This window comes from Mesorhizobium sp. CNPSo 4684, assembly GCF_057784315.1.
On record NZ_JBWLUX010000031.1, the window covers coordinates 1 to 115,343 of the forward strand.

The 115,343-nt window shown below is 60.8% G+C and carries 102 protein-coding genes and 7 pseudogenes (1 of these 109 running past the window's edge); 76 read left to right on the top strand and 33 right to left on the bottom strand.

The window, feature by feature from the left end; genetic code table 11:
* The 5 genes and pseudogenes from AC04SG_RS25030 to AC04SG_RS25050 form a co-directional block, all read right to left on the bottom strand.
* Positions 1-1,364 (bottom strand): ABC transporter ATP-binding protein (locus tag AC04SG_RS25030; protein WP_488553216.1); only part of this gene is annotated, 1,364 nt, incomplete at its 3' end.
* A 17-nt stretch (positions 1,365-1,381) separates the two neighbouring features.
* Positions 1,382-2,509, bottom strand: a complete 1,128-nt coding sequence (locus AC04SG_RS25035) for an ABC transporter permease (protein WP_488553217.1) — start codon at positions 2,507-2,509, stop codon at positions 1,382-1,384.
* Positions 2,502-3,431 carry an ABC transporter permease gene (locus AC04SG_RS25040; protein ID WP_488553218.1) on the bottom strand — a complete coding sequence of 310 codons (930 nt, stop codon included), beginning with the start codon at positions 3,429-3,431 and terminating at the stop codon, positions 2,502-2,504. Before AC04SG_RS25040 ends, AC04SG_RS25035 begins: the two co-directional genes overlap by 8 nt.
* 714 nt (positions 3,432-4,145) lie before the next feature.
* Complete coding sequence (locus tag AC04SG_RS25045; protein WP_488553219.1) at positions 4,146-4,319, bottom strand: hypothetical protein; 174 nt, start codon at positions 4,317-4,319, stop codon at positions 4,146-4,148.
* Between the two features lie 317 nt (positions 4,320-4,636).
* A pseudogene (locus tag AC04SG_RS25050) lies at positions 4,637-4,838 on the bottom strand (transposase domain-containing protein); the annotation flags it as partial.
* 502 nt (positions 4,839-5,340) lie between these two features.
* On the opposite strand from AC04SG_RS25050, the pseudogene AC04SG_RS25055 reads away from it, so the two are divergent.
* The 3 genes and pseudogenes from AC04SG_RS25055 to nopM all read left to right on the top strand — a co-directional run.
* Positions 5,341-5,480: pseudogene (locus AC04SG_RS25055) on the top strand (aldehyde dehydrogenase family protein); the annotation flags it as partial.
* Positions 5,481-5,861: 381 nt separating this feature from the next.
* Positions 5,862-6,308, top strand: coding sequence for a VirK family protein (locus tag AC04SG_RS25060; protein WP_488500047.1), 447 nt, complete (start codon positions 5,862-5,864; stop codon positions 6,306-6,308).
* Positions 6,309-6,649: 341 nt separating this feature from the next.
* Positions 6,650-8,392 (top strand): T3SS effector NEL-type E3 ubiquitin ligase NopM, encoded by a 1,743-nt coding sequence (nopM, locus tag AC04SG_RS25065; protein ID WP_488553220.1) that lies wholly within the window; start codon positions 6,650-6,652, stop codon positions 8,390-8,392.
* 485 nt (positions 8,393-8,877) lie between these two features.
* Here nopM and AC04SG_RS25070 read toward each other — a convergent pair whose 3' ends face one another.
* On the bottom strand, positions 8,878-10,527 hold the full coding sequence (locus tag AC04SG_RS25070; RefSeq protein WP_488553221.1) for an MFS transporter: 1,650 nt from the start codon (positions 10,525-10,527) through the stop codon (positions 8,878-8,880).
* A 951-nt stretch (positions 10,528-11,478) separates the two neighbouring features.
* On the opposite strand from AC04SG_RS25070, the gene AC04SG_RS25075 reads away from it, so the two are divergent.
* Positions 11,479-11,727 carry a DUF982 domain-containing protein gene (locus AC04SG_RS25075; protein WP_488553222.1) on the top strand — a complete coding sequence of 83 codons (249 nt, stop codon included), beginning with the start codon at positions 11,479-11,481 and terminating at the stop codon, positions 11,725-11,727.
* A gap of 192 nt (positions 11,728-11,919) precedes the next feature.
* Here the strand turns inward: AC04SG_RS25075 and AC04SG_RS25080 are convergent, their stop codons facing one another.
* Positions 11,920-13,395 carry an NAD-dependent succinate-semialdehyde dehydrogenase gene (locus AC04SG_RS25080; RefSeq protein WP_488553307.1) on the bottom strand — a complete coding sequence of 492 codons (1,476 nt, stop codon included), beginning with the start codon at positions 13,393-13,395 and terminating at the stop codon, positions 11,920-11,922.
* 208 nt (positions 13,396-13,603) lie between these two features.
* Between AC04SG_RS25080 and AC04SG_RS25085 the strand changes: the two are divergent.
* Positions 13,604-13,772, top strand: a pseudogene (locus tag AC04SG_RS25085) (cold-shock protein).
* Positions 13,773-13,960: 188 nt separating this feature from the next.
* Here AC04SG_RS25085 and AC04SG_RS25090 read toward each other — a convergent pair.
* The 3 genes from AC04SG_RS25090 to AC04SG_RS25100 form a co-directional block, all read right to left on the bottom strand.
* On the bottom strand, positions 13,961-14,428 hold the full coding sequence (locus AC04SG_RS25090; protein WP_488553223.1) for a Ros/MucR family transcriptional regulator: 468 nt from the start codon (positions 14,426-14,428) through the stop codon (positions 13,961-13,963).
* A 358-nt stretch (positions 14,429-14,786) separates the two neighbouring features.
* Positions 14,787-15,488: a FadR/GntR family transcriptional regulator gene (locus AC04SG_RS25095; RefSeq protein WP_488553224.1), complete on the bottom strand. Its 702-nt coding sequence runs from the start codon at positions 15,486-15,488 to the stop codon at positions 14,787-14,789.
* Positions 15,489-15,564: 76 nt separating this feature from the next.
* Complete coding sequence (locus AC04SG_RS25100) at positions 15,565-16,386, bottom strand: SDR family NAD(P)-dependent oxidoreductase (RefSeq protein ID WP_488553225.1); 822 nt, start codon at positions 16,384-16,386, stop codon at positions 15,565-15,567.
* A 147-nt stretch (positions 16,387-16,533) separates the two neighbouring features.
* Here AC04SG_RS25100 and AC04SG_RS25105 point away from each other — a divergent pair, with 147 nt between their 5' ends.
* The 12 genes from AC04SG_RS25105 to AC04SG_RS25160 all read left to right on the top strand — a co-directional run bounded on the left by AC04SG_RS25105 (position 16,534) and on the right by AC04SG_RS25160 (position 29,425).
* Positions 16,534-17,886, top strand: coding sequence for a four-carbon acid sugar kinase family protein (locus tag AC04SG_RS25105; RefSeq protein WP_488553226.1), 1,353 nt, complete (start codon positions 16,534-16,536; stop codon positions 17,884-17,886).
* Between the two features lie 9 nt (positions 17,887-17,895).
* Positions 17,896-18,783, top strand: coding sequence for a beta-keto acid cleavage family enzyme (locus AC04SG_RS25110; protein WP_488553227.1), 888 nt, complete (start codon positions 17,896-17,898; stop codon positions 18,781-18,783).
* 68 nt (positions 18,784-18,851) lie between these two features.
* Complete coding sequence (locus tag AC04SG_RS25115; RefSeq protein ID WP_488553228.1) at positions 18,852-20,384, top strand: sugar ABC transporter ATP-binding protein; 1,533 nt, start codon at positions 18,852-18,854, stop codon at positions 20,382-20,384.
* A gap of 38 nt (positions 20,385-20,422) precedes the next feature.
* On the top strand, positions 20,423-21,385 hold the full coding sequence (locus AC04SG_RS25120; RefSeq protein ID WP_488553229.1) for an ABC transporter permease: 963 nt from the start codon (positions 20,423-20,425) through the stop codon (positions 21,383-21,385).
* Positions 21,386-21,477: 92 nt separating this feature from the next.
* On the top strand, positions 21,478-22,476 hold the full coding sequence (locus tag AC04SG_RS25125) for a substrate-binding domain-containing protein (RefSeq protein ID WP_488553230.1): 999 nt from the start codon (positions 21,478-21,480) through the stop codon (positions 22,474-22,476).
* A gap of 61 nt (positions 22,477-22,537) precedes the next feature.
* Positions 22,538-23,581 (top strand): aldo/keto reductase, encoded by a 1,044-nt coding sequence (locus AC04SG_RS25130; RefSeq protein ID WP_488553231.1) that lies wholly within the window; start codon positions 22,538-22,540, stop codon positions 23,579-23,581.
* A gap of 5 nt (positions 23,582-23,586) precedes the next feature.
* Positions 23,587-24,879, top strand: coding sequence for a 3-oxo-isoapionate-4-phosphate decarboxylase OiaX (gene oiaX / locus AC04SG_RS25135; RefSeq protein ID WP_488553232.1), 1,293 nt, complete (start codon positions 23,587-23,589; stop codon positions 24,877-24,879).
* Between the two features lie 4 nt (positions 24,880-24,883).
* Positions 24,884-25,864: an aldo/keto reductase gene (locus AC04SG_RS25140; protein WP_488553233.1), complete on the top strand. Its 981-nt coding sequence runs from the start codon at positions 24,884-24,886 to the stop codon at positions 25,862-25,864.
* Entirely contained in the window at positions 25,864-26,817 is a 954-nt protein-coding gene (locus AC04SG_RS25145; RefSeq protein WP_488553234.1) for an L-threonylcarbamoyladenylate synthase, read from the top strand. Before AC04SG_RS25140 ends, AC04SG_RS25145 begins: the two co-directional genes overlap by 1 nt.
* Positions 26,818-27,046: 229 nt before the next feature.
* Positions 27,047-28,090: an aldo/keto reductase gene (locus AC04SG_RS25150; RefSeq protein ID WP_488553235.1), complete on the top strand. Its 1,044-nt coding sequence runs from the start codon at positions 27,047-27,049 to the stop codon at positions 28,088-28,090.
* On the top strand, positions 28,087-28,587 hold the full coding sequence (locus AC04SG_RS25155) for a hypothetical protein (protein WP_488553236.1): 501 nt from the start codon (positions 28,087-28,089) through the stop codon (positions 28,585-28,587). The genes AC04SG_RS25150 and AC04SG_RS25155 overlap by 4 nt, the downstream gene beginning before the upstream one ends.
* Complete coding sequence (locus AC04SG_RS25160) at positions 28,559-29,425, top strand: N-acyl homoserine lactonase family protein (RefSeq protein WP_488553237.1); 867 nt, start codon at positions 28,559-28,561, stop codon at positions 29,423-29,425. The genes AC04SG_RS25155 and AC04SG_RS25160 overlap by 29 nt, the downstream gene beginning before the upstream one ends.
* Positions 29,426-29,527: 102 nt before the next feature.
* Here the strand turns inward: AC04SG_RS25160 and AC04SG_RS25165 are convergent.
* Together AC04SG_RS25165 and AC04SG_RS25170 are read right to left on the bottom strand one after the other, a co-directional pair.
* Positions 29,528-30,454 (bottom strand): annotated as a pseudogene (locus AC04SG_RS25165) (NAD(P)(+) transhydrogenase (Re/Si-specific) subunit beta); the annotation flags it as partial.
* Positions 30,455-30,461: 7 nt separating this feature from the next.
* Positions 30,462-31,367, bottom strand: a pseudogene (locus AC04SG_RS25170) (Re/Si-specific NAD(P)(+) transhydrogenase subunit alpha); the annotation flags it as partial.
* Positions 31,368-31,655: 288 nt separating this feature from the next.
* Here AC04SG_RS25170 and tkt point away from each other — a divergent pair.
* The 6 genes from tkt to derI all read left to right on the top strand — a co-directional run bounded on the left by tkt (position 31,656) and on the right by derI (position 37,847).
* Positions 31,656-33,653 (top strand): transketolase, encoded by a 1,998-nt coding sequence (tkt, locus tag AC04SG_RS25175; RefSeq protein WP_488553238.1) that lies wholly within the window; start codon positions 31,656-31,658, stop codon positions 33,651-33,653.
* Positions 33,650-34,657, top strand: a complete 1,008-nt coding sequence (locus AC04SG_RS25180; RefSeq protein ID WP_488553239.1) for a class 1 fructose-bisphosphatase — start codon at positions 33,650-33,652, stop codon at positions 34,655-34,657. Before tkt ends, AC04SG_RS25180 begins: the two co-directional genes overlap by 4 nt.
* Before the next feature lie 10 nt (positions 34,658-34,667).
* The gene (gene fba / locus AC04SG_RS25185) at positions 34,668-35,720 is read left to right on the top strand and encodes a class II fructose-bisphosphate aldolase (protein ID WP_488480661.1); all 1,053 of its coding nucleotides are present in this window, start codon (positions 34,668-34,670) and stop codon (positions 35,718-35,720) included.
* 108 nt (positions 35,721-35,828) lie between these two features.
* Complete coding sequence (locus AC04SG_RS25190; protein WP_488553240.1) at positions 35,829-36,605, top strand: DeoR/GlpR family DNA-binding transcription regulator; 777 nt, start codon at positions 35,829-35,831, stop codon at positions 36,603-36,605.
* Positions 36,602-37,372, top strand: coding sequence for a triose-phosphate isomerase (locus AC04SG_RS25195; RefSeq protein ID WP_488553241.1), 771 nt, complete (start codon positions 36,602-36,604; stop codon positions 37,370-37,372). Before AC04SG_RS25190 ends, AC04SG_RS25195 begins: the two co-directional genes overlap by 4 nt.
* A 13-nt stretch (positions 37,373-37,385) precedes the next feature.
* Positions 37,386-37,847 carry a D-erythrulose-4-phosphate isomerase gene (derI, locus tag AC04SG_RS25200; RefSeq protein WP_488480659.1) on the top strand — a complete coding sequence of 154 codons (462 nt, stop codon included), beginning with the start codon at positions 37,386-37,388 and terminating at the stop codon, positions 37,845-37,847.
* Positions 37,848-37,931: 84 nt separating this feature from the next.
* Here the strand turns inward: derI and otnC are convergent, their stop codons facing one another.
* Genes otnC through AC04SG_RS25255 form a run of 11 tightly spaced genes read right to left on the bottom strand, consistent with a single transcriptional unit; the run spans position 37,932 to position 48,871 of the window.
* A complete protein-coding gene (otnC, locus tag AC04SG_RS25205; RefSeq protein ID WP_488480658.1) occupies positions 37,932-38,576 on the bottom strand; it encodes a 3-oxo-tetronate 4-phosphate decarboxylase in 645 nt (214 codons plus the stop codon).
* The gene (otnK, locus tag AC04SG_RS25210) at positions 38,576-39,847 is read right to left on the bottom strand and encodes a 3-oxo-tetronate kinase (protein WP_488553242.1); all 1,272 of its coding nucleotides are present in this window, start codon (positions 39,845-39,847) and stop codon (positions 38,576-38,578) included. Before otnK ends, otnC begins: the two co-directional genes overlap by 1 nt.
* A 4-nt stretch (positions 39,848-39,851) precedes the next feature.
* Entirely contained in the window at positions 39,852-41,330 is a 1,479-nt protein-coding gene (locus tag AC04SG_RS25215) for an aldehyde dehydrogenase (RefSeq protein ID WP_488553243.1), read from the bottom strand.
* Positions 41,331-41,344: 14 nt separating this feature from the next.
* Entirely contained in the window at positions 41,345-42,055 is a 711-nt protein-coding gene (locus AC04SG_RS25220; protein WP_488553244.1) for a haloacid dehalogenase type II, read from the bottom strand.
* Positions 42,056-42,057: 2 nt separating this feature from the next.
* The gene (locus tag AC04SG_RS25225) at positions 42,058-42,384 is read right to left on the bottom strand and encodes a putative quinol monooxygenase (protein WP_488553245.1); all 327 of its coding nucleotides are present in this window, start codon (positions 42,382-42,384) and stop codon (positions 42,058-42,060) included.
* Entirely contained in the window at positions 42,381-43,493 is a 1,113-nt protein-coding gene (locus tag AC04SG_RS25230) for an isocitrate/isopropylmalate dehydrogenase family protein (protein WP_488553246.1), read from the bottom strand. The genes AC04SG_RS25225 and AC04SG_RS25230 overlap by 4 nt, the downstream gene beginning before the upstream one ends.
* Positions 43,494-43,504: 11 nt before the next feature.
* Positions 43,505-44,215 (bottom strand): GntR family transcriptional regulator, encoded by a 711-nt coding sequence (locus tag AC04SG_RS25235; RefSeq protein WP_488499820.1) that lies wholly within the window; start codon positions 44,213-44,215, stop codon positions 43,505-43,507.
* Between the two features lie 21 nt (positions 44,216-44,236).
* The gene (locus tag AC04SG_RS25240) at positions 44,237-45,097 is read right to left on the bottom strand and encodes an NAD-dependent epimerase/dehydratase family protein (protein WP_488553247.1); all 861 of its coding nucleotides are present in this window, start codon (positions 45,095-45,097) and stop codon (positions 44,237-44,239) included.
* 33 nt (positions 45,098-45,130) lie between these two features.
* Positions 45,131-46,108, bottom strand: coding sequence for an ABC transporter permease (locus AC04SG_RS25245; protein WP_488553248.1), 978 nt, complete (start codon positions 46,106-46,108; stop codon positions 45,131-45,133).
* Entirely contained in the window at positions 46,098-47,684 is a 1,587-nt protein-coding gene (locus AC04SG_RS25250; protein ID WP_488553249.1) for a sugar ABC transporter ATP-binding protein, read from the bottom strand. Before AC04SG_RS25250 ends, AC04SG_RS25245 begins: the two co-directional genes overlap by 11 nt.
* A 56-nt stretch (positions 47,685-47,740) precedes the next feature.
* Positions 47,741-48,871 carry a substrate-binding domain-containing protein gene (locus AC04SG_RS25255; RefSeq protein WP_488553308.1) on the bottom strand — a complete coding sequence of 377 codons (1,131 nt, stop codon included), beginning with the start codon at positions 48,869-48,871 and terminating at the stop codon, positions 47,741-47,743.
* Between the two features lie 218 nt (positions 48,872-49,089).
* Between AC04SG_RS25255 and pmtA the strand changes: the two genes are divergently transcribed.
* From pmtA to AC04SG_RS25275, 4 genes are all read left to right on the top strand, one after another.
* Complete coding sequence (gene pmtA, locus AC04SG_RS25260) at positions 49,090-49,686, top strand: phospholipid N-methyltransferase PmtA (RefSeq protein ID WP_488553309.1); 597 nt, start codon at positions 49,090-49,092, stop codon at positions 49,684-49,686.
* A 208-nt stretch (positions 49,687-49,894) separates the two neighbouring features.
* Positions 49,895-50,287, top strand: a complete 393-nt coding sequence (locus AC04SG_RS25265; protein ID WP_488553250.1) for a DUF309 domain-containing protein — start codon at positions 49,895-49,897, stop codon at positions 50,285-50,287.
* 285 nt (positions 50,288-50,572) lie between these two features.
* Positions 50,573-51,037 carry a Ros/MucR family transcriptional regulator gene (locus AC04SG_RS25270; protein WP_488553251.1) on the top strand — a complete coding sequence of 155 codons (465 nt, stop codon included), beginning with the start codon at positions 50,573-50,575 and terminating at the stop codon, positions 51,035-51,037.
* A gap of 131 nt (positions 51,038-51,168) precedes the next feature.
* The gene (locus tag AC04SG_RS25275) at positions 51,169-51,855 is read left to right on the top strand and encodes a transposase (protein WP_488553252.1); all 687 of its coding nucleotides are present in this window, start codon (positions 51,169-51,171) and stop codon (positions 51,853-51,855) included.
* Between the two features lie 235 nt (positions 51,856-52,090).
* Here the strand turns inward: AC04SG_RS25275 and AC04SG_RS25280 are convergent, their stop codons facing one another.
* Entirely contained in the window at positions 52,091-52,225 is a 135-nt protein-coding gene (locus AC04SG_RS25280; RefSeq protein ID WP_488553253.1) for a hypothetical protein, read from the bottom strand.
* A 167-nt stretch (positions 52,226-52,392) separates the two neighbouring features.
* Between AC04SG_RS25280 and AC04SG_RS25285 the strand changes: the two genes are divergently transcribed.
* From AC04SG_RS25285 to AC04SG_RS25375, 19 genes and pseudogenes are all read left to right on the top strand, one after another.
* Positions 52,393-52,569: a hypothetical protein gene (locus AC04SG_RS25285; RefSeq protein ID WP_488553254.1), complete on the top strand. Its 177-nt coding sequence runs from the start codon at positions 52,393-52,395 to the stop codon at positions 52,567-52,569.
* A gap of 150 nt (positions 52,570-52,719) precedes the next feature.
* On the top strand, positions 52,720-53,613 hold the full coding sequence (gene panC, locus AC04SG_RS25290) for a pantoate--beta-alanine ligase (RefSeq protein ID WP_488553255.1): 894 nt from the start codon (positions 52,720-52,722) through the stop codon (positions 53,611-53,613).
* A gap of 710 nt (positions 53,614-54,323) precedes the next feature.
* Positions 54,324-56,354, top strand: coding sequence for a conjugal transfer protein TraG (locus AC04SG_RS25295; protein WP_488553256.1), 2,031 nt, complete (start codon positions 54,324-54,326; stop codon positions 56,352-56,354).
* Between the two features lie 116 nt (positions 56,355-56,470).
* Entirely contained in the window at positions 56,471-56,884 is a 414-nt protein-coding gene (locus AC04SG_RS25300) for a CopG family transcriptional regulator (RefSeq protein WP_488553257.1), read from the top strand.
* Positions 56,881-57,849, top strand: coding sequence for a P-type conjugative transfer ATPase TrbB (gene trbB / locus AC04SG_RS25305; RefSeq protein ID WP_488553258.1), 969 nt, complete (start codon positions 56,881-56,883; stop codon positions 57,847-57,849). Before AC04SG_RS25300 ends, trbB begins: the two co-directional genes overlap by 4 nt.
* A gap of 11 nt (positions 57,850-57,860) precedes the next feature.
* Positions 57,861-58,172 (top strand): TrbC/VirB2 family type IV secretion system protein, encoded by a 312-nt coding sequence (locus AC04SG_RS25310; RefSeq protein ID WP_488553259.1) that lies wholly within the window; start codon positions 57,861-57,863, stop codon positions 58,170-58,172.
* Positions 58,169-58,441 (top strand): VirB3 family type IV secretion system protein, encoded by a 273-nt coding sequence (locus tag AC04SG_RS25315; RefSeq protein ID WP_488553260.1) that lies wholly within the window; start codon positions 58,169-58,171, stop codon positions 58,439-58,441. The genes AC04SG_RS25310 and AC04SG_RS25315 overlap by 4 nt, the downstream gene beginning before the upstream one ends.
* Entirely contained in the window at positions 58,435-60,885 is a 2,451-nt protein-coding gene (trbE, locus tag AC04SG_RS25320; protein WP_488553261.1) for a conjugal transfer protein TrbE, read from the top strand. Before AC04SG_RS25315 ends, trbE begins: the two co-directional genes overlap by 7 nt.
* Positions 60,882-61,607: a P-type conjugative transfer protein TrbJ gene (trbJ, locus tag AC04SG_RS25325; RefSeq protein ID WP_488553262.1), complete on the top strand. Its 726-nt coding sequence runs from the start codon at positions 60,882-60,884 to the stop codon at positions 61,605-61,607. The genes trbE and trbJ overlap by 4 nt, the downstream gene beginning before the upstream one ends.
* Positions 61,608-61,643: 36 nt before the next feature.
* The gene (trbL, locus tag AC04SG_RS25330) at positions 61,644-62,966 is read left to right on the top strand and encodes a P-type conjugative transfer protein TrbL (protein ID WP_488553263.1); all 1,323 of its coding nucleotides are present in this window, start codon (positions 61,644-61,646) and stop codon (positions 62,964-62,966) included.
* A complete protein-coding gene (gene trbF, locus AC04SG_RS25335; protein ID WP_488553264.1) occupies positions 62,967-63,698 on the top strand; it encodes a conjugal transfer protein TrbF in 732 nt (243 codons plus the stop codon). It begins immediately after the preceding gene.
* Positions 63,688-64,716 (top strand): P-type conjugative transfer protein TrbG, encoded by a 1,029-nt coding sequence (gene trbG / locus AC04SG_RS25340; protein ID WP_488553265.1) that lies wholly within the window; start codon positions 63,688-63,690, stop codon positions 64,714-64,716. The genes trbF and trbG overlap by 11 nt, the downstream gene beginning before the upstream one ends.
* Positions 64,717-64,727: 11 nt before the next feature.
* The gene (locus tag AC04SG_RS25345) at positions 64,728-65,945 is read left to right on the top strand and encodes a TraB/TrbI/VirB10 family type IV secretion system protein (protein ID WP_488553266.1); all 1,218 of its coding nucleotides are present in this window, start codon (positions 64,728-64,730) and stop codon (positions 65,943-65,945) included.
* Positions 65,946-65,958: 13 nt separating this feature from the next.
* A complete protein-coding gene (locus AC04SG_RS25350; RefSeq protein WP_488553267.1) occupies positions 65,959-66,240 on the top strand; it encodes a DUF2274 domain-containing protein in 282 nt (93 codons plus the stop codon).
* Positions 66,241-66,345: 105 nt separating this feature from the next.
* Positions 66,346-66,693 (top strand): annotated as a pseudogene (locus AC04SG_RS25355) (transposase); the annotation flags it as partial.
* Positions 66,694-66,796: 103 nt separating this feature from the next.
* Positions 66,797-67,189, top strand: a complete 393-nt coding sequence (locus AC04SG_RS25360) for a transposase (protein WP_488553268.1) — start codon at positions 66,797-66,799, stop codon at positions 67,187-67,189.
* A 971-nt stretch (positions 67,190-68,160) separates the two neighbouring features.
* Positions 68,161-69,036 carry a MurR/RpiR family transcriptional regulator gene (locus AC04SG_RS25365; protein WP_488553269.1) on the top strand — a complete coding sequence of 292 codons (876 nt, stop codon included), beginning with the start codon at positions 68,161-68,163 and terminating at the stop codon, positions 69,034-69,036.
* A gap of 132 nt (positions 69,037-69,168) precedes the next feature.
* Positions 69,169-69,519 carry a hypothetical protein gene (locus AC04SG_RS25370; protein ID WP_488553270.1) on the top strand — a complete coding sequence of 117 codons (351 nt, stop codon included), beginning with the start codon at positions 69,169-69,171 and terminating at the stop codon, positions 69,517-69,519.
* 891 nt (positions 69,520-70,410) lie between these two features.
* Positions 70,411-71,667: a tyrosine-type recombinase/integrase gene (locus AC04SG_RS25375; protein WP_488553271.1), complete on the top strand. Its 1,257-nt coding sequence runs from the start codon at positions 70,411-70,413 to the stop codon at positions 71,665-71,667.
* A 345-nt stretch (positions 71,668-72,012) separates the two neighbouring features.
* Here the strand turns inward: AC04SG_RS25375 and AC04SG_RS25380 are convergent, their stop codons facing one another.
* Positions 72,013-72,294 carry a helix-turn-helix transcriptional regulator gene (locus AC04SG_RS25380; RefSeq protein ID WP_192250478.1) on the bottom strand — a complete coding sequence of 94 codons (282 nt, stop codon included), beginning with the start codon at positions 72,292-72,294 and terminating at the stop codon, positions 72,013-72,015.
* 487 nt (positions 72,295-72,781) lie between these two features.
* On the opposite strand from AC04SG_RS25380, the gene AC04SG_RS25385 reads away from it, so the two are divergent.
* From AC04SG_RS25385 to AC04SG_RS25410, 6 genes are all read left to right on the top strand, one after another.
* On the top strand, positions 72,782-73,744 hold the full coding sequence (locus tag AC04SG_RS25385; protein WP_488553272.1) for an ArdC family protein: 963 nt from the start codon (positions 72,782-72,784) through the stop codon (positions 73,742-73,744).
* 337 nt (positions 73,745-74,081) lie between these two features.
* A complete protein-coding gene (locus AC04SG_RS25390) occupies positions 74,082-76,205 on the top strand; it encodes a ParB/RepB/Spo0J family partition protein (protein WP_488553273.1) in 2,124 nt (707 codons plus the stop codon).
* Between the two features lie 161 nt (positions 76,206-76,366).
* Complete coding sequence (locus tag AC04SG_RS25395; protein ID WP_488553274.1) at positions 76,367-80,680, top strand: strawberry notch-like NTP hydrolase domain-containing protein; 4,314 nt, start codon at positions 76,367-76,369, stop codon at positions 80,678-80,680.
* Positions 80,680-81,738, top strand: coding sequence for a DUF7146 domain-containing protein (locus tag AC04SG_RS25400; RefSeq protein WP_488553275.1), 1,059 nt, complete (start codon positions 80,680-80,682; stop codon positions 81,736-81,738). The genes AC04SG_RS25395 and AC04SG_RS25400 overlap by 1 nt, the downstream gene beginning before the upstream one ends.
* 190 nt (positions 81,739-81,928) lie before the next feature.
* The gene (locus AC04SG_RS25405) at positions 81,929-82,858 is read left to right on the top strand and encodes a DUF2493 domain-containing protein (RefSeq protein WP_488553276.1); all 930 of its coding nucleotides are present in this window, start codon (positions 81,929-81,931) and stop codon (positions 82,856-82,858) included.
* 358 nt (positions 82,859-83,216) lie between these two features.
* On the top strand, positions 83,217-83,384 hold the full coding sequence (locus tag AC04SG_RS25410; protein ID WP_488553277.1) for a hypothetical protein: 168 nt from the start codon (positions 83,217-83,219) through the stop codon (positions 83,382-83,384).
* Positions 83,385-83,577: 193 nt separating this feature from the next.
* On the opposite strand, the gene AC04SG_RS25415 is transcribed toward AC04SG_RS25410, so the two are convergent.
* Positions 83,578-83,886, bottom strand: coding sequence for a helix-turn-helix transcriptional regulator (locus AC04SG_RS25415; protein WP_488553278.1), 309 nt, complete (start codon positions 83,884-83,886; stop codon positions 83,578-83,580).
* Positions 83,887-83,998: 112 nt separating this feature from the next.
* On the opposite strand from AC04SG_RS25415, the gene AC04SG_RS25420 reads away from it, so the two are divergent.
* The 4 genes from AC04SG_RS25420 (at position 83,999) to AC04SG_RS25435 (ending at position 86,983) form a co-directional block, all read left to right on the top strand.
* Complete coding sequence (locus tag AC04SG_RS25420) at positions 83,999-84,616, top strand: hypothetical protein (protein WP_488553279.1); 618 nt, start codon at positions 83,999-84,001, stop codon at positions 84,614-84,616.
* Between the two features lie 128 nt (positions 84,617-84,744).
* Positions 84,745-84,939, top strand: a complete 195-nt coding sequence (locus tag AC04SG_RS25425; protein WP_488553280.1) for a transcriptional regulator domain-containing protein — start codon at positions 84,745-84,747, stop codon at positions 84,937-84,939.
* A gap of 55 nt (positions 84,940-84,994) precedes the next feature.
* A complete protein-coding gene (locus AC04SG_RS25430; RefSeq protein WP_488553281.1) occupies positions 84,995-85,495 on the top strand; it encodes a DUF2285 domain-containing protein in 501 nt (166 codons plus the stop codon).
* 390 nt (positions 85,496-85,885) lie between these two features.
* Complete coding sequence (locus AC04SG_RS25435) at positions 85,886-86,983, top strand: polyamine ABC transporter substrate-binding protein (protein ID WP_488553282.1); 1,098 nt, start codon at positions 85,886-85,888, stop codon at positions 86,981-86,983.
* A 51-nt stretch (positions 86,984-87,034) separates the two neighbouring features.
* Here the strand turns inward: AC04SG_RS25435 and AC04SG_RS25440 are convergent, their stop codons facing one another.
* Positions 87,035-88,780, bottom strand: a complete 1,746-nt coding sequence (locus AC04SG_RS25440; RefSeq protein ID WP_488553283.1) for an adenylate/guanylate cyclase domain-containing protein — start codon at positions 88,778-88,780, stop codon at positions 87,035-87,037.
* Positions 88,781-88,975: 195 nt separating this feature from the next.
* Between AC04SG_RS25440 and AC04SG_RS25445 the strand changes: the two genes are divergently transcribed.
* The gene (locus AC04SG_RS25445) at positions 88,976-90,742 is read left to right on the top strand and encodes an adenylate/guanylate cyclase domain-containing protein (RefSeq protein ID WP_488553284.1); all 1,767 of its coding nucleotides are present in this window, start codon (positions 88,976-88,978) and stop codon (positions 90,740-90,742) included.
* Positions 90,743-91,027: 285 nt separating this feature from the next.
* On the opposite strand, the gene AC04SG_RS25450 is transcribed toward AC04SG_RS25445, so the two are convergent.
* Positions 91,028-91,612 carry a hypothetical protein gene (locus tag AC04SG_RS25450; protein WP_488553285.1) on the bottom strand — a complete coding sequence of 195 codons (585 nt, stop codon included), beginning with the start codon at positions 91,610-91,612 and terminating at the stop codon, positions 91,028-91,030.
* Positions 91,613-91,768: 156 nt separating this feature from the next.
* Here AC04SG_RS25450 and AC04SG_RS25455 point away from each other — a divergent pair, with 156 nt between their 5' ends.
* From AC04SG_RS25455 to AC04SG_RS25510, 12 genes are all read left to right on the top strand, one after another.
* Positions 91,769-93,106 (top strand): S8 family peptidase, encoded by a 1,338-nt coding sequence (locus AC04SG_RS25455; RefSeq protein ID WP_488553286.1) that lies wholly within the window; start codon positions 91,769-91,771, stop codon positions 93,104-93,106.
* Between the two features lie 158 nt (positions 93,107-93,264).
* Positions 93,265-94,200, top strand: a complete 936-nt coding sequence (locus tag AC04SG_RS25460) for a DUF1501 domain-containing protein (RefSeq protein ID WP_488553287.1) — start codon at positions 93,265-93,267, stop codon at positions 94,198-94,200.
* 821 nt (positions 94,201-95,021) lie between these two features.
* Complete coding sequence (locus AC04SG_RS25465) at positions 95,022-95,348, top strand: DUF736 domain-containing protein (protein WP_027047842.1); 327 nt, start codon at positions 95,022-95,024, stop codon at positions 95,346-95,348.
* A gap of 302 nt (positions 95,349-95,650) precedes the next feature.
* Complete coding sequence (locus AC04SG_RS25470; protein WP_027042654.1) at positions 95,651-95,932, top strand: helix-turn-helix transcriptional regulator; 282 nt, start codon at positions 95,651-95,653, stop codon at positions 95,930-95,932.
* A gap of 17 nt (positions 95,933-95,949) precedes the next feature.
* A complete protein-coding gene (locus tag AC04SG_RS25475) occupies positions 95,950-97,005 on the top strand; it encodes a replication initiator protein A (RefSeq protein ID WP_488553288.1) in 1,056 nt (351 codons plus the stop codon).
* Entirely contained in the window at positions 97,002-97,493 is a 492-nt protein-coding gene (locus tag AC04SG_RS25480) for a DUF2840 domain-containing protein (RefSeq protein WP_488553289.1), read from the top strand. The genes AC04SG_RS25475 and AC04SG_RS25480 overlap by 4 nt, the downstream gene beginning before the upstream one ends.
* Positions 97,490-98,035, top strand: coding sequence for a S26 family signal peptidase (locus tag AC04SG_RS25485; RefSeq protein ID WP_488553290.1), 546 nt, complete (start codon positions 97,490-97,492; stop codon positions 98,033-98,035). The genes AC04SG_RS25480 and AC04SG_RS25485 overlap by 4 nt, the downstream gene beginning before the upstream one ends.
* Before the next feature lie 35 nt (positions 98,036-98,070).
* Positions 98,071-98,400 carry a DUF736 domain-containing protein gene (locus AC04SG_RS25490; protein WP_488553291.1) on the top strand — a complete coding sequence of 110 codons (330 nt, stop codon included), beginning with the start codon at positions 98,071-98,073 and terminating at the stop codon, positions 98,398-98,400.
* A gap of 110 nt (positions 98,401-98,510) precedes the next feature.
* Positions 98,511-99,173 carry a lytic transglycosylase domain-containing protein gene (locus AC04SG_RS25495; RefSeq protein WP_488553292.1) on the top strand — a complete coding sequence of 221 codons (663 nt, stop codon included), beginning with the start codon at positions 98,511-98,513 and terminating at the stop codon, positions 99,171-99,173.
* A 243-nt stretch (positions 99,174-99,416) separates the two neighbouring features.
* On the top strand, positions 99,417-101,156 hold the full coding sequence (locus AC04SG_RS25500) for a relaxase/mobilization nuclease domain-containing protein (protein WP_488553293.1): 1,740 nt from the start codon (positions 99,417-99,419) through the stop codon (positions 101,154-101,156).
* 23 nt (positions 101,157-101,179) lie between these two features.
* On the top strand, positions 101,180-103,168 hold the full coding sequence (locus AC04SG_RS25505; RefSeq protein WP_488553294.1) for a conjugal transfer protein TraG: 1,989 nt from the start codon (positions 101,180-101,182) through the stop codon (positions 103,166-103,168).
* Positions 103,169-103,173: 5 nt separating this feature from the next.
* Positions 103,174-103,617, top strand: a complete 444-nt coding sequence (locus tag AC04SG_RS25510) for a CopG family transcriptional regulator (protein ID WP_488553295.1) — start codon at positions 103,174-103,176, stop codon at positions 103,615-103,617.
* Between the two features lie 185 nt (positions 103,618-103,802).
* On the opposite strand, the gene AC04SG_RS25515 is transcribed toward AC04SG_RS25510, so the two are convergent.
* Together AC04SG_RS25515 and AC04SG_RS25520 are read right to left on the bottom strand one after the other, a co-directional pair.
* Positions 103,803-105,128: a type II toxin-antitoxin system HipA family toxin gene (locus AC04SG_RS25515; protein ID WP_488553296.1), complete on the bottom strand. Its 1,326-nt coding sequence runs from the start codon at positions 105,126-105,128 to the stop codon at positions 103,803-103,805.
* Positions 105,128-105,382 (bottom strand): helix-turn-helix domain-containing protein, encoded by a 255-nt coding sequence (locus tag AC04SG_RS25520; protein ID WP_284276439.1) that lies wholly within the window; start codon positions 105,380-105,382, stop codon positions 105,128-105,130. The genes AC04SG_RS25515 and AC04SG_RS25520 overlap by 1 nt, the downstream gene beginning before the upstream one ends.
* A gap of 367 nt (positions 105,383-105,749) precedes the next feature.
* Between AC04SG_RS25520 and AC04SG_RS25525 the strand changes: the two are divergent.
* Positions 105,750-105,956, top strand: a pseudogene (locus AC04SG_RS25525) (conjugal transfer protein TraG); the annotation flags it as partial.
* A gap of 61 nt (positions 105,957-106,017) precedes the next feature.
* On the opposite strand, the gene ehuB reads toward AC04SG_RS25525, so the two are convergent.
* Together ehuB and AC04SG_RS25535 are read right to left on the bottom strand one after the other, a co-directional pair.
* Entirely contained in the window at positions 106,018-106,890 is an 873-nt protein-coding gene (ehuB, locus tag AC04SG_RS25530) for an ectoine/hydroxyectoine ABC transporter substrate-binding protein EhuB (RefSeq protein ID WP_488553297.1), read from the bottom strand.
* Positions 106,891-107,140: 250 nt separating this feature from the next.
* Positions 107,141-107,608: an Lrp/AsnC family transcriptional regulator gene (locus AC04SG_RS25535; protein ID WP_488553298.1), complete on the bottom strand. Its 468-nt coding sequence runs from the start codon at positions 107,606-107,608 to the stop codon at positions 107,141-107,143.
* Positions 107,609-107,734: 126 nt separating this feature from the next.
* On the opposite strand from AC04SG_RS25535, the gene AC04SG_RS25540 reads away from it, so the two are divergent.
* From AC04SG_RS25540 to AC04SG_RS25550, 3 genes are all read left to right on the top strand, one after another.
* Entirely contained in the window at positions 107,735-110,116 is a 2,382-nt protein-coding gene (locus AC04SG_RS25540; protein WP_488553299.1) for a transketolase, read from the top strand.
* A gap of 130 nt (positions 110,117-110,246) precedes the next feature.
* Positions 110,247-111,185 carry a GHMP family kinase ATP-binding protein gene (locus tag AC04SG_RS25545; RefSeq protein ID WP_488553300.1) on the top strand — a complete coding sequence of 313 codons (939 nt, stop codon included), beginning with the start codon at positions 110,247-110,249 and terminating at the stop codon, positions 111,183-111,185.
* Positions 111,179-112,252, top strand: a complete 1,074-nt coding sequence (locus AC04SG_RS25550) for a PLP-dependent cysteine synthase family protein (RefSeq protein WP_488553301.1) — start codon at positions 111,179-111,181, stop codon at positions 112,250-112,252. Before AC04SG_RS25545 ends, AC04SG_RS25550 begins: the two co-directional genes overlap by 7 nt.
* Here AC04SG_RS25550 and AC04SG_RS25555 read toward each other — a convergent pair.
* Complete coding sequence (locus AC04SG_RS25555) at positions 112,247-113,584, bottom strand: threonine synthase (RefSeq protein ID WP_488553302.1); 1,338 nt, start codon at positions 113,582-113,584, stop codon at positions 112,247-112,249. The two genes, AC04SG_RS25550 and AC04SG_RS25555, sit on opposite strands and share 6 nt — an antisense overlap.
* Positions 113,585-113,711: 127 nt before the next feature.
* On the opposite strand from AC04SG_RS25555, the gene AC04SG_RS25560 reads away from it, so the two are divergent.
* From AC04SG_RS25560 to AC04SG_RS25570, 3 genes are all read left to right on the top strand, one after another.
* A complete protein-coding gene (locus tag AC04SG_RS25560) occupies positions 113,712-113,978 on the top strand; it encodes a helix-turn-helix domain-containing protein (protein WP_477345231.1) in 267 nt (88 codons plus the stop codon).
* Between the two features lie 168 nt (positions 113,979-114,146).
* The gene (locus AC04SG_RS25565) at positions 114,147-114,875 is read left to right on the top strand and encodes a LuxR family transcriptional regulator (protein ID WP_488553303.1); all 729 of its coding nucleotides are present in this window, start codon (positions 114,147-114,149) and stop codon (positions 114,873-114,875) included.
* Between the two features lie 66 nt (positions 114,876-114,941).
* A protein-coding gene (locus AC04SG_RS25570; RefSeq protein WP_488553304.1) for an acyl-homoserine-lactone synthase crosses the window boundary here: on the top strand, positions 114,942-115,343 show its 5' portion. It continues 213 nt past the right edge of the window; 402 of the gene's 615 nt are visible here — the first part of the coding sequence; it begins with the start codon at positions 114,942-114,944; its stop codon lies off the right edge, out of view.

Below are 115,343 nucleotides of genomic sequence, written 5' to 3' on the forward strand. Positions count from 1 at the left end.
GCCGAGGTCGGCTCGTCCAGCACCACCAGTTTGGGCTTCAGGATCATGGCGCGGGCGATGGCAATGCGCTGGCGCTGGCCGCCTGAGAATTCGTGCGGGTAGCGGTTGCGGGCATTGGGGTCGAGGCCGACCTCCAGCAAGGCCTCGACGGCGCGCTGGTCGCGTTGCTTGCCTGACAGGTTCGGCTCATGCACCAGAAGCCCTTCGGTGATGACCTGACCGACGGTCATGCGCGGTGACAGCGAGCCGAACGGATCCTGGAAGACGAGTTGCATCTCACGCCGCAGCGGCCGCATCGCCTGGCGGTCGGCGGTGGAAATATCCCGGTCGCCGAAGCGGATGACGCCATCGCTCGGCAACAGCCTGAGCAAAGCGCGGCCGAGCGTCGATTTTCCCGAACCGGATTCGCCGACAATGCCGATGGTCTGGTTGCGCTTCAGCCGGATCGAAATGTGGTCGACGGCGCGCAAAAGCAGCGGTTCGCCGGCGAGGAAGCCGCCGCCGATCTTGAACGTCACTTCGACATTGCGGCCCTCGAGCAGCACCGGCGCGTTGGCCGGCGGCGGTGCCTTGGTGCCGGTCGGTTCGGCGGCCAGAAGCATTTTCGTATAGGCATGCTGCGGGTTGGCGAAAAGCGCTTCGGCCTCGCCCTCCTCGACCACCTCGCCATAGCGCATGACATAGACGCGGTCGGCAAAGCGCCGGACAATGCCGAGGTCGTGGGTGATGAAGACGATGGCCATGCCGAGCTTGCGCTGCAGTTCGGCGAGGAGCGTCAGGATCTGCGCCTGAATGGTGACGTCGAGCGCCGTCGTCGGCTCGTCGGCGATCAGAATATCGGGATCGTTGGCCAGTGCCATGGCGATCATGACGCGCTGGCGCTGGCCGCCCGACATTTCGTGCGGATAGGATTTCATCCGCCGCTCGGGATCGGGAATATGCACCAGCCTGAGCAGCTTGAGCGCCTCCTCGCGCGCCTCGGCCGCGTTCAGCCCGCGATGCTTACGGATCGGTTCGATCAGCTGGTTGCCGATCGAATAGAGCGGATCGAGCGAGGTCATCGGCTCCTGGAAGATCATGCTGATCTTGGCGCCGCGGACCTTGTTGAGGTCGGACTTGGTCATGGTCAAAAGATTGCGGCCGCGATAGTCGACGTGACCCGTCGCCTCGCCGTTGGACGCCAGCAGGCTCATCGCCGCCATCATCGTCTGGCTCTTGCCGGAGCCGGATTCGCCGACCACGGCGACGGTCTCGCCGGCATTGACGTGAATGTTGATGCCTTTGACGGCTTCGACGGCGCCGTCGAGGGTGCGGAAGCGGACACGAAGGTCCTTGACGCTGAGGATCGTTTCGGGAGTTGCCATATCAACGGTTCCCATCTTTATCGATCTCTCGGGTCGAGCGCGTCGCGCAGGCCGTCGCCGACGAAATTCAGCGCAAACAGCGTCGAAACGAGGAAGAAGGCCGGGAACAAAAGCAGCCAGTTGGCGGTGCCGATGTTCTTGGCGCCGACCGAGATCAGCACGCCCCAGCTGGTCATCGGCTCCTGCACGCCAAGGCCGAGGAAAGACAGGAAGCTTTCCAGGATGATAACCTGCGGCACCAAGAGCGTCATGTAGATCACCACGGGTCCGAGCAGGTTGGGAATGACATGGCGGAGCAGGATGCCGCGCTGGCCTACGCCCATGGCCTCGGCGGCCTGGACATATTCCTGACGGCGGATCGACAACGCCTGGCCGCGCACGATGCGCGCCATGTCGAGCCACAGCACCGCACCCACCGCTAGGAACATCAGCACGAAGTTGCGGCCAAAGAACACCACCAGCATGATGACGAAGAAGATGAACGGCAGCGAATAGAGCACGTCGACGATGCGCATCATCACCTCGTCGATCTTGCCGCCGGAAAAGCCGGCCGCAGCCCCGTAAAGGACGCCGATGACCACGGCGACAACGCCGGCAAGCAGGCCGATGGCCAGCGAAATGCGCCCTGCCATCAGCGTGCGCGACAACAGATCGCGGCCGGTGTTGTCGGTGCCGAACAGGAAATACTGCTGTTTGACCGACGCGGTCATCGTCAATTCGAGCCCGTCGGCCGATTTGCTCTCGATCTTGGTATCGTCGAAGGCATCGGAGCGGTCGAGATAGCGGATGTTGCGCTCATCGATCGGTTTGGTCGAGGTGACGGTGACGGTGACGCGATCGCCGTCCTGTTTCCATTCCTTGATGTCGACGCGCATGCGCTTGATCGCTTCGTCAAGCGCCGTCTCGATCATGTCGGCCCGTGGATAGGGGCTGAAGCTCGGCGGCGTGCGCACATAGTCGGCATAGATGGTGGTGTATTGATGCGGTACGAACCAGGGGCCGAACACGCTGATGACGCCGATGAAGGCAAGGTAATAGAGGCTGAACATGGCGGCGCGATTGGCCTTGAGCCGCGCCCATGCGTCGCCCCAGAGCGAGCGGCCGACGACGGCCGGCGGAGCGGCGGTGGCTGCGATATCAGTCATAGCGCACCCTCGGATCGACGACCGCATACATGACGTCGACGATCAGGTTGAAGACGATGGTGAAGAGCGCGATCACCACCACGGTTCCCATCACCAGCGTGTAGTCGCGGTTGAGCGCGGCATCGACGAAATAGCGGCCGACGCCGGGAATGGAGAAGATGGTCTCGACGATGACCGAACCGGTGAGCAGCGCCGCGGCCGCCGGACCGGTGAAAGACACGATCGGCAGGATGGCGCCACGCAGCGCGTGCTTGACCACCACCGACCAGTCCGACAGGCCGAGCGCCCGCGCCGTTCGGATATGATGCGAGCGCAAGCTCTCGATCATCGAGCCGCGCATCAGGCGGGCGACAATAGCGATCTGCGGCAAAGCTAGCGTCAGCACCGGCCCGATCTTGTTGATCAGTGCGCCGTCGCCCCAGCCGCCGATCGGCAACAGCTTCCAGGTCAATCCGAACACCAACTGGATCACCGGCGCGATGACGAAGGTGGGGATGGTGCTGCCGGCTGTCGCCAGCGCGATGACCATGTAGTCGCCAAGCTTGTTCTGGTTGAGCGCGGCAATGGTGCCGAGCACCGAGCCGAGCAGAAGCGCCAGGATCAGCGCGGAGGTGCCGAGCTGGACCGAAATCGGCAAGCCCTTGGCGAAGAGTTCGGTGACGGTGAAGTCAGGCAAATTGTAGCTCGGCCCGAAATTGCCGCGCAAAAGATTGCCGAGATAGTGGGCATATTGCAGCCAGAGCGGATCGTCGAGGCCGAACTGAGCTTCCAGATTGGCCCTGATCTCGGGGCTCAAGCCCCGCTCCTGATTGAACGGACCGCCTGGTGCGACGCGTATCAGGAAGAACGCCATCGTCACGATGACGAATACATGCCCACCCGCGTTTGTCTCAGACGAAACCCGCAAACCACGCTTCCGCATTCCCGGCAGCATTTCCTCGAGCAAACGCAGGCTCAAGGGAACCCTGTAGAGCCGGACTGCATGAGCGATGATCTGCGGCAGGAATGATGGCCCTTGTAGCTGATGGTCGCGGTGTTGCGTGGGTTACTTTGATAACGCCTTGGCATGTCTTTCTCCTGTGTGTGTCTGCCAGGCAAGCGGGCGGGCACGGAAGTGGTCGCGCTATTGTTGCGGACATACTCGTCGAACCTGACAAAAATCTGACTTATATGCCCAGACAAACGGATGCGCTGGGCGTTGCTGCTGATCGTTGGCACGCATGCCGTGCTGCGATAGGCCCGACGCAGCAATAGTATGCAGACCGCGTCGCTTGCTGCGCTGATCGAACGCTCCGGCAAACCACCGCCTGACCGGGCCCGAACTTGAGCGTTCATAGCTTGCGAGTGTGAGATTGAAGTGATGGGAAAAAGGTCATCGACCTCGGAACGAGGCAAACCCGACTGCCTCGCAGGGCCTTTCGAGCCCGTATGATCGATTGGGGACCGATCCGCGGATGCCGATCAAGGCCAGCAGCTGTGGCTACATCAAGAGGCCGGATACATGGATGCTCGCGACCCACGTCTCAAAACTGCAAATCCACCCCTTGCCGGCTAAGGGGCATCCACATCCGGCTTTCATGGCTCCCCGGTCTGGCAATGGGACGGCGACGATGCGTGACACGGTCGGCTTGTGATATTATAAAGCCTTGCCGTCTCGGCGCCGGAATTGCGCCCGACAAGACGTTTCAGCGCTTTCCGGGCGTTTCTTTGCATCGAGTTTCTTGCGGCGGCTGCCGATCCGCCGCTCCTCGACAAACAGACGTTCCAGAAGATTCGTGGTCCCGATGGCGCGGCGGTGAGTGATCGGCATTGTCAGATGCGCGTCTCCGGGACCAGGCGGTGTAGAGGAAATCCGACGGAGCCCGAGTAACGTTGTCGCATTGCGGTATATAATTTGTGCATGGCAATATAAGCGCGCCGATCGTTAAGATTCTGGTGTCGGGCATCTACCCCCCCTCAAATGAGGTGCCGACGCGGAATGCGGCGTGTCTTGCGCTGCATCTCGAGCCCGCTGCCACCTCCTCCCGGCAGCGGGCTTTTCGAACGATGGGACCTAGGGTGCCTTTCGTTGTTGCGGCTGCGGCGTGTGTGGTCGCCCCTGCCAAAGGAACGGGAGATGGACGCGCCGCGGCCAACGTGTGGACCCTCGATACCGGACAGGGTGACCGCGGCGGCGTGTCGATTTAAAACCAGCGTCGGCCGCGCCAGCGCTTGATGCGCCGATGCTCCTGCTCGCGATCCGATTGTTCAAATACTGGCTCCGGCGCATGCCGATCGGCTTCAGCTCGCGCCCGGAACGATCCTGCAGGCGATTTGTGGTGTCGCAGGATCGCCTCCGGCGAAACGGGGCACGGCGGCGGCACCGTACCGGCCGCAATCCCCAGTTCAACATGAAGGCCAAGCCTGAAACCATGGCCGAGTTTGTCGCCATAGCCGACGTCCAGAGCTGGTTGTTCGGCGAAGCGCTGGAGAAGGCGGTCGACCTCCTGCGCGCGAAGTTAGCCACAAAATAAGGTTCGTGCGCCACCGGGTGGGAAGGGCAGGGGCAAATCGCCCTCAGGCTGGTCAATTCCCGGTCAGTCGCGCCAGCGGCGCCTATTGCCCCTTTTCCGTGGTCGGTCAACTCGGTCGTGAGCACCAAGACGAACGTTGACGCTGTCGAGGAACATGCGTTTCCTAACCAGCTCTAGCGTCAGCCGTTGCGCCGTTTGTCCGGTTGCGCAAAAGAACCAAAAGGTACGCGAGCTTACATTCACCTGATCAGCGCAAGTAGGATAGCTGCTCATGGCCCGGGCGCCACCGGAGGTCCTGAAGCTCAGCATGGGACTTGCGGAAATGCACCGTTCATCGTGTTCGACGATGCCGACATAGACGCGGCTGTCCAGACTGCGATTCTGGTCCAAGAATCGCAACGCAGGTCGAACCCTGCGTTTGTTGTGCCAACCGGCTCTATGTGCAGGCCGGCCCATATGTGACGCCGAACACAAGGTTGAGGGAGCCGACGCCCCTTCTGCAGAACTGCGCTGCCGCTCCCAGCGGCGACGGCAGCAATGCGCCGCACCTGCGCCATGATCGGCCCCCGAGCAGGTGATGAATTGTTCCGCCGTTGGACGGCCAAGTTAGAGACCGCATGCAATCTGCAGCGACGGCGGGGCGCCGCGGCGGGGCTCGTCAGCTTCTCGAAAGCTTGCCCAAGTAATGAGCCTCGGTGACTACAACGTGAGGATGGCCTGGTCGTAAATAATTTCAATCTATGAGCCTCGAGATCGCTTCTATCGTCATTGCGGAAATCGGCATTGGCAATAGCGTCGGCGAGCCCTCGTTCTCGACATCACTGTAAATCGGATCGCCTATGAAATCTATGCTACCAACCCTGTTCGGGATAATTATGGCTACAACTGCCAATGCTGCCAATGCTGCCAATGGCAGTCATATATTACAGACCCTTCCCGAGATTGAGCTTGCGCTGACTAGCGGCAAGCAAGTGGATGTTGTTGTCGATCTAAGTTTGTGTACTCCGGCGACCGGCGATACGCCGCCGACCAAGACGCGAGGAGGAATTCGGATAGATGCCTACAGGATCACTTCTGACGGCACCCTTGCTTTTGCGGATCAGCATTTTACGATCGATCCTGACGGTAAGCCCATTCTTCAATTCCTTCGCTACCGAATCCGGTTGGACGGTCACGCCGAATTCACCATGGTCGTATTCAACATGCCAAGCTATGAGAGAAAAGGTACAAGCTTGGCCTACAAGTGCGCGATCAGTCGCGGGTTGAGTTTCTTCGCTCCACAGTGATCGCAGGGGCTATGTCGGGTGCGCCTTGAGACCGGCGGTGGCACTGTAAAGTTATCAGGATTGATGCGGCAATAGTTCGCCGGAAACAGGTCGGCCTATTAGAAGCAGTGCGCTTCCATGTTGACGGTCCTGCGGACGGATCTGGTCAACGAAATGGCAGGAAACCTCGCATTCGATCCATTTGCCACAACGAGATCCGTGCAAACCGTGGGGCTCGATCTGGGGTCGGGAGCCGCAGCCGAATACATGCTCTCGAATGTCATGCGCTGCGGAACTACCAGCTTCGCGGCCTTGTGGAGCGGCGCGCGTACTACTTTGGTCTGACGACGGAGAAGGTATTGATGAATACAGGACAGGCACAGTCGAGCGCAGGCTCTTCCTCGGCGCCTTCTGCAGACGGCGAGCAGGAAGGTTACAGCGGCGGCTTAAGACGAGCCGTGGCGGATTGGGTCGAATTCTTTACGGGGTATCGGACCCCCACCTCCGCGCGCGCGCAGATCCTGGACAACTGGGTTGTCGAAGAGGGGCAGGGCGATGCCGAAAATCGGCAACAGGGGCGCGCACGAATTAGGGTTTCGGACAATACGGGCTCGCATTCGTTAGATTTGTCCTCCCTCTCCCTGACAGCTTTGCCCGCCGTCCTGCCGCCAAGGTTGCTGGAACTGCGCGCCAGTCACAACGAGCTAAACAACCTGCCCACTGGGCTTCCACTTGGTCTTCAGCGTCTTTTCATTAGCCACAACCGATTGACCAGTTTGCCGGACGCTCTTCCCGCGACTCTCACTCAGCTCGAGGTGGCCGATAACAGCTTGACCAGTCTGCCGGCCAACCTTCCAGCTGGGCTCGAGATGCTGAACGCAAACGGCAACAGATTAGGTAGTCTGCCAGACGCTCTCCCCAGCAGGCTCACCTCGCTCTCGGTTAGTGGCAATCAGCTGACCAACCTTCCCGAGTCCCTCCCATCGGGGCTCATTGAACTCGATGTCAGCAGCAATCAATTGGCCAACCTCCCCGACCGTCTTCCGAGCATGCTCCAATCGCTCAATCTTAGCGGCAACCGGCTGACCAGCCTGCCTGAGGATCTTCTTGAGGGTCTCGTGCCGCATCTTAGTCTCAGCTACCCGAATTTGGAGAACCTCGAAATCTCGAATAACCCGCTGCCGGACGACGTCCTCGCTAACCTGGTGGCGGCTGAAGCGCCGCAGCCTGCGCAGCAATCCTTATATGAGTCTGCCGCGCACTGGCTCGCGGAGGACACGTCGGCGCTGGCCGAATGGCAGCACTTTGCGGATGAGCCAGGCGCCCAGGATTACGCACAGTTCCTGGATCGGCTACGAGGCACTGTGAACTACGGTAATGACGAATTTCGGCAGGCAGTGGCTCACGATTTGCGGCAGGCGGCGGCCAATCCGAGATTGCGTGAGCAGTTTTTTGCACAAGCTTCCGAGGCCAACGCGACCTGCGAGGATCGTGTTACCTTGCACTGGAACGGCATGCAGACCGCTCGGCTCAATTCTGACGTCGAGGACGGGGTATATGACAACCGGCTTGGTGAACTGATCCAACTCGGCCGTGTCGCGTTCCGCTTGGACGCGCTGGACGAGATCGCGCGCGACAGGATCAACGTACTCGTCAGCGAACACCCAAACGTGGACGACATCGAAATCTACCTGGCCTATCAACATCGGCTGCGCGACCCGCTAGAGCTCAGTCACGTCGCCCCTGACATGCGTTTCCTGGCGGTCTCTCACGTAAGTGAGGATGATGCGGCGCGGGCGCTGGACTCGGTCCGCGAAAGGGAAGCGAACCAGTTCACCGACTACATGGCAACCCGCTGGCAACCTTGGGAGACGGTGCTAAGGCGCATCGCTCCCGACGAACATGAAGCCATGCAAGATCGGCTGGTCGAAGCCATGGGCGACGAGTTTCAAAGCCGCTTAGATCAGCGAATGGCCGAGCATGGTCTGTTGGGCGACCCGGATGCCGAGCGGGTGCTCGGAGCCCAAGTCCGAAACGAAATCGCTGGCGAGATCAAACGCGAGGTCATGCACCGGGTGCTCGCCGACCGTGGTCTCGAACGATAAGGGTTCCCAAGCCCGCGGGGAAGCAGTTGAGGCCATTGCTACATGGAAGACCGGTTGCTACGAGCGCTGCCGCCTCGGTATTTCCAATGCGAGATCCCGCTCGATCTCGCCGCAAATGTGCGAACTTCAACGATCGTCCGGAACGATCGAGCCGGTCCACACCAACGGCGCCCTTTTTAGTTCCAGACGTTTCTCGCCTCGTGCTGGAAAACACCGCTCCGAGCTTTCGAAGAGTCTTGCTGGGCGCAAACCTGGCACGTCACTTCGCTGAGCCGGCAGCTGCGCTGATAGCACTTGGAGAGAGCCATTTCTTCGACGTCCGCGATTGTTTCTTGAAACTGCAGTTCATAGCGTCAGCGCTTCATAGCCGGGAGGACCCGCGCCACGGCCGCACAAGGGTTGCGGAACGCCGGCTTCACCTAGATTTGGCTAGCCAGAGACGGTCATGTCGCCTCGCCCTCAAGCATACGAGCCCAACCCTGCGATCACAGGCGGAAGAAAAATCGTGTCGATTGATCCCGCTTACGGGTTGCCCCGGTTGGTCGTTCGATCGAAAGCTTGGTATGGGGCGGAATTCCCATGCTCAACTCGAGCAGATGTTGATCCAACACCTTGTCCGCAGTCGTCAGGCGATGATTCAGGCGCAGATAATCCATCCAGGTCGGCGTGCGAAAGGTTTCTGTCCAAAGCGATGGATCCTGAAGATCGCGCTGAAGGTTCCACTGCCGAGCTCCGACGCGGCTCTGCACTCGCCGTCGTTCCTGCATCCGGTCCAGGAAAGCTTCGACGTTCGCCTCCGGTATTGCGTACTCGGTCTTGACGACGATCGGGCCGCTTCTCGGCTTCAGATCGAGGGCAAGCTGCGGCGTTTCGAAGCCAAAAGGATCCTGATCAGAATCTTGCCATTGACGGATCGGCATGAGGAAACCGGTGGCCGCGACCACTACGAGCGCACCAGCGGAAACCTCCAGGGCCAAAGTGAGCGAATGGTTCTCAGCCACTGTGCCCCACACCCAACTGCCGGCCGCGATACCTCCAGACGACAGGGCATAATGGATCGAGAGCGTGCGACCAACGACCCACCTTGGGCTTGACAATTGGATACTCACGTCGAGCCCCGTCCAAGTGACGACCCAGCCCGCGCCGCCGAGCGCCAGCGCAATAGCCGCCACCACCACTGAGGAAGTGAAAGCAAGGGATAGACAACAGGCCGCACAGGCAATGCATGCCAGTGTCGTTAGGCGCTCCTGGGACAGAGACCGCCTCAAGACATTGTTGCAAATGCCGACGCATAACGCACCTGTCCCGAAGCCAGCCATCAAGGCACCATAAACGATTGGTCCTCCCCCTAGTTGATCCCGGGCGACGAGAGGCAGGAGCGCGAGCATGGAGATGCTGGTCAGGCCAAAAAGGGCTCCGCGCGCGATAGCCGCCATGATCTCCGCAGACAGGGCCGTGAAGCGCGCTCCGTCATGGATGGCAGTGGTCAAGGGCTCGCGCGGGAGAGGAGAAGTGCGCACACCCCATGTGCGGCGCCCTATGGTCCACAGCAGCGCTACATAGGTCAGTGTCGCCACAGCGAAAGCTGTCAGTGGTCCAAAGGAGGCGACGACTACGCCACCTAGGGCCGGGCCAACGCTTCGAACGGCGTTATAGCCAACCGAAATGAGCGTGACCGCGGCTGGGACTTCGCGTTTTCGCAGAATATCCCCGACCGACGCGTGCCAGGCAGGATCGGTGAAGGCGGCGCCTGCTCCGGCCAAACAGCTGAATGCGAGAACCATCCATGGATTGAAAATCCCCAGCGCCGCAAGAACAGTCAGCATCGCAGAGGATAACGCTATAGCGCACCAGCCGGCGAACATAAGATTGCGCCGGCTGTAATTATCCGCCAGGGCCCCGGCGATGATCGACAGGACGAACACGGGCAGTGTGGTCGAAGCCTGAACCAAGGCGACCATGACGTCCGAAGTCGAGATGGTCGCCATCAGCCAACTGATGGCGACAGTTTGAACCAGCCAGCCAAGGCTGGCGACCTGCGTGGCAAGCCAGATCGAACGAAAGGTTGCATTTTCGAGCGGCGCAAATGTCGCCGACGAAGCTGGACTCGCATTTTCACGCGCCACCCTGCTCATTGGGTCGAGCCTTCCTCGGTCTATCGGTCGCGTTAGAAGTGCCCTCCCGGCCCACATTGCCCATGGAGGAATGGCACCATGAGCGCATTTTGTCGGCGCAGCGCAAGATATTTCTTTGCCGCTGGCACTCTGGCGCAAGCGATTGCTTCATCTGGAATTGCCACCAACGCCCTTTCATGGTTTCTGGTCCCTGTCACATCGTCGCCTGGTGCTCGAAAATCCGCGCCATGCTGACCGCCGGTGCTTCTGAAACGCGGTCGGGCGGTCGAGATCTACCATCGCTTCCTTGTTAGAGCTCTCCAGGAGCGGTGGCATCGTCCTGCTGGTCTGCCGAAGCAGCAGATTTCCTCTTGAACCGTCGTTGCCCTGACAGCATTGTGCAATCGTCGGCGGGTGCGAGGAAGCGCCTGCTCACGCAGACCAGTCGTTCAGTAAGTCGGCAGGAGCGAATGAATCCTGAGGCTTTCAGCAGCCCGGTCTTCGTGAAGCGTCAAATCTACATTATGCAGGACGATTGCCAGCCTTGCGGACGCTATCGATTTTCTCAATGAATGGCCCGAAGACCGCAGGGACCGACTACCCTTAGGGCCTGCTATGACGCATATGGCGGGCGAAAGCCTATAAGCGGGGCGCGCCATGACTTTTTCGGCTTTGCAAAACGGGCAGCCATATTGGAAGATGCGATTTCCGCCATGCAATGACTGGCTGCCTGCAAATCGGCAGTGGAAAAGTCACGGTATAGTGGTGGCTGGCATGGGGGACGCTGAGGATGGCACTGTGTCGGCATTCCAGCGGTAGCCAAACACAGAAGCAGGTCTCGACATTGGCGGCGCAGTCCTCCCACCCATCAGAACCGCACATTGATCGCGAGCGGCCGGTCTCGGCGACCAGCCGAACCGTTCGGTTGGGCAAAGAGTGCTACCAAGGGTCTGTTGCCCCGCAGGAGCGGAGATGACCGGCTTGAGCAGATTTGAGAGGCCAGTCGTTGTTCAGCTTGGCCACCACGGCTCGGAGCGGATCGTGTTCGAGGTCAATGACGCGGCCGGTATCTTGCTGCGTGATCTTCAACGTCAGACCGTGAAACGCAAGGCCGCGATGGATGCCTGTCTGCAGGTATTGCGCGGTGAGGCTTACCCGGCAATTGCTCGAAGAGCTTTCGTGGCAGCCGCGCTCGAAGCAAAGATTCTGCGCAGCGATTAATAAATCGGAGAGGCTCGGGAATTGCTGACTGACCATCGCCAGGACAGCTGCAATCATCATGGCGATCGTGGAGATGGCTGGACCGGGTCGGCTCACCACCTTGCCCCGATTGCTGCAAAACGGCGGACGTCGGCGCGAAACTCACCTCAGGTGACGAACGCTTCCAGTGGGGTCCGGAGAAGCCGCTCCTCTTCAGATAGAACCCATGCAGAGGTATTTCATTTCTAGGTAGTCCTCAAGCCCATGGCGCGAACCCTCCCGGCCGATGCCAGACTGCTTCACCCCGCCGAAGGGGGCCGCTTCCGATGACATGCGTCCGGTGTTGATGCCCACCATGCCATATTCCAAGGCCTCGGCCACGCGCCAGACACGCTGTAGGTTCGAGGCATAGAAGTAGGCGGCGAGGCCATAGATCGTGTCATTTGCTTCGTGCACGACCTGATCCGCATCGTCGAAGCGGATGATCGGGGCCAGCGGTCCGAATGTCTCTTCCTGCGCAATCGTCATCTCGCTGGAAACTTCGGTGAGGACTGTCGGTTGGAAGAATGTACCCTCCTTCCCAATGCGTGCGCCCCCGCAGCGAATTGCACCGCCTTTTGCGACGGCATCGGCGATATGCGATTCTATCTTGGTCAGCGCATGCCGGTCGATCAGCGGGCCGACGGCGACACCAGGATCGAAGCCGTCACCAACCTGAAGCTGGCGAACCCGCTCCACGAATTTGTCGACAAATTCATCGTGAACGCGCGATTGAACGTAAAGGCGGTTCGCGGAAACGCAGGTCTGGCCGGCGTTGCGGAACTTGGCTTGGATCGCACCGTCGACCGCCGCATCGAGGTTGGCATCGTCGAAGACGATGAAAGGCGCGTTGCCACCGAGTTCGAGGCTGACCTTCTTGATCTGGTCCGAGCATTGGCGCATGAGCAGCCGTCCAACCTCGGTCGAGCCTGTGAAGCTGATCTTGCGCACCCTGGGGTTTGTGCAGAGTTCGCGTCCGACGGCGTCGCCCTCAGACGCGTAGATCAGGTTGACCACGCCTTCGGGAAAGCCAGCCTGATGCGCAAGGACAAACATTGCACCCGCCACGAGCGGCGTCTGTTCTGCGGGTTTCAGTACTATCGTGCAGCCTGCTGCCAAGGCAGGCGAGATCTTGCGCGCCACCATGGACGCCGGGAAATTCCATGGCGTGATCGTGCCGACGACGCCGATCGGCTGCTTGATCACCAGCAAGCGGCGATCCGTCGATGGCGCCGAGATCGTCTCGCCATAGATTCGGTTGGCCTCTTCAGCATACCATTGAAGGTAGGCCGCCGCATGCGCCACTTCTGATTTTGCCTCAGTCAGGGGCTTACCCATCTCCGCCGTCAAAATCGCAGCAAGGTCATCGGCGTGGTCGATAATCAACTGATGCCAGCGCCACAGAACGTCGCTGCGTTCACGGGCCGTCAATGCCGCCCATTCGGGTTGCGCGCTATAGGCTTTGGCGACCGCAACGCTGGTCTCTTGGGCGCCCATATCGGGTAGCTCTGCCAGCAGTTTGCCCGTCGATGGGTTGAAGACCACAAATGTGCGCTCACTGACTGGTTTAGCCAGCGCCGGCAGGCAGTCAAGGCTGCCAAATAAGTCAGGAGATTTGAGGTGGCGGATCAAAGGCGGGTAAAGCGGCAATGTCGATTCCCCATAGGCTCTTGGCCTGTCCGGCCCGGTGGACATCTACAGCGCACCTGTGGCTTTTGCATAGGACCAGCTCCCACGAAAAGTCGGGCGTCCCTTGGTCCGGTTAAAGCTGCCGCGGGGAAGGCCGACGGACAGCTTCCGAAATCGGGACTGATCAGACGGCCTGCCCACATAGCGATGGTTACTAAGGAAAACGCAAGTGGCGACTGGAACGGTGAAGTGGTTCAACACCACCAAGGGATTTGGGTTTATCCAGCCCGACAATGGCGGTTCAAGATGTTTTCGTCCACATTTCCGCCGTTGAACGAGCGGGGCTTTCCACCCTCGCTGATGGTCAGAAAATCAACTATGAAATCACGGTGGTCTGACGCCGCATGAGAAGAGCAGACGAGAACAGAGCTCGACCGGGCGGCTTGAGCAGACTGCTACAAGCCCGCGTGAAGCCAAGCGGTTGAAAGGGAAGGCGGGATATTAAGCCCACCTTTTCATATTTCGACAGATTCAGATCATGCCAATGGCAGCTGTGCGCCGCAGAACAATGCTCGATTGCTGGAAATCAAGCTGCGACGTTCTTGCGGGCCCGCTTCGCCGGTGCCGACTGTTCCTGTTCTGCCGGTTTGCGGCCGAGCGCCATCGTCTTGGCCAATGCCGAGCGCGCGGCGGCATAGTTCGGCGCGACCATGGGATAATCCGCCGGCAGAGCCCATTTGGCGCGATATTCGTCCGGCGTCAGTCCATAGCAAGTCGACAAATGGCGCTTGAGTGATTTGAACTTCTTGCCGTCCTCAAGGCAGATGATGTACTCCTGCGTCACGGACTTCCTGATCGATACGGCAGGCTTGAGAACCTCCGGTTCTTCCGCGGAACCACTGGCGCCGGCTCTGCCTTTGAGTGCCGCATGTACCTGACTGATCAGGGCAGGGAGCTCACTGACCGGGACCGGATTGTTGGAAACATAGGCTGAGACGACATCTGCGGTGAGTCCGATGAGGACCTCGAAGGTGTTGTCGGCTTCTTCTGTCATGAAACTCTCCGGGGTGGTATGAAAGACAGTCGAGGAAGTGTCGGTGCATAGGGCTGGTTGCCGCTAAAAGCAATAAAGGCTCGGCAAGACTATTGCGATGTGGGTCCTGCACTGCGGTCAATAGCGGCCAATTCCGCCGTCTTGCGCGTATTGATCCGGCCGCGTTTACACCGACAAGCCGATGAGACCGAAACGTGCGCTTGGTAGTAAAGAAGAGGAAGCGCAGCAGCCGTCCCTGAGTGGCGAGCGCATCATCGTCCAAAGCATGCACTTGATCTTTAACCAAAGGGACAATTGCGGAAAAAGGCACACCTCTCCTGACCTAGACTGATATCCGGATCAGCTCGTAGGGAACACGTCATTTCAACAATGACATGCGGAAATGCTCCATGTTCTCTTCAACGCTTTCGCGGCTGAGGTCACCCGTCTTCCTGTCGCGAATCATTTCGTACATGCGCTCATGAAGTCCGACCGCGCGCCACTTGCCGCTTACCTCAAGCGACTTCTGGACCCACGGTGCGACCATTTTCAGAACGAAGTCGGCGATCACCACGATCAGCGGGTTGCGAGCTGCCTTGTAGATAGCGCGATGGAAATCGAGGTCGGCCTTGAGGAGTTCCTCGATTGGCGAATTCGCGTCGTCCGACAGTCTCTTCAAGCGGTCGATGCACTCTCTCATGACAGTAAGGTCCTCGTCCGTGCGCCTCATCGCAGCGAGTTCCGAGCAGTTGCGGTCGAAGATGTATCGCAGTTCCATCAGCATTTCGGGGGTCGAACTCTGGAGGTAGAGCTTGAACATAGCCAGCGGCATTGCCGGGAGACCTTCGTCCTTGCGGATGTAATTGCCGAATCCGTGCCTGGTATCTACGATCCCCGATACTGCGAGCGTCTTGATCGCCTCTCTAATTGGTGTCCGGCTTATTCCCAGCTTCTGGGCCAGCTCCTTTTCGTTCGGAAGTTTGTCGCCGGGACCGAGGTTTCCATTAGCGATTTCGCCTGTGATGTAGTCGAGTGCAATGTCCAACCTGCTTGGGATTTTCTTTGGATCAACAGACAGCATTCCTAGTCACGCTCCGGTCATAAATGAGGAAGGTACGAGGTCATACCGCGTTTCGCCTTTTGCGACAAACACCCGACTATGGTCGGCCAGCGGGTATCGGAATTTTTTCGCTGATTTGTCCCAGTCGCTTGGAGGCCTTCGGATCGAACGGGAACATCAAACCCGCAGCAAGGAAGCCGCCGTCGACATTGAGCGTGTGCCCGGTAACGTAGGCCGCCTCATCGCTCGCCAAGAACACTGCCGCGTCCGCGATTTCCGACGGTTCGCCATAGCGGCGCTGCGGGACGAGCCGATGATACGCCTCCCGGGTTTCGACCGTGTGCATAGCTTTGGATACCTCTGTGAGGATGGGGCCGGGCGCGATGTTGTTGACGGTGATCCCCGATTCGGCAAGCTCGACCGCCATGACCTTGGTGAGGAGCTCGACGCCGGCTTTCGAGGCACCATATGCGGAGCGCCCGACGCCTCCCTTCTGGCCGGACAGAGAGGCGATATTGATGATCTTCCCATATCCCTTGGCCGCCATGATCCGTGCAAACGCCTGCGCTACGAGGAAGGTCCCAGTCAAGTTGATCCGAACGACGCGTTCGAATTCTTCTCTCGTGCTCTCGAGGAACAACGTGGTTGCACCTACGCCCGCGTTGTTGACCAAGATGTCGACGGTGCCAAACCGTTCGATTGTTTTCTCCACCATAGCGGCGACATCCTCGTCGACAGAAATGTCGGCACGAACCGCCAACGCCTTTTCGCCTAGGCGCGCCGCAGCTTCGTCTGCCACGTTCGCATCACGATCGACGATGACCACATTCGCCCCTTCGCGAACATAAGCTTCCGCTACCGCGAGCCCGATCCCCCGTCCTGCGCCAGTCACCACGGCGGTGCGGTCCGAAAGTCTCATCTGCAGTCCTCCTTGGAAGAATAAGGTATAAGGTATGAGGTATGACCTTGACAGAGTTATGGGCTCCTTCTATGAGTCTTGTCAAGAGTGGAGCTTCGGTCGGGGTGAGGAGGTAGGTTTCCTCGACCGGGAGTGTGGGAGAGTAGCGTGCCTTCAACTGCGAAGTTAAAAGCCGTGTTTTACGGCGATGATTTCACAGGTTCGTCAGAGAATCTGGCGCAGTTCCATCGGAACGGCGTCAAGGGCAAGTTGTACTTGGCGCGTCCCGCGACGGAAAAGGTTGCCGCCGATGCCCAACGTTACGATGTGCTCGGTTTCGCCGGCACCGCCCGGGCGCTGTCGGGAGTCGAGCTTGACGCCGAACTTGACAGCGCCTTCTCGATCATAGCCAGGCTGAACAGCGCCTTCATTCAATACAAAATCTGTTCGACCTTCGACTCGTCGCCGACGGTCGGGAGTTATGGTGCCGTGCTCGACCGCGCCGCGATCCACTTTGGAAAACGTGACGTTCCCGTGCTCGCGGCCACACCCGACTTCGGACGCTACACCTGCTTCGGAAATCATTTCGCGCGCTTCGCAGACAGGATTGAACGGCTAGACCGTCATCCAAGTATGTGCCGCCATCCTAAAACGCCGATGCACGAGGCCGATCTTCGCATGCATCTGGCCGGGCAGACGGACAGGGAGTTCGTCAACGTCACACTTCCCATGATCCACAACCGCGCCAAGATGGACGAATGGGTCTTCGAGTCTTTCCGGGACGGAGCGGGAGTCATTTTCGACGGCGCCGAAAATGACGACCTGGCCGCGGTGGCGGATTTGTTGTGGGCGAGGGCTTCGACGCACCCGATTTTCGCGCTTGCTGCTCAAGGCCTTGCCCAGCAGCTTGGCGCGCTCTGGGCTCGGTTGGGACTCCTGTCCAGATCCAGGCCCGTCAATACCGAGATCCCCGGGGTCGAGAAACTGCTCGTATTGTCCGGCAGCTGCGCCCTTCAGACTGGACGCCAGATCGCTGCGGCGGAAGCTGCCGACTGGAAGATGGTTCATCTCGACGTCTCAAAGATCGCTTCAGGCGAGCAAGGTGCCGCAGCTGCGCGCGAAGCAGCTTTGAAGGCCGTTGAAGCACTCCACCGCGGTCGCCCGACCGTCATCTACACCGCCCGTGGAGAGTCCGGCCGGGTGGTCGATAGCGAGGTCCCGGCGGAGCGCCTTGGAGCGATCTACTGCGCCATTGCCCGGACGGTGCGGCGCGCGGTGTCGCTGCCGCGGATCGTCTTTTCCGGCGGGGACAGCTCAAGCTACGCCGTCAGAACGGTCGGTGCGGAAGCTCTTGAGATCGCGGTTTTCGACGAAGTACAGAACTGCCACGTTTGCCGCCTTGACGCGCCGGGTGACGCCGAAATCGACGGGCTCGAAGTCATGCTCAAGGGCGGACAGATCGGCGCCGACGACTTCTTCATGCGCGCCCTGAGGGGCACCATCGGTTCGGTCGCGGCGTAGGGAAGAGAAATGCATCAGAAGATCATTTTCGAAGCGCGGGTCAACGAGTACGCGCCGCGTACATCCAACCCCAACATCCCGTACACCGCCGATGAGATCGCGGAAGCCGCAGTCGCGGCCCGCAAGGCAGGTGCGGCGATCCTGCATTATCACGCGAGAACTCCGGATGGGGGGGCGACGAACACCGTCGAAGCCAATGGCGATATCATCCGCAAAGTCAGATCGGCCACCGATCTGCTCATCCTCCCAACCCTTGGCTTCATCTCCAATGATTCGGACGCCAAGAAGCGTATTGATACGGTGGCCACTCTGGCGCTGGATCCGGCGACGAAGCCCGACATTGCTCCGATCGATACAGGATCGGCGAACCTCGAGCTTTGGGATCCTGAGCGGGCCGCGTTCGAAAATCCGGAGCGGCTCTATCTCAACACGACCGAAAGTCTGATGCATTATGCCCGCAGGTTGGCAGAAACTGGCGTCAAGCCAAAGCTAGTCACGTGGTCGGTCGGATTCACGCGGCGGGCGATCGCCTTGATGAATGCAGGTCTGGTCGCGGGGCCGGCCTACTTCCTGCTCCATCTGACGGGAGGGCGCTACATCACCGGGCATCCGCCGACAGAGGCCGGATTGCTGGCGCACCTTGCGTTTTTGCCCGACGACAGGCCTATCGAATGGACGGTGAACTGCCTAGGGGGAAACCTGCTGGACATAGCGCCAGCGATTTGCCGACTGGGTGGCCATATGGCCATCGGCATCGGCGACTACCCGTATCGCGAGCTTGGAACGCCCACGAACGCGGACGTCATATCCCGAGCGGTCGAGATCGCCCAAAGAGTCGGACGCGAGCCCGCCACGCCCGCGGAGGCGCGGACGATCCTGGGATTGGACAGTAAGTAAAACGATCCGACATGGCGCCGCTCAGCCAGCGGCGTATTTGTAGTTTTTCAAAGGTATGACGTCATATCATGGTTGAGGCGAACGCACAGCAGGAGCTCTTGGAAGTCGGGCAGATGCCAACGGCTCGCATTCTTCTCCAGGCCGAAGGAGTCCAGAAGTCGTTCAACGGCGTCCCCGCGCTGGTCGACGGAAGGCTGACACTCAAAGCTGGCACGGTACACGCCCTCTGCGGCGGCAACGGTGCGGGCAAGAGTACGTTTCTGAACATAACAATGGGTCTGCTGCGCCGTGACGGCGGTACGGTGCAAATCGACGGCGAACCGGTCGACTTCAAGAGCGCCGCGGACGCGCTACGCCATGGCATCGCGATCATCACGCAGGAGCTTTCTCCGGTTCCGGAGATGACAGTCGCCGAGAACCTTTATCTTGGTCGTGAGCCTAAGCGACTTGGGGTCTTCGTGAACTTCGCTCAAATGCGGCGGGACGCCCAGGCATTCCTCGACGAACTGGGTTTCGAAGTCAACGCGCGCGCAAAGATGGGGGAACTGAGCCTCGCGCAGATTCAGCTCGTCGAGATCGCGAAGGCCCTGAGCTATCGCGCGCACATTGTCATCATGGACGAGCCTACCTCGGCAATCGGCGAACATGAAGTCCATGTCCTGTTCAACGCGCTCCGCAAGATTACCGCGCGCGGTTCCGCAATCATCTACGTCTCCCACAAGCTGACCGAAATCTTCGAGATCGCGGACGAATACACCGTTTTCCGCGACGGCCGGTTCATCGCGACGGGAAACATCAAGGACATCGATCGTCGCCACCTCGTGACACAGATCGTTGGTCGCGAAGTGAAGCTGGTCGAGAAGGGTAAACCTCTAGAAGACGCTCCGATCCTCCTTTCGGTGTCGAACTTGGCACGCGGATCACACTTCCGCGGCATCTCCCTCGAAGTCGCGTCGGGCGAGGTGGTGGGCATCTATGGATTGCTTGGCTCAGGACGGACCGAGTTCTTAGAAACGATTTTCGGACTTCACTCTCCCACGAGCGGAGAGGTCATATTCAACGGCGACAAGGTGAGACCCGGCCGCCCCAAGGAAGCGATCAGGCGCGGGATGGCCATGGTCACGGAGGACCGCAAAGACAGCGGCCTCGTCCTCTCGTCCTCGATCGCCCACAATATCACGCTCTCCTCGCTCGCCCTCATGGCAGTCAGCGGCTTCATCCGCGGCGACAAGGAACGAAGCGCCGTGCGCGACATGATCGACTCACAGCGCATCAAGTCGGCGTCGCCCGACGTCACCGTCGAGACCTTGTCTGGTGGAAATCAACAGAAAGTCGTTCTGGCACGCTGTCTGCTGACCGACCCGCGGCTCTTGATCTGCGATGAGCCTACGCGCGGCATCGACGAAGGCTCGAAGCAGGAGATCTACGCGTTCCTGCGGGATTTCGCCGCAAAGGGCAATGGCGTCCTGGTGGTCTCCTCGGAGGCCCCCGAGATCATCCAGCTCAGCGACCGGATCGCAATCTTCAAACAGGGGCAGCTCGTCAACATCATCGACGGTGCCGACGCAACACAACAGACGCTCATGGACCTGGCGAGCTGACCGATGGCTGCTGGTTCCTCAAAGGGAGGATTTGAGCAATGAATACAATCGCTGCGGCGAAGCCCGGAAGCATGCGGGCAGGAGAACTGATCAGGCAGTTCAGCATCGTCCTGGTGTTCTTCCTGATCGTGGCGTTCTTCTCATTCGCCAGCCAATATTTCCTGACGTGGCCGAACTGGCTCAATCTTGTCCGGCAGTCGTCCATTAATGGCATTCTGGCTATTGGCGTCACCTTCGTGATCCTCACCAAGGGCATAGACCTGTCGGTGGGATCCGTCATGGCGCTGGCCGGAATGATCGCCGCCAGCCTGGTCACCGACACGAACGAGCACTTCGTGCTTTGGGGCATCCTGGCGGGGCTTGCCGTCGGCGCCGTCCTTGGGCTGGTCAACGGAGTGCTCGTCGCTGCGATCAAGGTTCCGCCGTTCGTTGTAACCCTCGGCATGCTTAGTGCCGCCCGCGGATTAACCCTGATCTTCTCGGATGGCCGACCGATTCCGAATCTATCGGACCCCTTCACATGGATCGGCGGCGGCCAAATCATGTACGTGCCGGTTCCGATCCTGGTCCTGCTGCTCGTCTTTCTGATTGGATGGACCGTCCTGAACTACACGACCTTCGGACGTTATGTCTATGCAGTCGGTGGCAACGAGAAGGCGGCACGTACGAGCGGCGTCTCGACGAAGATCGTGGTCGGCTCGACCTACGTCATCTCCGGGCTTCTGGCGGGCCTGGCTGGGATCGTTCTCTCAGCCAGGACAACCGCAGCCCTGCCGCAGGCCGGCATGGGCTACGAGCTCGACGCAATCGCCGCCGTCGTCATTGGAGGGACCAGCCTTGCCGGCGGTCGCGGTTCGCTGCTCGGCACGCTCATTGGAGCGCTGATTATTGGCACCATCAACAACGGCATGGACCTGATGGGAGTGTCTTCCTACTACCAGCAAGTGCTCAAGGGCACCATCATCGTGGTCGCGGTCATCGCCGATCAAATCCGCAAATGACGCAATTTCAGGAATTGCCGCCGACAGGTCGGCGACAATGCCCGATCGCACAAGCATGCGCTCGGGCGGCTTCAACCAGAGGAGAGTTTGAAATGCAGATGTCTCGGAGGAACCTGCTCAAGGCAGGCGTGGGAATGGCAATCGGCGTGGCCATGCTGGCCGGAACACAGATGGCGTTGGCGGAGGACAAAATTCGGATCGCTGCGTTATCGTTCGGCGAGTCCGGTGAATACATGAAGGCTTGGTCGACGGAAATCCAGAACCACCCGGCCGTCAAGTCCGGCATGGTCGAGATCACGGTTTTCGACGGCAAATATGACCCGCTGACCCAGGCTAACCAGATCGATACCGCGATCACCCAGCAGTTCAACGCCATCATCATGGCACCGTTCGACCTCCAGGCGTCGGCTCCGCCGATCGACAAGGCGGCGCAGGCCAAAATCCCGCTGATTGTCTCGGCGCTCAAGACGAAGTCAACGAATTACACCGCGTCCATCATCGTCAACGACACCGAGGGCGGCCGCATCATCGCCGAGGAACTCGGCAAGCGGCTCCCTAAGGGCGGCAACGTCGTTCTCATGGAAGGTCCGATCGGCCAGTCCGCTCAGATCGAGCGCCGCGCTGGCGTCGACGCCGGGCTCGCGAAGTTCCCGAATTTGAAGCTCATCGAGGCCAAGACGGGCAACTGGAGCCGTGCCGAAGGCCAGGCCCTTATGGAGAACTGGCTGCTGGCTCATCCCGGCCAGATCAACGGCGTGCTTGCCGAAAACGACGAGATGGCGCTGGGTGCGATCGTGGCGATGAAGAGCGCCGGCATCGATCTCAAGACCGTTCCGGTCTTGTCGATCGACGGAATTCCCGACGCCAAGCGCGCGGTGAAGAAGGGCGAACTGGCGGTCTCCCTCTACAAGTATGCGCGTGCCGAGGGCCAGGGTGCCGTCGATCTCGCTCTGCATGCGATCAAGGGCGACAGCTACAAGCCGCAGGCAGAAATCTGGGGCTCTCTGATGGAATGGAAGGACGGCAAAGAGAAGGACTACGTCGTGCCGTGGCTGATCCTCGATTCCACAAATGTCGAGAAGTACATGTAATCAGAAGGCTTGACTGCGGACGGCCCCTGGGCCGTCCGCATGACCTGTTCCGAAATCAAGGATGAGCACCATGCAAGAAAGAAAACTCGGAAAGACCCATGTGACGCTGACCTCCCTTGGGCTGGGGACTTCACCGCTCGGAGGCTGCAACGTCGACGTGACCTTTCAAACTTTCGAAGCGGTCGTCCTCAAGGCCTATGAACTCGGGGTCCGCTACTTCGACACCGCGCCGCTCTACGGTCTTGGCAAGTCCGAGCACTCGCTCGGCCATGTGCTTCGGAACAACGATCTTGTCGGGAAGGTGGTCGTCAGCACCAAGGCGGGGCGTATCCTCAAGCCTGAGAGCCGAGCCAAGCGCGCCGAAAGTCTTTATGGCATCGATTGGGTGAAGTCGCTGCCGTTCGTCGACGAATACGACTATTCGTACGACGGCATCATGCGCGCTTTTGAAGACAGCCAGCAACGCCTGGGCATGGACCACATCGACATCCTGTATCTCCATGACGTGAGCGGTGAATGGCATCGCGAGTCATATGACACGCATCTCTCTGCCTTGAGGGCCAGCGGCTACAAGGCTTGCGACGAGCTGCGCCGCACGGGGTCTGTCAAAGCCGTCGGCCTCGGCGTCAACGAAACGGCGTCTGTCCTGCAGGTAGCCGAGGAGTTCGATCTGGACTGCTCGATGGTCGCTGGACGGTACACCCTCCTGAACCATGGCGCCCTCGACCATTTCTACCCGGAAATGCAGCGCCGAGGTATCGGCATTATCGCCGCCGGCATTTACAATTCAGGCATCCTGGCCGAGGGCAGCAAGTCAAGGACGACGACCCGGACCTACGACTGCCAGCCCGCACCCGAGGCGATTGTTCGCAAGGTCGAGGCACTTGAGGCGGTGTGCGAACGCCACGGCGTATCCCTTCCGACCGCGGCGACGCAATTCGTCTACGCGCATCCCGCAGTGACTGCGGTCGTCCAGGGCGCTTTGACGCCGGAACATGTGGCGGCGAACGTCGCCGCGATTTCCACGCCAATCCCAACGGCATTTTGGGATGACCTCAAATCGTCGGGTCTCATTCCCGCGGCCGCCCCAGTGCCTGCGGCGTAAAGGCGATGACGGTGGAGTTGGCTCGGCCAAGACCCTCGGATGTCCTTGTCACCTACCGTGTCGAAACGGCTGGAAGTCCCGAGACGTTGGCGGCCAAGATCGCAAGCGATCAGTCCACCGGAACGTTCGTGGACCTGCCGGGAGAGACGGCTGAACTCAAAGCCCGCGCGGCCGCGCGGATTATCGCTTTCGAGCAGCTGGACACCACCGAAATCCCTTCTCTTCCCGCCAAGGGAGCGGCTTTCAATCGGGCGCAGGTGACGATTGCTTATCCGCTCGAAGCTGTCGGCACCGACCTGTCGGCCCTGGCGACGGTGGCGCTCGGCGGTGTCTGGTCGATCAAGGAGTTCACGGGACTTAGGGTCATCGGCCTTCAGTTGCCGTCCGAGTTCGACGGGATTTATCCCGGACCCCAATTCGGGATCGAAGGCTCGCGGCGGCTTACAGGTGTCAACGACAGACCGATTATAGGAACCATTATCAAGCCTGCGCTGGGTCTTACTCCTGATGAAACGGCGAAAGTCGTCGGCGAGTTGGTCACATCCGGCGTTGATTTCATCAAAGACGACGAGAAGCTGATGTCGCCGCCTTACTCCCCATTGGAAGCGCGCGTGAAGGCCATCATGCCGCTCATTCGGGACCACGAGCAGCGAACCGGGAAGAAGGTCATGTACGCCTTCGGCATTTCCGACGTCGATCCCGACGAGATGGTGCGGAAGCACGACATGGTGGTTCGCGAAGGCGGTAACGCCGCGGTCATCAACATCAACTCAATCGGCATGGGCGCATTCCTGTTCCTGCGCCGGCGTTCATCGCTCGTGCTGCACGCCCACCGTAACGGTTGGGACCTCATCACCCGGCATCCGGGCCTCGGTTTCGACTTCTCGGTTTATCAGCAGCTTTGGCGCCTGTTGGGCGTCGACCAGTTCCAGATCAACGGCATCGCAGCGAAATACTGGGAGCCGGACGACTCTTTCGTTCAGTCTTTCCACGACCTACAGAAGCCGATCTTCCATGACGCCGACCGCCCGTTGCCTGTCGTTTGCTCGGGCCAATGGGGCGGCCAGGCACCCGAGACCTATCGGCGGACCGGACAGACAGTCGACCACCTCTATCTGTGTGGTGGTGGTGTGGTTAGCCATCCTGGCGGACCTGCAGCTGGGGTGAAGGCTGTTCGGGCCGCATGGGACGCTGCCGTCGCAGGGATCGAGCTCCAGGAACACGCGAAGTCTCATCCGGAGCTGGCGCAGGCGCTCGCCAAGTTTGGCTCGAAATCACCGATATCAGAAGGGAAATGACGCGATGGAGTACCGTCAACTTGGTCGGTCTGGCCTGAAAATTTCGCAATTGGTCCTGGGCTGCATGAGCTTCGGCGTCGCGGAACGCGGCAACCATGCATGGACGTTGTCTGAAGAGGATAGCAGGCCTTTCATCAGGCAAGCCCTCGAACTTGGCATTAACTGCTTCGATACCGCCAACGTCTATTCTGACGGTACCAGCGAGGAGATTGTCGGAAGACTTCTCAAAGAGATGGCGCCGCGCGACGAGGTCGTCATCGCTAGCAAGGTCTACGGCAAGATGCGGAATGGTGCCAATGCCGTTGGCCTGTCACGCAAGGCGATCATTGCCGAGGCAGAGGCTAGCCTGAGGCGACTTGGGACCGACTACATTGACCTCTACCAGATCCATTTCTGGGACAACTCGACTCCGATCGAGGAGACGTTGGAGGCGCTGACCGACCTCGTGCGAAGCGGCAAGGTACGATACATTGGCGCAAGCAACTGCTACGCTTGGCAGTTCGCGCGCGCGCTCTACAAATCGGACGCCTGCGGATGGTCGCGCTTCATTTCTATGCAGGCGCAAATGAACCTCCTTTACCGTGAGGAGGAACGCGAGATGCTGCCGCTCTGCAGGAGCGAAGGCGTCGGCATAATAGCCTTCAGCCCCTTGGCGCGCGGACGTCTTAGCCGACCGTGGGAAGAAAGCAGCTTGAGGTCTGAGACCGACAACGTGACAGCACGATTCTACGGGCATGCCGACGAGGCGGATCGGCGCGTGGTGGATGTCGTCGCCAAGATCGCCGCCGCAAAGAGCGTCTCTCGGTCGCTTGTCGCTATGGCGTGGCTCAACTCGAAGGCGGGCGTCACTGCTTCGATTGTCGGCGCGACCAAACTATCGCACTTGAAGGATGCGGCCGCGTCCCTTGACGTGAAGCTGACTGCAGATGAAATAAAGGAACTCGAAGCCCCCTATGTGCCCCATCAGGTCGTGGGCCTGAATTAATGCGGATTACCCGCCGTTTCAGAAACGAAGACCACGACATAGAAACAGCGGCCGAAATGCTCCGCAACGGTGAAGTTGTGGCCTTTCCAACGGAGACAGTTTACGGGCTTGGAGCCGACGCCAGCAATTCCGCCGGAATTGAAAACATCTATGAGGCGAAGGGACGCCCACGGTACAATCCGCTGATTGTCCATGTTGCCGACATGGATATGGCCCGCAGGATCGCCCAGTTCAACCAGAATGCCGAGTTAGTCGCTGCCCGGTTTTGGCCAGGCCCCCTGACGATACTGCTGCCGAAGAAGGATGATTGCGGACTGGCCCCTGCGGTGACTGCGGGCCTGGAGAACGTAGCGATCCGGTTTCCGTCTTCACAGGTTGCCCAACGCCTTATCCGAGCAGTTGGATTCCCGGTGGCGGCGCCGTCGGCCAACCTTTCGGGGAAGATATCCACGACGCGTTTCGCGCAAGTGGTTCACCAACTCGACAGCCGCATAGCAGGAATTATTGAAGATGACACCTGCGACCACGGGCTAGAGTCCACAATCCTGTCCTTGGTCGGAGCGCCTACAATCCTGCGTCAGGGTTCGGTTCCGCAAGAGCTGCTCGAAGAGCTTCTTGGCTCGATGGGGGAGGACAGCGACCCGCGTGAAATATCAGCGCCGGGGCAATTGAGAAGTCACTACGCGCCTCACGCTGCCGTCCGGATCGACATCGACCAGCCGAGGGCGAATATGATTTGGGTTGGCTTCGGACCGACATCCGAGGGTTGCCACTTGACGCTGTCCGCTTCCGGCGACCTGCAAGAGGCTGCTCGAAACCTGTACGCAGTCATGACCGAGGCTGACGCTCTTGCAAAAGCGGGCGAGGTGATCGGATTCGCGCCGCTACCGATGGTCGACCTTGGCCGCGCCATAAACGACCGATTGAGACGTGCCTCCGCGCTACCTGACTAGACTCATGTGCGGTAGCTTTAGAAATGCCGGGCTCAAAAATCACTTGCATAGGAAGGTATGACCTTATACCTTATACGTCGCCGCCTTGGAGGAGCTGTGCTGGGAGGTTTCGTGGGAACAATTCACGACATCAATCTTCACGAGTGGCGCCGTATTGGCGGTGCTCGCTCGCCGCGGCCTCCAGGCGGCCTACCGCGCGCCTTCCAACGACATACCCAACGGATGACCAATGACCGACCTCGAACTCAGGCCACTCGGAAAAACCAAAGTGCAGGTGACTTCGCTGGGGCTCGGCACGGTGCCCCTCTCGGGCTTCAACGCCGACGTCTCATATGACGAGTTCGAAGCCACGATCCTTGCAGGGTATTCGTCCGGAATCCGCTACTTCGATTGCGCGCCGATGTACGGCTTTGGGAAGTCCGAACACTACCTGGGGCATGCCCTCCGGGCGAACAAGCTGCGCCAAGACGTCGTGGTCAGCACCAAGGTTGGGCGCGTCCTCAAGCCCGCCAGCAGGACGAAGAAACTCGAGACCGTGTACGGCATCGACTGGATCGATCCATTGCCGTTCCTCGACACTTACGACTACACGTATGACGGTGTCATGCGTGCGTTCGAGGACAGCCAGCAGCGACTCGGTCTCGACTACATCGATGTCCTTCTTGTCCATGACGTCGGTCGCGCCTGGCACGGTGACCAAAGCGAATTCTACTGGGACCAGCTGCGCGCTTCCGGTTACAAGGCGCTCGACGAGCTCCGGTCGAGCGGCGCCGTCTCGGCCATAGGTCTGGGCGTCAACGAAACGGACTCGGTCGTCGGTGTCGCGCGCGAGTTTCAGATAGACTGCTCCCTGATCGCAGGGCGCTATACGCTGTTGAACCACGGGCCCCTCGAAGCCGCCTTTGACGAGTTACTCGAGCGAAACGTATCGGTGATCGCCGGGGGCATCTTCAATTCCGGAATCCTTGCGACCGGCGTTGGCGCAGCCACAGCCACGTATGACTACGGCAAGGTCCCGGCCGCCGTCGTGGAGAAGGTGAAGGCCATCGAGAGCGTTTGCGTGGAATATTCAGTGAGTCTGCCGGCGGCGGCAATGCAATTCGTTTACGCGCATCCGGCTGTGGCGACCATGGTCATGGGAGCGAAAAGCGCCGCCGAAGTGGACCAGAACATCAAGGCGATCAACGAGAAGATACCATCGGCGTTCTGGGACGCCTTGAAGGCTGCGAACCTCCTTCCGTCGAAGGCTCCGCTGCCGAAGGCCGGACCATGAATTGCGCCACCATCGGCCGTACTTTCCAATGTGACGCGGTGGTCGAGCCGGTTGCGTCAGCGGAAGCGCGCAAGGGCGTCGAAGCGCTCGTCAGAACTTATGGAGAGCTTCTTGCGATTTACTCGTTCATGCATCTCGCATTGAAGGAGAAGGGTATGCGCTTTTTGGTCGGCGAACTCGCCGACCGTGCAGCCGAGATCAAAGGGTCGGTCGCGGCAGCACGCTCTGTCTTGCCGGGCGTCGCTGGCCAACAGCACGCGTTCGCCCATCTGGGAAAGGCAGACCGTCTGCTGGCTGACGCGGACACGCTGCTGCAGCGCGGCGTCCTCGTCCAAGACGCGCCGCTCTTGGGGTTGCTTTCAAACGCCGTAACCGAGCTCGAGCGTTCGGCCGCAATACTCGACACAACGACTTTCGACACAAGCAGCTGCTGTGCAGGGTCTCTATCTGGTCATGGGGAGGAATACCATGGGAGCACATTCAATCTGGGTGCTTGAATACTCGCGCAGCCCGGTGCACCCGGTCAGCGGGGTCTATTACGGCGAGCACAATCGGGGAACGATGAACCTGCCGTTCGCCTACATAGTTATCAAGACCAGCAACGCCGTCGTCCTGGTCGACGTCGGACACGACGCCGGCGACTTCGGAGGGCAGATCGCCAACTCGATTGGCGTCACCGGATGGACAGGTCCCGACATCGTCCTTGGCGAGTGCGGCGTGAGGCCACAGGACGTCACCCATGTGATCCTGACGCATGCACATTTCGATCACATCGGAGGCCTAAAATTCTTCCCCAACGCCAAGATCTACATCCAGAAGAAGGAGCTGGACTCCTGGATGTGGATTCTCGCCAAGGGCCGCCGGTTCCGCTCTCTTCAGGCGGGATTGAACCCTGCCGACATCCTCTACCTGACCCAGGCAAACATTGAGGGCCGTCTCGAATTGGTGGAAGGCGAGAGGGAAAATCTGCTGCCGGGAATTCACCTCTATCCCGCATTCGACACGCACACTGCGGGCTCGCAATATGTGGTGGTGCAGAACGGCGACGGAGACGACAAGATCGTCCTGTCAGGCGACGTGGTCTATACCTATAGAAACCTCAACGGGGGCGACTCGAATGATCCGTGTTTCGTTCCGCCGGGCCTCGCCAACGGCAGTCAAACGCGGCTGATCGAGACCGCCGAGGAGATGCTTGGGATCGTCGGCAACGACGAGCGCCGCATCATTCCCATGCACGAGGAACGGCTGTCAAAGATCTATCCGTCGCGCGCGACAGATCGCGAGCTCATGCTCGTCGAGATATGTCTGGCTGACGGAGAACCTTCAAGAGTGTGATGAAAGTTGCGTAGTTCACAATCGTCCTCCCAAGACGATGCGCAGGGAAAGGCCGGGTGAGTGTCGACGACCCCGGCCTTTTCCATTTCGCTTCCTTCACATCTACCTGAGCAAGGGGATCAACTGGGTGACCGAGTTCTTCGCGTCGCCATAGAACATGCGGGTGTTCTCCCTGAAGAAGAGCGGATTCTCAATCCCGGAATAGCCCGTCCCCTGACCACGCTTCGATACGAAGACCTGCCGGGCCTTCCAGACTTCGAGGACTGGCATTCCGGCAATCGGTGAATTCGGGTCTTCCTGAGCCGCCGGATTCACGATGTCGTTCGAACCGATGACTATAACGACGTCGGTGTCAGGAAAGTCCTCGTTGATCTCGTCCATTTCCAAGAAGATGTCGTAAGGGACTCGGGCTTCGGCGAGGAGCACGTTCATGTGGCCGGGCAGTCGACCCGCGACGGGATGGATGGCGAAGCGTACGGTCTTACCTGCCGCACGCAATTTGCGGGTGAGTTCGGAAACTGCACCCTGGGCTTGCGCGACCGCCATCCCATAGCCAGGGACGATAATGACGCTTTGCGCGTCGTTGAGGGCCGCGGCGACCCCATCGCCGTCGATCGAGATCTGCTCGCCCGTGATCTCCAGCTGCGGGCCAACCGTGTTTCCAAAACCGCCCAGGATCACGGACACGAAGCTGCGGTTCATCGCCTTGCACATGATGTAGGAGAGAATTGCGCCGGAGGAACCAACCAGAGCCCCGGTAACGATGAGGAGATCGTTGCCGAGGAGGAAGCCCGTGGCTGCCGCCGCCCATCCGGAATAGGAGTTGAGCATTGAGACCACGACCGGCATGTCGGCGCCGCCGATCGCCATGACGAGATGAGCGCCGAGGAGGAAAGCAATCAGGGTCATCACGTATAGGGGCCATGCGCCGGCATGGTTCATGTAGAGGAGCATCAGCGCGACAGAGATGGCGATCATGCCCGCGTTCAAAAGATGCCGGCCCGGCAGGATGAGCGCCTTGCCGCCGATCCGCCCGGGGCACCGTAAGCTCGCAATTGCCGCCGCGCTCGGCCGCGAGATCGACGACGACCGAGCCCGGCTTCATCGCGGCGACCATGTCGGCCAGCCACAGCTTCGGAGCGTCGAGGCCGGGTATCAAGGCAGTCGTGATGACGATGTCGATCTCGGGAGCGAGTTCGCGGAACTTGGCCAGCTGCTTCTCACGGAACTCAGCTGATGAAGGCGTCGCATAGCCACCCGTCGCAACGCCGTCGTTCTGCTGTTCGTCGAAGTCGAGATAGACGAATTGAGCGCCCATGGATTCGATCTGCTCGGCCACCTCGGGCCGAACGTCGAAGGCGTAAGTGACCGCGCCGAGGCTGGTGCTGGTTCCAATGGCGGCCAATCCGGCGACGCCAGCGCCGATGACGAGCACCTTGGCCGGAGGCACTTTGCCAGCCGCGGTGATCTGGCCCGTGAAGAAGCGGCCGAAGTTGGCTCCGGCCTCGATCACGGCGCGATAACCCGCGATGTTGGCCATCGACGATAAGGCATCCATCTTCTGCGCGCGGCTGATGCGCGGCACCATGTCCATGGCGATGACATTCGCCCCGCAAGCCCGGGCACGTTCGAGCAGCTCCTTGTTTGCGGCCGGATAAAAGAAAGAAATCAGCGTCTTTCCGGACGAGAGCAAATTCAGCTCATCGTCGGACGGCGGACGAACCTTGACGACGACGTCGGCGGCCGCGACAAGCGCCCGCGCGCTCTCGACAACCGTGACGCCTGCCGCACGATAGGCGTCATCGGAGATGCCGGCCGCCACCCCGGCTCCGGCTTCAACCACGGCATCGTGTCCAAGCTTCTTGAGCTGCGATGCGGAGTCCGGCGTCAATGCGACGCGCGATTCTCCGACAAGCCGCTCGCGCAGCGCTCCGATCTTCACTCAATCCCTCCCATTTTCTGTTTCGCGACAGGAAGGCAGCTCGTACCACCATGTGATAAATGTTACAAGGAAATTCACAAAATAACATCAAATCAACCAATTTTGCGATTGCACTATGTGATATCTCCCATTCGGGCATATCCGCCGATCATTGTAGGCTGGCGGGCGTTGGCGATGTTTGCGCCGGTGTGATGTGATAATGTTCGCTGTATCACAACCAAGCATGTTGAATTGTGATAAAATATGTTATATTTGGGGATCTCTCGCACGTCGACAGAGGAGTGCCGAATGATCCCAGCCAAGGTATCGATTTCTGATCTCGCAAACGCGATCCGCGTTCTTTCCATCGATGCCGTGGAGGCAGCCAATTCCGGTCATCCGGGGATGCCGATGGGCATGGCTGACGCCGCGGCCGTGTTGTTTGCAAGGCATTTGAAATTCGACGCCAGCCAGCCTCGCTGGGCCGATCGCGATCGCTTCGTTCTGTCGAACGGGCATGGGTCAATGCTGCTCTACAGCGCGCTTTATCTCAGCGGTGTGGAGGACGTCTCGATCGAGGAGATCCGCAATTTCCGCCAATGGGGTTCCAAGACCCCCGGCCATCCTGAATACGGTCATACAGCTGGCGTGGAGATCACCACCGGGCCGCTCGGGCAGGGCATAGCGGGAGCGGTGGGCATGGCCATAGCCGAAAGACGCCTTTCGGATGAGTTTGGCGCGGACCTGGTCGATCACCACACTTACGTGTTCTGCGGCGACGGCTGCCTCATGGAAGGCGTCGGACAGGAGGCGGCCTCGCTGGCCGGTCACCTGAAGCTCGGCAAGCTGATCGTGCTCTATGACGACAATGCAATTACGATTGACGGCTCCACCGCCGTTTCGTTCACCGAGGACGTTCCTGCCCGCTTCGCGGCCTATGGCTGGCATGTCGAAAGCATCGACGGCCATGATCCGGCCGCCATCGATGCGGCAATCACTCGCGCGAAGGCAGAAACCGGCAGGCCGTCGCTGATCGCGATGAAGACTGTCATCGGCTATGGTTCACCAACCAAGGCCGGCAAAAGCTCGGCTCATGGCGCGCCACTCGGGGCAGCCGAGGCGGCTGCGGCCAAGGCTGCCTATGCCTGGCAGGCCGCGCCATTTCAGATACCGCCGGAGATCCTCGAACGCTGGCGCGCCATTGGCGCAAAGGGAGCTGGCGCACGTGCCGATTGGCAAGGGCGGCTCGATTCCATTGACGCCGGCAAGAAAGCGGAATTCCTACGCCGGGTCTCCGGCGTGCTTCCCGATCACTATGGTGGGCAGGTTGAGGTAGCCCGGACCAAGCTCCTCGACCATCCTCAACAAGTCGCAACCCGAAAAGCAAGCCAGATCGCTCTGGAAAGCCTCACCGCCGCCCTGCCTGAGATGATCGGCGGCTCAGCTGACCTTACCCATTCCAATCTTACCCGCGTTGCCGCCGTCGACAGCGACTTCACGCCGACCAGCTCGGGGCGCTATGTCAGCTATGGGGTGCGTGAATTCGCCATGGCCGCGGCCATGAACGGCATCGCCGTGCACGGCGGACTTATTCCTTATGGGGGCACGTTCCTGGTCTTTTCAGATTATTGTCGCAACGCAATCCGGCTGTCTGCGCTGATGGGGGTGCGCTCGATATACGTATTGACGCATGACTCGATCGGGCTTGGCGAAGACGGTCCAACTCATCAGCCGGTCGAGCACGTGGCCAGTCTGCGGGCCGTTCCGAACCTGCACGTATTCCGACCCTGCGATGCCGTTGAGACGCTGGAGTGTTGGGACATCGCTCTGCGCGACCGAAACACTCCATCGGTTCTGGCGCTTTCGCGTCAAAATGTTCCTCAACTCCGGTTGGAGCGCGACGCCGCCAACCGGGCGCAAAAGGGTGCCTATGTCATTAAGGAGTCCGGTCCGACTCGTGACCTGACCATTCTCGGCACCGGGACCGAGGTTTCGCTCGCCGTTGCCGCGGCAGAGCAACTGAAGGAGAGGGGCATTCATGCAGCGGTCGTCTCAATGCCCGCCTGGGATCTCTTCGAGAAGCAACCGAAAGCCTACAGGGTGGCCGTGCTCGGCAACGCGCCGCGCATCGCGGTCGAGGCGTTGTCGAAATTCGGGTGGACCCGCTATGTGGACAGCGAGGACGACGTCATCGGCATGACCGGCTTCGGCGCCTCGGCGCCCGCCGATGTGCTTTACGAGAAATTCGGCATCACCAGCCAGGCGATCGTCGCGCTCGCTCTCGAAAAGCTCGGAGCAACGCCATGAACGTTCTCAGGCTTGCCAATGATCAACCGGCTCGCGCACTGCGAGCCGTGGAGGATTTTCTGGAGGATTGGGCGGGCGCGGACGCGCTCCGCCTCGCGATCACAAAGCAAATCGACGCCGTGATGACGGGCGCACGGGCCTTGTCGGCCAGGATCGCCCTCGGTGAACTTCCTGGCGATCCCGCCGAGATCGTCGGCGTAAATTCCGACAGCGACAAACAGAAGGCGATCGACGTTGCCTCACATCATTTGTTCCTGGCCCTGCTGCGGGATGCCGGCGCGGCGCAGGTGCTGTCCGAGGAGGCGGAAGTGCCGGCTGTCTTTGGTTCGTCAGGCCTCGCCGTCGCGATAGATCCCCTTGACGGATCGGGCAATGTCGGACTTGGGGCCTCCCTTGGCACGCTCTTTTCGATCGTTCCATTCGAGGTCGGCGAGGATCCGTTCCTCAAGCCGGGAAGGGAATTGGTCGCTGCCGGCTACGTGTCCTATGGCAACACCGTCGATCTTGGCTTTTCGGTCGGGGAAGGGGTCGTCCTGGCGACGCTCAACCCCAATGATGGAAGTTTCTACGTCATCCGGGAAAGTGTCCGGATAAAGCCCGACACGGCGGATCTCGCCTACAATGCGTCTTTGCATCGCCATCTCGTGCCGTCGACCCGTTCCTATGTGGACGACTGCCTGAAGGGCAGTTCGGGTCCCCGGGGCCGCGACTTCAATATGCGCTGGCTGGGCGCCGCCGTTGGAGAGCTCCATCGCATTGTTTTGCGCGGTGGCGTCTTCCTCTACGGCGCCGATGGCCGTCCAGGCTACGAGCAGGGCCGCTTGCGCCACGTCTACGAGGCCAATCCGATCGCATTTTTGATGCGGGCCGCCGGAGGCCTCGCCACCGACGGCAGCATCGACATACTCGACAAGCCGCCCGCGTCCCACCATTGCAGGACGCCGCTGGTCTTCGGCTCTGTCAACGAAGTCGAACTGATCTCAGGTCTGGTCCGGAAAGCATAAGGGGAAAGCCATGGCGCGAATTACCTTACGTCAATTGCTGGATCACGCGGCCGAACATGGCTACGGCGTACCAGCATTCAACATCAACAATATGGAACAGGCGCTTGCGATCATGGAGGCGGCCAACCTGACGGACTCGCCCGTTATCATGCAGGCCAGCCGCGGTGCGCGCGCCTATGTCAATGACGTCATGCTCAGGCACATGATGGACGCCGTGACGGAGATATACCCCAACATCCCGGTCTGTGTTCATCTCGACCACGGCAATGAGCCAACCAGCTGCATGACAGCGATCCAGGCCGGCTTCACCTCGGTCATGATCGACGGATCGCTGCGAGCGGACGGCAAAACGCCGGCCGACTGGGACTATAATGTTGGCGTGACGAAGAGTGTTGCGGATTTCGCTCACTGGGGCGGTGTGTCGGTAGAGGGTGAGCTTGGCGTGCTCGGTTCGTTGGAAAGCGGCATGGGCGAGGCCGAGGACGGGCATGGCGCGGAAGGCCAACTGTCGCACGACCAGCTCCTGACCGATCCGGATGAGGCTGCGGCCTTCGTGAAGGAGACCAAGGTCGACGCTTTGGCGATCGCAATGGGCACCAGCCATGGCGCCTATAAATTCACCCGCAAGCCCGATAGCGACGTGCTTGCAATGCACGTGATCGAGGCCATCCATGCCAGGCTGCCCCATACCCATCTTGTGATGCACGGTTCCTCGTCCGTGCCGGACGAACTGCAGGAGATCATCAACAGGTTCGGCGGGGAGCTCAAACCCACCTGGGGGGTGCCGCTCGAGGAAATTCGGCGCGGCATCCGGCATGGGGTTCGCAAGATCAACATCGACACAGATTGCCGCATGGCGATGACCGGGCAGGTCCGACGCGTGCTGAGCGAGGATCCCTCCGAATTCGATCTGCGGAAATACATGAAGCCCGCCATGGCAGCACTTTCCAAGCTATGCCGCGAGCGCTTCGAGGCTTTCGGATCGGCGGGCCACGCTCATGGCATCGTCCCCTTGACGCTGTCCGAAATGGCTGAGCGCTATCGCAACGGGACTGTCCATTGAGAGCGACATGTTGGACATTGGCGCACGCGCTTACACACGCCGGCGAAGCGCCTTATGCCACGTGTCGGAGGTCGTCCGGCAGCCGGCGACGCAGCAATGGAGATGATCGTGAGACGAGAAGAGCGCAGGCAGGAAATCATCGATCTTCTCGTTGCCAGCCGCGCGGTTGATCTTGATGATCTCGCCACTCGGTTCGCGGTCTCGAAGATGACCATCCACCGCGACCTCGACGACCTCGAGCGAGCCGGTGTGCTGCGCAAAGTGCGCGGTGGCGCGACCATCGAACCAGGGACCCAGTTCGAGAGCGATTTCCGCTTCCGTGAGCTGCAGGAAGCCGATGTGAAGCGGTCGATTGCGACCGCAGCGGCCGAGCTCGTCGAGCCAGGCATGACCGTCATGATCAACGACGGGTCAATGGCGGCGATGCTCGGCGACGTGCTGGCAAGAAAAAGAGCAATTACGATCATCACCAACAATGCAGCGATCATTGATCGCAACAAGGGCGAGAGCGGCGCCACGCTGATCGCCGTAGGCGGGGTCTATTCCTCCAAGTTCAACGCCTATTTTGGGATTGTCACTGAAGAGGCGCTTTCGCGCCTGCGTGCCGACATTGCCTTTGTCTCGGCGCCTGCCGCGTCGGGCCGCCTCGCCTATCACATGGACGAGACCGTCGTGCGCAGCAAGCGCGCCATGATCGCCTCCAGCAGACAAAGCTGCCTCCTGGTCAATAGCCGACGCTTCGGCCACACGGCGTTGCATGTACTCGCCGACCTCAATGATTTCAGCACGATCATCTCCGACAAACCGTTGCCACACCAAACGGCAGTCGAGCTCGAAGGTGGACAAACCGTCGTCAGGATCGCTACCGCAGAGGCAACACAATGACCGCAAACAAGCAGTTTTGGGTCGGCACCAGCTGGAAAATGAACAAGACCCTGGAGGAAGCCCGCGAGTTCGCCGATGGCTTGTGCCGCGCCGAGTCCGGCCGGCATGACCGCCTCCAGCGTTTCGTCATCCCGCCATTCACCGCCGTCCGTGAAGTCAAGAGGATGCTCAAAGGCACTTCGGTCAAGGTCGGTGCACAGAACATGCATTGGGAAGATGAAGGCGCCTGGACCGGGGAAGTGTCGCCGGTGATGCTGAAGGACTGCGATCTCGATATCGTTGAGCTCGGCCATTCGGAGCGCCGCGAGCATTTTGGGGAAACCGATGAAACCCTTGGCCTCAAGACGGAGGCCGCCGTCCGCCACGGCCTCGTGCCGCTGATCTGTATCGGCGAGACGCTTGCGGACCGCGAGAGCGGCAGGGCGAGCCAAGTCCTGGCAACGCAGGTGCGCGGCGCGCTCGGCAAGCTGGCTGCCGGCCAGCGAGGGGCTCCGATCCTTCTCGCCTACGAGCCCGTCTGGGCGATCGGTGAACGTGGCATCCCTGCGACGGCCGAGTATGCCAACGCCCGTCATGCCGAAATCGCCAGGTTCGCCCACGAGATCCTCGGGCGTCGCATCCCCTGCCTCTATGGCGGCTCGGTCAATCCCGGCAATTGCGAAGAACTGATCACCTGCCCCGACATCGACGGGCTCTTCATTGGTCGCTCGGCCTGGAAGGTCGAGGGCTACCTCGACATCCTGGCGCGCTGCGCCGCCAAAATCTGAAAAGGAGACGAACATGAAAATCGCTGTTGCAGGAGACAGTGCGGGCGAGGGGCTCGCCAAGGTTCTCGCCGACCACCTGAAGGATCGGCACGATGTGAAGGAGGTCTCTCGCACCGACGCCGGCCCCGAGGCCTTTTATGCAAACCTTTCGGATCGCGTCGGCTCAGCCGTGCTCAAGGGCGAATATGACCGTGCCATCCTTGTTTGCGGCACTGGTATCGGCGTCTGCATCGCGGCCAACAAGGTGCCAGGCATTCGCGCCGCCCTGACGCACGACACCTATTCGGCAGAGCGCGCCGCGCTCTCGAACAACGCGCAAATCATCACCATGGGATCGCGTGTCATTGGCCCGGAGCTTGCTAAATCGATTGCCGACGCCTTCCTCGCGCACAGCTTCGATGAGAACGGCCGTTCGGCAGGTAACGTCAAGGCGATCAACGAGGTTGATGCCAAGTACAATACAGTGCCCCGCTAAGCCTGACGACCTTCCTTGCGATGGCAACACCAGACAGAGATCGCAACAATTGTTGTCGGGCACGGCATCCTTTTTTAGGGCGCCTCAGTTGCCGCCCGCCAACTCGTTTCGCTGCTCGGGAGTAAGCGGGCGCAACTCGCGCCCGTGGAGCATGAGGAACAGCTTGGCGGTCTCCTCGAGTTCTTCGGTAGCATATTGCGCCTCCTCGAGCGACTTTGCCGCGATGACCGGACCGTGGTTCGCCATCAGGACGGCGTTACTGTCCTTCGCGGCCTCTTGCACCGCCTCTGCCAGTTTCTGATCGCCCGGGCGAAAATAGGGGACAAGCGGCAGGCGGCCGACCCGCATGACATAGTAGGCGGTGAGCGGCGGCAACACGTCTCTCTCATCAACGCCCTTAAGGATGCTGACGGCTACCGAGTAGGTCGAATGAAGATGCACAACGGCGCGGCCGTGCGGCCGCGCGCAGTACATACATTGATGCAGGAAGGCTTCCTTGGTCGGCTTGTCGCCTCCAATATGCACACCCTCGGCCGAAAACAACGAAAGCCGCTCGGGGTCGAGATTTCCAAGCGACGCATTGGTCGGCGTCATCAGCATTCGCCCATCCGACAGTTTCACGCTCATGTTTCCGGTTGATCCGAATGTGAGGCCCCGGTCGAAAATTGACTTGCCGATCCGCGCGATTTGATCCCGTGTTTTCGTCTCTTCTGAAAGGGTCGCCGTCATCAGATTTTGCTCCAGGCATCGATGAAGAAATCTTTGCCGCCAAAATTCCCCGACTTCAGCGCCAGGGAAATCGGCCCCGCGCGGGACGGTGCGCTGACCCATGGAACGCCCGGCGCAATCTCGTTGCCGATGTCGAGCTGGTTGATGCCAAGCGACTTCACGACCGCACCGGAGGTTTCACCGCCTGCCACGATCATTTGCGAGACGCCTCCGTCAACCAACTCCTTTGCGATCCGCGCCAGCGCCGCCTCCACCATTTCGGCGGCTTGCGTCGCGCCATATTTCGCCTGGTTGGCTTTCACCTCCTCAGGAGCAGCGGTTGCATAGAAGAGCACTGGCTTGTGTCCCACGCGGTCCTTGGCCCAACTGAGCGCATCGGCCACCACGTCCTGGCCATTCGCCAGCTTGCCGATGTCTATCCGGTAGCCCTCATGGTCCTGAAGCATCCGTTCGACTTGGCCGTTGGTCGCAGTCGAGCAACTCCCCGAGATCACGGCGCGAGCTCTTGTGCGAGCGCGGTTACCTTCGCGAGGGTAAATTGACGTTGGCCTTTCCATGAACATCGACCGCGCCAGCCCATAGGCAAGGCCTGAGGCGCCAGTCAGAAGCGGAGCCTCGGCGAATGCCCGGGCGATACTCTCCAGGTCGATATCGTCGATCGCATCGATGATGCCTATCCCGGCACCCTCCGCGCGTGCCTGCGCGGACCAGGTCCGTATCGCATCAACGCCACCTTTTACCGTCTCGTGATAGCACGCGACTATCTTGCGCTTGGTCTGCGGAGCAAGGAGCCGGACGAGATTGGAATCCGTCATCGGCGTAAGCGGATGGTTGCGCATCCCCGTTTCGCTCAAGGGCAGATCACCGACGAAGAGGTTGCTCTTGTAGACGGTGCGGGCGTTCGCAGGAAAGGCGGGACAGGCGATCGTGAAATCACTGCCTAGCTCCTCCAACATGGCGTCAAGCACCGGACCGATATTGCCCGCGTCGGTGGAATCGAAGGTCGAGCAGTACTTGAAAAAGAACTTCGATGCTCCGCGGCGCCGAAGCCAGCGAAGCGCCTGCAGCGACTGGCTGACGGCCTCCCCCGGTTCGATGGTCCTCGTCTTGAGCGCCACGACGATGGCGTCCGCGCCGACCTCCTGCCGGTCGGGCGGGGTGCCAATCATGACCGTGGTCTTCATACCGCTTTTGGCAAAGATGCCAGCGACGTCTGTTGCTCCGGTGAAATCGTCAGCGACGCAGCCGACGGCGAGTTTCGGCGCCGCCATCGCCTCACCTCATGATGAAGGGATTGGCGACACTGCTGGCCGTGGAGATCATGACGCTCTTGGTCTGCAGGTAGTTCTGGATCGAAGCCAGCCCATTTTCGCGGCCGATGCCGGAGTGCTTGTAGCCACCCAGCGGCGACATGTAGCTGATCGTTCGATAGGTGTTGACCCAGACCGTACCTGCCTGGATGGCCGCCGAGACGCGCAGAATGCGTCGCATGTCCTGCGTCCAGAACCCGGCGGCGAGCCCGTAACGGCTGTCATTGGCGATCTGGATGGCTTCCTCGTCGGTGTCGAATGGAATGACCGCCAGCACGGGACCGAAGACCTCTTCCTGGGCAATGCGCATGTCGTTTCGCACCGACGAGAAAATGGTAGGCTCGACGAACCAGCCCTTGGAAAACTCTGGGTTGGTCGGCCGTGCGCCGCCCAGGACGCATTCCGCGCCTTCTTGTCTGGCGACGTCGATATAGCCGAGGATCTTCTCGAGTTGCGGCGGCGTCGTCACTGGGCCAACCTGCGTGGAAGTCGAGAGCGGATCACCCATGCGCGCGGTTTTTGCCAGGGCGATCACCTTTTCAAGGAACTGGTCGTGGATCTTGCGCTCGATGAGCAGACGCGAACCGGCAATGCAGGTTTGGCCCGTGGCTGCAAATATGCCGGAAATGACGCCGTTGACTGCGTTGTCGATCTCGGCGTCGGCAAAGACGATGTGCGGGCTCTTGCCGCCAAGTTCCAGGGTGACCTTCTTAAAATTGCGTGCGGCCGCCTCGCCAATCTTGCGGCCGGTGGCCTCGCTGCCGGTGAAGGCGATTTTGGCGACATGCTCGTGGGTTGTCAGTGTCTCGCCGACATCGGCACCGAAGCCTGTGACGACGTTGAAAACACCGGGCGGGAAACCGGCTTGTTCGACGAGCTTGGCGAGTTCAAGGGTCGAGGCTGAGGTGAATTCCGAGGGCTTGGCGATGAATGTATTGCCTGCTGCCAGGGCGGGGGCCAGCTTGTAGGACAAAAGAAGAAGCGGTGAGTTCCAGGCCGTGATGCCGACGCAGACGCCCAGCGGCTCGTGCCTCGTGTAGTTGAAGGTCTCGGGCTTATCGATCGGGATCACCGCACCTTCGATCTTGTCCGCGAGGCCACCGAAATAGTGATACCATTGTGGGATGTACTTCAGCTGGAACAGCATCTCGTTGATAAGTTTGCCGTTATCGATCACTTCGATCTTCGCCAGCCGCTCGGCGTTTTCGGCGATCAGATCGCCGAGCCGCCGCAAAAGATGCCCGCGCTCGCTCGCCGTCAGCTTTGGCCACGGGCCGCTTGTGAACGCCTTGTGCGCAGCATTGATCGCCCGCTCCGCATCCGGCTTTTTTCCCTTTGGAATGGCTGCCCAGGCTTCGGCGGTGAAAGGATTGTAGGAAGCGAAAGTCTCGCCATCGGCTGCGGCTTCCCATTTGCCGTCAATGAACATCTTGTAGGTTTGCATCGTCATCACCTTTGCTAGCATCCCAGTTGTTGCGCCAGATGCTCGAGATCGTTGGCGACGAAATCCCAGTCCTGCTCGGCTTCCAGATCGGTGACTTGGCCAGGCCCATGCTCGGTCGGCCGCAGGATGAACGCAGTCTTGAGGCCAACGTTGCGGGCGGCGGCGAGGTCGTAATTGTGTGCCGCGCACATCATCACGGCGGCAGGCTCAAGATAGAGCATTCTACATACACCCTCATACGTCTCGGGGTCGGGCTTGTAGTGCCGGAAGAGCTCGCAGGAGAAGATCGCGTCCCAAGGCAGATCGGCACCCTTGGCCATATTGACCAGAATAGCGACATTGGCGTTCGACAGCGGACCGATGATGAATTTCCGCTTCAGGCGATGAAGCCCGCCCGACGCGTCCGGCCAGCCCTTAAGCCTGTGCCAGACCTTGTTGATGTGCATCATCTTCGACTCGTCCAGAATGGGCAGCGCCAACTCTTCAAATACCGAGTTCAGGGCCTCGAAATGCAACTCGTCGAGGTTCGTCCACGGCAGTTCACCGCGCCGCACGCGCGCCTTTTGCGGGTCGTAACGGCCTCTCCAGCGATCAACGACGTCGGCCCAGTCGACAGTCAAACCTTCTTTACGACCCCATGCAGACAGGTCGGCGATGATCGAGCCGCGCCAGTCGACCACGGTGCCGAAGGTGTCGAAGACAATAGCTTTGATGTCGTTGGCCATAGCTATTGTACTCGACATACCGGGAAAACACGGTTGAACGTCTCAACCCTCTTCTCCAGCACCCAGGGTGTGGTGGCCTCATTGAAGCGCGCAAAGTGCCTTGACTGGAGGTGGATGTCGAAGTCGGTCTGGCTGCGGTAGAATTCGTAAAGGTAGAAGCGACCTGGCCGTTTCGGATCCTGGCATACGTCGAAGACGATGCAGCCTGGCTCTTCGCCGAGCGATACTGCCGCGTTTTCAATCATCGCCGCCTGGAAGTCATTGATGTGCTCCTCGCCGACCACCAACTCCACCGCAACCACCAACCCGCCCGCGCTCTCACCGCTCATGCCACCTCCTTGCGGACTGCCCTGAGTGAATCAATTACCGAGCGGGTCATGTCAGCGCAGTTGGCGCTTCCACCATATTCCATTGGAACCGCAAGATTGCTCGAAAGTGTATGCTCAACGGCTTCCTCGATCAGGCTTGCGGCATTGGCGAGGCTTTGTTCGCCGTGCCGAACCGCGAGCCAATCCAGCATCATCGCCGCCGAGAGGAACATGGCGTTGGGATTGGCGAAGCCCTTGCCCGCGATGTCGGGCGCGGTTCCATGGGCAGGCTGGAAAAGCCCGTGATTTTCGCCAATGTCAGCAGATGGCGCCATACCCATGCCGCCGATCAGGCCCGCGGCCAAATCCGAGAGGATATCTCCGAACATGTTCTCGGTTACCAGCACATCGAAGGTCCAAGGCTTCTTGACCATGTTGAGCGCCAAGGCATCGACATAGGCGTGGTCCCTCGTCATGTCCGGATGGCGCGTCGCGACTTCGTTGAAGACCTTGCGGAAGAAGGCCATCGATTGAAACACATTCGCTTTGTCGACGCAGGTCACATTTCCCGGCTTGCCGCGACGCTTGCGTTGTGAGGCGATCTGGAAGGCAAACTCCACCACGCGCTCTGTACCAGCCCGGGTGATCTGCATGGTGTCATAGGCTTCCTCATCGTCGCGGATTTCACCGCGGCCCCGGGCATAAAACAAACCTTCCGTCTGCTCGCGCACGATGACAAAATCGATGTTTTCGGCCCGAGGGTCGGTCAGCACCCGCGGCAAGCCGGGAAACCACCGAATCGGCCGCACGCCGGCGAACAGGCCGAGCTCCATACGAAGATCGAGCTGCGGGATGATTTCGGTGCCGTCGGGAAAGCGAATGTCGGGCCAGCCCATCGCTCCAAACAGGATGGCCTCGGCCTTGCGACACGCCTCGAGCGTTGCACTCGGCAACGCCTCGCCGCTCTCCGCATAATACTGCGCCCCCGCCGGATATGTTTGGAACGTTAGCGCCGGGGCGCCGACGAGGTCGAGGGCGGCCTCGACGAGTTCAAGGCAGGCGGGCATGACCTCCCGGCCGATTCCGTCGCCGGGAAGCACGGCGATAGTGAGCGTCTGGTTCTTCATCATTTTCGATCCAGTCAGAGATGGTTCAGTCCAAAGCGATCAAGCAGATCGAGGAGCTCCCGCCCCGCCCGCTGCCTGTGTTCCCGGTGGATGCGTCCGGCGTTCGCAACATCACCGGCCCGGATAGCCTTCACGAGCTCAGCGTGATCGCGGGTCGAGTTCACCGGCTTCGGCCGCATTTTGAGGGTCAGCATGCGCACGCGGTGAGCCCGGTCGATGAAATTCATGACCACCGACTTCAGCATTTGGTTGCCGCCGAGATCCAGAAGCAGTTCGTGGAACCGCGCGTCGGCCTGCGCCCAGCGGTCGAGGTCGTCGGCGGCGAGCGCCTTGTCCATGTCGGCGGTTGCCCGTTCCAGCCCGCTGAGTTGCTTGTCCGTTAACGCGCGGCCGGCCGCGAGCTCGGCGGCGGTGCTTTCGAGCGACGTGAGGATTTCATAGATTTCCTTCATGTCCGACGTCGACACCGGCAAGACGCGCATGCCGTGACGTGGAACAACGGAGACCAGTCCCTCCTGCTGAAGACGCATTAGCGCTTCGCGAACAGGTGTCCTGCTCATCCCCAGGCTTGTTGCGACCTCCTGCTCGGTGGCCTGGAAACCGGGCGACCATTTGTTCTCCAGAATCAACCGGCGGATTTTCAGATATGCCGTGGTCGTCATCGTCTTGGCGAACGTCTCATCCTTGATCAGGTGAGCGGCTTCCGGTTTCGTGGCAGTGGCCATTTCTTTCCCTATTCGTTCGCTTCACGATCCGGCGTAGCGGCGCCAGCTGTGTTCGGGGTTGTACCCGAGCACCGATTTTGCCTTTTCGATTGACAGCAATGTCTCGTTATCCCCGACCTGCCGGTTGAAGGGTACGCCTGGGTAAAAGCGCTCGACCAGCTCATCATTGGGCGTCATCATGACACCGTCCTGGTTGGCGATAATGAACACCTCGGCTCCCTTACCGCTCCATTCCAGAGATTTGCGGATTGCCTGTGCGCCATCGCGGGCGTCGATATAGGTCCACAGGTTGAACCGGCGCCCGCCCGGATTTTTTTCGAACGCCGGGAAGTCGGCGTATTCGCTCTCTTCCATGACGTTGGAAAAGCGCAGGCACACGATTTTCAGGTCCTTGTCCCAGCGGCAGAACTGTTTGGCCATCTCCTCGCCTAGGTGCTTGGACAGCGAGTACGAGGTTTCGGGACGCGGAGCATAGTTCTCGTCGGCGGGGAAATAGTCCGGCTTGATCGTGTAGGGAATGCCCAGCAGCGTTTCGCTGGACGCCCACACTACGTTCTTGATGCCAAGAAGCCGGCAGGCCTCGAAGACATTGAAGGTCGAGACCGTGTTGACCCTGAAGACCTCGGCCGGCGCGACCTTACCCGGCATCGGGATAGCGGCAAGGTGCACGACCGCTTCGGTTTTGCGGTTATGGTCCCAGTCAAAGCCGGTAATGGCTTCAAGGGTTGCCCGCATGTCCTCAAAGTCGACCTTGATGAAGGGGCAGAGGTTTTCCCGCGGCTCGGTCGTATCGGCATTGATGACGTCATGCCCATTATCAAGCAGATGCTTCACCGTCGCGCGTCCAAGCTTGCCGCTGCCGCCTGTTACCAAAACTCTCATTTGAAGATCCTCGTCTGATGTTGCGCCACTCGCTTACCGGCCGCGCCCGATGGCGACCGCGAGGATGATCAGGACCCCGCGGGCGATGAGCTGTTGGCTGTATTCCAGTCCGGCAAGGATCAAGCCGTTGTTGATAACGCCGATCAACAGCGCTCCAACAATCGATCCGATCACGGTTCCGCGTCCGCCGAAAAGGCTGGTGCCGCCAAGGACGACCGCGGCAATGACCGAGAGCTCGTCACCTTCTCCAAGCTGAAACCTGCCGGACTGCAGACGGCCGGCATAAAGCATGCCGGCGATCGCGGCGGCCAGGCCGGTCAGCAGCAGCACCTGGAACTTGACCTTCCTGACGTTGACGCCGCTATAGCGCGCCGCGATCGGATTGCCGCCAGCCGCCATGACCTGACGTCCGAACGGCGTCTTGCGAAGCGCCGCGTGAGCGAGCGCGCCGAGGACGGCGACCCACACGACCAGCACAGGTAACGGGCCGATGTTGCCGGACCCGAAGGCGAAGATGAAGGCGTCGTCGACGACCGGCACCGGAGAGGTGCCGCTGACCCACATGCCGACGCCTCTGGCAATACCCATCATGCCGAGCGTTACCAGAAACGAGGGAATGTTGAGATAGGCCGTCAGCCCGCCATTCACCGCGCCGACCAGAAGCCCGAGCACCAAGCCGGAGGCAACGCCGGCTACGATGCCGTACTGCATGAGCGCCATACCGGCCACAACGGAAGTCAGGCCGGCGATCGCGCCAACGGAAAGATCGATTTCACCGGCGGAAAGCACGAATGACATCGCCATCGCCATAATTGCGACGATCGCCGTCTGGCGCAGGATGTTGAGCAAGTTGTTGGCCGACAGGAACCCTCGCTCCTGCAGCAGCACGGCGAACACCACAAAAATTGCAACGAACCCTATATAGACGACATAGTCGCGCCAATTGCCGTACCACGGCTGGGTTTGCGCCGCCGGGAGCTCCTTTTTGAGGGCTTTGGTGTCAATGGACATTTTGGCTAGCCTTCTGTATCGCGACCTGCAATCCCAGTTCTGTCCGGATCAGCGCCGACTGCGCTTCGTCACCGACGGCCGTGGCCCAGCCGTCGATCTCCTCACGATCGATTTCTCGCGCCAGCTGGCCGTTGCTCAGCACCAGTATCCGGTCGCTTGTCGCCAGCAGTTCCGCCGGCTCCGATGAGATGACGATGACCGACTTACCCTCGGCTGCGATGCCACGGATCAATTCGACGATCTCAGCCTTCGATCCGATGTCCACACCCGCGGTCGGCTCATCCAGGATCACCACGGACGGGTCGGTGGCAAGCCATTTCGCGATGACGATCTTCTGTTGATTGCCACCCGACAGATTCCGAACCCGATTCTCCGCTGATGGCGTCTTGATCCTCAGTCTCGCAATGAGGTCCGAGGTCAGCACGCTTTCTTTCCTTCTGTCGATGAACGGCCCCTTGACCAGGCTTTCGATTTGCGGAAGCCCGAGATTGTGACCGACGCTGTGTTCGACGACCAAGCCTTCGTCATGCCGGCTCTCCGGGATCAGCACGATCCCGGCACCGATTGCGTCAGAAGGAGACCTCAACTCAAGGGGCTTACCGCCCAGCTCGATCGTGCCTGCCGTCTTGGCGTCCACGCCGAACAACACGCGCGCCATTTCGCTGCGGCCCGCGCCCATGAGCCCCGCGATTCCCAAGACCTCGCCCTTGTGGACGTCGAAGCTGATGCGATCAGGTTTTCCGTGCGGTCCCGAAAGGTTCCGGACTGTGAGCGCCGGTGGACCCGTCCTGTCGACGGGATGGGGGCGGTATTCGAAGCCGGTGACGCGCTTGCCGACCATATGCTGGACGATAAGGTCAAGCGTGAAGTCCGCCATCTTGCCGCTAGTGACGTTCTGCCCGTCCCTGAGGATCGTGATCTCGTCGGCAATCGTCATGATTTCAGTCATACGGTGGGACACGTAGATGATTGCCGTGCCGACGGTCGTCAATTTGTGCAGCATGCCAAAGAGCGTGTCCACTTCCTGCGCGCTCAGCGACGATGTCGGCTCGTCGAGTATCAGGACACGCGCTTTCTGGGAGATTGCCTTGGCGATTTCGGTGAGCTGGGCCTGGCCTGGGCTGAGGTCCGAAACCGGCGTATGCGGATCGACGGTCAGATTGAGCTCGCCGATGATAGCGGCTGCAAGTTCGTTCTCGCGGCGCTGGTCGACCAACATGCCGAACCGCCTTGGCTCTCGCTTCAGGAAGATGTTCTGCGCAACCGAAAGCGTGGGGATCAGGCTGAGTTCCTGGAAGATCATCTCGATTCCGAGGCGACGCGAATTTTCCGGCGAAATGGTCATCATCGGCTCGCCAAAGATTTTGATCGAGCCATCGGTGGGGGTTACGACGCCTTGCAATATCTTGAGCAAGGTGCTCTTGCCGGCGCCGTTCTCGCCTACCAGCGCATGGATGGTGCCCGGCCGAATCGTCAGGCTCACACCTCGCAGCGCCCGCACACCACCGTAGCACTTCGTGATGTCGGTCATGGTGACGGCCGCGACATCATCATGCGCCTTCTTCGGGTCGGTCATAGCGCTTTCCATCGCTGTGCTAAAATGGGGAGCGGCGAACGCCGCTCCCCAGGTCCTCATTTCATCGCCTTCACGAGAATCTCGGGAGCCTGATCGCCATTGGAAAGAGGCCATGCCTTGAGCAGATTCTCACGCGAAACGGCGAGCGCTGGAAGCACGACGTAGGGAGGGGCTTCCTTGCCGAGCAGTGCGTAACCGGCCAGGACGCCTTCCGCGTATCCGGCGCCGAACGGACGTTGCGAACCGGTGCCCTTGACGTAGCCCTTCTTGGCCATGTCGAGCGCTATGTTAACGCCAAGGTCGCACGTGGTGATCACAAGATTCGTGGAAGCGCCGACAGACCGCGCAGCAGACAAAACGCCTTCGGTCGGAACGTCCCATACCGCCCAGATTCCGTTTAGGTTGGGGTGCGCGGTCAGCATCGCGGAAGCTATGCGCTCGGAGTCACCAGAGAAGTCGGGGCCACCGACGCCTTGTTCCTCGACTACCTTGATATCGGGGAATGCCTTAATCGCTTCCTTGAACCCGACTACGCGCTCGACCGTCGCGAAGAGATCGGAGGCGTGCGGAATAAGCGCAATTTCGCCCTTGCCGTCCAACGCCTCCGCCATCAGCAGGGCCGCGACCTTCCCCATGCCGCGATTGTCGGACGACACCAGGCTGACATAGTCCTTGCCGGGCTTCATGCCGGCGCCCGCCTGGTCGAGAAAGACGATCTTGATCCCGGCTGCAGCAGCCTTCATGTAGGCTGCGGCCGTTGCCGACTGCTCCGCAGGTACGGTTATCATAATATCAGGCTTGAGCGCCATGACGCTCTCGATGTCGGCCACCTGTTGCTCGGCACGGTAGCCGGCGTCGGTGACGGCGACGATCTTGACGCCGAGTTCATCGAGCGCCTTCTTCTGGCCAGCCATCTGAGCCTTGGCCCAATCCGAGGCCGTGTAGTGCATGACGATGGCAGCCGTGGCCTTCTTCGCCTTTATCTTATCGATCTCCTCAGGGGTCAGCTTCAGGTCGCTGGCGAGGGTGGCCTTTTCGCCGTTCGGTCCGGGGGCGGGATTGCTTTCGATTTCTTTGACTTGCTGCGTAATGTCGATGGCGTAAGCACTGGGCGTGTAGGCGGCGCTAAGCGCGAGCGCAACGATCATCGCCAAGCTGCGGATTGGTTTGCGAATCTCCTGGTTCATTCCGTTCCTCCCATGGGCAAAGTTTTCAATGAGTACGCCGTCGAATTCGGTAATGTATGCATTAAATGATCCCTGATGCAAGTCAATTCCGTTCATGTCGCTTCTCGCCCGACCGGCGCAGGAAGTAAGTCGTAGCGAGCTTGTAAAGGGCGCGCTGATTGGACGACAAAGCGCTTCCCAAATGTCCTTTGGGTGAGGGGCTGGAGCAAGGAGTTGACATGGTTTTGCGACTGAAAGAACGACTCGGCAGGCGGTTTGAAGAAGAGGTGCAGTTCTTCAAAGGCTGGCAGAAGGACAAGAAGGGCGTGGGGGCTCTTATCCCCACTTCGATTTATGCGGCACGCCGAATGGCAAGCGTGGTGAACCCGCGGTCCGGATTGCCGGTTCTGGAACTCGGCGCGGGAACCGGCGTCATCACCAAAGCAATCCTGGCAAGGGGTGTCGAACCGCATCAATTGGTTTCGGTCGAGTACTCCAGAATTTTCTACCACGGCCTGCTGCGACGCTTCCCGGGCGTCGACTTCCGATTGGGCAACGCATTTGCGCTGAATGAAGTTCTGGGTGACTGCCGAGATAAACAGTTCGATTGTGTCGTCAGTGCGGTCCCGCTGTTGAGCTTTCCAATGGAACAACGGGTGGCCCTGGTTGAGGATCTGCTCGCCCGCATTCCCGCCGGGCGGCCGGTGATTCAGATCACTTATGGGCCTCTGTCGCCGGTGATCAAGATGCCCGACCGCTATGTGGTTTCCCACTATGATTTTGTCATCCGCAACATACCGCCGGCGCAGCTCTGGACCTATCGCCGAGAGATCTAGTCAAATCCGCAACACGGAAGGCCGGCTGGGCTGGGATGTATGCGGTCCTATGCGACGTGATAGCCATGGACGTGCTTTCATGTTTGCTGGCTTTATGTCACTCCCACGCTTGCTGCCCGAAAAGAGCTTCCCGCCATATCCATATTTGCTACCGAACTGACCCGGTGACCGTCGCCGTCGGCGAAGCACTTGGCTCAGATGTGTTCCGATGGGGGATCGACCTAACCACGGCTACTACTGGGAAGCCCATGAGGCTTGGCAGCCGCTTTGGCGCGCTGCAAAACCAAGCGCCCGGCGTCGCCTGTTCTTCAAGGGACTGTTGGCGGCGGCCGGGGTGAAAATCCGCGAAGGAAAGCGAGACGCTGCGGTGCGCCATGCCAAAAGAGCTGCAGCGCCTTTTCGTCAGGTCGTGACGCTGGCGCCGTTTGAGGCCACACTTGGGATGACGCCTGCCGCGCTCGCACCACATGCCGAAACGGCAGTAGCTTTCCGGCTACCTTGCGGAATCCAAAAAAACCCGGCCAGCCTGAGCCCGTTTTCGATTTTTTCTCGGCCCAAAATCCGAGCTTGTCTGATCGGCCTACGGAACAGTACAGCCTAACTGTGCAGCCGGTTGCCGTCCTAGACGCCCTAACATGATAGGTGGGTTCACGTGGCCACCTTCGTGCATAACACCTAGCCAGCCTTGAAGGAGCTCCAGACATTTGAATGTTTCGAGCAGATACAGGCGCTTATCGAAGGAGCCGACCCAGGTGCGTTGGCAACAATGCTGTTGTAATCGATATGCCAGCATGGCTGGCGGCGAAGGGGCACGATGGGATTGAAGACATCGAGTGGCTCGTCTATTCTCGTCTTTTGTGCGATTTGTCCGACTAGGAGAAATGTGTTGGCTGAGGGTGAAACAAGCAACGCGTTTGTTGAGCTAACCGCCGAGATTGTTTCGGCATATGTATCCAACAACCCAGTTCCTGTGGGCGAACTGGCCGCGGTAATCGACCGGGTATACCGGTCCTTGAACTCGTTGCCATCCGGTGCTCAGCCCCAACCGGAGGCGGAGCCGTTGAAGCCGGCGGTTCCGATCAGAAAATCCGTGACGCCGGATTTCATCGTCTCGCTGGAAGACGGCAAGAAGTTCAAGTCTCTTAAGCGTCACCTAGCTACGTCCTACGGTATGACACCTGGCGAATATCGTGCGAGATGGGGCCTGCCTTCCGACTACCCAATGGTTGCGCCGAACTATGCGGCAACTCGCTCGGAATTAGCAAAGAAGGCGGGCTTAGGGCGAAAGCCCCAACAAGTTGCAAAAGGATCGCCGGTGCCGAAATTGGGCAGGCGGAAGTCCAAGGCCTGATTGATCGGTTCGCACATACCCGCCTTTCCCCTCAGATAACGCTCAGAACCGAAACGGGAAAAACCTGCCCGATGCGGCTTTCTTCGGCAGTGGTTTCCCAATCCAATTGGCATACAATTAAGGAAGAAATTATGAGGCGGCAGACCAGACCGTTCACCGTGGAAGTCAAGCAAAGGCGCAGCTATCAAAAACGCGATAATTCGATTTGGGGCGACATCGATCTCTCAGCAGCTTTCGCCGAAACAACACGGCAACTCGACGAGATGGACACGTCAAATCGTCAGCTTGTTGTTGGCCCGAATATCGTGACCTTTAATGCTGATCATTTGGACCAGGCAAAAATGGAGCCTCACATGGCAGAGACCCAGCATACCGAATCTCTAAATACCGCCGCGAAAGGCGTTGTGAAAGTCGAGTCGTCAGACACCAAGAAGAAGAGCCGTCGGCCGCGAAATACAAAGACTGAGTTGAAGGCTTCTGCTCGGAAGAACGGGGCCTCATCTGAGGCCATTACGGCGGTCGGATCCGTGGAGCTCGGGCGCAAGGTATACTCCGAAGAGCAGCGCGCTCAAAAGCTAGGTCAAATAGAAACGTTACTTAACGGTGGCGCTACTCTCAAGAGCGCCGTTAAGCAGGCCGGTACGACGGAGCAGACCTATTATCAATGGAAGAAGAGGGCCGCCGTCGCGCCACCAGCCGGTGATGATCTCAAGGATCTTCTCGCGCTAGAGGAAGAAAACAAGCGGTTGAAGAACCTGCTTGCCGAACGTCTGCGCGCGGAGAACGCGGAACTGAAGAGAAGGCTAGGACTGCAATAAGGCAGTCGCAAACCTGCGGGGTTTGAATGGAGCGCCTTGCGCCGTGCAGCGGCTGTGAGCAGGGCATCCAAGACATGCCAGATGCCGGCGGGCTTCGCCGGATGCCGCTTGAGCGACTTGAGTTCTTTCCATCCTCGAGGCTGATGAGTCGGGCGCAAGGGCACAACCGACTGCCTGACGGGGACGACAGCTATCGGGAGCTCAGGCTTTTCCGGGGCGCCGTCGATCCTGCCCTTCAACGCGCATGAATCTGGTCGGTCAGGGTTGGGAGTTCTCCGACCGGAACCGGATTATTCGAGACGTTGGCTAAGATGACATCAGCGGTAAGCTCGAGGACGGCATCAGTCGCGTTGTCGGCCTCTTCCGCCACGGTGAGCTCCTGGTCAAATCTAAGTAGGGAGCAAGATTTTTGTTCATAATGATGCCGGGCCACTAAAAGCAAAGGAGTACCGGCACGGCGGCCAGACTACGCCCTCGCTTTGAAGGCTGCTGTTTCAGCACTTTGCCACTGAGGCTCGACTGATTGGAGTTCCAAGGATGACCCGACCGATCAAAGCTGCAGAGGCGTTCTTCCAGACAGCGTTTGTTCGCACCCCGCTCACGCAGGACAACCATGGCATCGGACCCGCTGCAGGCGAGCAAACACCGCCGGCAAATTATTGTGCGCTGCAATTTTCCCTTTCGCGTTTGCACAAAAATGTGGCAAAGCCGTAATGCCTGACGCAGCGGAAGGACGTTGGTCAGCGCAACAACTGTTGTGTTTACGGAACTGCCGAGGCGTCGATCGCAGGGCATGCTTCGAGAGACGTGAGCGAAGCAGCTGCGGCCAGTTTCGACGACGCGCCAAGCCAGAGGAGGAGCGGCATGAGCATTCCTATCGTTCGGACCGTTGCGGAAGTCCGCAGCATCGTAGCCGTGTGGCGCCGAGAGGGCTTGAAGGTTGCCGTCGTACCAACGATGGGTGCCCTGCATGAGGGGCACCTCAGCTTGGTGGGAGCCGCACTCGCAAAAGCCGACCGCTTAATCGTCACGTTGTTCGTCAATCCGAAGCAATTCAACAGCACCGCCGATCTCAACGCATATCCGCGCACAGAACATGACGATGCCGTCAAGCTGGCGCAGGTCGGCGCTCACATCCTGTACGCACCGGCTGCGCTGGACATGTATCAGGAAGGCTTTGCCACAACCGTTTCGGTAAGTGGGGTGAGCGAAGGCCTATGCGGGGAGTTCCGGCCCGGCCATTTCGACGGCGTCGCGACTGTCGTGACGAAGCTTTTTCTACAGACTGGTGCCGATCTCGCTTTCTTCGGTGAGAAGGACTTTCAGCAATTGCATGTGGTGCGCCAACTCGTCCGTGACCTCGACATTCCGATCGAGATCGTCGCCTGCCCGACCGTGCGGGCATCCGATGGATTGGCGATGTCATCCCGTAACGCCCGGCTGGGCGAGGCCGAACGCCAGGCGGCGCCGCGACTGGCCGAAATTCTCTTTGAAGCGAGCGGGCATCTGACAGCGGGAGAACCCGTTGCACGCGCTCTTGCTGTCGCACGCGAGGCCATTCTTGCTGCTGGTTTTGAACGCGTGGAGTATCTCGAACTGCGTGCCGACCAGGATCTGGTGCCAATGGCGGCGCTGGACCGTCCTGCACGGCTGCTCGCCGCGGCCTGGCTCGGACCTACGCGACTGATCGACAATGTGAGCGTTGCTCCTGGACAAAAGGTTCTCGGCGCGTTCAACCTAGCGACAATCGCGGCGTAGGGCCGCTTATCACAATTAGCTACTTTCGATTTTGGGACCTACAACCGCCCCCGTCAGGCCTCACGGTGGGCCGCGAGCAGGAGCTTCTCTCGGTTCAAATGGATGGCGACTAATTCCAGAGCGGTCGAAATCTGAGCGTGGTCGCCGTCATCTAACTCTTCATGACCAGCGTGCTGTCATTCTGTTGAGGGTCACGGAAAAACGCGTGCTATGAGTAGCCTCAGTTCTAGCATGGGGCATATAGCAACATCGCCAACGGGGCGGCACAGATTCAGTGGCGCGCTTGCGCATTACTACCCAATAAATCACACTGACAGGTAACAATGCCACCAAAAGCAGTAAGTTGGTACCGAGACTATCGACCTGTGGTGATAAAGGCGGAGACGCCAAGCCTGTCCGCTGCCCAACTTGCCAAAGGCAGCAATAGCTGGCGATCCGACACGGAGCACAAACGACATCCGTGCAAGAACGATTAGCGATGGCAAAGTGATCGCCACAATACCGAAGACCCTACGTGGTCTGATTATCATTCTCCAAACCACCAATGGCGGCAGGCCCGCTTTCCGCATTTTCACTCGAAAGCCGCACAAAAAGGCAAATTACCGCTAACGGCATTGCACATCGTTGATAGCGCCCGATCGTACGTAGGGTGCATTCAAGTTCCCCTCGTGCAGCGCGAAACTTGATCCGCAAAACAGCGGACCAAGCTCATGACACCCACGAAGCTACTGATTGGCCAGATCGCAATTGTGTTCGCCATCGTCATCATTGGCATTTGGGTAGCAACGCAGTGGTGCGCTCACATGCTCGGCTATCAGCCGCAGCTTGGCGACCCATGGGTCGTGTTGGGCAGTTGGCCAATCTACAAGCCTTGGAAACTGTTCGAATGGTGGTTCCACTTTGAAGCCTACGCGCCCGAGATATTCGACAAGGCAGGCGCGCTCGCCGGCGCCAGCGGGTTCATAGGTTGTGCGGCAGCGATCGCGACCTCTCTTTGGCGCGCGCGGCAGCGCGGACTGGTCACCACCTACGGTTCCTCCCGCTGGGCCGTTAAGCAGGAAATGGACAAGGCAGGTCTGTTTCAGCCGGCTGGTGTTTTCCTTGGCAAGCTAACGGATCACTATCTGCGACACGACGGACCCGAACACGTCATGGCGTTTGCTCCGACTCGTTCAGGCAAGGGCGTTGGATTGGTTGTCCCCACGCTTCTTTCCTGGACCGGCTCCGCCGTCGTTCATGACATCAAGGGCGAGAATTGGCAGCTGACCTCCGGTTGGCGATCAAGCTTCTCGCACTGCCTGTTGTTCAATCCGACCGATCCGAGATCGGCGCGCTACAACCCGCTGCTGGAGGTGCGCAAGGGATCGAATGAGGTCCGCGACGTCCAGAACATCGCGGATATCCTCGTCGATCCAGAGGGTGCTCTGGAACGGCGCAATCATTGGGAAAAGACCAGTCACTCACTGCTGGTTGGCGCCATTCTGCACGTCCTGTACGCCGAGGAGGAAAAAACGCTCGCCCGCGTCGCCACCTTCCTGTCGGACCCGCAACGCTCGTTTGCCGCAACGCTGCAGCGGATGATGACGACGAACCACCTTGGCCCGGCGGGCAAGCCCCGGGTCCATCCTGTCGTGGCCTCCGCAGCGCGCGAGGTGCTGAACAAGTCTGAGAATGAGCGCTCCGGTGTACTCTCGACGGCTATGTCGTTTCTCGGGCTCTATCGCGATCCGACCGTGGCTGCGGCGACATCGGCATGCGACTGGCGCATCGCGGATCTCATGGACGCCGAGCGGCCGATGTCGCTCTATCTCGTCGTACCGCCATCGGACATCTCGCGCACCAAGCCGCTGGTGAGGCTGGTGTTCAATCAGATCGGCCGCCGTTTGACTGAGCGACTGGAGGGTGATCCGAAGAAGAGCCGCAAGCATCAGCTTCTGATGATGCTTGACGAGTTTCCGGCGCTCGGGCGCCTCGATTTCTTCGAGACCGCACTCGCTTTCATGGCTGGCTACGGCATTCGCGCCTATCTGATCGCGCAATCCTTGAACCAGATCTCGAAAGCCTATGGCGAGAACAACGCCATTCTCGACAACTGCCATGTGCGCATTGCCTTTTCGTCCAATGACGAGCGCACGGCCAAGCGCATCTCGGATGCACTTGGCACAGCCACGGAACTGAGGTCCATGCGCAATTATGCCGGTCACCGGCTGGCGCCCTGGCTTTCCCACGTCATGGTCAGCCGCCAGGAGACTGCCCGGCCGCTGCTGACGCCGGGCGAAGTGATGCAACTGCCGCCTTCGGAGGAGCTTGTGCTGGTTTCCGGCCTGCCGCCGATCCGCGCGCAGAAGCTCCGCTACTACCAGGATCGGAATTTCACCGAGCGCGTGTTGCCTGCGCCGGTTCTAAATGAGGGTGCCTACGGAGACTGCCTTCCGCCGCGCCAAGACGATTGGTCTGGACAGGTCTGCAGCGTTGACCACCGCCTAGCCGCCGACGACGAAAGCGCCGGCGCGACGATCGAAGACGAAGGTGGCGTCCAGCAGCAACGCCATCCTGGTTTGCCCGAAGAACAGACCGCCGTCGGCCAGGATCCACAACAGGACGACCTGTTCATGCCCGCCGACGATGATAGCGAAGCGCTCGCCGACAAGCGCGTGATGGACCGGATTTCCGCTGCGGCGCGTGCCTACGGCATCAACGAGGGCAGGGGCGACGAGAAGGATATCGTCCCCGGCTTCTGAGCGGTTTTGCGGCTCGGGCGTATCTCGGCGTAGATAACGCCCATAAGCGATTTTGCGGATCTCGATGATGCTCGTTCCCGCCGGCGCATCAGCACCGGTCTGTCGGAACGAGCTGCATGAAGTCCCAGCGCATTCGCCATCAATTTCTGCTTGAGCCCGGGTTAAGCGAGAAACTCGAGACCCTCAGCCGCAATCCTTCGACCACCAAATCGGCCATCGTTGCAAAAGCGGTCGAGGCCTTCATCGAGCGACGCGGCGAGAACGAAATCGACCAGCGCTACGGCAAACGGCTCGACCGTCTTTCCCGCGATCTCGGCCATGTCAGGCGCGATGCCGAGATGGTCCTGGAAAGCCTAGTTCTCTTCATTCGCTTTTCGATCACGCTTCATGCCCACACGCCGGTTCCGGACAAGGCAACGCAGGCAATTGCCCAGGAGCGGTTCGACAAGTTCGTCGAGCAGGTCGGCCGTCAAATTGCATCCGGCAAGCGCTCGCTTGGCAATGACGACAGCAAGGGAGGAGAACAATGAGCTCTCATCCCGAGGCCGACCATCGCCGTCGCGCCATGTTGCGCACCGCCATGGGGCCAGCGATCAGCGAGGCCCTCGCCGATCCATTGGTCATCGAGGTGATGGTCAATCCCGATGGCGCGCTGAGGCTCGACCGGCTGGGCGATGGCCGGGTCGAAACCGGCGTGCACATGCACCCTTCCGAGGCCGAGCGCATCATCCGGCTGGTTGCATCCCACGTCCGTGCCGAGGCGCATTCGGACAACCCGATCGTCAGCGCAGAACTGCCGTCAGGCGAGCGCTTCGAGGGGTTGCTGCCGCCTGTCGTTCTGGCCCCTTGTTTCGTCATTCGCAAGCCGGCAGCAAAACTCTACACGCTGGCAAACTATGTCGCCGACCGCATCATGCAGCCGCTGCAGGCCGATGCATTGAGGAAGGCGGTCCGGGAACGGCGCAACATCCTGGTCGCCGGCGGCACGTCGTCAGGCAAGACCACGCTTGCCAATGCGCTGCTGGCAGAAGTCGCGGATTGCGATGAGCGGGTGATCCTGATCGAGGACACGCGCGAACTGCAATGCGTTGCAAAGGACTGCGTTGCCTTGAGGACCAGGCGGGGCTCGGTGACGCTTGCCGACCTCGTGCGTTCGACGCTGCGACTTAGACCCGATCGTATCATCGTCGGCGAAGTCAGGGGCGCTGAAGCCCTCGACATGCTGAAGGCCTGGAATACGGGGCACCCCGGTGGCATCGCCACGGTTCACGCCAACTCAGCGCACTCGGCCCTCTATCGCATCGAGCAGCTCGCCCAGGAGGCCGTCGTCACCGTGCCTCGTCGCCTCATCGCCGACGCTGTCGATCTCATCGTCTTCATCGCCGGACGCGGCACCGCGCGCCGCATCGACGCGATCGCCGAGGTCACTGGTCTCGATGGGAGCGGCGACTACGCCGTCACCCAACTCACGCTTCCGCAACTCCAGCAGTTTTGAGAGGTCACTTCATGCGCAAGAAGCTTCGCTTTCTTTCGTCCGCCGCGCTCACGTTTGTTCTCACAGCCCCGGCTTACGCGGCCGGCTCCGGCATGCCGTGGGAACAGCCGCTGCAGCAGATCCTGGAATCGGTGCAGGGACCGGTCGCCAAGATCGTCGCGGTGATCATCATTATCACCACCGGCCTCACCCTTGCCTTCGGCGACACGGCAGGCGGTTTCCGCCGGCTTATCCAGATCGTCTTCGGGCTGTCGATCGCTTTCGCCGCCTCGAGTTTCTTCCTCTCCTTCTTCTCCTTCGGCGGCGGAGCACTCGTCGGATGAGCACCGCAGAGCAGCATATCGAAGGCTTCGAAGTGCCCGTCCACCGGGCACTGACCGAATCCATCCTGCTCGGCGGTGCGCCGCGGGCGGTGGCGATCCTCAACGGCACGGTGGCCGCCGCAATCGGGCTTGGCCTGCAGCAGTGGATTGCCGGTCTGGCTCTCTGGATCGCCGGACACACGCTCGCGGTCTTTGCCGCCCGCCGCGATCCGGATTTCGCCAGCGTGCTTGTCCGCCACCTCCGTCAGAAGGGCTGGCTTGTATGCTGAACCTTTCCGAGTACCGCGGCAACGCCGACCGGCTTGCCGATCATCTGCCCTGGGCAGCACTCGTCGCGCCCGGCATCGTGCTCAACAAAGACGGCAGCTTTCAGCGGACGTTGCGGTTTCGCGGCCCTGACCTTGAAAGCGCGACGGAAGCTGAGCTCATCGGCATTTGCGCGAGAGCGAACAATGCGCTGAGAAGGCTTGGCTCCGGCTGGGCATTGTTCTTCGAGGCCGACCGCGTTGAAGCGCTGGGCTATCCGAGCTCGGCTTTTCCCGATGCCGCGTCCTGGCTGGTCGATGAGGAACGGCGCGCGGCCTTCGAGGGCAAGGTCGCGCATTTCGAGAGCGTCTATCATCTGACCCTGGTCTTCATGCCGCCGCCGGATGGCCAGGCGCGAGCGCAAAGCGCGCTCGTCGACGCGCATCACGCTGGCAGCCCCAGAGACTGGCGCCAGGAACTGGTCCGGTTTCGCGACGAGACCGATCGCGTCCTCGATCTTCTTTCGGGCTTCATGCCCGAGGTGCGCGCGCTCGATGATGCCGAGACGCTGACTTATCTGCACGGGACAATCTCGAGCCAGCGCCATCCGGTCGCCGTGCCGGAAACACCGATCTATCTCGACGGGCTGCTGGTCGACGCGCCGCTTACCGGCGGCTTGGAGCCGGTGCTGGGCGAGCAGCATCTGCGCACGCTCACCATCCGCGGCTTTCCCAACGTCACCCGGCCAGGGGTTCTCGATGCGCTCAATCACCAGGATTTCGCCTATCGCTGGGTGACGCGCTTCATCCCACTCGACAAGACGGAGGCCACCAAGACGCTGACGCGGCTCAGGCGGCAGTGGTTCGCCAAGCGCAAATCGATCGCCGCCATCCTGCGGGAGGTCGTGACCAACGAACCGGTTCTGCTCGTCGACAGCGATGCCGACAACAAGGCGCTCGATGCGGACGCTGCGCTCCAGGCGATTGGAGGCGATCATGTCGGCTTCGGCTATCTCACCACGACGGTGACGGTGTGGGACAAGGACCGTGAAGCCGCCGCGGAAAAACTTCGTGCCGTCGAGCGCATCGTGAACGGGCTCGGCTTCACCACCATCCGCGAAAGCATCAATGCTGTCGAGGCGTGGCTTGGCTCATTGCCGGGTCATGTCTACGCCAACGTTCGCCAGCCGCTTGTTCACACGCTGAACCTTGCCCATCTCATGCCGCTGTCGTCTGTGTGGGCGGGCCTAGCGGACAACGAGCATCTTGCCGAGGTCACTGGGCGAGAGGCCCCACCGCTTCTGTTCGCCGAAACCGGCGGATCGACACCGTTTCGGCTTTCCACCCATATAGGCGATGTCGGCCACATGCTGATTGTCGGGCCAACCGGCGCCGGTAAGTCGGTGCTGCTGGCGCTCATCGCCTTGCAGTTCCGGCGTTACGCCGGTGCCCAGGTCTATGTCTTCGACAAGGGCAATTCGGCGCGCGCGGCAACCCTTGCCATGGGCGGAGAACATCATGCCCTTGGTGCCGGTGGTGCGCTTGCTTTCCAGCCTCTGCGCAAGATTAGCGACCCCGCTACCCGAAGCTGGGCGGCGGAATGGATCGCCGGCCTCATTGCCCATGAGAACGTCACCGTCACGCCTGAAGTGAAGGAAGCGATCTGGTCGGCCCTCACCAGCCTTGCCACGGCGCCGGCGCAGGAACGCACGCTCACCGGCCTGTCCGTGCTGCTTCAGTCCAACGCGCTGAAGTCGGCGCTCATGCCCTACACGCTCGACGGTCCTTTCGGCCGGCTGCTCGATGCGGACGATGATCGGCTCGCCATCTCGGATGTGCAGTGTTTCGAAACCGAGGAGCTCATGCACACCCAAGGAGCCGTGCTGCCGGTGCTCACATATCTATTCCATCGGCTCGAGGAGCGGTTCGACGGGCGGCCGACACTGCTGATGCTCGACGAGGCCTGGGTCTATCTCGACAATCCGCTCTTTGCCGCTCGCATCCGCGAATGGCTGAAGGTGCTGCGAAAGAAGAACGTGTCGGTGATCTTCGCGACGCAATCGCTCGCCGACATCGCTGGCTCGTCGATCGCGCCCGCAATTATCGAGAGCTGCCCCCAGCGCATTTTTCTCCCCAATGATCGTGCCGTCGAGCCGCAGTCGCGAGCAGCTTACGAGCGCTTCAGCCTGAACGAGCGCCAGATCGAGCTGGTCGCCCGCGCCACGCCGAAGCGCCATTACTATCTGCAGTCGCGCCGTGGCAACCGCCTCTTCGAGCTGGGCTTGGGACCCATCGCTCTTGCGCTTTGCGGCGCTTCCGATCCGGCCACGCAGACCCTGATCGATAACATCCTGTCTGAAGACGGGCAGGAAAGCTTTGCCGCCCGCTTCCTCAGCTTGCGCGGCCTCGATTGGGCTGCCGAGCTTCTCCAGCAATTCCCTCAACCTAACAAGGAGCAATCGCCATGATAGGACGTCGCCTTTTCACCAGTCTCGTCACCGTTTCGCTGATCGCCAAACCGTTGGCCGACTACGTCCAGCCGGCCCACGCCCTGATAGTGTTCGATCCATCGAACTATACGCAAAATGTGCTGTCGGCCGCCCGCGCCTTGGAGCAGATCAACAACCAGATACAGTCTCTGCAGAATCAGGCGACGATGCTACAGAACATGGCGCGCAACCTTCAGCGCCTGGATTTTTCATCCGTGGGCCAGCTCACCGGCTCGCTGCAGCGGATCGACGGTCTGATGACCCAGGCCAGCGGCCTGAGCTTCGATCTCGACAAGCTCCAGGACCAGTGGCGCCAGCAATATCCGGAAACCTACGACGCCACGATCAAGGTCAGCGACGTGGCGAGCGCCGCACGCGAGCGCTGGCAAAACGCCATGCAGGCATTTCGCCAGACCATGAGCGCGCAATCGCGGATCGTCGCGAACGTTCGCGCCGATGGCGATCTGCTTACCGATCTCGTCAACCGCAGCCAGGGTGCTGCCGGTGCGCTTGAGGCAAGCCAGGCTACCAACCAGCTGATCGCGCTTTCGACCAAGCAGCAGATGCAGATCCAGACGCTGCTCGCGACGCAGTTCCGGGCCGAGGCCGAGGATGCTGCGCGCAAGGCGCAGTCCGAGGAAGCCGCCCGCCAGACGACCAAGCGTTTCCTGGGCACCGGTACGGCCTATCCCGGTAACTGATCAGCAGTTCTTCAAGACGACGAGGAAGGCGGCGACATGAATGATCTCGGCGTCATCGATCGCTTCATGGAGACTTTTACCCGCTATATCGATAGCGGGTTCGGTCTGCTTTCGGGCGACGTCGCCTTCCTCACCACCATCCTGATCGGCATCGACATCACACTGGCGGGCCTGGTCTGGGCATTCGGCGGCGAGCCCAACATTCTTGGCCGGCTTGTCCGCAAAGTGCTCTATGTCGGCGCCTTCGCCTTCATCCTGAACAATTTCAAGAATCTCGCCGACATCATCTACCGCTCCTTTGCCGGGCTGGGCATCAACGCATCGGCCGGCAATTTATCGGCCGACAGTCTCCTGCGGCCAGGCCGCATTGCAGCGGCCGGCTTCGAAGGCGCCTGGCCGCTGCTCAATCAAGCGAGCCAGTTGGTCGGGTTCCCCGAGATCTTTGGCAATGCGCTCACCATCTTCGTGCTGCTTCTGGCCTGGTTCCTGGTGCTGATCGCCTTTTTCATTCTTTCCATTCAGCTGTTCATCACCATCCTGGAGTTCAAGCTCACCACGCTCGCCGGCTTCGTCTTGGTGCCCTTCGCGCTCTGGAGCCGTTCGGCGTTCTTGGCCGAGCGCGTCCTCGGCAATGTGATCTCGTCGGGCATCAAGGTGATGGTGCTTGCCGTCATCGTCGGCATCGGCTCGACGCTGTTCGGCGAATTCGCCTCCGCGCTGCAGGGCAAGGAGCCGGACCTGGCCGCGGCCATGTCCCAGGTGCTCGGAGCACTGGCGCTGCTTGGTCTCGGTATTTTTGGGCCAGGGATTGCCTCGGGTCTTGTTTCCGGCGCGCCGCAGCTTGGTGCGGGCGCCGCGCTCGGCACCACCGCGGCCGCCGCCGGGTCAGCGCTCGTCGCGGGAGGCGCTACCTTCGCCGGCGCGCGCATGGCAACCGGCGGCGGTCTCGCCGCCCTCCGTGCCGGCACGGCTATGGTATCGGCTGCTTCCACGGCATGGCAGATGGGGCGTGCAACATCACCCGAGTCCGGTCTCTCTGGCTTAGCTGGCGGCCTGCAGGGCGTTGCGAGTGCCGCTGGCGGCGCCGCGATGCGCGGCATGCGATCCGCAGCAGAACCGTTCCGGCGCAGCGCTGATGCCGGTCGCGAGATCGCCTGGACAGCAACCGGCGGCACGCCGACCAGCTCGATGACCGGAAGTTCCACTGCTGCGGATCCAGTCGCGGCGCCGGCATGGGCAAGGCGTCTGCGTTCCGAACAGACAGCCCGTGCTCATCGCCATGCCGCCACGCAGGCGCTGCGCGATGGCGATCGGGGCGGAAGCGGCGCCAATCCCTCTCTCAACGACAAGGAAGACTAGATGCTCTTCAAGCGACCCGTTCAGCGTTACGGAAAGACGCCCGAGGCCGTAACACCTTATCAGAAGGCCGGCCAACTCTGGGACGAGCGCATCGGCACCGCGCGCGTCCAGGCCAGGAACTGGCGGCTGATGGCTTTTGGCTGCCTGGCAATGGCCATGGGGCTTTCCGGTGGGCTCTTGTGGCAATCGACACAGGGACGTGTTGTGCCTTACGTCGTCGAGGTCGACCGTTTCGGCGAAACACGCGCCGTCGCGCCGGCAAATCAAGACTACCAGCCAGACGATGCCCAGATCGCCTGGCATCTCGGCCGCTTCATCCAGAATGTCCGCTCTATCTCCACCGATGCGGTGCTGGTGCGGCAGAACTGGCTCTCGGCCTACGATTTCGCCACCGACCGAGCAGCGCTGTTCCTCAACGAATATGCGAAGGCCAATAACCCTTTCGGTCAGATCGGTACGCGCAGCGTCTCCGTGCAGGTGACCAGCGTGGTCCGGGCGTCCGACGCCTCGTTCCAGGTCAAATGGACCGAGCAGGTGTTTGAGCGTGGCAGCCTCGCCAGCACGACGCGCTGGACCGCGATCCTCACCATCGTGATCCGCCCGCCGAACAACACCGATCAGCTGCGCAAGAACCCGCTCGGCGTCTTCATCAACGCCATCGACTGGTCGCGCGAGCTCGACAGTGCCGCGCCGACGTCCGTTTCCCCGAAGGAGCCCGCCAATGACAAATAGAGCCCCATCGTTTCGTGCTGCGTTGATGCTGTCGGCGTCGGCCGCGGTTCTGTCGGCCTGTGCTTCGAAGCCGGTGCCGCCCCCGCAGATCTCCTATGACGCGGCTGATTTCAAACCGGCGGCGGTCGAGAAGGCGCCGCAGCCGCCGGTCAAGGTCGTTGAGGTGCGCAAGCCTCTGCCGCTGCCCGGCCAGTTGCAGCCTGAGCCCGGCAAAGTCGCCGAAGACAAGCGATCGCCCGAAGAACGGGTCGCCGATGCCAACAAGGCGGCGACGCAGCAACCCACCAAGTTTGGCTATGTCAACGCGGTGCAGGTCTATCCCTTTGCCGATGGCGCACTCTACCAGCTCTACGCCGCGCCGGAGCGCGTCACCGATATCGCCTTGCAGCCAGGCGAGAAGCTGACCTCAGTATCGGCGGGCGACACCGTCCGCTGGGTGATCGGCGACACAACGAGCGGCTCCGGCGACGACCAGCGCACCCATGTGCTCGTCAAACCCTTCGCGCCGGGGCTTGCCACCAATCTGGTCATCACGACGGATCGCCGAAGCTATCACCTACAGCTGCAAAGCACGGACAAGACCGCCATGGCGGCGATCTCCTGGACTTATAGCGAAGACCAGATCATCGCGCTTCGCCGCCGCAACGCTGAAGCCGAGGCTGCCACGCCCGTTGCCTCAAATGTCGCCCTCGAAAACATCCGCTTCCGCTATTCGATCACCGGCGACACGCCGGCATGGCGCCCGATTCGCGCCTTCGACGACGGCAGCAAGGTCTACATCGAATTCCCGCGCCGCATCGATCAGGGTGAGGCGCCGCCTCTTTTCATCGTCGGCGCCGACGGCAACAATCAGCTCGTCAACTATCGCATGCGCGCCAACTACTACATCGTCGATCGCCTCTTTGCCGCGGCCGAGCTGCGGCTTGGCACCAAGCAACAGCAGGTGGTGCGCATTACGAGGACCGATGGCCGGCAATCACCGCGGCGGGTGTCGTTGTTTTCGCGCCTCGACAGGTAAGAGGAGCGCTCATGACCGAGACCACTCGCCCCAATGCTCCGCCCAAGCTCGATCCGGAACAGCTGCAGCTGCGCGCCGCGCCGCGCCGCGCCGTGCGCTTCAGGCGCGGCATAATCGTCGCGATCGCAGCTGTTGGCTCCGGCGCCATCTTTGGCGTCACAATGATGGCGCTGCAAGGACCGGCACTGCGCCTGAAGCAGCAGGCGGAGGAGCTTTACAGCGCCGACCGCAAGCCGACGGCCGAGGGACTTGAAACTCTGCCCAAGGACTACTCGGGGATCCAGCCGAAGGTTCCGGTGCTTGGCCCGCCGCTACCTGGCGATCTCGGCCGGCCGATTCTTGAGCACCAGCGCCAGCTTGGCATCGCGCCGGGGCAAGAGGTCTCCGCCGAGGAGCAGCGGCTTGCCCAGCAGGCGATCGAGGCGCGCGAGTCGCAAGTCCTTTTCCGGCTTGAAACTCGGCTCGTGGAAAGGGCTGCTGTCAGCAACGGGCAAGGGACGCGTTCGCCATTTGATGGAATGCTTCCCAAATCCGGTGCTGTAAATGCGCCGGCTTCCGTGGCGCCAGCGGAGGGCGATCAGAACAACCAACAGCGCAAGCTCGATTTTGTCAGCCAGCAAAGCACGACAGGGATCTACAATCCGCATGCGCTGCAGATGCCGGCCTCGCCCTATCAGCTGATGGCCGGCAGCGTGATCGCGGCAAGCCTCATCACTGGCATCAATTCCGATTTGCCTGGCCTTGTCGTCGCGCAGGTTACCGAGAATGTGCACGACACAGTCACCGGCAGCACCTTGCTCATCCCGCAAGGCTCGCGCCTCATCGGCACTTATGACAGCGTTGTCGCATTTGGCCAGAAACGCGCGCTGCTGGTCTGGCAACGGATCATAATGCCCAACGGGTCATCGATCGAAATCGACAATCTGCCAGCGACGGACGCCGCCGGCTATGCAGGGCTGGAGGACAAGGTGGATTTCCACACATGGCAGCTGATCAAGGGCGTTGCTCTCGCCACGTTGCTCGGCGTCGGCACGGAATTGAGCTTCGGGGAAAACGAAAGCGACTTGGTCAAGGCAATTCGTGAATCCACCCAGCAGAACGTCAGCCAAGCCGGCCAACGCATCACCGAAAAGAACCTGAACATCCAACCCACGATCACGGTCCGCCCTGGTTGGCCGTTGCGCGTCATCGTGCACAAGGATTTGGTGTTGCGGCCATACACGGGGTAAACAGGAGCAGTTCATGGCGAACCTGAAACTCGGCAAGCTTCCGGACCGCACACCGTCCAAGATCACCATCACCGTCAGCGCCGATCTAAACCAGGCGCTGAACGATTATGCCGCACTTTACCGTCAGACCTATGGCGAGTCCGAAACCGTGGCTGAACTCATCCCCTTTATGCTAGTCGGGTTCCTGGAAGGCGACCGGGCGTTTGCCAAGGCGAGGAAAGAAGGTCTGCCGGGCGGAGCCGGCGTGTCGGAGAAACCACGAAGGCAATCAGCTTCAACATTAGACAATGCGTAGCATGGGCGGCTCGGCTTGTCTGAGTAGAGATAATGATGAACGGCAGCACCGGGAAGTTTCCTGAGCGCAAAAGCTGCTGTCGTCGACCTGAGACTTCTGATGCCGATGGAGCGCAAGAGCGTGGAGCCGTTGGCGGCCGTCACGGCGCCATCGCGGATGGCGGCCAAGCATCAGTCTCTGCTGCATTTCGTGGGACAGGCGCCGTGGTCGGACGCGGTCCTGTTGGCACGGGTTCGCGACTGGGTTCTTCCACAGATCGAGCAGCGTGGACCGATCCGGGCGTGGATCGTCGACGACACCGGCTTTTCCAAGAAGGGCAATCACTCAGTGGGCGTAGCGCGCCAGTGTTGCGGCCAGTAGGGCAAGCAGGACAACGGTCAGACAGTGGTTAGCTTATCGATCGCAAATGACGCAGCCTCGCTTCTGATCGCCTACGAATTGTATCTCCCGCACAGCTGGGCGGAGGATCCGGAACAGCGCGAGAAGGCCAAGATTCCTGCAGAGATCATGTTCCAGACCAAGCCGCAGATTCGGGCTCGAACATATCAGGATGACCATGGCCGAGGGCGTCGCGCCCGGCGTGGTTCTGGCCGACGCCGTATATGGCGCCGACGGCGGTTTCCGCGCGGGCCTGTCCGAGCTCAATCTGACCTATGTGGTCGGCGTTCATCCCACACTCAGCGTCGGGCGTCCTGGCGAGAGTCCTCTGCCACCCCCAAGCCTTGGAGCGGAAGAGGCCGGCCGCCGTTCCGGGTCGGCCGAACCGACGATCACCAAGCCGATCTCGGCCAAGGCCCTGGCCGAGAAGTTCGAAGCTGAGGCTTGGCGCACGGTCGCCTGGCGTGAAGGAACCAACACTGAACTCAATTCCCGCCTCGCCGCCGTACGCTTGCGGCCGACTCCAGGGACTACAATCGGTCCGAGGCTCACGCCCAAGAGTGGCTCCTGATCGAATGGCCTGAAGGCGAGGTCGAGCCGAGCAAGTATTGGCTCTCCACCTTGCCCGCCAACGCTACGATCACCCAGCTGGTCCACGCCGCCAAGCCGCGTTGGCGGATCGAGAGACTATCAGGAGCTCAAGCAGGAGCTGGGACTAGGCCACTACGAAGGCCGGTGGCGGGGCTTCCATCACCATGCCAGTCTCTGTATCGCCGCCTTTGGCTTCTTCGTCTCTCTGAGGGACACGATTCCCCCCTCAACTCCAACTCGCGCCCAGGGCCGCCAGACACCTGGTCTTCCCGACGGTTATCGACCCCGCAGATCCTCCGATCCGATCACTGCGCTCTGCTCCGTTGGTTGGCGCGCGATTGTTTGTTGAGCGCCAAAACTTCCCGGACGCGAGGTCGACAACAGGTTGGCTCCTCGATTCCACTTTAGATTAACCTGCCGAGGTTAACGCAACAGTGCCGCTTGCTTCGGCCCGCCACCGACGGCGGATTTTTCGAGAGAACGCTGCGCTGTCAATGCTCATTGTGAATCCTTAACAGTCGTCAGCTTTTCGAAAGCTGGGCAAAATAACAGGCCAACGCCAAGGCTAGCCAAAACACTGCTGTTCGGAGGGCTATCATCGACCCATTTCGCAACCCCGATCCACTCGATCCAAATTTCGCAATGCGCGCCCCCGTACTGCGATAGGAGGATGCGGCCCAAGCGGCCTTGAGCATCACCTAAACGAGGATTCCGCAGGTCGTGTTTGGGCGATCAGGTAGACGGGACGACATTCGGGTCACGGCGAGGTCGAGGTAGCGGCAACAACGTAGATGAAGGCGCTCGGAGGGCGGTCGAGATCGTACCCTCATGTCGGCGCGGGGTTCTAAGCGACGCCCCGCTGCACGCGTGACACATATCCCCGGTTTGGCAACGTGCCTGATCGCGGCGGTGCCAAGGGAAGTTTGAAGCGGCTGAATGGGGTATTTCAGAATGGAAAAAGGTCCTTTGGCGGAGCTGTTAGTCGAACGATTCGAGAACATGCCAGCGCAACTGCGTGTCGCCGCCCGTTTTGTGCTCGATCATCCCAAGGATGTCGCACTGATGTCGATGCGCGAGCAGGCGCAACAGGCCGGCGTTTCGCACACCACGATGATGCGGCTGGCGAGAGGGCTTGGCTTGCAAGGCTACGAAGATATGCGCACCCTTTATGCACGCGCGCTGCGAGAAACAATTACCGGTGAGCCGGCGCGACAGGGGACCGAACAGCATGGTGATCGGGGATATTCGACTGCCGGCGTCGTTGCCGGAGCTATCGCAGCCCAGATTTCAAAATTGGGTGACTTCGGCAATGCCTCACATTTGGTCGCCGCCGCCGACCTCCTTGCCCGATCTCGCAATCTGTTCGCTCTCGGTGCACGCTCCGCCCACCCGGTTGCAAGCCACTTCGTTCAGATCATTTCATTTGTGGCTGGCGGCGATCGCAGGGTGACGCTTCTCGGCGGGATGGCCGGACATGGCCTGGATGAGCTCCAACACGCCGGACGTGGCGACGTGCTTCTGGCTGTAGGCATGTCGCCTTATGAACGGACGACCATCGACGTGGCGCGCCAGTCGGTCCGGCAGGGCATCGGCGTGCTCGCAATCACCGACAGCAGCGTGTCTCCGTTGACGCGGATCGCGCGGGAGACAATTATTGTTACGTCAAATTCGCAGTCTTTCTTTCGTAGCATGGCACCGGCGTTCGCCGCCGTCGAGCTTCTGGTGGCACTGACGGCGGTGCGGTCCGAAACGGATGCCGCAGAAAGGATAAGACAGTCGGAAGAGCAGCTCACTGCTTTCGGCATTTTTTCGAAGCCCCCTCGATAACCTCCGAAAGGTACGGTCGGATTGGCTGACGGCGGCCAGGCTGTCTGCAACAATGATGCCCAAGGTCGTGCGTCCGACGCCCATACATCGGGGCGTCGGCACCGAGTGAGCTTTGGGGAAAACGAAAGCGACTTGGTCAACGCAATTCGTGAATCCACCCAGCGGAGCGTCAGTCAAGCCGGCCAACGGATCACTGAAAAGAACCTCGCGGCGGCAGACTGCGTACCCGCTTACCGGCGTCTGCGCGGCCTGTATCTGGTTATGGTGGGCGGGGTCTTGGCTCGCGTGATCGGGCCGCAGCTTGTCAACAACACCATGTATCTCTGGATGCCGCTCATGTTCGCGGCGAGCTACCTTGCTCAGGCGGCCCTGGCGGCGATTTCGGCGCTGCTGCTGATGGCCTTGCGACGCCAATCAAGGTGGAAGTCGCGGGCGGCCGCCCCGGTGTCATCGCCCGCCAGCCGCGCTTCATCACGGCAGTGATCTGCGGGGTTGTCTCCTATCTGCTCATGAACTTACTGATGACCGCAGCACCCTTGGCAATGCAGCTCTGCGGCCTCAGGCAGGAGTCCTCACGTCGCAATCCAGTGGCATGTTGTCGCCATGTATACCACAAGCATCTTCATCGAGCGGTTGATCGCACGTATGTTTTGTTCGTAGGTGGAAAATCTCGGCGCAGTAGATTGACCGATCGAAGAAGCAGTCGGTCTTGGCCTTACGGAACGCGCCAAGAATGTCGGCGAGATCGACATCAGCCCAGGATAGGTGTTGATGTGTCTGAAAGAATTACTCCAGCTTCAACCTATTCTACAAAAACGAAGCACGCGAGATGTGATTTCGCCTCCGTAAAAAAGCGCGGCCTGTGTTAGGTCTGTTCAGCTTTTCCGCCGTGTCTGGTAAACGAAGACAATCCGGGGGGAGTCATTTGAAACGATGTAGTCAAAAATGTACACGCGGCAACCGCGTTTCAACTGCCTGGCAATATGACGGTATTTCTGACGGTATGACACTGCAATTGAGCATACATATTTAAATAAAATCAACGTTATATCGCTCTAGTTGATCATCGAGTGGGAATGATTCAGACCCACTCAAACGCCGCCGAACCTACGCCAATCTGCGACGTAACGTACTGAAAACAAAGATAAATCCTTTCAGAGACAATCAGCGACAATCGGCACGCAGAGATTGGTTGTGACAGACCGACTAACGGGTCGCGTACATATTGCCCACCCGAAATTTTCTGAGTACCGTCACGGTCAATGAGGCTGGTGACGGTACTTTTTTGCCCCATAAGGCATTGAAGAAAAAAGGAATTTTCTGCCAAGAAGCCTCAAAATTGTACTGACGGTACTTTTTCAGGAGGCAGTAGGCATGCTGACGGATGCCGCCCTTAAGGCGCTGAAACCAAAACAGAAAATCTACAAGATTGCAGACCGTGACGGCATGTACATCCGCGTCATGCCGAGTGGCGCGATCTCGTTTCGGCTGGATTACAGGCTGAATGGACGCCGTGAAACGGTCTATCTAGGCAGATATGGCAGAGACGGCATCTCGCTCGCTTTGGCCCGGGAGAAGTGCCTCGACGCGAAGCGCGCTGTTCGCGAGGGACGATCGCCGGCCATCGAGAAGCAGCGCGAGAAGCGCCGCTTGAAAGAGGCCAAGAGTTTTGGCGAGTTCGGGCAGAAGTGGCTCACCGCCGCGCCGATGGCCGACAGTACGCGCGCCATGCGGCGTTCCATCTTCGAGCGAGAGCTGCTTCCGGCCTGGCGCAATCGACTCCTGACTGAGATCACGCCGGACGATCTAAGAGCCCTATGCGGCAGCATCGTCGAACGTGGGGCTCCGGCGACAGCCATTCACGTACGAGATATCGTGAAACAGATTTATGGCTTTGCGATCCTGCATGGAGAGAAGGTCGCCAACCCTGCCGATGAAGTCGCACCCGCATCAATTGCGACTTTCGTGCCAAAGGACCGCTCGCTGTCGGCCTCGGAAATTCGTGTGATGCTGAAGCAACTCGAGCACATCCCCACACTTCCCACGATCCGTTTGGGAATGCGGCTTTATCTGCTCACCATGGTGCGAAAGAGCGAGCTGCAGGACGCGGTTTGGGACGAGGTCGATTTCGAGAATGCGGTCTGGACGATCCCGAAAGAACGCATGAAGCGATCGAAGGCGCATAACGTCTACCTGTCACGCCAAGTGCTCGACATTATGATTGCCCTGAAGACCTGTGCAGGGAATTCCAGATACCTTCTTCCATCGCGGTACGATGCGGATGCTCCGATGTCGCGCGCCACCTTTAACCGCGTTACCTACGCGGTCGTCGAGCGGGCGAAGTCCGAGGGGCTGCCTCTGGAGCCGTTTACGGTTCATGACCTGCGGCGAACGGGCTCGACGCTGTTGAATGAACTTGGTTTCAACAGCGATTGGATCGAGAAATGCTTGGCACACGAAGACGGGCGCTCGTCGCGTGGTGTCTACAACAAGGCCGAATATGAGGTGCAACGCCGCCACATGATGCAGGAATGGTCGGATATCGTCGATGCCTGGGTCGGTGGCAAGAAACATGTGCCGACACTGATCCCGCCGTCGATGCCGATCTTGGAGCCTGATCCGGCGCTTTAACTGGACGAGCCCGCGCCGGCGGAATGCTTGGAAAATTGGGCATGAGCGACGGTTGCAGCCCGCAGTGGAGTCTACGGCACATGCCGCCGGCGTGATCGTGCCGACATGAGCATCGCTGATCTTCGGCAGGATAGATGGTCACCACTGATGTGCCGGATGTCGGGTTAGCGGCTTTCGACGTTCACGGCCCTCAACCTGGTTTCATGGACGCCTACCTGGAGTCCAAACCGGGTGCTGGAGCGACTTGCTCAGTGGGCTTTGAGGCGCCATGCGTCCGCCGCAGCGGCAAATGTGCCCGAACAGATTGATCATCGACACCGCACCGTGACGATCGGTCCTAGATGCTTACGGTATTTGTGCCCGATCTCGTGCTCTGACCGGCGAGGTTTTCCGTAAACGCACATCAGGAGGACTCGCTCGGGGGATCGGAACTGCCCTGCGAGCCTGTAGCCAGGCTTCTACTTCGGCCAGATCCCAAACCACGCACCGAGGGGTGAGAGCGAAGCGTCGAGGAAATTGCCCGCGTTGTTCCATTTCATAGATTGTGGTGTCGGCCAGAGGTACGATTTCGCGCAGCTCCTTGCGGCGGATCGTCCGCTTTGTTGCACTTTTCCCGGGACCAGTCATGGCGCCATTCCTCCATCGCTAGGCAGACAATTGAAGGTGATGGTCTTCAGGGATGGAAATGGGGAAAGCCGGCAAGCGTATGCAGGGCGGTCATTTCGTACATATCGGCCGGTGAGGGTTAGCTGTGGCCCGGATCGAACGTCATGCGCGGCGGATCGCTTCCTGTTCTGCGGTCAGGTTAGCGAGCAAAGTTTCATATGGCGCCCTTCGCCGGGGGCGGTCGGTCCCGCATCCCGCCTCACGGCGGCGCTATGCTGATGCTCCTTCGGCCGCCCTGTTGAACCGGTCTCAGGGCCACGAACCTGCTCCAGCACCGAACTGACTTATTCCCGCTGACGGACATTTCGGAGCTTCCGCCTTGTACGCCCTTTTTTACGTTGGTCGGGAGAGCAGCGGCTCTCCCGACGGAGAGTCAGAGGAGGGCGGGTTTTCGCGACGGGTTGAAAGCGGAAGGAGAGGCCTTCGGCGCCCGTGGCGGAGAACCGCGATGTCTGTCCGGACCAATCGAACGCATGCCGTCGCCGACCGGCCGAACCTCTACGACGAGATCACTGGCAAGATAATTGCCGAGCTGGAAGCGGGTCGTTTTCCTTGGGTTCAGCCATGGGGGACGTCTGCGATAAAAGCGTCGCTTTCCCTGCCGCGGAATGCCAGCACGCATCGCACGTACAGCGGGATCAATGTACTTATCCTCTGGGGTGCTGTCGTCGAACACGGGTTCCCAATACAGAATTGGATAACCTATCGACAGGCGTTCGCGCTCGGCGGGAACGTCCGCAGAGGAGAGCACGGGATAACGGTCGTCTATGCCGATCGTTTTGTCCCGGATCACGAGAAGAAGCGCGCTCGCGAGACGGGCGAGGATGCTCAAGCCATACCGTTCCTCAAGCGCTTCACCGTTTTCAACGTCGAGCAATGTGAAGGACTACCTGACGAAGTCGCAGCTTCGGCCCCGCTGTCGGTGGCAAGCCCGATCGAACCGCGGGTCGAGGCGCTGATCAAGGCCACCGGTATCGACTTCCGTATTGGCGGCGACAGGGCGTTCTATGTGCCTGCCCACGATTATATCCAGGTGCCTCCGCCCCAAGCTTTCTTCGAGCCGATCAATTGGCATCGGACAGCCTTGCATGAGCTTGGACATGCCACTGGTCACAGTTCACGCCTGGATCGCAAATTCTCCGGCTCTACCGCCTCCAGAAAATATGCGTTCGAAGAACTCGTGGCAGAGATCAACGCGGCCTTCTGCTGCGCGGCCTTAGGCATCGTACCCACGGTTCGGCATTCGGATTATATCGGCTCATGGCTGGAGGTTCTGCGCGAGGACAGTCGCGCCATCGTTCGTGCCGCCAGCCAGGCCAGCAAGGCGGCGGAGTGGCTTCTTGGCCATCTGCCGCAAGAGGTCGGAGCATCCATCGAGGTGGACGCGGCCAACGATAGAAGGGCAGCATAACCTTCGTTGACGCGACCGGAGCAAGCGCGGTCCCGTCGATCACGGACCGGCTGCTTTGAATTCACAGAGTTCCGCCTCCGGATTGCACGCGCGGCCCTGCCGATCGGCATAGGTATCAACTGCTAGCCGCGTTTCATCGACCGCCTCTCGTTATCGGTCATGCTGAAACCGCATTGACGGCCACAAGCCTTTCCAAGCGTGCCTGCGGTGCCGGCTCGGTTGTCGAACAACGGCGTGCCGGCTCGTGCTGGTAGGAGAGGGAGAGGGTTGGAGGGATTTCGTGACGGGTTCAAGGCCGAGAGAGAGGCTCTCGGCGGCCCGTCGTGGAGAAACCTTGATGGCCAACGCTGCTCAGAAGATCACCCTGTCGCCTTCGCGCGATATTCCTTTCAACAAGCTGGTGCTCGCCCAGACCAATGTCAGACATATCAAGGCCGGCGTCTCAATAGAGGAACTCGCGGCCTCGATCGCCCGCCGCGGTCTCATCCAGAGCATTCATGTTCGTCCCGTGCTCGATGCCGGCGGCGAGGAGACCGGAATGTTCGAGGTCCCCGCCGGTGGGCGCCGCTATCGCGCGCTCGAGATGCTTGTGAACCAGAAACGTCTCGCGAAGACCGCGTCCGTTCCCTGTGTCGTGGGAAATTCGTCCGGTCCGATAGCCGCCGCGGAGATCTCTCTTGCCGAGAACATTGAACACGCTCCGCTTCATCCTCTCGACCAATACCGCGCGTTCAAGGATATGCGCGACAAGGGCATGTCGGAGGAGGAGATCGCAGTCGCCTTCTTCATCTCGGTCAACATCGTCAAGCAACGTCTCAAGCTCACAACCGTATCGCCGGCGCTTCTCGACGTTTACGCCGATGACGGCATGACGATCGCTCAGCTCGAGGCATTCTCCGTTAGCAGCGACCACACCCGACAGGAGCAGGTCTGGGACGCGATCAAGAACAGCTGGTCGAAGGAACCCTACCAGATCCGCCGGATGCTGACGGAGGGGACGGTTCGTGCATCCGACAAGCGGGCCGTATTCGTCGGCCTCGAAAGCTATGAGGCGGCAGGCGGCGAAGTGCTGCGCGATCTGTTCCAGTCTGATGATGGCGGGTGGCTCCAAGACGTCCCGCTGCTTGAACGGCTCGTCAGTGGCAAGCTAAAGACGATGGCCGGCGAGATCGCCAATGAGGGCTGGAAGTGGATCGAAGTCGCGGTGAGCTTCCCCTATGGCGCTACAAGCGGTTTGCGCGAGCTTGAGGGCACGCCGATCGAACTCACAGATGACGAACAGGCAACGCTCGATGCGCTGCGTGAAGAGTTCGACAAGCTTCAGGCGCAGTACGAGGAGGCGGACGAGTTGCCGGATGACGTCGACCAGCGGTTTGGCGAGATCGAAACGGCGATCAAGTCGATCGAGGCGCGTCCCGTTCACTTCGATCCTGCGGAAATCGCGCGTGCGGGTGTCTTCGTCAGCATCGATACCGACGGAGCGCTTCTCGTGGAGCGCGGTTACGTAAAGCCCGAAGATGAGGCGCCGGTTACGCCCGAGGGTGACAACCATCCCGACGTCGACGGGTCCGACGTCGAGGCGACGGGTTCGGTTCAGCGGGCCATCATCACCATCGGTGGCCAGCCGGTCGACCCGGACGATGATGAGGAGGATGGCAACAAGCCATTGCCGGATCGGCTCATCATGGAACTGACCGCGGATCGCACGCTGGCTCTGCGCGACAAGCTCGCAAACGATCCCGCAACCGCTTTTCTGGCCGTGCTTCACAAATTCGTCCGTGACGGTTTCTCTCGCTTCAGCGCGCAAGGCGTTGCGATGGAAGTCTTTGTCCGTGGCACCGTCTTTCCGGTCCAGTCCGAAGGGCTTCGGGATACGACGTATGCGCGCTCGATCCAGGCCCGCCACGAGGCCTGGGAAAAGCGTCTTCCAACGGACGTCGCCGACCTGTGGGACGCGCTCTCTGCACTCACGGGTACCGAGCAAACTGAGCTGTTCGCTCATTGCGCATCCTTCGGCGTCAACGCCCTATACGAAAGGGCTGATCGCTACGGTAACGGCGCCATCTCGGCGCACGGCGTCCAGCAGCGCCTTGCGGATGCCGATCACCTTGCCCGGGCAGTTGGGCTCGACATGATCGCCGCCGGATGGCGCCCCACTGTCGGCAACTATCTCGGCCGCGTCACCAAGGCGCGTATCCTCGAAGCCGTTCGCGAGGGTGCCGGCGAGCGCGCCTCCCAGCTCATCGATCACCTCAAGAAGGGCGACATGGCCAAGGAAGCCGAACGCCTGCTCGCCGATAGTGGCTGGCTGCCCGAGCCTCTGCGGCTTGTCGACGGTGATGCCGAAGCAGTCGACACCAACGCTGGCGACGAAGATCAAGCCCTGCCTGAGTTCCTGGCAAGTGACAACGATGTCGCTTTGGTCGACCAGGAAGAAAAACAGCTAGACGCCGCCGAGTAGGCCGTTTTCCTTCCGCGCCCATCGCCCGGCTCTCGCAAGAGTGCCGGGCGTTTTCTGCGTACGGTGGTGAGAGTGAGTGTCCGGCCGGAACGGGTTGAGCCCGTCCGGTCAGAGAGAGCGCCGATGGGTTTTTCCCGGTCTCGCTCTCCAGAGGATCTCCGATGAATTTCTTGTCTCCGACATTAACCGGCAACCCGGTCTCTTCCGCCGCTGCGCCTGTCGATCCAGCCGCACCAGTCTACGCGGCAGCCCTGCGTCTTCTCCCCCGCCTCGAATCCGGCCGGCGCGTCGATGCCGTCGTCTTGCGAGCCGCGATGGAAGCCTCATTCGGAGCATCCGACACAAGCGGCGCCTGGGACTGGAAGACGGCCTATGACGCCTGCGAGGCCGCCACCGTCCTGTTCCTTCGCAAATACGGCAGGTCGCTTCTGCGCAAGGCCGGCTCCGTGACTGCCGCCTTGCCGCTTTTCAGCCGGATTGCGGACCTTCTGCCAACGCATACCCGCCGCTCCGAGGAAACTCAGGCGCTACAGCAATTCTCGACACCCATCCCGCTGGGCCTCGCAGCCGTCTCCGCGGCCGCCATAACGGCGTCCGACCGGGTCCTTGAACCTTCCGCCGGTACCGGGCTGCTTGCCATCCTCGCCGAGATCGCGGGCGGCTCGCTTGTCCTGAACGAGCTTGCAGAGACCCGTGCGGGCCTTCTGTCCAATCTCTTCCCGGCCCTTATGGTCACGCGGTTCGACGCGGCCCAGATCGATGATCATCTCGATCCCGTCAGCTTGCCCACCGTCGTGCTGATGAATCCGCCATTCTCGGTCCTCGCCAATGTGCGTGGTCGCGTCGCAGATGCGGCTTATCGCCATGTCGCCTCAGCCCTCGCCCGACTTGCTGACGGGGGCCGGCTGGTCACCATCACAGGTGCGAGTTTCGGTCCGGAGATGCCGGCGTGGCGCGATGCATTCGTGCGCCTCCAGGAGCATGGTCGTGTCGTTTTCACCGCCACGATCAGCGGCGCCGTCTTTGCCAAGCATGGCACGACGATCGAGACCCGACTTACGGTCATCGACAAGACGCCTGCTGGTGATACGTCCCTCATCCCAAATGCACTCGGCGTTGCGCCGGATGTCGCCACCTTGCTCAGTTGGATCGAGGAACACGTTCCGGCCCGGCTGCCGGTCGCCGAAGCGGCCAAGGTCGTTCCCTCCACTCCACCGACGGTCCGCGGCTATCTCGCCCGCACTGTCACAGGCCCAGTTCACCGGCATCTGTCCGAGCCCGTCGGCGTTGAACTGTCGTACGAGACGGTCGATTGGACGCCCGACGAGGGAGCACGGCTGACCGACGCGATCTACGAGGACTATCGATTGCAGACGATCCGTATTCCCGGCTCACAGGCGCACCCGACCAGGCTGGTTCAGTCCGCAGCGATGGCGTCGGTCGCGCCGCCAAAGCCCACTTATCGCCCGACCCTGCCCGACGATATCCTGAGGTCGCTCTCCGACGCCCAGCTCGAAACGGTGATCCTTGCCGGCGACGCACATTGCGGGTTTCTCGCCGGATCGTGGTCAGTCGACCACACGCTCGATGTTGTCAAAGCAGCACCCGATGACGCGCCGGCAGCCGTGCGCTTCCGGCGCGGCTTCTTCATCGGCGACGGAACTGGCGTCGGCAAGGGCCGGCAGTCAGCGAGCATCGTGCTTGACAACTGGCTGCAAGGCCGGCGCAAGGCCGTGTGGATCTCGAAATCAGACAAGCTGCTCGAGGACGCCCAGCGCGACTGGGCCGCGCTCGGCATGGAGCGTCTGCTGGTCACGCCGCTGTCGCGCTTCCCGCAAGGGCAGCCTGTCACGTTGCCGGAAGGCATCCTGTTTACAACCTATGCCACGCTACGATCCGACGACCGCGGCGAAAAGGTTTCGCGCGTCAGGCAGATCGTCGAATGGTTGGGCTCGGGTTTCGACGGAGTGCTCATATTCGACGAGGCGCACGCCATGCAGAATGCCGGCGGCGGCAAGGGAGAGCGTGGCGATGTCGCGCCCTCACAGCAAGGTCGCGCCGGCTTGCGCCTGCAGCATGCTTTGCCCAGCGCCCGTGTCGTCTATGTCTCCGCCACTGGCGCGACCACCGTCTCCAATCTGGCCTACGCCCAGAGGCTTGGCCTCTGGGGCGGCGAGGACTTCCCGTTCTCGACCCGCGCGGAGTTCGTCGAGGCGATCGAGGCGGGTGGCGTGGCGGCAATGGAGGTGCTCGCCCGGGACCTTCGTGCGCTTGGCCTTTATACGGCGCGCTCGCTTTCCTTCGACGGCGTCGAATATGAACTGGTCGAGCATGAGCTGACACTCGAGCAGCGGCGCATCTATGATGCCTATGCCGGCGCCTTTGCCGTCATTCACAACCATCTCGACGCGGCCATGCAGGCCGCCAACATCACCGGCGACAGCGGCACGTTGAACCGCCAGGCCAAGTCCGCCGCGCGCTCGGCTTTCGAAAGCGCCAAGCAGCGCTTCTTCGGTCACCTGCTGACGTCGATGAAGACGCCGACGCTGATCCGCTCGATCGAGCAGGATCTCCAGTCCGGGCATTCGACCGTCGTTCAGATCGTCTCCACCGGGGAGGCGCTGATGGAACGCAGGCTGGCGGAGGTGCCGACGCAGGAATGGAACGATGTCCGCGTCGACATCACGCCGCGCGAATATGTGCTCGATTACCTCGAGCATTCCTTTCCAGTTCAACTCTACGAACCCTTCACGGATTCGGAAGGGAACCTGTCGGCAAGGCCGGTGTTTCGCGACGGCCAACCCGTTGAAAGCCGCGAGGCTGTCGCGCGCCGCACGGCCCTGATGGAGAAGCTGGCGAGCTTGCCACCGGTTCCTGGCGCGCTCGACCAGATCGTCCAGCGCTTCGGCACCGGCATGGTCGCGGAGGTGACGGGCCGGTCGCGACGCATCGTCAGGAAGGGCGAACGCTTGATGGTCGAGGGCCGCGCGGCCTCGGCCAATCTCGCCGAGACCCAGGCCTTCATGGATGACGTCAAGCGTATCCTGGTGTTCAGCGATGCCGGCGGGACGGGCCGAAGCTACCATGCGGAGCTTTCGGCGCGGAACACGCGTCTGCGCGTCCACTATCTTCTCGAGCCTGGCTGGAAAGCCGATACCGCCATCCAGGGCCTTGGCCGAACGCATCGGACCAACCAGGCGCAGCCGCCGCTTTTTCGCCCGATCGCCACCAACGTGAAGGCCGAGAAACGCTTCCTCTCCACGATTGCCCGGCGTCTCGATACGCTGGGCGCGATCACGCGGGGTCAGCGCCAGACCGGCGGGCAAGGCCTGTTTCGGCCGGAGGACAATCTGGAATCGCATTATGCGCGCGATGCGCTACGCCAGCTCTACCTGCTGATCGTCCGCGGCAAGGTCGGGGGCTGCTCACTCACGCTGTTCGAGCAGACCACGGGGCTGACGCTTACGGACGAGAACGGCATCAAGGACGAGTTGCCGCCGATCACCACTTTCCTCAATAGACTGCTGGCGCTCACCATCGACCTGCAGGACATCCTGTTCGCGGCTTTCGAGCAGTTGCTCTCCGCGAAGGTGGAAGGCGCCATCGCGGCTGGGATTTATGATCTCGGACTCGAAACGCTGCGAGCAGAGAGCTTCATCGTCACCGACCGGCGGACGATCTACACCCATCCGGGCACCGGCGCCGAAACGCAGCTCCTCACCATCGATCAGCGCCAGCGCAACCGACCCCTGCCCGTCGAGGACGCTGTCGCCCAGCTCGACGACCAGCGCGCCATCCTGCTGGTCAACGAACGCTCAGGGCGTGCTGCCGTGCAGGTCCCCGCGCCGTCGTTCATGCTCGATGATGGTGAAATCGAACGGCGTGTCAGGCTGATCCGGCCGATGGAGCAACACCATGCCTCCCTGCGTATGATGGAGGACAGTCATTGGCAGCAGGCTGATCGCGAGACCTTCACCGACGCCTGGAGTGCCGAGGTCGCGAGCGTCCCGGCTTTCTCGGACTCGACCATCCACATCGTCGCGGGGCTGCTGCTGCCGATCTGGAAGCGACTTCCAAACGAATCGAGCAGAGTCTATCGGCTCCAGACCGACGAGGGGGAGCGCATCATAGGACGCAGGGTTTCGGCCGCATGGGCCGCCGGCGCGCTCGAAACCGGTGTCAGCGCGATCACAGCATCAGATGCCTTCAACGCCCTTGCAGATGGGCGCACGATGCTCGACCTTGCCGAGGGACTTCATCTGCGCCGCGTCCGCGTCATGGGCGCCAATCGCATCGAGCTGTCGGGCTTCACCCATACCATGCGCGAGCGGCTAACGGCCTACGGACTTTTCCACGAGATCATCTCCTGGAAGCTGCGCATGTTCGTGCCCGCGGACGCAAGTGGACCTGCGGTTCTTGCCAAGGTCATCGAGCGTCATCCGATACAGCGTATCAGCGAGAGGGAGGCCACGTGATGCCGCCTCGCGATACATCCGAACTGGCAAGCCGTCTCGCCCAACGGGCGGAGGCGGTTTGCCGCCGCTACCTTCCCAATGGCCGCCGTGAGGGCCGCTACTGGCTGGTTGGCGACGCCCGCAATGCGCCGGGGCGCTCGATGTTTGTCCGTCTCAAGGGATCGGATTCCGGCAAGGGCGCCGCAGGCAAATGGACCGACGCCGCCACCGGCGAGCATGGCGACCTTCTGGACGTCATTCGGGAATCGCTTGGCCTTGTCGATTTCAAGGACGTCTGCGCCGAGGCGCGCAGCTTTCTGTCGATGCCCCTGACGACGAACCAACCAAAGGACCGGTGGGAGCAAGCCGTTCCCGCTGCCGGAGGCTCTCCCGAAGCGGCGCGGCGGCTGGTCTCCATGTCGCAGCCGATACCAGGAACGCTTGTGGAGACGTATCTGCGCGGACGCGCGATTACAGCCTTGCATGAAACCGGGAGCCTTCGGTTTCATCCGCGCTGCTATTACCGTCCAGAGCGCGGCCCGACCGAAACATGGCCGGCAATGATCGCGACGGTCACCGACCTCACAGGCAAGCTCACCGGCGCCCACCGCACCTGGCTTGATCCGGGCGGATTCAGCGCGGCCAATCTTGGCCGCGCTCCGATCGACACGCCGAGGCGGGCCATGGGCGAACTGCTCGGACACGCCGTCCGCTTCGGCTGCTGCCACGACGTCATGGCCGCCGGCGAAGGCATCGAGACCATGCTGTCGCAACGCTCTCTCCTGCCCACCATGCCAGCGATCGCGGCGCTGTCGGCGGCGCATCTGTCCGCAATCCTGTTCCCTGACACATTGCGGCGGCTCTATATTGCCCGCGACAATGATCCGGCAGGTCACACAGCTGTGGCAACCCTCATTGAACGCACCAGCGCGGCCGGTATCGAGGCGATGGTGCTCACACCGCGGCTCGGTGACTTCAACGAAGATCTGCGTCTGCTCGGTACTGCTGCACTGAGGGCGATCCTGCGTGTCCAGATCGCGCCGCAGGATGTCGAACGCTTCATGGAGCTGGCGGCCTGACCGGAAAGGGGAAGAGGGGTGCGCCAGCGATGCGTGGCTCGGGTCGCAGGGGACCTTCGCTGAGGCGAGCGCCGGCCCACGGCCTTCCAGAGGGCGATCGGGCGCCGGCCGGTCCGGACAGGCAATGGCTGCGCCCGGCTATTTTCCGGCGGCCCTTGCCACCCCGTGCGGCGCACGAAGGCGAGCCGCCATGAGCACCGAGCACGATACCGACTTCGAGCGCCAACCCGCATCATCACCCATCGACTACGTCCTGCAGGAGCTTCAGCTCTACGGCTACCGTCCCTTCGATGATGAACCCGATCCGCGCCCGCTTCCCGAAGGCCGGGTCGTGGCGGCCAGCATCGCCGACATCTTCGACGCTCTCCTGGTGGCGATGGCCGACACACGCCTTGAGCCCGATCTCGAGGAGCTGCTGTGGGGCACGGTCAATCTGTTCCATCGCGCCACCAAGCGGATCGAACGCGAGCTCGATGAAAATGAGCTTTGCCAGCAACGGCTGCAGCGCGAACAAGACGGATCCGAGGTCAAGTCGGTCGAGCTCGAGCGCCTCATCGCCCAAGGTCAGACACTGCTCGAACGCCGCAGCGCCTTCGAATTGATGCGAGACCAGGCCGCCGAGCATTACGAGCGTCACACCCACTCGATCTGGCGCCCGCGTTCGGGCTCTGTCGTCAACCATCGCAACCTGACCGCGGCAATCATCGACAGCCGGGACTTCGTTGCCGCGAGGAAGCATGCAGACAGCCAGGTGCTGTTGCCACCCGGACCGAAAGTTGCCTTCACCGGTGGGCTGGATTTCAACGATCATTCGCTGATCTGGGCCAAGCTCGACCAGGTCCATGGCAAGCATCCGGACATGGTCCTGCTACACGGCGGATCGCCAAAAGGTGCAGAGTTGATAGCGGCCAAATGGGCTCACAGTCGCAAGGTGCCACAGATTGCCTTCAAGCCGGACTGGACCAGGCATGCCAAGGCCGCGCCCTTCAAGCGCAACGACGCCATGCTCGACACCTTGCCAATCGGCGTCGTTCATTTCCCCGGCTCTGGCATTCAGGACAATCTCGCCGACAAGGCCCGCAGACTCGGCATCCCGGTGATGAAGTTCGGCGCCGCATGACGGGGCCACCAGTTCCACTCGCCTCAAGTCATTCGCCGTGGTTTCCGTCCTTCTACGCGCGTTGATCGGACGACCGTTCCTGCCGATGTGGCGTCGATGAGGGCAAGGGCGGCAACCACGAGATTTCACATCCCCTCCCGTCCTGGAAGGAAGAACAGGGAACCGATCGCCGCGTTTGTCGGCGCTATTCCTTGGTCCGGTCCGAGGGCCTGATGCCATCAACCCATAAAGGGTCGGACTACGCAAAGCGTGCCGCCGTTTCGGCCTTGCCTTCACGGTGATTGCGGCCCTCGGCCGGACACATCGGGCGCCTGTCACGCGGGGATCGCTCCCCGCTTCCAGAACAGGAGCCGGAAAAATGTCTCTCATGGAAGCCAACGCCTTCGCCTTCAGCCTTGCCACCAGCCTGATGGTCAGCATCGTCATCTTCCGCGCCGGCGACGGAACACTTTCGGTCGTGCGGGCCGACGAGTATGAAGGAGAGGTCGCCCAGATCGTCCGCGAGATCGATCCACATGAGCGATGATCCGGACAAGTTGCGGCCGGTGGTCCTTTGCGCCCCGGCCCGACGCAGCGCTATAATTCGAACCGCAATTGACGTTGATCCGGCGGCGACACATCGCCCAGCGACGAGAGTGTGATGCCCAACAGCCAGCCCGTTCGACTTCGGTCGGACGGGCTTCGGCATCTGACAGCGGGCTTCAGTGGCGGAGCCTCGATCACCTGCTCTTTCGCAACAGAATTCCGTTGTTGGGCAGTACTTCGATGCCAGCTCTCTCAAGCGCATTCACGACCGCTAATATATTGTTTGCGATTGGAGTCCGCGCGCCGCGTTCGAAATCAGCGATTGTCTGCCTGGCGACGTTTGCCGCCCGGGCCAAATCATCTTGGCTCCATCCCAACATTGCACGCGCACCACGGCACTGTTCGGCGCTGAAATTCGCCGCGCTCTCTCCAATATTCTGATTGACCTCAATCAATTTGTATATTATCCCTGTCTCGAACTTGCGGTCGAAGAGGGTGCGCAAACACCCTTTTCGACCTGACCAACGCCAAGCTGTGTGGAGCTCGGATCATGGCTGATTCCGACAATACCACGACTTTGCCTTCCGTCACGCTGGGAGCGGAGCTCGATCTCCGTTGACCACAGAGCGCGCTGAGCCTTCGGCCGACCAGGCAGTCGAAGATCAGCCGCAAGCCGATCCAGCGCTTGCCCTGTCCCTTGCCTGGATCGACGCTCACGTTGGGATGCTGGCCTCCTGTGTCCGGCAACAGCAGGCTGAGGAGGGGCTCCTGGAGAGCGGCGCGCTCTTGCGTGTCGGAGAAGTAATTGGGCGCGGGGAGGGGGCTTGCGCCGACCGCGACTGTCCTGATTTCCTGAAGGAAGAGCAGGATGGCGCTGAAAAGGCCGACGCCTTGCTGGCTGAGATTGCGGCGACGCCCGCTCAATCCTTGGCGGGTGTGGTCGCCAAGCTCGCGGTCATCCTTCGGGAGGCGACTGACAACACCGACTTTTGCGAATTTCCGCTGCCGCACATCCGCTCGGCGTTGGCCGATCTGCGGCGCCTCACGCGTGAAGCGACAAGCGACCAGCCTCCCCGCTGGTCCGCAGGTGATCAGTCGATCTGCTCGCTGTTCGAGCAGCCTGCATCATCGTTCGCTGCCTGGCGCGCCTTCAGCGCGTGGAGCGAGGGTGATGATGATGCCTATCGCGCCTGGACGGACACATTCAAGACGTTGCAAGGCGCGAGCCAGTAGGCATCGCAAACTCTCAGCCTGACTGCCCGGCGCCGAGATCTCCTCGTTCATTCGTCAATGACGGAATCCAAGGATTTCGCTCAACGCCGCGTCCCCCTATCAAATCCTTGAGAAGGGAAGGGATGCGGATGAAGCCGGATACATCGCAGTGGCGTGACCCACAGGCATATGCGTTCGTCGAAGCCGCCGCCGCCGATGTGATCGCTTGGGAGTTCCTACGACGCAATCCCCAGTATCAGCAGGACTTCGCCGCCCCCAGCTCCGCCAAGGCGATGCGCGCGTTGCGCAAACGCTGGGGTTTGCAATTTCGCCGCCCGGCCTGACCAGTCCGCGGTCGAGCAGACCGTCTATTGGGCGCCTCAGATCGATCCTGGGGTCGTGAACCTTGTCGAGGTTCCGCCGGATCTGCGAGCGCGAGAGGGCATCGCCTCCGACGTCTCTCTGGCCGCGGGCCGCCATGACGAGGTGGGCCTTCACATGCGCTATTCGCCGGGCAGCACGCAACTTGCGCTTATCGGCGACGCGAAGCCAGGCGAACCCCTTGCCGCCATGATCCCGCTCGACGACATGGCGCACGACAGGCTCCAGGCGATCGAGCGGTTCATCCGCTCTATCCATGGGCAACACCCTCCCGACGCCCGCTTGACCACGGCCCAGCGCCGTCGCCTAGGCCACATGCTGCGATGCCTTGATGGCCGCGCCCAGCAAGCATCCCATTTTGAAGTCGCGACCGCCTTGTTCGGTCCGCGGCTGGTCAGCGCCGCCCACTGGCATGACTCCACTTTTCGCTACCAGACATATCGCCTCGTCCGCGACGGGCTTAGGATGGTCGAGCGCGGCTATCGCCAATTGCTGCGCGCGCGGCGGCGTCATCTCTGACTAGTGCCGCCAGTCGCGTTGTCCACTTTCTTGCGCTGCCTCCAGCCCAACGCTTACTCTCAATCCTGAAGCGGATGGCGGCTTTGCGCCTCATGTAAGTCGTTGAGCCGATCCTACCCGCATCCTAAAAGCGGACATCCGAGCGAACAGCCGACGCGGCACGTTTGCGCCAGTTCCCCGACCATCGCCAACCAGCTTCGCAAGTGGTCTTGTAGGCGGCTTCTTCCGCAAACGATCTGATTGCTCCGCACGTCATGGTAGAGCGCGTTCGACGACCGAGTTTGCTCATTCGCCTCTTATTTCTTTCAACATGTGCTAATGTTGCACCGCGTCCGGTCGTCTACAAAGTACGGCGTTCGCAGCTTGGGGACTGCACTCAATGGTGAGCACATGATCCGCAAGGCGCTTCTTTGGTCGGCTGCATCTTTGCTCGCCGGGGTCATCACGCTGTCCGCGCACGGTGCCGACAAGGTCGTCAACCTTTACGACTGGTCGGACTACTTGGATCCCTCGGTCATCGACGACTTCACCAAGGACACCGGTATCAAGGTCGTGTACGACGTCTTTGACTCCAACGAGATCCTCGACACCAAGCTGCTCACTGGCGGCTCCGGCTACGACGTCGTCGTGCCAAGCGCCAGTTTCCTGGCCCGCCAGGTCAAGGCCGGCGTCTTCCAGAAGCTGGACAGGTCGAAGTTGCCCAACATCGCCAACATGTGGGACGTCATCGAGCAGCGCACCGCCAAGTACGACCCGGGCAACCAATATTCGGTGAACTACATGTGGGGCACGGTGGGTTTGGGGTACAACACCGCGAAGATCAAGTCCGCGCTTGGTGTCGACAGACTCGACAGTTGGGACGTCTTCTTCGATCCCGAGAAGCTGAAGAAGCTCGCCGATTGCGGAGTCTACGTGGTCGATTCGCCCACCGAAATCCTGCCCATCACGATGAACTACCTTGGGCTGAACCCCGAGAGCACCTCGCCGGAAGACTTCGGTAGGGCCGAAGAGGCATTGATGCGTATCCGTCCCGACGTCCGCAAAATCGAGTCATCCGAGTACATCAACGCTTTGGCGGACGGCGACATCTGCCTGGCGATCGGCTGGTCGGGGGATGTCCTGAAGGCGCGCGATCGTGCCGCTCAAGCCGGTAACGGCGTCACAATCGCCTACTCGATCCCCCGGGAAGGCACTGTGATGTGGTTCGATCAACTGGCAATCCCGGCAGATGCGCCGCACGTGGATGAAGCGGATGCCTTCATCAACTACCTCATGAAGCCTGAAGTCGCCGCCAAGAACACAAACTATGTATTCTTTGCCAATGGCAACAAGGCCTCACAAAAATTCGTTGAAAAAAGCGTCCTCGGAGACCGCTCGATCTATCCTGACGATGCCACGCTAAAGAATCTTTTCACCGTCTTTCCGTACGACCCGAAGACGCAGCGCGTGGCAACGCGCACCTGGACTAAAATCGTCACGGGTCAGTAGTTGACGGCAGTTGCGCTTCCGGCGAACCGCCCATTGTTCACCGGTCAGCCGTCAATCCGCAATGCCTGCTTTCCGCAGGCCATCTAGCCAATGCTCCACGTCCTCCTGACGGCGATATGGAGAGCCGCGTTTATAGTCACCTAGAGTGAAACCAGGCTTGCGCTCGAGGCATCTGCCCCAGGCCAATCGTGCCTCTTCGGTGCGTCCTAGCTGGCCCAAACACGCAGCCAGATTGGCGAATCCCCGATCATAGTTGTCGTTGTCCCAGCGGCGGAACGACTGCAGTGACGCCTCATAGTCGCCGAGCAGATAGTATGCGAATGCAAGCAGCTCGTGGACATCGCGGTGTTCGAGCGGACTCAGCCGTCTGAGCCTTTCCCCGATCTCGCGAGCCTTTGTGAGATGACCACCCCAAAGGCAGATGTATCCGACCCAGACGAGTACGTTCGGGTTTGTCTGGCCCAACGCGAGCGCGCGTTGCCAATGGGTCTCGGCAACCTCGAAGTCCCCTTTCCATCCATGCAGAGCGGCAACGACCGCCTCTGCCAGTCCGCTGGCGTCGCCGAGTTCGATGGCTCGCAGGGCCGACTGCATAGCCAACACCCTCATGTCTCCGTCCGCTCTGAAAACCGAAAGGGTCGCGTAGGCGTCCGCGAGCCATGCATGCGCCCGCGCCAAATCAGGTTCCCAGCCAAGAGCCAGCTTTAAGAACTCGACAGCAGCGACGGTGTCCTTCTCGGTGAATCGGTGCATAGCATCGGTGCCGCGCAAGAACGCGTCATATGCGCTGAGGTTCGTCTGCGTTTGCCTGGTCCGAACGATCTCAGCGGCGCCTACCTTGCCGACCAGTGCCCAGGCAATCCTCTCTGTCACCTCGTCTTGAACGGCGAAAAGGTCATCGAGATCTCGATCGTAGCGCTCGGCCCAGACGTGATTGCCAGTGGCTGCTTCTATCAACTGCGCAGTGATCCTGACGCGTGCAGCAGCCTTTCGAACGCTTCCCTCGACGACGTACCGTACACCGAGCTTCCGTCCGACCTCGGTGATGTTTACGGACTGGCCCTTGAAAACGAACGAGGAATTTCGAGCGATCACGAACAGACTCTGACTGCGACTGAGCTCCGTGATGAGGTCCTCGGCTATTCCATCCGAGAAATAATCCTGCTCGGGGTCCACCGACATGTTTGTGAAAGGGAGCACCGCCACCGATGGCTTGAACGGGAGCGGCAAATCCTCCGCTGAAGCAATTGACGCTGGAGGTGGATCATCCCGCTCTTCTGTTTGAACCCGGTAGGCACGCACAGGCCCAGCAATGTTCTTCATCGTATGCTCGCCCAGGTCGACGAGCGTATAGGGAATCTTTCCCTTCACTTGATCATAGATGCTGCGTCCAATGACAACACCTCCGGGCTCACTGACCTTTTCCAGCCTGGCGGCCACGTTTACGCAGTCACCGTAGATCGTCGTCTCATCCAGGATAACCTCGCCGGCGTTGACACCCATTCTGAAGGCCATGCGCCGGTCTTCAGGAAGATCCGTATTGCGTGCCGCTATGCGTTCTTGCGTCTCGACTGCGAATTGCAACGCATCGACGGCGCTGGGAAACTCGATCAGCAGACTGTCGCCCGCGGTGCCGACTAGCCGACCCCTGAATTGCGCGATCTTTGGATCGATCACTTCGGCGCGCAGTGCCTTTAGATGGAAGAGAGTCCCCGCCTCATCGGCCCCCATCAAACGCGAGTAGCCAGCTACGTCCGCTGCCAAAACCGCCACAAGCTTTCGTTCCGGGCGCGCCACGATGCCTCCTATTGGGAGCTTAGCACTCGCATCTATGCGCAACTAGCCGCTATAGAACGCCCGCACAACTGGGCAGAACATCCGGTATCGTTCTCGGACGCCAGAAACCTCATTCCGCTGTCAGCCCAAGAACCGACTCAGAGCTATCTTCCTTTGGCTCGGCAGTAGTGCCAGACTGGAAGGTGGGAGCACGACATGAGTGAGACCCGCAAAATAGCAGCGATCCTGGTCTCGGATGTGGTCGGCTACAGCCGACTAGCCGGCGCGGATGAGGATCGCATCTTGGCACGGCTGCGGGCGCTGCGCAGCGATCTCATTGATCCCACCATAGCTGTCCATCGGGGTCGCGTCGTCAAGCGCACAGGCGACGGGAGCCTCGTCGAGTTCAGCAGCGTGGTGGAAGCAGTGCGCTGCGCGATCGAAGTGCAGAACGCCATGCTTGAGCGCAATGCCGGGGTGCCGGATGATCGCCGCATCGAGTTCCGGATCGGCATTCACCTGGGCGACGTAGTGCAAGAACGCGATGGCGACCTGATGGGCGATGGCGTCAATATCGCCGCGCGCCTGGAAGGCATCTGCGAACCTGGCAATGTCTGTCTTTCCGAGCAAGCCTATTGGCAGGTAAAGTCCAGGCTCGACATCGCGATCAGCGATCGCGGTGAGGTTCAGCTCAAGAACATCACTGATCCGGTCCGGGTTTATTCGTTACAGGTCGGCGTCCCCTCCAAGTCAAAGCCCGCGGCACCAATTGAGCCCCTCGTTCTGGCGAAGCTGTCGCAGCCGCTCGCGCTGCCCGACAAACCGTCGATCGCAGTGCTGCCCTTCGTCAACATGAGTGGCGACGCCGACCAGGAATTCTTCACTGACGGCCTGACGGAGGACATTATCACCGATCTGTCGAATGTATCCGGCTTCTTCGTCATCGCCCGCAACTCCACCTTCGCTTACAAAAGCAAGCCCACCGACGTCCGTCAGATCGCCCGTGATCTAGGCGTCAAATATGTTCTCGAGGGCAGCGCCCGGCGATCCAACAAGCGGTTGCGCGTCAATGTGCAGCTTATCAATGCGGCAGAAGGCGGCAATCACGTGTGGGCCGAGCGCTTCGATCGCGAAATCGCTGACATCTTCGACGTTCAGGACGAGGTCACGCGATGCGTTGTTGAAGCGATTTCTGGCAAGCTTGGTGAAAAGAAACTTGTTGCCCGTTCCCGACCGTCAAATCTCGAAGCCTATGATCTTTGTGTTAGGTCGCGAGGCAAGTGCAACAATTCGAGATCGGACAACAGTGAGGCGTGTGCTGACTTGGAACGTGCCGTTCAGATCGATCCAAACTACTGCGAGGGGCACAGCAATCTTGCCATCTCACTGCTATTTGGCTGGATTGTCTGGGGAGAGCCACAGGAACCCGGCCGCGCAAAGGCTCTGATACACGCGCAACGGGCCGTGGAAATCGATCCCGACGATTCCCACGCTCGCAGGATCCTGGGCTGCGTTCAGCTTTATGAGCGCAACTGGGATGAAGCAAAATCCCAATTCGATGCTGCCGTTCGGCTTAATCCCAACAATGCAGATGCGGTTGCATGGATGGGTGAGCTTCAAATCTACTTAGGCGATCCGCAAGCGGCGCTGAGAGCTTGTGGCGCGGCGCTCCGTATAAATCCTCGTCCACCCGGTTGGTATTTCTGGATCATGGGAATTGCGCAGATTTCCGCCGGTTACTACGAAGAAGCTGTTGTGACCTTGAGCCGGGAAGATACGTACGGGACGGGTTCGAGAGAGCACCTGGTTCCCGCGCTTGCCCTTGCCGGCCGCGTTCCTGAGGCACAGGAGGAAGCCCGCCTATTTCTTGCGGGCAATCCAACTTGGAGGGTCGGTGATTTGGTGGCGAACTCACCTTTCAAGAGCCCGAGTGATGCGCAGCCGTTTGTTGATGGCTGGCGTCTGGCGGGCTTGCCAGATTAGGTGTCCCTCTGTCCCGCTCTCTAGACGGTGGGACACTGCGACAGCCGCGCGTCAATGCTGCGGGCTATAAAGGAGGGACAGGCTCATGCAACCCTGCTGTTTTGTGGATGGCGGCAATGCGCCTCATGTCGGCCGTTCACCGGTTCTGAGCGCAGTCCTGAAACCAGACATTCCGGATTCATTTGGAATGGCGGTTGACTACGCTTCGCGACCAAGAAGCCCTACCAACTAGAGCCGGACCGCATAAGGTGCTCCAAGGGATGCGCCTTGCCGGGCTAAGTCCGGCTACCTGCAGCCAAACAGCACCGCCGCGCCAAGCTCGTCATGATAATGTCGCCCCTGTCCAAATCTATGGTATTTTTCCAAGTAGTCGAGCAGGTCGGCCCTGATAAGGATGTCTTCCGGTATCTGCGGTACCACGACGTAGATTTTTCCCGCCTCGTCGAATTCAGGTTCCACCGTCACCCCATCGACGATTTGATTCAAAACGGCCGTAAGTTCGGCTTTCAAATGAGAACTGGGGCTGCCGACATTAGAAAAGGCCAACCCGTTCGTGAAATCGCCCGCCGTTGGAAAAGGAGTGGCTCCGTCGGCAAGGAATATCGTCAGTTGCTGCTTATAGTCCGCCAGCGCGATTGGGGTTCCGACCTTGAGGTTAGTCTTGGTACTACCATCGCTGTAGCGAAGGTTGATACTTTGGCCGGCAGCTGTGAATATTTGGCGATTTATTGTAATCTTCAGAGGGTTTCCAACCGTACTATCGACCGACAAGATGGTGGCCGGCGTAGGCAGGAGTTTGAGCCACGTCTCGACAATGGCCGCGCCGATTTCCCGCGCTTGTCGACCCTTCCTGAGATTCGCTCTGGGCATCGCATGCTTCTCAACACAGGACCATCTGTGAGCGTATGCGCGTTTCGCAGCTACCGCAAGATAGCTCTCGATGTGGAACGACGCCCAATTCATGTTCTTATAGACAGCGCACTGCCTTTGGGGGCATGCTGTTTCCGTAGACGTAGGAGGCTTGCTGTGGTCGTTCTACAGTTCCGCGCTGTTCTTATCGTGAGCGTCTTGTCATTGGCTGCCACTCAGAGATCGTCATGGGCAGACGAGATGCCTGCAAATGAGATCGCCGCGACATTTGTTGCGCCTTACAGCGACACGCCTATGAACTCGAACAACTCGGCGGATTTTAAAGCAGAAATTCAGAAAACTGACAAAAAGGAAGTGATTTCGGTAGATTTTCCCGAAATAGGTAAAAGCTTTTTAACGTTAAAAATTACGGAAGCAAGAGTTAAAGAGCTTGAATCTCAAGGGTTTGAGCTTGCAGATCCATTTTCTGTTACCCTCTTTGACGCAGCTAGATGCAAAAATAATCCGAGGATAATCAAAAAGGATACCACCACCACTATCCAGGACGTTCCCGCAAACGTCTGCCGTGTGGTCGGGTCACCGGTGGAAAGCACATACGGCCCCGAGGTGTGGGTGCTAGACAGCGGAGTTGACCCGGTTGCGGTCAGTTCAAATCTTCTGAATGTGGCGACAAAGGTGGACTGTACGCAAGGCAGTTGCGTGATGGGGGCCGTGGATGATGAGCTGGGACACGGAACTATGGTCGCAGGTATCATTGGAGGAAGGACTTTTAAAGATGGATCGTCGCACTACACAGGACTGGCAGGGGTTAGCCCTAAGGTATCTCTGAATATCATTAAAATATTTGGTGATGATGTAACTGTAAGCGTCTGGGACCAACCTGTTAAAGCAATAAGATACGTCTTGGATCACGCCAAAGCTGGTGACGTTGTAAACATAAGCTGGGGAGCTAGCTTTCTTGAGAGTGCAAGGGCTGGCGGATACAGCAATGATATAACTTTGTTAGATATGCTATTTCATTTGATGGCGGATCGGAAACTACAAATTGTTGTGGCGGCAGGAAATGCGGAGCGAGCAAATGGCAATGGCGGATGGTCGTGGGCCCAAGGGTTCACGCCGGCAAATTCTGCACCGTATACTTCGCCGGTCAGTCCTGGGGCGATATATAGTGTTTCTGCGGCTGACAGTAAATATGATCCAATGACTATGAAGTGGTCCGACAAGCTGTGGCAAGGCAGTGCATTCGGCGCTTCGTTTGCAGAACCTGGCGTCGAGGCGCGGTCCTTGTGGCTGTCGGATGATTCAAATAATCCGCAACAGAATGTGTGTTGGGGAACCTCATTCGCTGCACCAATTCTGGCTGGTTTGCTCGTTCGCGGGTCAGTGTCGCCAGGCGACCCTACGGATAGTACCTATCCTGACGCGGACACAGTTGCGTACGTGACTGCGGGCAAGTCGGACGCTACCACACCAAAGCACCCAAAATGCAACTGACCCGAAGGGCAGCCCTGCAAGGGATTCTACTATCCTCCATGCTTCGTCCAATCGCGGCAAGGGCTAGACCGGCGGCATCCGAGCCGAAACTCCTGTTGGTATTTCTCCGGGGTGGGCTCGATTGCGTTGCGGCGATCCCTCCGTTTGGGGATCCTGAATTGCTAACCCTGCGCGAAGCTCAGGCGCTTGTGAATAAGGAGGGGGCGACCGAAACACTCAAGCTGGATGGATTTTTTGAGCTTCATCCAGCACTGGCGCCGCTTCTGCCCTACTTTAATGCCGGGGAGTTGCTGATCATCCCAGGGACGGCCATTGCGGGAGTGGAAAGATCTCATGCGGCCTCGGAATTTGCTTTGTTCGGGAGCGACTTTGATGGCCTCACCAGCTGGCCCAGGCTGGCCTCGCTCGCCTTAGAGACCGAACCATGGCGGATGGGTCCGGCCGACCGATCCATCGATCTCATATCGGATTTGGCGTGGGGCAATCCGCTGCTGGACTTGGCCCTGCTTTCCCCTGAGCAAGCACAGGTGGGCGGATCGAAATGTGTGGAAGACCCGCTCGCGCAGCGAAGCTTATGCCAAGCGGCCAGGTTCACTTGCGCGGCGACCCGTGCGGCACAGGCGCTGGCAACGGAGGGCGGTCCTCGGATCGCAACGCTTGAATTGCCTGGGTTCGATACGCACATAAGCCAGGGCGTGCGTTTGGCGCGAGCATTGAAGGCCCTGGCAGACGGGCTCGTTTCGTTCGCCGAAGCGTCTGGAACGGCCTGGAACAGAACAGTTGTCTTGGTCGTGACTGAGTTCGGCCGTGCAGTGCCATTCAACGCAGACGGCGGAACCGATCACGGGACGGCCAGCGTCACGTTCCTGATGGGCGGTGCCGTTGCCGGCGGCCGAGTCGGCAATCAGTGGCCTGGGCTGGCACCCAGCCAACTTCGCGGCGGAGCCGATCTTGCCGTTACGACTGATCTGCGAGCAATAATCAAGGCCGTGTTAAGTGAGCATCTTCGCCTTCCCGACCGGACTGTTGCTAGGGTATTTCCGAGCGCTGCTGAGCTGCCAGCGTCGATTGGTTTGTTTCGGGATGCAGGTTGATTGACGTTAATCGGGCCGTCTTACGGCGAGAAGCCACGCTCTGCACAAATCGCTGAACCTTGGTACATCGTTCCGCTACGTCACTATGCACCGAGCAAGCCATGCAGACTACATCAGCGCCATTACCTCCACTATTACGACCTCTGTTGGATAATTCATCCTAAACTCCATTAGCACTTCAAAATCGCTGACGCCGATCTAGTGCCGATCTAGTTCAGTTTCGGCTCGCCAGCCGAGTGCTTCGGCTTTGGCAAAAGCCTGTTTGTTGGCCTGGTAGAGATCGTTTGCGTAGGCGATCTTGTCGGCGGGAATGTCGCCCTGCTCCGGCCCACCTCACACCACCTTTCATCGACGGTATGTCCGCTTTCTTCTTGAAAGTCCCCGACAGCGGACCGTCGGCAATCGGCCCCAAACAGGACCTTCGTAGTATGGGGTCGTGCGCTTGGAACCGGATGGGCAGGGGCTTTGATGCGGGGCAAGCCATTGTAGGCTGACGTCCTGGCAAACCAGTCCGTTTTGTCTCTGAGCCCCGATACCACAATTGCCTCCCTCCTTCATTTCACAGAGCGCACCAACGACCTCTCGAACGGGCTGATCTGGCCGATGGGCGGCTGAAGCCTCGACCGCCTATGCCGCAATGGCGCGGCGCGCGTTTCTTCCCCTGGGCAAAGCCCATTCCTCGCGAAACCAAGAAACGCGCGCCTGCGCCATCCTCCGCTTTGCTGCGGTCGCAAGCGATGCGGCGGCGGTCGCCTTCGGCCTCACGATCGCCATCGAGGTCGCATGGTGCGGGCTCGGAAACGAGAAAACGGAGACTGAAAATGGCTACCATCGGCACTTTCAAGAAGACCAATGCGAACGAGTTCACCGGCGAGATCGTCACCCTCAGCGTCCAGGCCAAGGGCGTGCGCATCGTCCCCGACACCCGGGCCAGCGGCGAGAACGCTCCAAGCCACCGCGTGGTGGTCGGCAAGGCCGAAATCGGCGCCGCCTGGTCCAAGCGCTCCAACGAGGGCCGCGATTATCTCGGCCTCAAGCTGGACGATCCGAGCTTTACCGCTCCGATCTACGCCAACCTCTTCGCCGACGAGGAAGGCGAGGGCCACAGCCTCATCTGGTCGCGCCCCAGCCGCCGCAACGGCGAGTGAAAAGGCAGACGCCTCGCCCGGTACCGGGCGAGGCGTCTTCTGCCGGTGACCGGGGAAGCTTTCCGCGCCGCGCCCTGCCATCACCGGGCTTCCTGTCATCAGATGCGTTGCTTGATGCGCGATGGCGTGAAGATGGTCGAGCGCGGCTCTCGCAATTGCTGCGCGCGCCGGCGCCACTGCCTGAAGGCCTCTTGGCGGTGCGAAATAGCGGCCCTCAATTGCGCACCTGATCACCGTCCCCGCGCTCCTCCATCCTGGCCATCGATCGCCGTTCAATCGCGACGGCCGCAAGGAGACATCCCATGAATGCCGACGCCGCGCCATTGCCGCCGCGCTACCTGCGCACTTCGGAAGCTGCGCATTTCCTCAGTCTTTCGGCGCGAACGCTGGAAAAACACCGCACATACGGCACCGGGCCTGCCTATCGCAAACTCGGCGGCCGCGTCGTCTACGCCGTCGACGACCTCCAGGCCTGGGTCCAGCGCGGCGCCATGACGTCGACATCCGATCCGCATGGGTCGGTGCTGCCCGCCAAGCCTCAAGCCGCCCGCCTGATCGCCTATGCCGGGCGCGAAAGGCGCTGACCCGGCTGATCTCCCCTATGTCTGGACGCACACAGCAACCGTCGGAACGCGGACAGCTTGATCTGTTCCACGCGCTGCCCGGTGTTGTCGCGCCACGCGATGCGCAGGATCTCATGGCCTATCCCTTCTTCTCCCTCGCCAAATCCAGGCGCATCGCGCCGATCGACTTTCGCGCCGGCGATGTGGCGATCCGTGTCGAAGCGATGCCCGACTACGGCATGGCGACGATCTGGGATGCCGATATCCTGATCTGGGCCGCGAGCCAGATCGTCAGCGCGCGGGATGCCGGATTGCGCACGTCGCGCCTGATGGCCGCGACGCCATACGAAATGCTTACCTTCGTCGGCCGCGGTGTCTCGAAGCGAGACTATTTGCGCCTCAAGGCGGCGCTCGACCGCCTGCAGTCGACAAGCGTCGTCACCTCCATTCGCCAGCCCGCCGAAGGCCGGCGCCATCGCTTCTCGTGGATCAACGAATGGCAGGAGCGCTTCGATCGAAACGGCCGCCCCCTCGGCGTCGAGTTGATTTTGCCGGATTGGTTCTATCGCGCCGTTATGGACGATGCACTCATTCTGACGATTGATCGTGCCTATTTCGGACTGACCGGCGGGCTGGATCGGTGGCTCTATCGGCTGGTGCGCAAGCATGGCGGACGCCAGCGCACCGGCTGGTGTTTCGACATCCGGCACCTGCATCAGAAGTCCGGCAGCCTCTCGCCGCTCAAGCGCTTCGCCTTCGAGCTGCGTGACATCGTGCGCCGCCAACCTTTGCCGGGATATCTGCTGTTCACGGAGGTCGAAGCCAGCGGCCGTGTGCTGTTGGCCTTCGAACCGGCGCCCGCGCCGGTTGACAGGATCGTGCCATCGGGAACCCGAACTATCGTGCCATCGGGAACCGCATCCTCGTGCTTTCGGGAACCACGATCGCCCTTAAGGGACGGGCCGGCAACGGAAAATCCCGCTCTTAACTTAGAGTCTAACTCTCAATCTAACAGTCTTGCGCGCAAGCCGCGGCCTGCCGGTGGCGAGCAGAAGCGGCGGTGCGTTGGCCGGCGCGAGGGAGACGACACATGACGTCGTCTACCCAATCGACGCCGCGCGGCAACCTCACGACGGTCGAGCTGATCTGGATCGAGAAGCGTATTGAGCATCGTATCCGCTTCGGACGTCCTGCCGATCAGACGATCATCGACAAGCGGCGCCGAGTCGTCGGATTTGCGCCTGGCAGTGTTTTTGCGTTCGTGCGCTGGGCGGCGAATGACTTTGGCACTGTCGTTTCGCGCATCGACATCGTGCGCGCGGCCTTGCCCGCTGAACCTTATCAGACGCTGCCTCACATCCGGCCAGGCGGCGAGATCCTGCTCAGGATCGCAGGCTGGGACAAGGTTGAGCGCGTTCTCCAACGGGTCGATGCGATCGAGGCGATGGGTCTCGATCCGGCCGAGGCCGCACCGGACTATTGGCGTCAGACCCACAACCGTCTGATTGCCGGCGCAACGCCTCGTGCCTATTCGCTCGAGCAGCACCGGGCCTTTCTGTTGCGCAAGCGGGTGACCTCATGAGCCGCGCCGCTTGCATGGCCGCATCGCTTGCGGCCGTCGTCGCGACGGTCGCTCCGGCTGTCTTGGAGATGCCGCCGCTGCTGCTGTGGAATGCATCGGCGAGCGCGCCCCTTGGGCTTTATGCGATCAGGAAAATGGCCGTACCAACGGCTGGCGCGCTCGCTGTCATCGAACCGCCAGACAAGGTCGCCCAGTTCGCTGCCAAGCGTGGCTACCTTCCCCCCGGCGTGCCGATGCTGAAACACATCGAGGGTCTTCCTGGGAGCCAAGTCTGCCGCCTAAGTGGCGTCATCACTGTCGACGGGCGCGCGGTCGGTACCGCCCTGGAGCGCGACCGCAAGGGACGCGCCCTGCCTGTCTGGCAGGGCTGCCGCGTCATCGCCGCCGCCGAAATCTTCGTCATGAATCGGAAGGTCGGGGACAGTCTCGACGGCCGCTATTTCGGCCCGTTCCCGGCGAGCTCGATCGTCGGAGCCGCGCTCCCGCTTTGGACCGACGAGAGTGGCGATGGCCACTACACCTGGTTCGCTCCGGTGAACTGAAATTCAGTCCAGCCAACAAGAGAAGGAGATAATCCATGGCCGAGATCGGCGTCTTCCACAAAACAGAATCGGGTTACTCCGGACGCATTCGAACGCTGCTCGTGGATGCCGAGCTGGTGCTCGTGCCGACCAAAATAGCTGACGGCAAAGCGCCTGATTTTCGTATCCACATCGGCGACGGCAGCGGCCCCGAGGTCGGCGCGGCCTGGAAGGAAACCGGACAGACGGCTGGCGACTATCTGTCGTGCCGTTTGGAAGATCCGCTGTTTGGCCGGCGGTTTCGCGCCGGTCTGTTCCAATCCGACAACGGCTCCTGGTCGCTGCGCTGGATCCGGCCGAAATCGCGGCCGGATCGTGCTCGATGAGTGGGCCATCGGCGCCGAACTGTGCGAACGGAAGCCGCTCCGCCAGTCGCTTGCCTAGTCGGCGAGAAGCACTTTGCCTTATCGCTGGCATGCTGATGGTCTGTCACGCAATGACGGGGGCCTTCGCACAATCCGCGCCGGCCTCACGCAAATCCGGGGACGATCCTTACGCCGCGCCTATCGCCGAGGCGTCGCATCGCTTCCGCGTTCCCGAGCGCTGGATACGGGCAATCATGCACCTCGAAAGCGCCCGCGACCCGCGCGCCATGTCACGAAAGGGGGCCCTGGGCTTGATGCAGATCATGCCCGCAACCTTTGCCGAGCTGCGCCTTCGTCACCAGCTCGGCCGCGATCCCTATGATCCACACGACAACATCCTTGCAGGCACCGCCTATCTTCGCGAGTTGTATGATCGATACGGTTCACCGGGCTTTCTGGCCGCCTACAATGCGGGGCCAGGGCGTTACGAAGCCTCCTTGAAGGGCCGTCCGTTGCCGGCCGAGACCCGGGCCTATGTTGCGATGCTCCGCCCTTTCTGGGGCGGCGGTGATGCACCCGGCGCGCTCACCGGCGGCCCTGCCAAGGTCGTCAGCTGGAAGATCGCGCCGCTGTTCATCGTGCCGTCCGGGTCCATGGCCGCGACCAGTCTTTCGTCCGGCGAAGACCCTTCCGTCGAGCTCTCGTCGCCACCGTTCGTGCGCGAACTTTTCGTGGCCGGTTTGCATCCGCGCCAGCTGTTCACACGGTCCGACGTCCGGACATCGCGGCGATGACGAAGTGTCCTTCAGGTCGCCCCCTGGCGTCTCTTTTGACGTCGCAGCCTGTGAGGCGCGTCGGGCACAGGGCAACAACCGAGGGATGGCAGGATAAAAGGGCGCACATTGCGCGGCGGTCGGGTGGTTGTTCTTGCTTGATTTTCTGGCGCGTTCCGCACATTGCCGGCCATCGGCGCAATGTGTATGAAGCAGCCAAGATATTGTATTTGTTTTTCTTTTTCCACATTGCGGTGCCGCGCCATGGCTGATGAGCGCGACTTTCGCATTCGACCCGGGCGCATCCGCTCCACGCGCGCCCAGCAGGCCCGGCCCTTCATCGCGCAGGTGTTGGCCGCGGCGAAAAAGGCCGGCGGCGGCATTTCGCGCTCGGGCCGGATTGTACAAGCAAACCGCTCGCGATTTGGTCACGGTCAGCGCGCCAGCATCCAGGCCAATCGCCTCATCACCTCGCGGTCGCGCGGCGCCGTCGTCAAGGCGCGAGTCGTCCGTCATTCCGCGCGCGCCGCTCCACTTGGCACCCACCTCAACTATCTGCGCCGCGAGGGTGTCAGCCGGGAGGGGGAGAAGGGGCATCTGTTCGGGCCGGGGACGGAGAATGCCGATGGCGCGGCCTTCGCCGCGCGCGCCAAGGACGATCGTCACCATTTCCGCTTCATCGTCTCGCCGGACGACGCTCTCGAAATGGCGGACCTCAACGCCTTCACCCGCGATCTTGTTGGACAGATGGAGAAGGACCTCGACACGCGGCTCGACTGGGTGGCGGTCGATCACTGGAACACCGAGCATCCCCACATTCACCTGATCGTGCGAGGGGTTCGCGACGATGGCCAGGATCTGGTCATCGCGCGCGACTACATCAAGGAAGGCATGCGCGACCGGGCTCGCGATCTGGTTACCCAGGAACTGGGTCCGCGCACCGATCTCGATATCCGCCACCGGCTCGAAAGCCAGATCCAGTCCGAGCGGTGGACGCAACTCGATCGGCAGTTGCTTCGCGACAGCCGTGACAGCGGGTTTATTGATCTCGCGCCATCTCCCCAAAAGCAACCGGACGAGTATCACGCTCTGAAAATCGGCCGCCTGCGCAAGCTCGAGACCCTTGGTGTTGCCCAACAGGCCGGGCCTGGCCAATGGGCAATCGACGAACGAGCCGAGGCAACACTGCGCGAGCTTGGCGAGCGCGGCGACATCATCAAGCGCATCCACTGCGCGATGAGTGCGGCTGGCATCGAGCGTGGCTCAGCCAATTATGTGCTGGCCGCGGAGAGCCTGGAGACGCCGGTTATCGGCCGGCTGGTCGATCGTGGGCTCGATGACGAACTGATCGGCACGGCCTATGCCGTGGTCGACGGTGTCGACGGACGCACCCATCACATCAAGCTCTCCGATCTGGAGGCGGCTGGCGACGGCGCACCGGGATCGATCGTCGAGCTGCGAAAATTCGATGATGCGCGCGGTCAACGCCGGGCCGCACTCGCCGTGCGCTCCGACCTTGCTGTGGATCAGCAGATTTCGGCATCGGGTGCGACCTGGCTCGACCGTCAGGCGATCGCGCGCGAACCGGCTGCCCTGGCCGGGGCCGGCTTCGGCGCCGAGGTTCGCGACGCCCTCGACCAGCGCGCCGAACATCTTGTCAAACAGGGGCTCGCGGAGCGTCAAGGCAGACGCATCATCTTCACCCGAAGCTTGCTCGATACACTGCGGCGGGCGGAACTGGGGACGCTTGGCGACAGGTTCGCGGCCGACACTGGTCAGCCCTTCAAGCGCGCCGCCAGCGGAGACTTTGTTGCCGGCGCCTATCGCCAGCGCTTGTCACTCGCCTCCGGCCGTTTCGCCATGATCGACGACGGGCTCGGCTTCCAGCTCGTCCCCTGGACGCCCTCACTCGAAAAGCATCTTGGCCAGCACGTCTCCGGTGTCGTGCGCGGCGATGGCGGCATCGACTGGAGTTTTGGCCGCAAGAAGGGGCTCGGCCTCTGAAAGCCAGATGAAAGGAGCACGCCATGTCCGCCACGAAAATCTTGTGGGGTCAGATACTCACGGTCTTCCTGATCGTCCTCTTGACGACCTGGGCGGCAACGCAGTGGACCGCATGGCAACTCGGTTTCCAGATGGGGCTCGGTCCAGCCTGGTTCGAGATTGCTGGGCTGCCCGTCTACTATCCGCCCGCTCTGTTCTGGTGGTGGTATTTCTACGACGCCTACGCCCCGTCTATCTTCGTGAAAGGCGGCTTGATCTCAGTGTCCGGTGGCTTCCTCTCGATCATTGTTGCGATCGGCATGTCGGTGTGGCGGGCGCGCGAAGCCAAGACTGTCCAGACCTACGGGTCGGCGCGCTGGGCCGAAAAGCGAGAGGTGGAGGCAGCGGGCCTGATCGACAACGATGGTGTTGTGCTCGGGCGTTATGATCGCCATTATCTGCGTCACGATGGGCCTGAGCACGTGTTGTGCTTCGCCCCGACCCGGTCCGGCAAAGGCGTCGGCCTGGTGGTGCCTTCGCTTCTGACCTGGCCGGGCTCGGCGATCGTCCACGACATCAAGGGCGAGAACTGGCAGCTCACCGCTGGCTTTCGCGCTCTGCACGGTCGCGTGCTGCTTTTCGATCCGACCAATTCGAGATCGTCAGCCTACAATCCGCTTCTGGAAGTCCGCCGTGGAGAATGGGAGGTCCGCGACGTCCAGAACATCGCCGACATTCTCGTCGATCCGGAAGGGAGCCTGGAAAAGAGGAACCATTGGGAAAAGACCAGTCACGCGCTGCTGGTCGGCGCGATCCTCCACGTTCTCTACGCCGAGCAAGACAAGACGCTCGCCGGCGTCGCCGCCTTCCTCTCCGATCCGAAGCGCCCGATTGAATCGACGCTTGCCGCGATGATGAAGACCGCGCATCTCGGTGATGCCGGCCCGCATCCGGTTATCGCCAGTGCGGCGCGCGAGCTGCTCAACAAATCCGACAATGAACGCTCGGGCGTGCTGTCCACCGCGATGTCCTTTCTCGGTCTCTACCGCGATCCGGTCGTCGCCGGGGTGACACGGCGCTGCGACTGGCGAATTTCCGACATCGTCGGGGGCAAGCAACCGGCAACGCTCTATCTCGTCGTGCCGCCTTCGGACATCAACCGGACCAAACCGCTTATCCGCCTTATCCTCAATCAAATCGGTCGCCGCCTCACCGAGGACCTGCATATCAAGACATCCCGCCACCGGTTGCTTCTGATGTTGGACGAATTCCCGGCGCTGGGCCGCCTCGATTTCTTCGAGAGCGCGTTGGCTTTCATGGCGGGCTATGGCCTGAAAAGCTTTCTCATCGCGCAGTCGCTCAACCAGATCGAGAAGGCCTACGGTCCCAACAACTCGGTCCTCGACAATTGTCATGTCCGCGTCAGCTTCGCCACAAACGACGAGAGGACTGCCAAGCGGGTCTCGGACGCACTCGGCACGGCAACCGAAATGCGGGCGATGAAAAACTATGCCGGTCACCGGCTTTCGCCCTGGCTTGGGCACCTCATGGTGTCGAGGCAAGAGACTGCGCGGCAGTTGCTCACTCCTGGCGAGATCATGCAGCTTCCGCCAACCGACGAGATCGTCATGGTGGCAGGCGCGCCGCCGATCAGGGCCAAGAAGGCCCGGTATTACGAAGACGCCAGTTTTAAGGAGCGCCTGTTGCCGCCACCCGAACTGGCTCGGTCCGGAGAGGCCAGCCTTGACGATTGGAGTCAGTTGCCGATCCTGGCTCACTCTGAGGCGACGCAAGCCTCCTGCATGCTGCAGCAGGACGATGGCGATCCAACGGGATCGGAGCGCCGCCTGCAGGCAGAACTCAATCGGGCGCAGGCGGTCGAGAAGGCGGCGCCCATTGAGAATGAATTCGAGATGGAACCGGACGACGATGCCGACGACGATGATGCCGTCCGTAACCGACGCCTGGCGCGCCTCATGCAGGGCGTTGCGCGGCAGGTTTCCCTCGACCCCGATGACGGCATGGAGTTGTAGGCGCCATGATAGCTCGCAAAAAGAAGGCGCAGATTTCCGTTTATCTCGATCAGACCATCATGACGATGCTTGGCGATTATGCGGTACGGCGCGGTCAACCCCAATCCATGATTGCGGAAGCAGCCCTGGCTTCCTTCCTGTCGCCGGATGCGGATGAACGTCGCGAGGCCGCTATCGCCAAACGCCTCGACCAGGTCGATCGCCGCCTGGCCAGGCAGGAGCGCGATATCGGCATTGCGGTCGAGACACTGGCGGTGTTCGTCCGTTTCTGGCTCGCGACAACGCCGGCGTTGCCCGAGCCCGCCGCCCAGGCCGCGCGCGCCAAGGCGGCCGAACGCTATGATGCCTTCGTGACAGCCCTGGGCAGGCGCCTGGCGAAGGGGCCGAAACTGCGACAGGAGATTTCCGAGGATATCAATCCGATGGACAACAGCGAAAACCCACCCTGACGGTTTGCAGGGACAATAAGCTGCTAGCTTGAGCCTGATGGCCATGTTCATCATGATGATGGGTATACTCGCCCCCGCTGGTGGCCACGCGACGACAGTGTTGTTGCACCGATGACGACGATGAGGATCAGCAGCGGCAACAGGATGAGCGAGCAAGCCCCTGCAGCCGGTTCGTCGCACCTCGATCAATCGATGGCATCGGCCTTGTTGCCGGCGAGGAGGGCCGCCCGCTTGACGATGGCCGACTTGACCGCGTCGACAAGCTGTTCAGGAAAGCCGCGGGGCAGCGACCTGATCACCTTGTCGGCCTGCTTCTCCACGTTTTCAGCAATGTCATCGAAAATTCTACGCATGGCAGGGGTGCCCACACCGGCAATGTCAGCGGTCTGCAGGAAGTGGCGTGGCATGATGTCAGGTACCGAATAGTGCCTGTTCTTGCCGACGGACATTGCCAATTTGAATTTTTTGCGCGGGATCTGTCCGGCATCAAGGCTGGGCTGCGCGGTCAGCACATCGTAAAGCGGCGTCATGCGGAATCGTCCGCCTGGGCTGAGGAAAATACTGAAATTCTTGGCGTGGCCGTCGGTCGCGCCAATCAGCCAGAACAAGATGCAGGTGCGCAAGAAGGTGGCGATGTCTTCATCTGGCGTATCGCTACCCTTCAAAAGCTCGACAATCTCCCGCATCCCGGGACCCCCATCGGACTGGTACTTTCGCGTCGGCGGCACTGACAGCGCTTGACATATATCCTCCTGCGGCAGGCGCAGGAGGCGGCCGTCGCGGGCCCACAGCCGGTCGAAGCGTTCTACGATCAGCGTACGGCGCTCGCCGAAGTCAGCGATCTGCGCCTGAGCGGCGGGAACACCAAACGCTTGCAGCAGCTTAAGGCACAGATACTCGTTCTCGACGCTGTTGGAGAGATCGATGCCGTTCGGCAGCCGGCCGATCTGCGGCTTCAGGATGTGGGTGGTCGCCGCCGTGCCGATCGGCTTGAACCAGCCTCCGTCCTTGCGCAGCAGCGCGGTCTTTTCCTGCGCGCCGGCTATCGAGATGCGAAAGTCCTCATCCTCGCCCAGGCCTAGCGGAGCGGCAGCAAGGTTCTCGATTATTCTGGCGACGTCCTCGTTGCTGACCGGCTTGCCTTCGACACCGCCGGGAGGGCCTGGATCCATGCCATCAGGCAGGAATTGCAACGCACCGACGCAGTCGTGGCCGAGCGCAGCCAGCATGCTGTAGGCGTCCGTGCCGTCGGCGCCGACGCGTTCGGCAACACGCCTGCGTATGGCGTCATTGTCCGGAAGCAGGTTATCGAAGACGTTGGTCACTGGGGTGCCGATATAGCGATCTTCCCGCAAGGGGAGGGAGAGTGAGATCGGGAAGGTGCCGCGCCAATCCAGCCATTCGCGAGCGTATTGGAAGTCGATGGCGCCCGTCGATTCCCTGCGCAGGACGCCCACCAGGCGCCCGTTCAGGAACACGTTCAGGGGGATGTGAGCCGGACGCCGGGCCATCAGAACAGGTCTTCGATATCAGCAGAGCTGCCTTTGCTGCGCGCGCGCACGACGAGTTCAAGGTCGAGGGCGGAGAGGGCGGCCATCAAGGTGCGGAGTTGCATCGCGGGCTCGCCGGCCTCGAGGCGGGAGACCGTACCCTGGCGCAGGTGGATCTGGTTGCTGAGCGAGCCTTGCGTGAGGCCGGCGTTCTTGCGGGCGCGGCGCAGAATGGCACCGAGTTGTTTTTCGTTGCGAGCGATCTGGTCTGTCATGATGGGTCTCCACGCCGCAATATACGCGATCGCGTATTACTCGTCAATATACGAAGTTGCGTATAAAATGGATATATACGCGATCACGTATATAAGGAAGATATACGCGATCGCGTATGATGCCAGCGCGTGAGCTGGCAGCGGCGGTCTTGACGCCCCAGCTGAAACGAGCGGGACGAGACACTCTTGATATTTTGTTGAAGCACATCTCGCCGCTCAGTTGGGAACACATCAACTGGCATCTACACCTGGGATGCGGAACTTCAGATGCGGACGGCTACGACGAGACGCGTCCTGAAAACCATGTATTCCTCGCTCACTCGCGATTCATTGCCCTCGGCGAGGATCAAGCGAGACGAGCGTCTGCCCGAGCGGCTGCGCCTCAAGTTACTTTCTCGAGGTCCGGCGTGGGGAATGGGAGGTCCGCGACGTACAAAACATCGCTGACATCCTGGTCGATCCCGAAGGCTCGCTTGAAAGACGCAACCCGATCGAATTGACCATGGCGGCCACGATGACGACGCCGCATCTGGGGGAGGGCGGTCCGCACTCGGTCATCGCCAGCTCGGGCCGCCCGCGCTAGCGCGGCGCCGCCCGCGCTGTTGATGCCAGCTGGGTTCTGTTGCTGATGGCGTTCAGTTGGCGGCTCCGCACAACTGCGACGTCGTCAATCCTGGCGGCACGTTCTCAGTCGGGCCAAATCCGTACTTCGCCATGATAGTGGCGATCGTGCCATTCGACATGACCTTCGCCAGACCCTGATTGTAGAGATCGCGCAGATCGCCATCGTCCTTCCTGAACGCGATCGCGATGTAGCTGATCGACTTCTCGTCCGTCGTAAACGGGCTGGCGCGCTCCAGATCGGGGCTCCTGTTGCCGGCCAGCAACCCGATCACCGTCGGGGAAGAGAACAGAGCCGCGTCGATGCGGCCGGCGCGCAGTGCCGCGATGTTGGTCTCGATGTCGGGGAACTGCAGGATGCGGTCTTCCGGCACGCCCTCGTTGATGGCGTTCTTGATGACATTGCTGCCGCGGCCGCCGCCCATGATCGCGTCGGATTTCTTGGCAAGATCCGCATAGCTATGGATCGCCTTGGGGTTGCCGGCGAGCACGACCGCCGCGTCGTCGGACCTCAGGTCGGGACCGCCGAAGGCGACTTGCTGACATCGCTCCGGCGTTATCGACAGGCCGGATGCAACGGCATCGAAACGGCCGGCCATCAGGCCAGGGATCAAGGCGCCGAACTCGGTGACCTCGAAGTCGACCTGCTTGACGCCGAGATCGGCAAAGGCAGCCCTGAGAAGATCCGGATGCCAGCCGAGCAGTTCGCCGGTTCCCTCCTTCTTGTAGCCCCATGGCGAGCGGTTGTGGATGCCTATGACGATGCGCCCTTCCTTCAAGACGCGTTCTTTCGTGGTCTCTGCCGTTGCCGGCAGCACAGATCCAACAAGCACGGCATAGGCGATGCAGGCCAGGCCAATCGCAGCCGATCGGGCTCGAAATTTCATCGGGGGTCCTCCCATGAGTTTGAGTTGCGCGAAGGCGTCCCGCCTCAGCCGCTCAACGCTACGGTTGGATGCGGTGCTTCGTCAATGTATATATACAAAATATATACGAAATAATGCGGATGAAGTGGTGAGTGGATCAGGCCTGCCCGTCGAGGAGATACATGCCCTACGTGATTGCAATCGGGTGACGCGGTCCCCCCAACCTCGCTTCCGCCACTGACGCTTGAACCGATGCCGAACAACCGGTCGCCTAGACGGGCAAGACTTCCGAGCGCTTGACCTGGCCAAGCGCGAAACTGCTTTCGATCGAAGCGATGTTGTCCAGCCGCGTCAGCTTGTCCTTGATGAACCGCTCATAGGCCTCGAGGTCACGCACCACGATGCGCATCAGGTAATCGCGCTGGCCTGTCATCAGATAGCAGTCGACCACCTCCGGCCAGCGCAGCACCGCCCGGGAGAAGCGGTCGAGATCGTCCTCGCGTTGCCGTTCAAGCTTGATCGACGCGAAAGCGCTGATCGGCAGGCCAAGCTTCTTCTGGTCGAGGACCACGGTGTAACCTTTGATGACGCCGGCGCTCTCCAGAAGCCTGACGCGCCGAGCGCATGGTGAGGGCGAAAGACCGACGGCTTCAGCGAGGTCGTTCGTCGTCGCCTTTGCGTTCTTCTGCAGCGCGGCGATGATTTTAAGGTCGATTGCATCGAGCGTCGGATTTGGCACGTTTCCCTCGCCTGGGCACCATTATTGGCTGAATCAGCCAATATCATTGATATGCTTGCTTAAGAATAGCCACTTTTGGGAGACCTTGGCCGCTATCGTTGAGCCGCGATTTCACGGGAGCCGACGATGACGATCCTTTCCGAGCTTGAACGCAAGGTTCTGTGGCTGGCTATTTGGATGATCCATCATGCCAATCATGTTCGCAGGTCACAGGACGGCCTCAAGGTCGGCGGCCATCAGGCGTCGTCGGCGTCCGCCTCGACCTTGATGACGGCACTCTATTTCCAGATCCTGAGGCCCGAAGACCGCGTTGCCGTCAAGCCGCATGCGAGCCCCGTTTTCCATGCCATCCAGTATCTGTTCGGCAGGCAGACGCTCGAGCAGCTGCAGAATTTTCGCGGCTATCGCGGCGCGCAGTCCTACCCGTCTCGAACCAAGGATATCGATGATGTCGATTTCTCGACCGGGTCGGTTGGACTGGGCGTGGCGCAAACCCTGTTCTCCTCCCTGGTCCAGGATTATGTCGGGGCGAAAGGCTGGAAAGCGGACCAGCCGGAAGGCCGGATGGTCGCCCTTCTCGGCGACGCTGAGATGGATGAAGGCAATATCTTCGAGGCTCTTCTCGAAGGCTGGAAACACGGCCTGCGTAACACCTGGTGGGTCGTCGACTACAACAGGCAGAGCCTTGACGCGGTGGTGCGCGAAGGCCTGTGGCAGCGCTTCGAGTCCATCTTTCGCAACTTCGGCTGGGATGTGGTGATCCTGAAACATGGGACATTGCAACAGGCCGCCTTCGAGGAAAAGGGCGGCGAAAAGCTGCGGTCCTGGATCGATGCATGCCCCAATCAGCTCTATTCCGCGCTGACCTTCCAGGGCGGCGCTGCATGGCGCAGGCGCCTTCTGGACGACCTCGGTGATCAGGGGCCGGTCACCCGCCTGATCGAGAAGCGCAGCGACCAAGACCTTGCCGCCTTGATGGCAAATCTCGGCGGCCATGATCTGGCGAGCATCATCGATGCCTTCGAGGAAGCGCGCGGGCATGATCGTCCGACCTGCTTCATCGCCTATACGATCAAGGGCTTCGGCCTGCCGCTCGCCGGCCACAAAGACAACCACGCCGGATTGATGACGCCGGCGCAAGTCGACACGCTGCGGCAAGGCATGGGTGTCCGCGAGGGGCGTGAATGGGACACGTTCGAGGGCCTTGCATATGATGAGGCCACGATCCGCTCCTATCTGGCGTCGTCGCCTTTCGCGCAGGCAGCTACCCGCCGCCACAAAGCCCCAGCCGTACCCGTGCCGGCACAGATCACCTGGGGCGCACAGGCCTCCATGTCGACACAGCAGGGTTTCGGCCTTTTGATGCACGAGATCGCCAAGTCGGACAGTGATTTTGCAAAGCGTGTCGTCACCACGTCTCCGGACGTTACTGTCTCGACGAATCTTGGCGCCTGGGTGAACAGGCGGGGTCTGTTCGCGCGCGGCGACCAGGCGGACATTTTTCGTGAAGAGCGCATTCCCTCGACCTTCAACTGGACGTTTTCGCCGTCGGGACAGCATTTCGAACTGGGCATCTCGGAGATGAACCTCTTCACGATGCTGTCGGCGCTGGGCTTGTCGCACTCGCTTCACGGCGAGCGCCTGCTTCCGGTCGGAACGCTTTACGACCCGTTTATCGAGCGTGGCCTCGATGCGCTCAACTATGCCTGTTATCAGGACGCTCGCTTTATCCTGGCGGCGACGCCTTCCGGCGTGACGCTGGCGCCCGAGGGCGGAGCGCATCAGTCGATCGCCACGCCGCTGATCGGCATGTCGCAGGACGGCCTGGCGGCATTCGAGCCGGCCTATGTCGACGAGCTGGCAGTCATCCTGCGTTGGGCATTCGACTACATGCAGCGCTCGGGCGAGGCCGCGCCCGATGACCATAGCTGGCTGCGTGATCAGACGGGAGGTTCGGTCTACCTCAGGCTTTCGACGCGACCGATCGAACAGCCGACACGCCAGACCGGGGATCCGCTGGCGCGCGACATCGTCGATGGCGCCTACTGGTTGCGCAAACCCGGGCCGAATGCCGCTGTGGTGATCGCCTATTCGGGAGCTGTCGCGCCGGAGGCGGTCCAGGCATTGGGGCTGATGGCCGGTGACCGGCGCGATGTCGGGCTTCTTGCGGTGACCTCGGCCGATCGGCTGAACGCCGGCTGGTCGGCCGCGGCGCGGGCGCGCCAGTATGGCCATCCGCGCGCCACCAGTCATGTCGAGCGCCTGTTGGCCGGTCTCCCGGCCTCATGCGCCATCGTGACGGTGTTGGACGGGCATCGCGCAACGCTCGCCTGGCTGGGGTCGGTCCACGGCCATCGCACGTGCGCGCTCGGCGTCGAGCATTTCGGCCAGACCGGTACGATCGCGGATCTCTATCGGCATTACGGCATCGATGCGCACGGCATCATGGCCGCGGTGCAATCGGTGTCGGCCGGCCGGCCGCTGAGGCACCTTGGCTCCGCCGCCTGACGATCCCCCAGCACCGCCTGGCGGCCGGCTTGCTGGATAGGGGCCGTCAATACCGGAATTCCTTGAGGGCGGCTGGCAATGGTCGGTGCCATCTTCCCGCGTGGCTAAAAAGCTCGGGGGGGAAATGAAAATGGCCGAGGCCGGCGATCTCATGGGCAGTGAAGCGCTGCGGTCGCCGGTTGGAACGGCGGTGGCGATTGCGCATCACGGCGAACTCATCCAGGGCGTCTTCAAGGATAATGACGGGCGCCTTCATCGCGGGCTCGTGACGCTGCCGATTGCCGGCTTGAGGTCGGAGGCGCGCTTTACCAGGAGCGACGACGATGCGGTCATTGTCCACCCCGATCACAAGGTCAAGGCGTCGGCCGCCGCGCGGCTCACGCTCGATTTCTTGAACGTCACCGGCGGCGGCCAGCTGACGCTTCAAAGCGCAATTCCCGTGGGGCACGGCTACGGCTCATCGACGGCTGACGTTGTCGCTTCCATTCGCGCTGTCGCCGCGGCCGTTGACGTCCAGTTGCGGCCGTCAAGTATTGGGCGTCTGGCCGTGGCTGCCGAGCGCGCCAGCGACGCGATCGCGTTCGACGATCACGCAGTGCTTTTCGCGCAACGCGAAGGCACGGTGATCGAGAATTTCGCAGGCTCCCTGCCGCCGCTGCTTCTGGTCGGGTTCAAGGCAAATGGCGGGGTTCCGGTCGACACATTGCAGCTGCCGCCCGCACGCTACGATAGTGCCGAAATCCAGGAATTCGGCGTGCTTAGGGCGCTGGTGGCGCGGGCGGTTCGCCTCCAGGATCCCTATCTTCTTGGACGCGCCGCCTCGGCCAGCGCCCTGATCAGTCAACGGCACTTGCCGAAACAGGGCTTCGGCGAGATCGCCGAAATCGCCCGGCGAGCCGGGGCTTGCGGGGTGCAAGTCGCCCATAGCGGTTCGTTGTTCGGCCTGATTTTCGATCTTTTCGCATCGAATCTGAAGCGACGGGCGGCCCTGGTCGCGCAGCAGATAAGACGTGCCGGCTTCAAGGATGTCGAGGTCCATCTGGTCAATGCGGAGGGCTGGACATGGTGACCCTCGACGTGGACTATTTCAGGGACCTGGAGACCCCGCGCCTTGCGCGCCTGGCGCCAAATCTCGTGGCCGCGGCGTTTCCGCTGATGAAGCTGATGCCGGCCCGCTACATTCTGGATCGCGCAGCGTCGGATGGCGAACTGAAGGCAGGCTCCCACATTGTCGAGACGACGTCGGGCACGTTCGGCATGGCGGTCGCGCTGCTGGCGGCGGCGCGTGACTATCGCCTGACGCTCGTCACCGCTTCAACGCTGATCGATGCCAAATACAAAGCCCGCCTGGAGCGCATCGGCGCCACGGTCATCGCCCTCGACGATCCGCGCGGCGACGGCAATCAGCCTGGCCGGCTGGAGCGCCTCCAGGAAATCCTGGCCAACGAGCCGGACGGCTTCTGGACCCGCCAATACGATAGTCCGGGCAACTGGCTTGCCTATGCGCGGCTGGCCGAACTTTTCATCCGGGCAATGGGCAAGGTTGACTGCCTCGTCGGCTGCGTCGGTACGGGCGGCTCGCTATGCGGCACCGCGTCCTTTTTGCGAACGGTCTTTCCGCATCTGACGGTGTTTGCCGTCGATACCCATTGCAGCATCCTGTTCGGACAGCCCGTCGGCAAACGCATGCTGCGGGGCCTGGGCAACAGCGTGCTTCCTAAAAATGTCAGGCATGAGCTTGTCGACGAGATCCATTGGGTTGGCGCCTATCCGGCTTACATGACCGCGCATCGTTTGCTGCGCGAGCACGGCCTCTTCATGGGGCCGACCAGCGGCGCCGCCGCGTTGGTGGCGCAATGGGTTGCAACGACCCTTCCGGATGCGCAAGTGACGGTCATCATGCCTGACGAAGGCCATCGCCATGCCGAGACTGTCTACAATGACGAATGGCTCAGCGCGCTGCCTGGCTGGCCCTGCAAGGAACTGTCCGAGCCAAGGACGCTGACCACCATCGCACCGGCCGCAGAAACGCAATGGACGCGCTTTCTTTGGCTGCGTCGCAGTCTCGACGATGTGCTGAACACGTGCGAAGCAAGCGAAGTGCCACCGGTTGCCGGTGCGGCGGAAAATCTATGAAACGAGATCCAGCCCGTTTTTGTCGAGCCAGCGCCAGGCATCGTCCGTCGTCTGGAAGACCTGATCGTGTTCGTTCGATCCCGCGGACCGATCGAGGTCCTTGAGACCGCTGGCTGTCACGACGGCCACGACACGGTCCGTGGCTGCGATGACACCTTGGGCCTTCAATGTCGATATCGCCATCAGTGGCGTGACCGACGCCAGCTCGGCAAAGATCCCTTCGTCCCGCGCAAGGCGCTCCTGCATCGCGATCAGGCCGTGATTGCTGACGGGGACGGCGTGCCCGCCGGATTCGCGCAGGGCCTTCAGCGCCTGAAAGGTGCTGCGCGGCGTGCCGATCGATACGGCAAGGCTGTCGAACAGCATCTTGCGTTCACTCAACGCATCGGCGCCGCTGGCCAGAGCGTCCGTCAGCGACCCATGCACCTCCGCTGCGACGAGACGAGGCAGGCGCGTGATCGACCCTTGCGCAAACAGCTCGCAAAAGCCGGCCCACACACCGGACAACGCATCTCCATAGCAGACCGGCAGGACGCACCAGTCTGGCGCCGTGCCATCTGATTGCTCGACGATCTCATAGGCGATCGTCTTATAGCCTTCGATGCCGAGTGGATGGCTGCCGACGACCGGACCGTGATAGGGCGATGCGATGAACCAGTCGTAACGGGCCGCTGCCTGTTCAAGCAGCGACCATCGGTCCATTTTGCTGACCAAGGGCAGGACCGTTGCGCCATATTTGCGGATCTGCGCCAGCATCGCGCCGGCCGATCCCGCAAAAGTGGTGACGATGCATTTCAACCCCGCGCGGGCAGCGTAGGCCGCCAGCGAAGCGCCGGCGTTTCCCGATGAGGCGGTGGCGACAATTCTCGCGCCGCGCGCGCGCGCCACGCTGACCGCGATGGTCGAGAAGCGGTCCTTGTGCGACCAGGTCGGGTTCCGGCCTTCGTCCTTGATTGCAAGATCCGGCACGCCGAGAAACGCACCGATGCGCGGCGCGGCCAGCAACGGTGTCAGCCCCTCGCCGAGGCTCACCGCTTCCGCTTCTGTACAAGGCAGCATATGCGCAAAACGCCACAGCGAGCGCGAACTGGTGGCGCCGGCCAAGAGGGGAGACCGCGGGTCCGCATAGACCGGGCGAAGATTTGCCGGCGCGGTGTCTTGGCACCGCGCGCATCCTTTGGAGTCGATTGTGACATCGGCGGGGTAGGAAGCGCCGCATCGGATGCAGACGAGTTCCAGGAGCTGGCTTGTGTCCATACCGGGACGGCTAATCTCGCCTGAGGAATGCGCCGACACGTCGTGCGCGAGGTCGCGAAACGGCCGGCTCGTCATGGCTATTCCTTGTCCGGGAAACGATGAATTCGCTTGTTGGTTCAAACAGCCAACAGCACAGCTGTCAATGCGGAATGTGCACTATAGTGTGTCGCACCATAGTGCGCGTCGTAGCATCCGTTGTTCGATGAAACTTCGCGGCGTTTTTGGCCTGAACGTGCAGCGGCTTCGCAGAGAAAGAAAACTCTCGCAGGAGCAGTTGTCTTTCGTTTCGGGCCGTACGCGCGCCTATATCAGCAGCGTCGAGGCCGGGCGGCGCAACGCCACGCTGGATACAGTCGAGATTTTAGCCAAGGCGTTGAATGTCGAGCCACAAGAGTTGGTTTCAGCAAGCGCGGCAAATAAGCGAGCTATTCGGGTGACGAAACCGGCCGCTTCAAAGTCGACCGATTGAAGCCAGACTTCCACAATGCACTGCTGGCTTGATTTTCACTTATCTCGTCTTTGTGATACGTGATTGACTCCTGTAGTGTACATTCGATGCATGTCCCATTGAAGGCGGTGTCTAGACAGCCATAGGTTGTTCCGCGGGGTAGGGCCTGACTGTGGTTGAGGTCTTCCAATGGAGAACGAAACTGTTGTCGACCTTTTTGCGGCGATCACAAGGATCGATACTGCGCGGTCGGCCGATGCAATCCTTCAGGAGTTCCGCTTCGCCATGGAGCGCTATGGATTGCGTAATTTTCTGATCACCGGACTGCCTGTGCCGCACGGAACGGACTGGCAGCGTGAAATTCTTGCCGATGGCTGGTCTCCTGAATGGCATCGTCGCTACGTCACCGAGGAATATTTTTTGTACGATCCTTGTGTCGCCCAGTGTCGGCACTCGCCCCAGCCTTTCCGCTGGGCCGAGCTGCCGACCGCAAGGCTGGTTCCACGCGCGAAGCTCGTCATGGACGAGGCGGCCGAGTTCGGGATGAAAGAAGGCATCTGCGTCCCAATTCATCTTCCATTGGCCGGGCCAGGCGTCGTCACGATGGCGAGTGACCGGATCGAAGTTCCGGCAAGCGCCATGCCTCTTATCGAGACGCTTTGCGCGCATACCTTTCGAAGCCTCTCAGGGCTGGGAACACCCGGTGATGGCGATGAGCCCACGCCCTTGACGGCGCGTGAACGCGAACTCCTGGAGTGGAGCGCGCAAGGCAAATCCACCGATGACATCGCTTGTATCCTCGGTGTTACCAGGAACACGGTTGAAAGCCATCAGCGCAACATTCGAGCAAAGCTCGACGCGATCAATGTCGCGCACGCCATCGTCAAGGCGCTGCGACGGCAGGAAATCCAGATTTAGCAATACCTGAATACCGTCATACGTACGGCAAGTCCGTTTTCCTACGACCCTCCGCCTGGAGGCGTCATGGTTCGTATACATCTGGTCACTTGGGATAATAGGAAGCACTACAGGAAAGTTCTGGAGCGCTACTTTCGGATACGGTACGAGATTTACGTCAAGCACAGGCGTTGGCGCGACGTCGCACGGCCGATCAACATCGAGATCGACGCCTTCGACAACGAGCATACGCGTTATGTTCTGGCGCTTGATACCAATGGCAGGATCGTAGGCGGCTCCCGCCTCGTGCCGACGCTGGAGCCGCATCTCATGAGCGAAGTGTTCCCGGGCCTTGCCGGCGGCAGGCCTCCGAGAGCGGCGGAAATCTTCGAATGGACGCGTTTCTTCGTCGTTCCATCGCTTCGCACGCAAGGCGCCCCGTCGCCGATCGCTGGCTTGGTTCTTTGCGGTCTGCTCGAGACTGCGCAA

Bases quoted from the DNA above. Each gene is read 5' to 3' on its own strand.
- AC04SG_RS25435 (WP_488553282.1), top strand. From the start codon at position 85,886: ATGATCCGCAAGGCGCTTCTTTGGTCGGCTGCATCTTTGCTCGCCGGG.
- AC04SG_RS25040 (WP_488553218.1), bottom strand. From the start codon at position 3,431: ATGCGGAAGCGTGGTTTGCGGGTTTCGTCTGAGACAAACGCGGGTGGG.
- AC04SG_RS25300 (WP_488553257.1), top strand. From the start codon at position 56,471: ATGAAGTCCCAGCGCATTCGCCATCAATTTCTGCTTGAGCCCGGGTTA.
- AC04SG_RS25235 (WP_488499820.1), bottom strand. From the start codon at position 44,215: ATGGCCACTGCCACGAAACCGGAAGCCGCTCACCTGATCAAGGATGAG.
- AC04SG_RS25150 (WP_488553235.1), top strand. From the start codon at position 27,047: ATGACCGACCTCGAACTCAGGCCACTCGGAAAAACCAAAGTGCAGGTG.
- tkt (WP_488553238.1), top strand. From the start codon at position 31,656: ATGATCCCAGCCAAGGTATCGATTTCTGATCTCGCAAACGCGATCCGC.
- AC04SG_RS25285 (WP_488553254.1), top strand. From the start codon at position 52,393: ATGACCCGACCGATCAAAGCTGCAGAGGCGTTCTTCCAGACAGCGTTT.
- AC04SG_RS25295 (WP_488553256.1), top strand. From the start codon at position 54,324: ATGACACCCACGAAGCTACTGATTGGCCAGATCGCAATTGTGTTCGCC.
- AC04SG_RS25380 (WP_192250478.1), bottom strand. From the start codon at position 72,294: ATGACTGGTCCCGGGAAAAGTGCAACAAAGCGGACGATCCGCCGCAAG.
- AC04SG_RS25180 (WP_488553239.1), top strand. From the start codon at position 33,650: ATGAACGTTCTCAGGCTTGCCAATGATCAACCGGCTCGCGCACTGCGA.
- AC04SG_RS25375 (WP_488553271.1), top strand. From the start codon at position 70,411: ATGCTGACGGATGCCGCCCTTAAGGCGCTGAAACCAAAACAGAAAATC.
- pmtA (WP_488553309.1), top strand. From the start codon at position 49,090: ATGGTTTTGCGACTGAAAGAACGACTCGGCAGGCGGTTTGAAGAAGAG.
- AC04SG_RS25350 (WP_488553267.1), top strand. From the start codon at position 65,959: ATGGCGAACCTGAAACTCGGCAAGCTTCCGGACCGCACACCGTCCAAG.
- AC04SG_RS25480 (WP_488553289.1), top strand. From the start codon at position 97,002: ATGACGTCGTCTACCCAATCGACGCCGCGCGGCAACCTCACGACGGTC.
- AC04SG_RS25550 (WP_488553301.1), top strand. From the start codon at position 111,179: ATGGTGACCCTCGACGTGGACTATTTCAGGGACCTGGAGACCCCGCGC.
- AC04SG_RS25310 (WP_488553259.1), top strand. From the start codon at position 57,861: ATGCGCAAGAAGCTTCGCTTTCTTTCGTCCGCCGCGCTCACGTTTGTT.
- AC04SG_RS25510 (WP_488553295.1), top strand. From the start codon at position 103,174: ATGATAGCTCGCAAAAAGAAGGCGCAGATTTCCGTTTATCTCGATCAG.
- AC04SG_RS25155 (WP_488553236.1), top strand. From the start codon at position 28,087: ATGAATTGCGCCACCATCGGCCGTACTTTCCAATGTGACGCGGTGGTC.
- AC04SG_RS25315 (WP_488553260.1), top strand. From the start codon at position 58,169: ATGAGCACCGCAGAGCAGCATATCGAAGGCTTCGAAGTGCCCGTCCAC.
- AC04SG_RS25445 (WP_488553284.1), top strand. From the start codon at position 88,976: ATGAGTGAGACCCGCAAAATAGCAGCGATCCTGGTCTCGGATGTGGTC.
- AC04SG_RS25400 (WP_488553275.1), top strand. From the start codon at position 80,680: ATGCCGCCTCGCGATACATCCGAACTGGCAAGCCGTCTCGCCCAACGG.
- AC04SG_RS25145 (WP_488553234.1), top strand. From the start codon at position 25,864: ATGCGGATTACCCGCCGTTTCAGAAACGAAGACCACGACATAGAAACA.
- AC04SG_RS25130 (WP_488553231.1), top strand. From the start codon at position 22,538: ATGAGCACCATGCAAGAAAGAAAACTCGGAAAGACCCATGTGACGCTG.
- trbL (WP_488553263.1), top strand. From the start codon at position 61,644: ATGAATGATCTCGGCGTCATCGATCGCTTCATGGAGACTTTTACCCGC.
- AC04SG_RS25500 (WP_488553293.1), top strand. From the start codon at position 99,417: ATGGCTGATGAGCGCGACTTTCGCATTCGACCCGGGCGCATCCGCTCC.
- AC04SG_RS25475 (WP_488553288.1), top strand. From the start codon at position 95,950: ATGTCTGGACGCACACAGCAACCGTCGGAACGCGGACAGCTTGATCTG.
- AC04SG_RS25255 (WP_488553308.1), bottom strand. From the start codon at position 48,871: ATGAACCAGGAGATTCGCAAACCAATCCGCAGCTTGGCGATGATCGTT.
- AC04SG_RS25095 (WP_488553224.1), bottom strand. From the start codon at position 15,488: ATGCTGTCTGTTGATCCAAAGAAAATCCCAAGCAGGTTGGACATTGCA.
- AC04SG_RS25470 (WP_027042654.1), top strand. From the start codon at position 95,651: ATGAATGCCGACGCCGCGCCATTGCCGCCGCGCTACCTGCGCACTTCG.
- AC04SG_RS25520 (WP_284276439.1), bottom strand. From the start codon at position 105,382: ATGACAGACCAGATCGCTCGCAACGAAAAACAACTCGGTGCCATTCTG.
- AC04SG_RS25240 (WP_488553247.1), bottom strand. From the start codon at position 45,097: ATGAGAGTTTTGGTAACAGGCGGCAGCGGCAAGCTTGGACGCGCGACG.
- otnK (WP_488553242.1), bottom strand. From the start codon at position 39,847: ATGGCGGCGCCGAAACTCGCCGTCGGCTGCGTCGCTGACGATTTCACC.
- AC04SG_RS25345 (WP_488553266.1), top strand. From the start codon at position 64,728: ATGACCGAGACCACTCGCCCCAATGCTCCGCCCAAGCTCGATCCGGAA.
- AC04SG_RS25495 (WP_488553292.1), top strand. From the start codon at position 98,511: ATGACGGGGGCCTTCGCACAATCCGCGCCGGCCTCACGCAAATCCGGG.
- AC04SG_RS25110 (WP_488553227.1), top strand. From the start codon at position 17,896: ATGCATCAGAAGATCATTTTCGAAGCGCGGGTCAACGAGTACGCGCCG.
- trbE (WP_488553261.1), top strand. From the start codon at position 58,435: ATGCTGAACCTTTCCGAGTACCGCGGCAACGCCGACCGGCTTGCCGAT.
- ehuB (WP_488553297.1), bottom strand. From the start codon at position 106,890: ATGAAATTTCGAGCCCGATCGGCTGCGATTGGCCTGGCCTGCATCGCC.
- AC04SG_RS25385 (WP_488553272.1), top strand. From the start codon at position 72,782: ATGTCTGTCCGGACCAATCGAACGCATGCCGTCGCCGACCGGCCGAAC.
- AC04SG_RS25265 (WP_488553250.1), top strand. From the start codon at position 49,895: ATGGGGGATCGACCTAACCACGGCTACTACTGGGAAGCCCATGAGGCT.
- AC04SG_RS25120 (WP_488553229.1), top strand. From the start codon at position 20,423: ATGAATACAATCGCTGCGGCGAAGCCCGGAAGCATGCGGGCAGGAGAA.
- AC04SG_RS25425 (WP_488553280.1), top strand. From the start codon at position 84,745: ATGAAGCCGGATACATCGCAGTGGCGTGACCCACAGGCATATGCGTTC.
- AC04SG_RS25225 (WP_488553245.1), bottom strand. From the start codon at position 42,384: ATGAGCGGTGAGAGCGCGGGCGGGTTGGTGGTTGCGGTGGAGTTGGTG.
- oiaX (WP_488553232.1), top strand. From the start codon at position 23,587: ATGACGGTGGAGTTGGCTCGGCCAAGACCCTCGGATGTCCTTGTCACC.
- AC04SG_RS25540 (WP_488553299.1), top strand. From the start codon at position 107,735: ATGACGATCCTTTCCGAGCTTGAACGCAAGGTTCTGTGGCTGGCTATT.
- AC04SG_RS25160 (WP_488553237.1), top strand. From the start codon at position 28,559: ATGGGAGCACATTCAATCTGGGTGCTTGAATACTCGCGCAGCCCGGTG.
- AC04SG_RS25140 (WP_488553233.1), top strand. From the start codon at position 24,884: ATGGAGTACCGTCAACTTGGTCGGTCTGGCCTGAAAATTTCGCAATTG.
- AC04SG_RS25360 (WP_488553268.1), top strand. From the start codon at position 66,797: ATGGCCGAGGGCGTCGCGCCCGGCGTGGTTCTGGCCGACGCCGTATAT.
- AC04SG_RS25555 (WP_488553302.1), bottom strand. From the start codon at position 113,584: ATGACGAGCCGGCCGTTTCGCGACCTCGCGCACGACGTGTCGGCGCAT.
- AC04SG_RS25545 (WP_488553300.1), top strand. From the start codon at position 110,247: ATGGCCGAGGCCGGCGATCTCATGGGCAGTGAAGCGCTGCGGTCGCCG.
- AC04SG_RS25100 (WP_488553225.1), bottom strand. From the start codon at position 16,386: ATGAGACTTTCGGACCGCACCGCCGTGGTGACTGGCGCAGGACGGGGG.
- AC04SG_RS25115 (WP_488553228.1), top strand. From the start codon at position 18,852: ATGGTTGAGGCGAACGCACAGCAGGAGCTCTTGGAAGTCGGGCAGATG.
- AC04SG_RS25230 (WP_488553246.1), bottom strand. From the start codon at position 43,493: ATGATGAAGAACCAGACGCTCACTATCGCCGTGCTTCCCGGCGACGGA.
- AC04SG_RS25215 (WP_488553243.1), bottom strand. From the start codon at position 41,330: ATGCAAACCTACAAGATGTTCATTGACGGCAAATGGGAAGCCGCAGCC.
- trbF (WP_488553264.1), top strand. From the start codon at position 62,967: ATGCTCTTCAAGCGACCCGTTCAGCGTTACGGAAAGACGCCCGAGGCC.
- AC04SG_RS25250 (WP_488553249.1), bottom strand. From the start codon at position 47,684: ATGACCGACCCGAAGAAGGCGCATGATGATGTCGCGGCCGTCACCATG.
- AC04SG_RS25075 (WP_488553222.1), top strand. From the start codon at position 11,479: ATGACCGGCTTGAGCAGATTTGAGAGGCCAGTCGTTGTTCAGCTTGGC.
- AC04SG_RS25465 (WP_027047842.1), top strand. From the start codon at position 95,022: ATGGCTACCATCGGCACTTTCAAGAAGACCAATGCGAACGAGTTCACC.
- AC04SG_RS25485 (WP_488553290.1), top strand. From the start codon at position 97,490: ATGAGCCGCGCCGCTTGCATGGCCGCATCGCTTGCGGCCGTCGTCGCG.
- AC04SG_RS25125 (WP_488553230.1), top strand. From the start codon at position 21,478: ATGCAGATGTCTCGGAGGAACCTGCTCAAGGCAGGCGTGGGAATGGCA.
- derI (WP_488480659.1), top strand. From the start codon at position 37,386: ATGAAAATCGCTGTTGCAGGAGACAGTGCGGGCGAGGGGCTCGCCAAG.
- AC04SG_RS25275 (WP_488553252.1), top strand. From the start codon at position 51,169: ATGAGGCGGCAGACCAGACCGTTCACCGTGGAAGTCAAGCAAAGGCGC.
- AC04SG_RS25220 (WP_488553244.1), bottom strand. From the start codon at position 42,055: ATGGCCAACGACATCAAAGCTATTGTCTTCGACACCTTCGGCACCGTG.
- fba (WP_488480661.1), top strand. From the start codon at position 34,668: ATGGCGCGAATTACCTTACGTCAATTGCTGGATCACGCGGCCGAACAT.
- AC04SG_RS25195 (WP_488553241.1), top strand. From the start codon at position 36,602: ATGACCGCAAACAAGCAGTTTTGGGTCGGCACCAGCTGGAAAATGAAC.
- AC04SG_RS25045 (WP_488553219.1), bottom strand. From the start codon at position 4,319: ATGCCGATCACTCACCGCCGCGCCATCGGGACCACGAATCTTCTGGAA.
- AC04SG_RS25070 (WP_488553221.1), bottom strand. From the start codon at position 10,527: ATGAGCAGGGTGGCGCGTGAAAATGCGAGTCCAGCTTCGTCGGCGACA.
- AC04SG_RS25450 (WP_488553285.1), bottom strand. From the start codon at position 91,612: ATGCCCAGAGCGAATCTCAGGAAGGGTCGACAAGCGCGGGAAATCGGC.
- AC04SG_RS25365 (WP_488553269.1), top strand. From the start codon at position 68,161: ATGGAAAAAGGTCCTTTGGCGGAGCTGTTAGTCGAACGATTCGAGAAC.
- trbG (WP_488553265.1), top strand. From the start codon at position 63,688: ATGACAAATAGAGCCCCATCGTTTCGTGCTGCGTTGATGCTGTCGGCG.
- otnC (WP_488480658.1), bottom strand. From the start codon at position 38,576: ATGACGGCGACCCTTTCAGAAGAGACGAAAACACGGGATCAAATCGCG.
- AC04SG_RS25060 (WP_488500047.1), top strand. From the start codon at position 5,862: ATGAAATCTATGCTACCAACCCTGTTCGGGATAATTATGGCTACAACT.
- AC04SG_RS25505 (WP_488553294.1), top strand. From the start codon at position 101,180: ATGTCCGCCACGAAAATCTTGTGGGGTCAGATACTCACGGTCTTCCTG.
- AC04SG_RS25395 (WP_488553274.1), top strand. From the start codon at position 76,367: ATGAATTTCTTGTCTCCGACATTAACCGGCAACCCGGTCTCTTCCGCC.
- AC04SG_RS25410 (WP_488553277.1), top strand. From the start codon at position 83,217: ATGTCTCTCATGGAAGCCAACGCCTTCGCCTTCAGCCTTGCCACCAGC.
- trbJ (WP_488553262.1), top strand. From the start codon at position 60,882: ATGATAGGACGTCGCCTTTTCACCAGTCTCGTCACCGTTTCGCTGATC.
- nopM (WP_488553220.1), top strand. From the start codon at position 6,650: ATGAATACAGGACAGGCACAGTCGAGCGCAGGCTCTTCCTCGGCGCCT.
- panC (WP_488553255.1), top strand. From the start codon at position 52,720: ATGAGCATTCCTATCGTTCGGACCGTTGCGGAAGTCCGCAGCATCGTA.
- AC04SG_RS25405 (WP_488553276.1), top strand. From the start codon at position 81,929: ATGAGCACCGAGCACGATACCGACTTCGAGCGCCAACCCGCATCATCA.
- trbB (WP_488553258.1), top strand. From the start codon at position 56,881: ATGAGCTCTCATCCCGAGGCCGACCATCGCCGTCGCGCCATGTTGCGC.
- AC04SG_RS25035 (WP_488553217.1), bottom strand. From the start codon at position 2,509: ATGACTGATATCGCAGCCACCGCCGCTCCGCCGGCCGTCGTCGGCCGC.
- AC04SG_RS25560 (WP_477345231.1), top strand. From the start codon at position 113,712: ATGAAACTTCGCGGCGTTTTTGGCCTGAACGTGCAGCGGCTTCGCAGA.
- AC04SG_RS25515 (WP_488553296.1), bottom strand. From the start codon at position 105,128: ATGGCCCGGCGTCCGGCTCACATCCCCCTGAACGTGTTCCTGAACGGG.
- AC04SG_RS25245 (WP_488553248.1), bottom strand. From the start codon at position 46,108: ATGTCCATTGACACCAAAGCCCTCAAAAAGGAGCTCCCGGCGGCGCAA.
- AC04SG_RS25565 (WP_488553303.1), top strand. From the start codon at position 114,147: ATGGAGAACGAAACTGTTGTCGACCTTTTTGCGGCGATCACAAGGATC.
- AC04SG_RS25090 (WP_488553223.1), bottom strand. From the start codon at position 14,428: ATGACAGAAGAAGCCGACAACACCTTCGAGGTCCTCATCGGACTCACC.
- AC04SG_RS25390 (WP_488553273.1), top strand. From the start codon at position 74,082: ATGGCCAACGCTGCTCAGAAGATCACCCTGTCGCCTTCGCGCGATATT.
- AC04SG_RS25490 (WP_488553291.1), top strand. From the start codon at position 98,071: ATGGCCGAGATCGGCGTCTTCCACAAAACAGAATCGGGTTACTCCGGA.